This window comes from Abyssibius alkaniclasticus (assembly GCF_020447305.1).
GTDB classification, from domain to species: Bacteria; Pseudomonadota; Alphaproteobacteria; order Rhodobacterales; family Rhodobacteraceae; genus Abyssibius; species Abyssibius alkaniclasticus.
This window is the reverse complement of the sequence record NZ_CP095732.1, coordinates 2,712,562-2,827,904: the sequence shown is the minus strand read 5'-3', so window position 1 is coordinate 2,827,904 and position 115,343 is coordinate 2,712,562. Positions and strand designations below refer to the sequence as shown.

General features: G+C 60.9%; 98 protein-coding genes and 2 tRNA genes (2 of these 100 only partly in view). 52 read left to right on the top strand and 48 right to left on the bottom strand.

Annotated elements, in window-relative coordinates; genetic code table 11:
- From LGT41_RS14020 to ilvC, 5 genes are all read right to left on the bottom strand, one after another.
- Positions 1-1,523 carry the 5' portion of a CTP synthase gene (locus LGT41_RS14020; RefSeq protein ID WP_274127531.1) on the bottom strand. 124 nt of this gene lie to the left of the window's left edge, so 1,523 of the gene's 1,647 nt are visible here — the first part of the coding sequence; it begins with the start codon at positions 1,521-1,523; its stop codon lies off the left edge, out of view.
- Positions 1,524-1,710: 187 nt separating this feature from the next.
- Positions 1,711-2,055 (bottom strand): preprotein translocase subunit SecG, encoded by a 345-nt coding sequence (gene secG / locus LGT41_RS14015; protein WP_274127530.1) that lies wholly within the window; start codon positions 2,053-2,055, stop codon positions 1,711-1,713.
- Between the two features lie 94 nt (positions 2,056-2,149).
- Positions 2,150-2,728 (bottom strand): hemerythrin domain-containing protein, encoded by a 579-nt coding sequence (locus LGT41_RS14010; RefSeq protein WP_274127529.1) that lies wholly within the window; start codon positions 2,726-2,728, stop codon positions 2,150-2,152.
- A complete protein-coding gene (locus LGT41_RS14005) occupies positions 2,712-3,113 on the bottom strand; it encodes a DUF6524 family protein (RefSeq protein ID WP_337993015.1) in 402 nt (133 codons plus the stop codon). The genes LGT41_RS14010 and LGT41_RS14005 overlap by 17 nt, the downstream gene beginning before the upstream one ends.
- 211 nt (positions 3,114-3,324) lie before the next feature.
- Entirely contained in the window at positions 3,325-4,347 is a 1,023-nt protein-coding gene (gene ilvC / locus LGT41_RS14000) for a ketol-acid reductoisomerase (RefSeq protein WP_274127528.1), read from the bottom strand.
- A 131-nt stretch (positions 4,348-4,478) separates the two neighbouring features.
- Here ilvC and LGT41_RS13995 point away from each other — a divergent pair, with 131 nt between their 5' ends.
- From LGT41_RS13995 to LGT41_RS13980, 4 genes are all read left to right on the top strand, one after another.
- A complete protein-coding gene (locus tag LGT41_RS13995) occupies positions 4,479-4,937 on the top strand; it encodes an Lrp/AsnC family transcriptional regulator (protein ID WP_274127527.1) in 459 nt (152 codons plus the stop codon).
- Positions 4,934-5,395 (top strand): Lrp/AsnC family transcriptional regulator, encoded by a 462-nt coding sequence (locus LGT41_RS13990; RefSeq protein WP_274127526.1) that lies wholly within the window; start codon positions 4,934-4,936, stop codon positions 5,393-5,395. The genes LGT41_RS13995 and LGT41_RS13990 overlap by 4 nt, the downstream gene beginning before the upstream one ends.
- A gap of 511 nt (positions 5,396-5,906) precedes the next feature.
- Complete coding sequence (locus tag LGT41_RS13985) at positions 5,907-9,560, top strand: vitamin B12-dependent ribonucleotide reductase (RefSeq protein WP_274127524.1); 3,654 nt, start codon at positions 5,907-5,909, stop codon at positions 9,558-9,560.
- A gap of 485 nt (positions 9,561-10,045) precedes the next feature.
- Positions 10,046-10,282: an EF-hand domain-containing protein gene (locus LGT41_RS13980; RefSeq protein WP_274127523.1), complete on the top strand. Its 237-nt coding sequence runs from the start codon at positions 10,046-10,048 to the stop codon at positions 10,280-10,282.
- A gap of 183 nt (positions 10,283-10,465) precedes the next feature.
- On the opposite strand, the gene LGT41_RS13975 is transcribed toward LGT41_RS13980, so the two are convergent.
- Genes LGT41_RS13975 through LGT41_RS13960 form a run of 4 tightly spaced genes read right to left on the bottom strand, consistent with a single transcriptional unit; the run spans position 10,466 to position 14,159 of the window.
- Positions 10,466-11,047 carry a 5-formyltetrahydrofolate cyclo-ligase gene (locus LGT41_RS13975; RefSeq protein ID WP_274127522.1) on the bottom strand — a complete coding sequence of 194 codons (582 nt, stop codon included), beginning with the start codon at positions 11,045-11,047 and terminating at the stop codon, positions 10,466-10,468.
- Positions 11,048-11,062: 15 nt separating this feature from the next.
- Positions 11,063-11,623 carry an acetolactate synthase small subunit gene (ilvN, locus tag LGT41_RS13970; RefSeq protein ID WP_274127521.1) on the bottom strand — a complete coding sequence of 187 codons (561 nt, stop codon included), beginning with the start codon at positions 11,621-11,623 and terminating at the stop codon, positions 11,063-11,065.
- Positions 11,620-12,405, bottom strand: coding sequence for a sulfotransferase domain-containing protein (locus tag LGT41_RS13965; protein WP_274127520.1), 786 nt, complete (start codon positions 12,403-12,405; stop codon positions 11,620-11,622). The genes ilvN and LGT41_RS13965 overlap by 4 nt, the downstream gene beginning before the upstream one ends.
- Positions 12,405-14,159 carry an acetolactate synthase 3 large subunit gene (locus LGT41_RS13960; protein ID WP_274127519.1) on the bottom strand — a complete coding sequence of 585 codons (1,755 nt, stop codon included), beginning with the start codon at positions 14,157-14,159 and terminating at the stop codon, positions 12,405-12,407. Before LGT41_RS13960 ends, LGT41_RS13965 begins: the two co-directional genes overlap by 1 nt.
- 414 nt (positions 14,160-14,573) lie before the next feature.
- Here LGT41_RS13960 and LGT41_RS13955 point away from each other — a divergent pair, with 414 nt between their 5' ends.
- Genes LGT41_RS13955 through LGT41_RS13945 form a run of 3 tightly spaced genes read left to right on the top strand, consistent with a single transcriptional unit; the run spans position 14,574 to position 18,995 of the window.
- Positions 14,574-15,668 (top strand): TRAP transporter substrate-binding protein, encoded by a 1,095-nt coding sequence (locus tag LGT41_RS13955; protein ID WP_274127518.1) that lies wholly within the window; start codon positions 14,574-14,576, stop codon positions 15,666-15,668.
- Positions 15,669-15,725: 57 nt separating this feature from the next.
- Positions 15,726-16,622: a TRAP transporter small permease subunit gene (locus tag LGT41_RS13950; RefSeq protein ID WP_274127517.1), complete on the top strand. Its 897-nt coding sequence runs from the start codon at positions 15,726-15,728 to the stop codon at positions 16,620-16,622.
- A gap of 9 nt (positions 16,623-16,631) precedes the next feature.
- Positions 16,632-18,995 (top strand): TRAP transporter large permease, encoded by a 2,364-nt coding sequence (locus LGT41_RS13945; RefSeq protein ID WP_274127515.1) that lies wholly within the window; start codon positions 16,632-16,634, stop codon positions 18,993-18,995.
- Here LGT41_RS13945 and LGT41_RS13940 read toward each other — a convergent pair.
- The 11 genes from LGT41_RS13940 to galE form a co-directional block, all read right to left on the bottom strand.
- A complete protein-coding gene (locus tag LGT41_RS13940) occupies positions 18,992-19,813 on the bottom strand; it encodes an arginyltransferase (RefSeq protein WP_274127514.1) in 822 nt (273 codons plus the stop codon). The genes LGT41_RS13945 and LGT41_RS13940 overlap by 4 nt on opposite strands.
- A 54-nt stretch (positions 19,814-19,867) precedes the next feature.
- The gene (locus LGT41_RS13935; protein WP_274127513.1) at positions 19,868-20,332 is read right to left on the bottom strand and encodes an RDD family protein; all 465 of its coding nucleotides are present in this window, start codon (positions 20,330-20,332) and stop codon (positions 19,868-19,870) included.
- A gap of 57 nt (positions 20,333-20,389) precedes the next feature.
- On the bottom strand, positions 20,390-20,836 hold the full coding sequence (locus LGT41_RS13930; protein ID WP_274127512.1) for a DUF2852 domain-containing protein: 447 nt from the start codon (positions 20,834-20,836) through the stop codon (positions 20,390-20,392).
- Positions 20,837-20,950: 114 nt separating this feature from the next.
- Positions 20,951-21,838 (bottom strand): lysophospholipid acyltransferase family protein, encoded by an 888-nt coding sequence (locus LGT41_RS13925; protein ID WP_274127511.1) that lies wholly within the window; start codon positions 21,836-21,838, stop codon positions 20,951-20,953.
- A gap of 54 nt (positions 21,839-21,892) precedes the next feature.
- Positions 21,893-22,561, bottom strand: a complete 669-nt coding sequence (locus tag LGT41_RS13920; RefSeq protein ID WP_274127510.1) for a DUF938 domain-containing protein — start codon at positions 22,559-22,561, stop codon at positions 21,893-21,895.
- Positions 22,562-23,056 carry a translation initiation factor IF-3 gene (infC, locus tag LGT41_RS13915; protein WP_446070515.1) on the bottom strand — a complete coding sequence of 165 codons (495 nt, stop codon included), beginning with the start codon at positions 23,054-23,056 and terminating at the stop codon, positions 22,562-22,564.
- Positions 23,057-23,234: 178 nt separating this feature from the next.
- Positions 23,235-25,286: a penicillin-binding protein 1C gene (gene pbpC / locus LGT41_RS13910; protein ID WP_274127509.1), complete on the bottom strand. Its 2,052-nt coding sequence runs from the start codon at positions 25,284-25,286 to the stop codon at positions 23,235-23,237.
- A complete protein-coding gene (locus LGT41_RS13905) occupies positions 25,283-30,733 on the bottom strand; it encodes an alpha-2-macroglobulin family protein (RefSeq protein WP_274127508.1) in 5,451 nt (1,816 codons plus the stop codon). Before LGT41_RS13905 ends, pbpC begins: the two co-directional genes overlap by 4 nt.
- Positions 30,734-30,809: 76 nt before the next feature.
- Positions 30,810-32,072 carry a glycerate kinase type-2 family protein gene (locus LGT41_RS13900; protein WP_274127507.1) on the bottom strand — a complete coding sequence of 421 codons (1,263 nt, stop codon included), beginning with the start codon at positions 32,070-32,072 and terminating at the stop codon, positions 30,810-30,812.
- Positions 32,069-32,563 carry a hypothetical protein gene (locus tag LGT41_RS13895; RefSeq protein ID WP_274127506.1) on the bottom strand — a complete coding sequence of 165 codons (495 nt, stop codon included), beginning with the start codon at positions 32,561-32,563 and terminating at the stop codon, positions 32,069-32,071. Before LGT41_RS13895 ends, LGT41_RS13900 begins: the two co-directional genes overlap by 4 nt.
- A gap of 54 nt (positions 32,564-32,617) precedes the next feature.
- Positions 32,618-33,646 carry a UDP-glucose 4-epimerase GalE gene (galE, locus tag LGT41_RS13890; protein ID WP_274127505.1) on the bottom strand — a complete coding sequence of 343 codons (1,029 nt, stop codon included), beginning with the start codon at positions 33,644-33,646 and terminating at the stop codon, positions 32,618-32,620.
- Between the two features lie 114 nt (positions 33,647-33,760).
- On the opposite strand from galE, the gene LGT41_RS13885 reads away from it, so the two are divergent.
- The 5 genes from LGT41_RS13885 (at position 33,761) to LGT41_RS13865 (ending at position 40,560) form a co-directional block, all read left to right on the top strand.
- Positions 33,761-35,494, top strand: a complete 1,734-nt coding sequence (locus tag LGT41_RS13885; RefSeq protein WP_274127504.1) for a sensor histidine kinase — start codon at positions 33,761-33,763, stop codon at positions 35,492-35,494.
- Complete coding sequence (locus tag LGT41_RS13880; protein ID WP_274127503.1) at positions 35,491-36,807, top strand: sigma-54-dependent transcriptional regulator; 1,317 nt, start codon at positions 35,491-35,493, stop codon at positions 36,805-36,807. The genes LGT41_RS13885 and LGT41_RS13880 overlap by 4 nt, the downstream gene beginning before the upstream one ends.
- A 190-nt stretch (positions 36,808-36,997) precedes the next feature.
- A complete protein-coding gene (locus tag LGT41_RS13875) occupies positions 36,998-38,002 on the top strand; it encodes a DctP family TRAP transporter solute-binding subunit (protein ID WP_274127502.1) in 1,005 nt (334 codons plus the stop codon).
- Positions 38,003-38,061: 59 nt separating this feature from the next.
- Positions 38,062-38,742, top strand: coding sequence for a TRAP transporter small permease (locus tag LGT41_RS13870; protein WP_274127501.1), 681 nt, complete (start codon positions 38,062-38,064; stop codon positions 38,740-38,742).
- Between the two features lie 3 nt (positions 38,743-38,745).
- Positions 38,746-40,560, top strand: coding sequence for a TRAP transporter large permease (locus LGT41_RS13865; RefSeq protein ID WP_274127500.1), 1,815 nt, complete (start codon positions 38,746-38,748; stop codon positions 40,558-40,560).
- Positions 40,561-40,818: 258 nt separating this feature from the next.
- On the opposite strand, the gene LGT41_RS13860 is transcribed toward LGT41_RS13865, so the two are convergent.
- Entirely contained in the window at positions 40,819-42,063 is a 1,245-nt protein-coding gene (locus LGT41_RS13860; RefSeq protein ID WP_274127499.1) for an NAD(P)/FAD-dependent oxidoreductase, read from the bottom strand.
- Positions 42,064-42,117: 54 nt separating this feature from the next.
- On the opposite strand from LGT41_RS13860, the gene LGT41_RS13855 reads away from it, so the two are divergent.
- The gene (locus LGT41_RS13855; RefSeq protein ID WP_274127498.1) at positions 42,118-43,782 is read left to right on the top strand and encodes a sulfatase-like hydrolase/transferase; all 1,665 of its coding nucleotides are present in this window, start codon (positions 42,118-42,120) and stop codon (positions 43,780-43,782) included.
- Here LGT41_RS13855 and LGT41_RS13850 read toward each other — a convergent pair.
- Both LGT41_RS13850 and LGT41_RS13845 read right to left on the bottom strand, forming a co-directional pair.
- Positions 43,779-44,564, bottom strand: a complete 786-nt coding sequence (locus LGT41_RS13850; protein ID WP_274127497.1) for an aminoglycoside phosphotransferase family protein — start codon at positions 44,562-44,564, stop codon at positions 43,779-43,781. The genes LGT41_RS13855 and LGT41_RS13850 overlap by 4 nt on opposite strands.
- Positions 44,565-44,573: 9 nt before the next feature.
- Positions 44,574-45,416 carry a MurR/RpiR family transcriptional regulator gene (locus tag LGT41_RS13845; protein ID WP_274129736.1) on the bottom strand — a complete coding sequence of 281 codons (843 nt, stop codon included), beginning with the start codon at positions 45,414-45,416 and terminating at the stop codon, positions 44,574-44,576.
- 154 nt (positions 45,417-45,570) lie between these two features.
- Between LGT41_RS13845 and LGT41_RS13840 the strand changes: the two genes are divergently transcribed.
- The 9 genes from LGT41_RS13840 (at position 45,571) to LGT41_RS13800 (ending at position 54,612) form a co-directional block, all read left to right on the top strand.
- Complete coding sequence (locus LGT41_RS13840) at positions 45,571-46,350, top strand: N-formylglutamate amidohydrolase (RefSeq protein ID WP_274127496.1); 780 nt, start codon at positions 45,571-45,573, stop codon at positions 46,348-46,350.
- A complete protein-coding gene (locus LGT41_RS13835; RefSeq protein ID WP_274127495.1) occupies positions 46,347-46,973 on the top strand; it encodes a TRAP transporter small permease subunit in 627 nt (208 codons plus the stop codon). The genes LGT41_RS13840 and LGT41_RS13835 overlap by 4 nt, the downstream gene beginning before the upstream one ends.
- Positions 46,973-48,295, top strand: coding sequence for a TRAP transporter large permease (locus LGT41_RS13830; protein WP_274127494.1), 1,323 nt, complete (start codon positions 46,973-46,975; stop codon positions 48,293-48,295). Before LGT41_RS13835 ends, LGT41_RS13830 begins: the two co-directional genes overlap by 1 nt.
- Positions 48,296-48,352: 57 nt before the next feature.
- Positions 48,353-49,387, top strand: a complete 1,035-nt coding sequence (locus tag LGT41_RS13825) for a TRAP transporter substrate-binding protein (RefSeq protein ID WP_274127493.1) — start codon at positions 48,353-48,355, stop codon at positions 49,385-49,387.
- 161 nt (positions 49,388-49,548) lie between these two features.
- On the top strand, positions 49,549-51,120 hold the full coding sequence (locus LGT41_RS13820; protein ID WP_274127492.1) for a Re/Si-specific NAD(P)(+) transhydrogenase subunit alpha: 1,572 nt from the start codon (positions 49,549-49,551) through the stop codon (positions 51,118-51,120).
- A 15-nt stretch (positions 51,121-51,135) separates the two neighbouring features.
- Positions 51,136-52,569, top strand: a complete 1,434-nt coding sequence (locus tag LGT41_RS13815) for an NAD(P)(+) transhydrogenase (Re/Si-specific) subunit beta (protein WP_274127491.1) — start codon at positions 51,136-51,138, stop codon at positions 52,567-52,569.
- A 142-nt stretch (positions 52,570-52,711) separates the two neighbouring features.
- Positions 52,712-53,347, top strand: a complete 636-nt coding sequence (locus LGT41_RS13810) for an outer membrane protein (RefSeq protein WP_274127490.1) — start codon at positions 52,712-52,714, stop codon at positions 53,345-53,347.
- A gap of 142 nt (positions 53,348-53,489) precedes the next feature.
- Positions 53,490-53,882: an MbcA/ParS/Xre antitoxin family protein gene (locus LGT41_RS13805; RefSeq protein WP_274127489.1), complete on the top strand. Its 393-nt coding sequence runs from the start codon at positions 53,490-53,492 to the stop codon at positions 53,880-53,882.
- Positions 53,860-54,612 carry an RES family NAD+ phosphorylase gene (locus LGT41_RS13800; RefSeq protein ID WP_274127488.1) on the top strand — a complete coding sequence of 251 codons (753 nt, stop codon included), beginning with the start codon at positions 53,860-53,862 and terminating at the stop codon, positions 54,610-54,612. The genes LGT41_RS13805 and LGT41_RS13800 overlap by 23 nt, the downstream gene beginning before the upstream one ends.
- Before the next feature lie 62 nt (positions 54,613-54,674).
- Here the strand turns inward: LGT41_RS13800 and LGT41_RS13795 are convergent, their stop codons facing one another.
- From LGT41_RS13795 to LGT41_RS13785, 3 genes are all read right to left on the bottom strand, one after another.
- Positions 54,675-56,225: a trimethylamine methyltransferase family protein gene (locus LGT41_RS13795; RefSeq protein ID WP_274127487.1), complete on the bottom strand. Its 1,551-nt coding sequence runs from the start codon at positions 56,223-56,225 to the stop codon at positions 54,675-54,677.
- Positions 56,226-56,297: 72 nt separating this feature from the next.
- Positions 56,298-56,993: an HAD family hydrolase gene (locus LGT41_RS13790; RefSeq protein ID WP_274127486.1), complete on the bottom strand. Its 696-nt coding sequence runs from the start codon at positions 56,991-56,993 to the stop codon at positions 56,298-56,300.
- 145 nt (positions 56,994-57,138) lie between these two features.
- The gene (locus tag LGT41_RS13785; RefSeq protein WP_274127485.1) at positions 57,139-57,417 is read right to left on the bottom strand and encodes a DUF3572 domain-containing protein; all 279 of its coding nucleotides are present in this window, start codon (positions 57,415-57,417) and stop codon (positions 57,139-57,141) included.
- A 93-nt stretch (positions 57,418-57,510) separates the two neighbouring features.
- On the opposite strand from LGT41_RS13785, the gene LGT41_RS13780 reads away from it, so the two are divergent.
- Entirely contained in the window at positions 57,511-58,896 is a 1,386-nt protein-coding gene (locus tag LGT41_RS13780; RefSeq protein ID WP_274127484.1) for a PleD family two-component system response regulator, read from the top strand.
- A 4-nt stretch (positions 58,897-58,900) separates the two neighbouring features.
- Here the strand turns inward: LGT41_RS13780 and LGT41_RS13775 are convergent, their stop codons facing one another.
- Together LGT41_RS13775 and LGT41_RS13770 are read right to left on the bottom strand one after the other, a co-directional pair.
- Complete coding sequence (locus tag LGT41_RS13775; RefSeq protein WP_274127483.1) at positions 58,901-60,310, bottom strand: aspartate aminotransferase family protein; 1,410 nt, start codon at positions 60,308-60,310, stop codon at positions 58,901-58,903.
- Between the two features lie 97 nt (positions 60,311-60,407).
- Positions 60,408-60,484 (bottom strand) — tRNA-His (locus LGT41_RS13770).
- Positions 60,485-60,594: 110 nt separating this feature from the next.
- On the opposite strand from LGT41_RS13770, the gene LGT41_RS13765 reads away from it, so the two are divergent.
- Positions 60,595-60,789 (top strand): DUF6324 family protein, encoded by a 195-nt coding sequence (locus LGT41_RS13765; protein WP_274127482.1) that lies wholly within the window; start codon positions 60,595-60,597, stop codon positions 60,787-60,789.
- Here the strand turns inward: LGT41_RS13765 and LGT41_RS13760 are convergent.
- Together LGT41_RS13760 and LGT41_RS13755 are read right to left on the bottom strand one after the other, a co-directional pair.
- Complete coding sequence (locus tag LGT41_RS13760) at positions 60,786-61,247, bottom strand: MmcB family DNA repair protein (protein WP_274127481.1); 462 nt, start codon at positions 61,245-61,247, stop codon at positions 60,786-60,788. The genes LGT41_RS13765 and LGT41_RS13760 overlap by 4 nt on opposite strands.
- Positions 61,248-61,272: 25 nt before the next feature.
- Positions 61,273-63,654 carry a glycosyltransferase gene (locus LGT41_RS13755; RefSeq protein ID WP_274127480.1) on the bottom strand — a complete coding sequence of 794 codons (2,382 nt, stop codon included), beginning with the start codon at positions 63,652-63,654 and terminating at the stop codon, positions 61,273-61,275.
- Positions 63,655-63,993: 339 nt separating this feature from the next.
- On the opposite strand from LGT41_RS13755, the gene LGT41_RS13750 reads away from it, so the two are divergent.
- From LGT41_RS13750 to LGT41_RS13735, 4 genes are all read left to right on the top strand, one after another.
- Positions 63,994-64,593, top strand: coding sequence for a 5-formyltetrahydrofolate cyclo-ligase (locus LGT41_RS13750; protein WP_274127479.1), 600 nt, complete (start codon positions 63,994-63,996; stop codon positions 64,591-64,593).
- A 9-nt stretch (positions 64,594-64,602) separates the two neighbouring features.
- Entirely contained in the window at positions 64,603-65,412 is an 810-nt protein-coding gene (locus LGT41_RS13745) for a TIGR00282 family metallophosphoesterase (protein ID WP_274127478.1), read from the top strand.
- Between the two features lie 64 nt (positions 65,413-65,476).
- Positions 65,477-67,255, top strand: a complete 1,779-nt coding sequence (locus LGT41_RS13740; RefSeq protein ID WP_274129735.1) for an SLC13 family permease — start codon at positions 65,477-65,479, stop codon at positions 67,253-67,255.
- A gap of 88 nt (positions 67,256-67,343) precedes the next feature.
- A complete protein-coding gene (locus tag LGT41_RS13735; RefSeq protein ID WP_274127477.1) occupies positions 67,344-68,096 on the top strand; it encodes a YebC/PmpR family DNA-binding transcriptional regulator in 753 nt (250 codons plus the stop codon).
- A gap of 68 nt (positions 68,097-68,164) precedes the next feature.
- Here the strand turns inward: LGT41_RS13735 and LGT41_RS13730 are convergent, their stop codons facing one another.
- Both LGT41_RS13730 and LGT41_RS13725 read right to left on the bottom strand, forming a co-directional pair.
- Positions 68,165-68,500, bottom strand: coding sequence for a hypothetical protein (locus LGT41_RS13730; protein ID WP_274127476.1), 336 nt, complete (start codon positions 68,498-68,500; stop codon positions 68,165-68,167).
- A 148-nt stretch (positions 68,501-68,648) separates the two neighbouring features.
- Complete coding sequence (locus tag LGT41_RS13725) at positions 68,649-70,052, bottom strand: helix-turn-helix domain-containing protein (protein ID WP_274127475.1); 1,404 nt, start codon at positions 70,050-70,052, stop codon at positions 68,649-68,651.
- Between the two features lie 147 nt (positions 70,053-70,199).
- Between LGT41_RS13725 and LGT41_RS13720 the strand changes: the two genes are divergently transcribed.
- The 5 genes from LGT41_RS13720 to LGT41_RS13700 all read left to right on the top strand — a co-directional run bounded on the left by LGT41_RS13720 (position 70,200) and on the right by LGT41_RS13700 (position 75,032).
- Positions 70,200-71,732: an acyl-CoA carboxylase subunit beta gene (locus LGT41_RS13720; protein WP_274127474.1), complete on the top strand. Its 1,533-nt coding sequence runs from the start codon at positions 70,200-70,202 to the stop codon at positions 71,730-71,732.
- 10 nt (positions 71,733-71,742) lie between these two features.
- Entirely contained in the window at positions 71,743-72,279 is a 537-nt protein-coding gene (locus tag LGT41_RS13715) for a hypothetical protein (RefSeq protein WP_274127473.1), read from the top strand.
- Complete coding sequence (locus LGT41_RS13710) at positions 72,276-72,617, top strand: hypothetical protein (RefSeq protein ID WP_274127472.1); 342 nt, start codon at positions 72,276-72,278, stop codon at positions 72,615-72,617. The genes LGT41_RS13715 and LGT41_RS13710 overlap by 4 nt, the downstream gene beginning before the upstream one ends.
- 105 nt (positions 72,618-72,722) lie before the next feature.
- Entirely contained in the window at positions 72,723-72,917 is a 195-nt protein-coding gene (locus LGT41_RS13705; protein ID WP_274127471.1) for a hypothetical protein, read from the top strand.
- 114 nt (positions 72,918-73,031) lie between these two features.
- Positions 73,032-75,032 carry an acetyl-CoA carboxylase biotin carboxylase subunit gene (locus tag LGT41_RS13700; protein ID WP_274127470.1) on the top strand — a complete coding sequence of 667 codons (2,001 nt, stop codon included), beginning with the start codon at positions 73,032-73,034 and terminating at the stop codon, positions 75,030-75,032.
- Between the two features lie 4 nt (positions 75,033-75,036).
- Here LGT41_RS13700 and LGT41_RS13695 read toward each other — a convergent pair whose 3' ends face one another.
- Positions 75,037-75,432, bottom strand: a complete 396-nt coding sequence (locus tag LGT41_RS13695; RefSeq protein WP_274127469.1) for a DUF4174 domain-containing protein — start codon at positions 75,430-75,432, stop codon at positions 75,037-75,039.
- Positions 75,433-75,513: 81 nt separating this feature from the next.
- Between LGT41_RS13695 and scpA the strand changes: the two genes are divergently transcribed.
- The gene (scpA, locus tag LGT41_RS13690) at positions 75,514-77,640 is read left to right on the top strand and encodes a methylmalonyl-CoA mutase (protein WP_274127468.1); all 2,127 of its coding nucleotides are present in this window, start codon (positions 75,514-75,516) and stop codon (positions 77,638-77,640) included.
- Positions 77,641-77,670: 30 nt separating this feature from the next.
- Here scpA and LGT41_RS13685 read toward each other — a convergent pair whose 3' ends face one another.
- Together LGT41_RS13685 and LGT41_RS13680 are read right to left on the bottom strand one after the other, a co-directional pair.
- On the bottom strand, positions 77,671-78,696 hold the full coding sequence (locus LGT41_RS13685) for a Hint domain-containing protein (RefSeq protein WP_274127467.1): 1,026 nt from the start codon (positions 78,694-78,696) through the stop codon (positions 77,671-77,673).
- 139 nt (positions 78,697-78,835) lie between these two features.
- A complete protein-coding gene (locus tag LGT41_RS13680; RefSeq protein ID WP_274127466.1) occupies positions 78,836-80,011 on the bottom strand; it encodes a Hint domain-containing protein in 1,176 nt (391 codons plus the stop codon).
- A gap of 453 nt (positions 80,012-80,464) precedes the next feature.
- Here LGT41_RS13680 and LGT41_RS13675 point away from each other — a divergent pair, with 453 nt between their 5' ends.
- The 12 genes from LGT41_RS13675 (at position 80,465) to LGT41_RS13620 (ending at position 96,233) form a co-directional block, all read left to right on the top strand.
- Complete coding sequence (locus tag LGT41_RS13675) at positions 80,465-82,744, top strand: NADP-dependent malic enzyme (RefSeq protein WP_274127465.1); 2,280 nt, start codon at positions 80,465-80,467, stop codon at positions 82,742-82,744.
- A gap of 169 nt (positions 82,745-82,913) precedes the next feature.
- Complete coding sequence (locus LGT41_RS13670) at positions 82,914-84,818, top strand: propionyl-CoA synthetase (RefSeq protein ID WP_274127464.1); 1,905 nt, start codon at positions 82,914-82,916, stop codon at positions 84,816-84,818.
- Positions 84,819-85,076: 258 nt separating this feature from the next.
- Positions 85,077-85,643: a putative pterin-binding protein gene (locus tag LGT41_RS13665; RefSeq protein WP_274127463.1), complete on the top strand. Its 567-nt coding sequence runs from the start codon at positions 85,077-85,079 to the stop codon at positions 85,641-85,643.
- Positions 85,644-85,742: 99 nt separating this feature from the next.
- A complete protein-coding gene (locus LGT41_RS13660) occupies positions 85,743-87,290 on the top strand; it encodes a sensor histidine kinase (RefSeq protein WP_274127462.1) in 1,548 nt (515 codons plus the stop codon).
- 104 nt (positions 87,291-87,394) lie between these two features.
- On the top strand, positions 87,395-88,894 hold the full coding sequence (locus LGT41_RS13655) for a response regulator (protein ID WP_274127461.1): 1,500 nt from the start codon (positions 87,395-87,397) through the stop codon (positions 88,892-88,894).
- Between the two features lie 8 nt (positions 88,895-88,902).
- Positions 88,903-90,288, top strand: a complete 1,386-nt coding sequence (locus tag LGT41_RS13650) for a sigma-54-dependent transcriptional regulator (protein ID WP_274127460.1) — start codon at positions 88,903-88,905, stop codon at positions 90,286-90,288.
- A gap of 12 nt (positions 90,289-90,300) precedes the next feature.
- The gene (gene cdd / locus LGT41_RS13645; RefSeq protein ID WP_420720188.1) at positions 90,301-90,699 is read left to right on the top strand and encodes a cytidine deaminase; all 399 of its coding nucleotides are present in this window, start codon (positions 90,301-90,303) and stop codon (positions 90,697-90,699) included.
- A 51-nt stretch (positions 90,700-90,750) separates the two neighbouring features.
- A complete protein-coding gene (gene deoA, locus LGT41_RS13640) occupies positions 90,751-92,055 on the top strand; it encodes a thymidine phosphorylase (RefSeq protein ID WP_274127458.1) in 1,305 nt (434 codons plus the stop codon).
- Entirely contained in the window at positions 92,052-93,257 is a 1,206-nt protein-coding gene (locus LGT41_RS13635) for a phosphopentomutase (protein ID WP_274127457.1), read from the top strand. Before deoA ends, LGT41_RS13635 begins: the two co-directional genes overlap by 4 nt.
- Positions 93,254-94,249, top strand: a complete 996-nt coding sequence (locus tag LGT41_RS13630) for an adenosine deaminase (RefSeq protein WP_274127456.1) — start codon at positions 93,254-93,256, stop codon at positions 94,247-94,249. The genes LGT41_RS13635 and LGT41_RS13630 overlap by 4 nt, the downstream gene beginning before the upstream one ends.
- A complete protein-coding gene (upp, locus tag LGT41_RS13625; protein ID WP_274127455.1) occupies positions 94,242-94,889 on the top strand; it encodes a uracil phosphoribosyltransferase in 648 nt (215 codons plus the stop codon). The genes LGT41_RS13630 and upp overlap by 8 nt, the downstream gene beginning before the upstream one ends.
- A 9-nt stretch (positions 94,890-94,898) precedes the next feature.
- Complete coding sequence (locus tag LGT41_RS13620; protein WP_274127454.1) at positions 94,899-96,233, top strand: 8-oxoguanine deaminase; 1,335 nt, start codon at positions 94,899-94,901, stop codon at positions 96,231-96,233.
- 29 nt (positions 96,234-96,262) lie between these two features.
- Here the strand turns inward: LGT41_RS13620 and LGT41_RS13615 are convergent, their stop codons facing one another.
- Positions 96,263-97,651: a uracil-xanthine permease family protein gene (locus tag LGT41_RS13615; RefSeq protein ID WP_274127453.1), complete on the bottom strand. Its 1,389-nt coding sequence runs from the start codon at positions 97,649-97,651 to the stop codon at positions 96,263-96,265.
- A 245-nt stretch (positions 97,652-97,896) separates the two neighbouring features.
- Here LGT41_RS13615 and mgtE point away from each other — a divergent pair, with 245 nt between their 5' ends.
- Positions 97,897-99,291 (top strand): magnesium transporter, encoded by a 1,395-nt coding sequence (gene mgtE, locus LGT41_RS13610; protein WP_274127452.1) that lies wholly within the window; start codon positions 97,897-97,899, stop codon positions 99,289-99,291.
- A gap of 76 nt (positions 99,292-99,367) precedes the next feature.
- Here mgtE and LGT41_RS13605 read toward each other — a convergent pair whose 3' ends face one another.
- The 10 genes from LGT41_RS13605 to LGT41_RS13560 form a co-directional block, all read right to left on the bottom strand.
- Positions 99,368-101,425, bottom strand: coding sequence for a hypothetical protein (locus tag LGT41_RS13605; RefSeq protein ID WP_274127451.1), 2,058 nt, complete (start codon positions 101,423-101,425; stop codon positions 99,368-99,370).
- Between the two features lie 88 nt (positions 101,426-101,513).
- A complete protein-coding gene (locus tag LGT41_RS13600; protein WP_274127450.1) occupies positions 101,514-102,806 on the bottom strand; it encodes an O-acetylhomoserine aminocarboxypropyltransferase/cysteine synthase family protein in 1,293 nt (430 codons plus the stop codon).
- A gap of 29 nt (positions 102,807-102,835) precedes the next feature.
- Positions 102,836-103,318 carry a CoA-binding protein gene (locus tag LGT41_RS13595; RefSeq protein ID WP_274127449.1) on the bottom strand — a complete coding sequence of 161 codons (483 nt, stop codon included), beginning with the start codon at positions 103,316-103,318 and terminating at the stop codon, positions 102,836-102,838.
- A gap of 210 nt (positions 103,319-103,528) precedes the next feature.
- The gene (locus LGT41_RS13590; protein ID WP_274127448.1) at positions 103,529-103,963 is read right to left on the bottom strand and encodes a YHS domain-containing (seleno)protein; all 435 of its coding nucleotides are present in this window, start codon (positions 103,961-103,963) and stop codon (positions 103,529-103,531) included.
- Positions 103,964-104,001: 38 nt separating this feature from the next.
- Positions 104,002-104,844 carry a 23S rRNA (guanosine(2251)-2'-O)-methyltransferase RlmB gene (gene rlmB, locus LGT41_RS13585; RefSeq protein ID WP_274127447.1) on the bottom strand — a complete coding sequence of 281 codons (843 nt, stop codon included), beginning with the start codon at positions 104,842-104,844 and terminating at the stop codon, positions 104,002-104,004.
- Between the two features lie 87 nt (positions 104,845-104,931).
- A tRNA-Tyr gene (locus LGT41_RS13580) sits at positions 104,932-105,015 on the bottom strand.
- 92 nt (positions 105,016-105,107) lie between these two features.
- Positions 105,108-106,055, bottom strand: a complete 948-nt coding sequence (locus LGT41_RS13575) for a hypothetical protein (RefSeq protein ID WP_274127446.1) — start codon at positions 106,053-106,055, stop codon at positions 105,108-105,110.
- Complete coding sequence (locus LGT41_RS13570) at positions 106,048-107,106, bottom strand: FliG C-terminal domain-containing protein (protein WP_274127445.1); 1,059 nt, start codon at positions 107,104-107,106, stop codon at positions 106,048-106,050. Before LGT41_RS13570 ends, LGT41_RS13575 begins: the two co-directional genes overlap by 8 nt.
- 54 nt (positions 107,107-107,160) lie before the next feature.
- Positions 107,161-108,333, bottom strand: coding sequence for a thiolase family protein (locus LGT41_RS13565; RefSeq protein WP_274127443.1), 1,173 nt, complete (start codon positions 108,331-108,333; stop codon positions 107,161-107,163).
- A complete protein-coding gene (locus tag LGT41_RS13560; RefSeq protein WP_274127442.1) occupies positions 108,326-109,312 on the bottom strand; it encodes a GlxA family transcriptional regulator in 987 nt (328 codons plus the stop codon). Before LGT41_RS13560 ends, LGT41_RS13565 begins: the two co-directional genes overlap by 8 nt.
- Positions 109,313-109,494: 182 nt before the next feature.
- Between LGT41_RS13560 and LGT41_RS13555 the strand changes: the two genes are divergently transcribed.
- The 3 genes from LGT41_RS13555 to LGT41_RS13545 all read left to right on the top strand — a co-directional run bounded on the left by LGT41_RS13555 (position 109,495) and on the right by LGT41_RS13545 (position 112,672).
- Positions 109,495-110,868, top strand: coding sequence for a class II 3-deoxy-7-phosphoheptulonate synthase (locus LGT41_RS13555; protein ID WP_274127441.1), 1,374 nt, complete (start codon positions 109,495-109,497; stop codon positions 110,866-110,868).
- Positions 110,869-110,871: 3 nt separating this feature from the next.
- Positions 110,872-111,735 carry a phosphoserine phosphatase SerB gene (serB, locus tag LGT41_RS13550; RefSeq protein ID WP_274127440.1) on the top strand — a complete coding sequence of 288 codons (864 nt, stop codon included), beginning with the start codon at positions 110,872-110,874 and terminating at the stop codon, positions 111,733-111,735.
- A gap of 64 nt (positions 111,736-111,799) precedes the next feature.
- Positions 111,800-112,672, top strand: a complete 873-nt coding sequence (locus LGT41_RS13545; protein ID WP_274127439.1) for a VHL beta domain-containing protein — start codon at positions 111,800-111,802, stop codon at positions 112,670-112,672.
- Between the two features lie 2 nt (positions 112,673-112,674).
- On the opposite strand, the gene LGT41_RS13540 is transcribed toward LGT41_RS13545, so the two are convergent.
- Entirely contained in the window at positions 112,675-113,319 is a 645-nt protein-coding gene (locus LGT41_RS13540) for a PAS domain-containing protein (RefSeq protein ID WP_274127438.1), read from the bottom strand.
- Between the two features lie 173 nt (positions 113,320-113,492).
- On the opposite strand from LGT41_RS13540, the gene LGT41_RS13535 reads away from it, so the two are divergent.
- Both LGT41_RS13535 and gmk read left to right on the top strand, forming a co-directional pair.
- Positions 113,493-114,404, top strand: coding sequence for a YicC/YloC family endoribonuclease (locus tag LGT41_RS13535; protein WP_274127437.1), 912 nt, complete (start codon positions 113,493-113,495; stop codon positions 114,402-114,404).
- Between the two features lie 10 nt (positions 114,405-114,414).
- A complete protein-coding gene (gene gmk, locus LGT41_RS13530) occupies positions 114,415-115,059 on the top strand; it encodes a guanylate kinase (protein WP_274129734.1) in 645 nt (214 codons plus the stop codon).
- Here the strand turns inward: gmk and LGT41_RS13525 are convergent.
- On the bottom strand, positions 115,056-115,343 hold the end of the coding sequence (locus LGT41_RS13525) for a histidine phosphotransferase family protein (protein WP_274127436.1). It continues 315 nt past the right edge of the window; the window shows 288 of its 603 coding nt (coding positions 316-603); the start codon falls outside the window, past its right edge — the gene reads right to left on this strand; it ends in the stop codon at positions 115,056-115,058. The two genes, gmk and LGT41_RS13525, sit on opposite strands and share 4 nt — an antisense overlap.

Genomic DNA, 115,343 nt, shown 5'->3' with positions numbered 1-115,343 from the left:
AATTCGACAATTTCCGGCAGGCGCCCGTCGGGGGAAACGCCGGAAAACCTCAGCCCATGCGCCTCGAGTTGGTCGCGATAGGCCATGTCCACCTCGTAGCGGTGGCGGTGGCGTTCGGAAATTGCGGTGCTGCCATAGATTTCGGCCACCTGCGAGCCCGCTGCAAGCGTGGCATCATAGGCGCCAAGCCGCATGGTGCCGCCCTTGTCATCATCCGCCTTGCGCTGGATGGTGCGGTTGCCCTCCAGCCATTCCTTGAGATGATAGACAACCGGCTCGAACCGGCGCTGGCCGGCGGATTCGTGGTCGAATTCTTCCGAGCCGGCATTGGAAATGCCCGCCAGATTGCGCGCGGCCTCGATGACCGCCATCTGCATTCCCAGACATATCCCCAAATAGGGGATCTGGTGTTCGCGGGCATAGGCTGCGGCCTTGATCTTGCCCTCGGTGCCACGCTCGCCAAAACCGCCGGGCACCAGAATGGCGTGGTAGCCCTGCAGCCGGTCGGCGGCGTCTTCGCGGTCGAAAATTTCGCTGTCAATCCACTCGGCCTGCACTTTCACGCGGTTATGCATTCCGCCGTGGGTCAGCGCCTCGGCGATGGATTTATAGGCATCCTCAAGCTGGGTGTATTTGCCCACCACCGCCACGCGCACCTGCCCTTCGGGGTGGTAGACACGATCGGCCACATCTTCCCATTTGGACAGATCAGGGGCCGGGGCGTCGGTAATGCCAAAGGCGGCCAGCACGGCAGAATCCATCCCCTCGTGGTGATAGGCAAGCGGGGCCTCATAAATGGATTTGAGATCCATCGCCGCGATCACGCTGTCGGGGCGCACATTGCAAAACAGCGCCAGCTTCTCGCGCTCCTTTTCGGGGATCGGGCTTTCAGACCGGCAGACCAGCACATCGGGCGCAATGCCGATCGAGCGCAGTTCTTTCACCGAATGCTGGGTCGGTTTGGTTTTCAGCTCGCCGCTGGCGGCAATAAACGGCAGCAGCGTCAGGTGCATATAGACACAATCGCCGCGCGGCATATCCTGGCCAAACTGGCGGATGGCTTCAAAGAAGGGCAGGCCCTCGATATCGCCCACCGTGCCGCCAATTTCACAGAGCATGAAATCTACCTCATCGGCGCCGATTTTCAGAAAGTCCTTGATTTCATTGGTGACATGCGGGATGACCTGAATGGTTTTGCCCAGGTAGTCGCCGCGCCGCTCGCGCTCCAGCACGTTCGAATAGACACGGCCGGACGAGATCGAATCGGTCTTGCGCGCCGCCACGCCGGTGAAACGCTCGTAATGGCCAAGGTCCAGATCGGTTTCAGCGCCATCATCGGTAACGAAAACTTCGCCATGCTCGAAGGGTGACATGGTGCCGGGGTCGACATTCAGATACGGGTCGAGCTTGCGCAGGCGCACCGAATAGCCGCGCGCTTGCAGCAATGCGCCAAGCGCGGCCGAAGCCAGCCCCTTGCCCAAAGACGAAACAACGCCACCTGTAATGAAAATATAGCGTGCCATCGGCCCGGCCCCCGTGAATGTTGTGTTTTCTGGCGGTCACTGCAGGGCAAAACCCGCGCTCCACGGGATTTGAGTCATACCCTAAATCCGCCCGCTTGCCAAGCGCAGCAAGCCACAAAATCGCCAGATGATGTAGAAGGTCAAGCCAGGGCAACAGCATGTTGCCCCGCTTGGGTTATTGCGGGGTTTACTCGGCCGGGGGCGGCGCGGCGGGGGCATCGGCCCCAAGCGGTGCCAGCGGAATTTCCAGCGGCGCGGGCGCCCCGGCTGCCGGAACATCGCCGGTAATCACCGATTCGTCGGCGCTGTTGGCGGCGGCCATGACGGTAAGCGTGATGGAGGTGGTCAGAAACAGAATGGCCAGAATCCAGGTGAATTTGGTCAGCGCGGTTGCAGCGGCCCTGCCCGACATGGCGCCACCGCCGCCACCGCCGCCACCAAGGCCAATACCACCTTCCGACCGTTGCATCAGCACAACGGCAATCAGCGCCAGTGCGATAATCAGATGGGCGGTCAGAACGATGTTTTCCATTGCCTCAGGTCTCACTTTTATGCGGTTCGGGGTTTACCCGTTCGGGCGGCGCCTGTCCATGCGGCGGCGCCATACGATATGCTTGAGAGGCCACTTATAGCTGAACGGGCCCGTATTCAAGCAAGATCGGCACGATCAGCTCTTCCTCATCGGTCAAATGCCGGTCGAGCAGGTGGCCAAGGCTGTGGACATGGTCAAGATAGGTGGCAACGGGGTCGATATGCGCACCGCCCTCGGCAATGGTTTGCAAGGCGGTATTCGCTGCCTCGGTCAGGCCGGCCAGCGTATGGTCGAGCACATGATGGTCGGCATCAAGCAGATCGAAGCCCCGCACAAGCCGCAGATCACGCGCGCTGAGCAAGGGGAAATAGTGATGGTCCTCAATCTCGTGATGGCCGTGAAGCTGGTTGACCAGCATACTCGCCAGGCGCGATGTGCGGATGGCAAAGCGCGCCGGGTCGCTGTTTTGGTCAAGCAGGGTTTGCGCATCGGCCACCAGATCGGCCTGAAGGCGGCGGAACATCAGGTGACGGTCGAGCCAGAAGCGGGTGAGCTGGTCAAAATTGCCATGCGCCTCCCAGCCCTCACGCGGGTAGCCTGCCGCCAGCACGCGCAGCGCATCGGGCAGGCCCTTGCGGTTTTCCAGGCCAAGCGGATCATTCTTCGATGTCATCGACATCCAACTGCCCGGAAATTGCGCGGCGGATAATCGACCATGTCATGCCAATGCCCAGAACGAAAGACAGCGCGATCAACCCGATCCAGGTCATCGCGGTGGCATTGCCAATATCCAGCCAGCCCTGATCGTAGAATACCCAGACCAGCGCGCCGACCAGCGCCAGCACCAAAAAGATGCCAACCGGCCCGATGGAGCGGAATGTGGCGCGGATATAGATGATCCAGCCCAGCAGAACGACCAGCGTGACCAGAACCACCACCGGCAGGTTGCTGGTGTAGTTGTCCATCCCCCAGCGCACGAGGTTCCATTTCGTCGGGTTATAGGTGGCCATGACCAGAATAAGGGCAAAGCCCCAACGGATAAGCAGGCGCATCAGCATTGTGGTGTCTCCCAAATTGCGTGTTGCGCAGACTAGCGGGGCAGGGCGGGCGTGGCAATTGGGAGGTTTGGCGCGAAGGGTGATGGTGTGAAAAAAGGTGCGCAATGAATGCGCACCCTACGGGTTATGGTTGGGCACGAATGTGACCGCGTAGAATGCGCATTTATTGCGCACCGCTTTGGTCGCATTGATTGCGCAGCCTTGTTGCGGGTTAGTTCCGCGCTTTGTCGACCATTTTGCCCTTGGAAATCCACGGCATCATGGCGCGCAGCTTCTCGCCGACCTGTTCGATCTGGTGTTCGTCGTTGATGCGGCGGGTTGCCTTGAACGAGGGCTGGCCGACGGCGTTTTCCTGCATGAAATCACGCACGAATTTACCGTTCTGGATATCGGCCAGCACGGCCTTCATGCGGGCCTTGGTCTCGGCGTAAGGCAGAATGCGGGGCCCGGAGACATATTCGCCATATTCGGCGGTGTTGGAGATCGAGTAATTCATGTTGGCGATGCCGCCTTCATAGATCAAATCAACGATCAGTTTCACCTCGTGCAGGCATTCGAAATAGGCCATTTCCGGCTCGTAGCCAGCTTCCACAAGCGTTTCAAAACCCATGCGGATAAGCTCGACCAGGCCACCGCACAGCACGGCCTGCTCGCCGAACAGGTCGGTTTCGCATTCCTGGCGGAAGTTGGTTTCGATAATGCCCGAACGCCCGCCGCCGATGGCCGAGCAATAGGACAGGCCGATATCCATCGCCTTGCCCGAGGCATCCTGATGCACGGCCACAAGGCAGGGCACGCCGCCGCCTTTGGTGAACTCGCCGCGCACAGTGTGGCCGGGGCCTTTGGGGGCCATCATCAGAATATCGACACCGGGTTTTGGTTCGATCAGCCCGAAATGGATGTTCAGCCCGTGGGCGAAAGCCATCGCCGCGCCTTCGCGCAGATTGTCATGCACGTATTTCTTGTAGGTTTCGGCCTGCAACTCGTCGGGCATGGTGAACATGATCAGGTCACACCAGGCGGCGGCTTCGGCGATGCCCATCACCTTCAGGCCTTCGCCTTCGGCTTTCCTGGCGGAAGGCGAGCCTTCGCGCAGGGCGACGACGACGTTCTTCACCCCGGAATCGCGCATGTTCAGCGCATGGGCATGGCCCTGGCTGCCATAGCCGAGAATGGCGACCTTCATGTCCTTGATCAGGTTCACATCGCAATCGCGATCGTAGTAAACGCGCATGGTTTCTTCCTTCTGAATGCTGTTTCTGGCGGTAAGCTACGGATATTTTGGCGGTATGTGTTTCTGATTTTGCTGAAAATGCTGAAAATAGGTAATTCCAATAGGCAAAATCATGAGATATAGCAAAATTCATGCAGGTTGATGATACAGACCGGCGGCTGTTGCGGCTTTTGCAGGCCAGCCCCACGATTTCAACCGCCGACCTGGCGGTGCAGGCGGGTATGACCGTGGCACCCTGCTGGCGGCGGCTGGAAAAGTTGAAGACGGCGGGCGTTCTGAAAGGCAAGCGCGTGGTGGTGGATATGCGCGCGCTTGGCTACGGTGTGCAGGTGTTCCTGCGCATCAATCTGGACAAGACCGCGCCCAATGCCTTTGCCGAATTTCTGGCCGCGGCGCGCGACATTGCCGAGGTCGACACAATCCAGACCCTGCTGGGGCGGGTCGATATCCGCATGGATGTGCTGGCGCGCGACCTTGCGCATTATCAGGACATTTACAAGGGCAAGATCCTGGCGCTGCCGCATATTGCCGATATCGAGGCGCTGATGCTGGTATCGGAAGTAAAAAACACCGAGGCATTGCCGCTATGAGTGTTGCGCTGGATGCCACAGACCGCGCCATGCTGCGCCTGCTTATGGCCGAGGGCGATATGGGGGCGGCGGCTTTGGGCGCGGCGCTGGGCATCAGCCAGCCGGCTGCGTGGCGGCGCTTGCGGCGGCTGGAGGAAAGCGGCGTGATCACCGGGCGGCAACTGGTGCTGGACCGCATGAAGCTTGGCTATGAAGTTGTTGTTTTCCTTGGTATTAAACTGGCTGTAAAGGGCCGTGTCGGGCTTGAGGATTTTGAGCGCGCGGTGAGCGCGATCCCCGAAGTGCAGCTCGTGCAGCATGTGCTGGGCGTGTATGATTATCGGATCAGGGTTGTTGCGCGCGATCTTGCGGATTTCGAGCGAATCCTGCGCCGCCGGATCATGACCCTGCCGGGCGTTGGCGCGGTGGAAAGTAACGTTTTGCTGAGTGACGAGACGCGCGGCGGCCCGGTGGTTTGAATTTTTGCCGGTCGGACTTGTGGCAAAGTGCCGATGCCTCCGGCGGGGATATTTTCAAGCAAAAGATGAAGCGGTATCTGGCCTGGCCGGGTCGCTTTCATGCGCCGTGGCCCGGTATTCGCGTTGCGATTCGGTGACAGGTTATTTGCATTCCATGCAGGGTGCGGCGCAGCATGACCAAAGGTAAAGCATCAGTAATATGGGCGAAACCTCTGGAATGTCTGGGCAATGTCGGCTGGGTTATCCGGGCGAGAATCGTGGGTGAAATCCGGCTTTTCCCAAGCAATGCTGGTCAAGTATTTTTTTTGTGAATTCAGCGAAAAGAAGCGTTGACCGATAGGGTTTGATGCAGCAGATTGTGGGTCGTCGGGAAGCATACACAATATATAGTGTGCGCCGGCGGGGCAGGCTGAACTTTGGACTTCCACAGATTTGTGACGTTTGGCCTTTGAATTCCAGCGCTTTGGGCATTGCCTGTGGCGCGTGACGCTGCAAACCAAGGGACAGGCACATGAAAATCGCGCGGAAATTTACGACTGAAAAAACAGGCGCTTATGGCGCGATCGACTTTCGCAAGACCAATTCCGAAATTCGCAACCCCGATGGCTCGGTTGTTTTCAGCCTGAAGGATATGGACGTGCCCGCGAAGTGGAGCCAGGTGGCGGCCGATGTTCTGGCGCAGAAGTATTTTCGCAAAGCCGGTGTGCCTGCCGCGCTGAAGCCGGTGAAGGAAAAGGGCGTTCCGGAATTTTTGTGGCGCTCGGTGCCCGATGAGGCGGCGCTTGCCAAGCTGCCCGAGGCGGCGCGGTTTGGTGGCGAGACAAGCGCGACACAGGTGTTTGACCGTCTGGCCGGTGCCTGGGCCTATTGGGGCTGGAAGGGTGGCATGTTCACCACCGAAGCCGATGCCCGCACCTATTATGACGAGATGCGTTACACGCTTGCCAGCCAGATGGGCGCGCCGAATTCGCCGCAATGGTTCAATACCGGCCTGCACTGGGCATATGGCATTGACGGCCCGGGCCAGGGCCATTCCTATGTTGATTACAAGTCCGGCAAGCTGACCAAATCTTCCAGCGCCTATGAGCATCCGCAGCCACATGCCTGTTTCATCCAGTCGGTGGGCGATGATCTGGTGGGCAATGGCGGGATTATGGATTTGTGGACACGCGAAGCCCGCCTGTTCAAATATGGCTCGGGCACCGGCACCAATTTTTCCAGCCTGCGGGCCAGCAATGAATCACTCGCCGGTGGGGGCAAGTCTTCGGGGCTGATGTCTTTCCTGAAAATCGGCGACCGTGCGGCGGGGGCCATCAAATCGGGCGGCACAACGCGGCGCGCGGCCAAGATGGTCATCGTTGATATGGACCATCCGGACATCGAGGAATTCATCAACTGGAAGGTGGTTGAAGAGCAGAAAGTCGCCAGCCTTGTAGCCGGCTCCAAACTGCACGAGGCCCGGCTGAACGATATTTTCGCCGCCATCCGCGCATGGGACGGGGCCGAGGCCGATGCCTTCGACCCCAAGGCCAACCCCGGTTTGAAAGACGCCATTCGCGGCGCGAAAAAGTCGATGATTCCGGAAACCTATGTCAAACGCGTGCTGGATTATGCGCGGCAGGGATATAGCAGCATTGAGTTTCCGACTTATGATACCGATTGGGATTCTGATGCTTACCTCACGGTTTCCGGCCAGAATTCCAACAACTCGGTGCGCGTGACCGATGCCTTTTTGCAGGCCGTGAAGGATGATGCGCCCTGGGAGTTGATCCGCCGGACCGATGGCAAGGTTGCCAAAACCGTGCAGGCGCGCGAATTGTGGGACCAGGTTGGCCATGCCGCCTGGGCCTGTGCCGACCCGGGCATCCAGTTCCACGACACGATCAACGCCTGGCATACCTGCCCGGCCGATGGCGAGATCCGCGGCTCGAACCCCTGTTCGGAATATATGTTCCTTGATGACACGGCCTGCAATCTGGCCAGCATGAACCTGCTGATGTTCCTGAAAGACGGCGCGTTTGACGCCGAAGCCTATCTGCACGCCACGCGCATCTGGACGATTACGCTGGAAATTTCGGTGCTGATGGCACAATTCCCAAGCCCCGAAATTGCCGAGCGCAGCTACAAGTTCCGCACGCTTGGCCTTGGCTATGCCAATATCGGCGGGCTGCTGATGACTATGGGCTATGGCTATGACAGTGCCGAGGGCCGCGCGCTTTGTGGTGCGCTGACCGCGATCATGACCGGCGAGAGCTACCGCACTTCGGCGGAAATGGCCGCCGAGCTTGGCGCCTTTCCCGGCTATGCGCCAAATGCCGAAAACATGCTGCGCGTGATGCGCAACCACCGCCGCGCGGCCTACGCCGAAACATCGGGCTATGAGGGGCTGGCCGTGAAGCCGGTGCCGCTTGACCACGACAATTGCCCCGATGGCAAGCTGATCAACATTGCCCACAAGGTGTGGGATGAGGCGATTGCCTTGGGTGAGACGCACGGCTACCGCAACGCGCAGGTATCGGTGATTGCCCCCACAGGCACGATCGGGCTGGTGATGGATTGCGACACGACCGGGATCGAGCCGGACTTTGCCCTGGTAAAGTTCAAGAAACTGGCCGGTGGCGGCTATTTCAAGATCATCAACCGCTCGGTGCCGGCGGCCTTGCGCAACCTTGGCTATCGTGAAAACGAGATCGAGGAGATCATCGCCTATGCCGTTGGGCATGGCACCATCGGCAACGCGCCGGGCATCAATTCGACCAGCCTGATCGGGCATGGGTTTGGCGCAGAAGAGCTGGAGAAGATCGAAGCCGCATTGCCGACCGCCTTTGACATCAAATTCGTGTTCAACCAATGGACATTGGGTGCCGATTTCTGCACCGGCACGCTGGGCATTCCACAAGACAAGCTGAACGATCCGGCCTTTGATCTGCTGCGCCATCTTGGCTATTCGCGCGCCCAGATCGACGAGGCCAACAAACATGTCTGCGGCACGATGACCCTTGAAGGCGCGCCGCATCTGAAGCCCGAGCATTATGTGGTGTTCGACTGTGCCAACCCCTGCGGGAAGATCGGCAAGCGCTTTTTGAGCGTGGACAGCCATATCCACATGATGGCGGCGGCGCAGAGCTTCATTTCCGGTGCAATCTCCAAAACCATCAACATGCCGAATGATGCGGGCATTGAGGATTGCAACGCGGCTTACGAGCTGAGCTGGTCGCTGGGTGTAAAGGCCAATGCGCTTTATCGTGATGGCTCCAAACTCAGCCAGCCGCTGTCTTCGGCGCTGATCGATGATGACGATGCCGATGATCTGGAAGAGGTGCTGGCCAATGCCCCCTCGGGCGAGCGCGCCCAGGTGCTGGCCGAAAAGATTGTCGAAAAGATCATCGTGCGCGAAGTGGCGCGCGGGCGTGCAAAACTGCCAGAGCGGCGCAAGGGCTATACCCAGAAGGCAATTGTCGGCGGCCACAAGGTCTATTTGCGCACGGGCGAGTATAAAGACGGCAATCTGGGCGAGATCTTCATCGACATGCACAAGGAAGGTGCGGGCTTTCGCGCCATGATGAACAATTTCGCCATCGCCGTTTCGGTCGGTCTGCAATATGGCGTGCCGCTGGAAGAGTTTGTTGACGCCTTCACCTTCACCAAGTTCGAGCCGGCCGGCATGGTGCAGGGCAATGACAGCATCAAGAATGCCACCTCGATTTTGGATTATATATTCCGTGAACTCGCAGTCAGCTACCTTGACCGTGAAGACCTTGCGCATGTGAAACCCACCGGCGAAAGCTTCGACGATCTGGGGCGCGGTGCGGAAGAGGGTGTGGCCAACATCCGCAAACCGGCGGCCGAGGCGGCGCATCAGTCGATGCAGATGATCCGCTCGCTGACCTCGACCGGCTATCTGCGCAAGCGCCTGCCACAGGAGTTGACGCTGTTTCAGGGCGGCGTGGGCGAAGGCGGGGTCGCGGCGGTAAAGTCGACCACGGCCAGCGTTGCGGTGATGACCGAAACCAAGGCCAGCGCCGCCCCGATGGATGCCCGCGCCAAGGCCAAGATGCAGGGCTTTGAAGGCGATGCTTGCGGGGAATGCGGCAACTACACGCTGGTGCGCAACGGCACCTGCATGAAGTGCAACACCTGTGGCGGCACGAGCGGTTGTAGTTGAGCGAGTTTAGAGGAAAGGGCTGCGCTGCGCGGCCCTTTCCGGCGATCAGGCCGCAGGCAAGCCACGCGAGCGGTCAACGAGATGCCTGATTTAGCTTAGACTGGGGCCGGGAAACCGGCCCTTTCTTTTTGTGGCTGAGGGCGAATCGTCGTGGGGCGTTTTGCGGGTTCCGGGCAGAAAATCCGCCGGCAAAAACCCGCCAAGCCGTTGCTTTCAGGCGCTGTTTCGGGCCGTGCGGCTGGGCTGGCGGGGCGGTTCCGGCTGGTCGGGGTGCTGTGAAACACCGGCGCTAATCATTTGAAAATGCGATGGATTCCATCTGCAACCGGCAGTGTTTCACAGCCCGCTTGGCAGGAAACTGCCACTGCGCACGCGCAACCCTTGGGCGAGTATGGGCAATTCGATCTGGCTTGGATATGGTTTTGGTGAGGCGAATAAACGTCTCGATATCAATGGCTTAAGCCATAATTCAGGAGGAACTGAAAATGATGAAACATGCCCTAACACTGACCGCGACCATTGCCGCCTTTGCCGCTCCGGCCTTCGCCCAGGACATGCTGGAAGACAGCAATGGCGACGGGGTCTACACAATGGATGAGTTGCTCGTCGCCTATCCGGACCTGACCGAAGAAGGCTTTGCGGCGATCGATGTCAATGGCGACGGGGTTGTGGACATGGATGAGTTCGCCACGGCCCAAAGCTCCGATCTGCTTCCCGGCTGATCTTGCCACCAGACTGTAACCAGTATCGGCCCCCGGACGCGGGGGCCTCTGCTTTTTTTGGGGGTGGGTTCGATAGGATGCGCCAAGAATGCGGCCACAGAGGTCCACAATAAATGCGACTAAAAAGGTGCGCAATGAATGCGCACCCTACGGGTGAGCCGCGCTTTGATGTATGGTGCGCATTTATTGCGCACCACGCTCCGCCGCGTAAACCGGCGCGCCGCCCACCAAGATTACATCCATCGGGATGTCATGTTCATGCGGCACAAACCCGTCGGTTTTCGCGCTCGGATGGCCCACGCCGATAACCAGCCGCGTCCCGGCAATTCCGGCGATCGTGCGGTCAAAGAACCCGCCGCCATAGCCAAGGCGGTAGTTATGCTCATCATAGCCGACCAGCGGTGCGATAATCACATTCGGGGTGATCTCGGGGCCGTTTTCGGGGATGGGGATGTTCCATATGCCGCGTGTCATGGCACAGCCGGGAAACCAGCGGCGGAAGGCCAGCGGCCGGGCCTTGGCCACGACCAGCGGCAGGGCAATGATGGCGCCGCGCCCATGCGCATCGGCCATCCAGCGGCGCAGGTCCAACTCGCCGCGAAAGGGCCAGTAAAGGCTGATGGTCGGCTTGGCCGAAAAGTCGATCAGGGCATCGAGCCCAGCGGCAACCCTGGCGGCAATTTCGGCGCGCTCATCGGCGCTTGTGGCCAGACGCGCGGCGATTTTTGCTTGCCGTTCCGCGCGCCGCCACTCTGCCTGTGTCATCCTGCCTGGTCCTTGCTAGAGCCCGCGCGCGATTGCCGCCACACCCGTGCGCGCCACGTCGACAAGGCCAAGCGGGCGCATCAGGTCAATCAGAGCATCGATCTTTTCAGGCGTGCCTGTCAGTTCAAACACGAAGCTTTCAAGCGTGGAATCGACGACCGAGGCGCGGAAAATCTCGGCCGTGCGCAGGGCCTCGACCCGCTTTTCGCCCTTGCCCGCCACCTTGATCAGCGCCAGTTCCCGTTCAACGCTCGGGCCTTCAACGGTCAGGTCATTTACCTGATGCACCGGCACGAGCCGCCCAAGCTGGGCCTTGATCTGCTCGATCACCGAACGCGTGCCGGTGGTCACAACGGTAATGCGCGAACGATGCCCGGTATGGTCGGTTTCGGCCACGGTCAGGCTGTCGATATTATAGCCACGGCCGGCAAACAGCCCGATGACGCGGGCCAGAACGCCGGATTCGTTATCGACCAGCACGGCAAGCGTGTGGGTTTCCAGCGTATCATCGGCAAGGTCGCGCAGGTTATAGGCCGATTTGCTCGAGGCACCTTTTTTGAGGTTGAGGGCGTTCATAATGCGGGCTCCGATATTTGGGAAATGCGCAGGCTGGCGGGCGGGGGCAGGGTAACGGCCCCGTCTTGCGGCAGTTTTGCGCGATGGGTGATGAGCGTGTCGATCAGGGGCGCAAACTCGGCGCCAAGGCTTCGGGCAAGGTCGGCGGGCATTTCGCCAATGTGGCGGGCCTGCTTGCCGCGGTTTTTGTTGGTCTGGCCCGATTCCAGCACCAGTTCGGCCAGATGGCCGGGATTCATCCGCAAGCCGAGTTGCCCAAGAATGCGCCGCGCGGCTTGCGGGGTTTCAAAGGCAAGCTCTTCAAAACAGAGTGACAGAATATTTGGCAGGCGCAGCCAGGCGGTCAGGCTGTTGGTCTGGTGGCGGATATTGTCAATCGCCGCGTCAAAGGTGGCAAATTCCGTAAATTCTGCTTGCCCAAGGCGGCGCGAATGTCTGGCATGGTCGAGCATGGAAAGCACCATATCGCGCGGGTCGCGGCACACGGCATGGCCGATGGCCAGACCCGATTGCAGCAGATCGACCACCACCGGGTCATCGGGGCGGGTATGGGTTTTCAGCACGATCATATGGCCGGTAGCCCGCGCCTCATCCAGCAATTCCTTGGCATCGGCGCGGGTCAGATGTTCGACCATATTGATGCGTTTGCCGCCGATATTGGCCGCGCTAATCAGGCGTGGCTGCGCCATGCCCGCCGCCACAAGCGCCGTGCGCACAAGCATATAGGCCAGCGTCGAGCCGCTTTTTGTCATCCCGTAGCTGAAATAGAGCAGCGGTTTCATTACACGAGAACCGAGCCGCCCGCGTCGATCACGCCCTGGGTATCGGCATCACCGAGCAGCATTTCGTTATGCGCCTTGCCAGATGGAATCATCGGGAAGCAGTTTTCGTGCTTTTCGACAAGACAATCAAAAATCACCGGCCCGTCATGGTCGAGCATTTCCTGAATGGCGTCATCAAGCTTGGCGGGGTCCGAACAACGAATGCCCTTGGCGCCAAAGGCTTCGGCCAGTTTCACGAAATCGGGCAGGCTTTCCGACCAGCTCGACGAATAGCGCTCGCCATGCAGCAATTCCTGCCACTGGCGCACCATGCCAAGGCGTTCGTTGTTCAGAATGAACTGCTTGACCGGCGTGCGGAACTGCATGGCCGTGCCCATTTCCTGCATGTTCATCAACCAGCTTGCCTCGCCCGCCACGTTGATGACCAGCGCATCGGGGTGGGCGATTTGCACGCCGATCGAGGCGGGAAAGCCGTAACCCATTGTGCCAAGCCCGCCCGATGTCATCCAGCGATGCGGGTCTTCAAAGCCAAGGAACTGCGCGGCCCACATCTGGTGCTGGCCCACTTCGGTGGTGATGTAACGGTCACGATGCTTGGTCAGCGCCTCCAGCCGTTGCAGCGCGTATTGCGGTTTGATGATCTTGTCGGAGTTTTTGTAAGACAGGCAGTTCCTGGCCTTCCACTCGCCAATCTTGCCCCACCATTTCGGCTGTGCCTCGGTGTTGAGCTTGCGGCCGCGCGCCTTCCAGATGCGCAGCAAGTCTTCCAGCACATGGCCGATATCGCCAACGATCGGGCAATCGACATGCACGTTCTTGTTGATCGAGCTTGGGTCGATGTCGATATGCACCTTGAAGGAGTTGGGCGAGAAGGCATCTATCCGCCCGGTGATGCGGTCATCGAACCGCGCCCCGATGCAAAGCATATAGTCGCAGTCATGCATGGCGAGATTGGCCTCATAGGTGCCGTGCATCCCCAGCATCCCGATCCATTCCTTGCCCGATGCCGGATAGGCGCCAAGCCCCATCAGCGTGCTGGTGATCGGCGCGCCGGTTGCGCCCACAAGCTCGCGCAACAACTGGCTGGCGGCGGGGCCGGAATTTATGACGCCACCGCCGGAATAGATGATCGGGCGTTTGGCGCGTTCCAGCATTTCAACGGCATGGGTGATCGCCTCGATATCGCCCTTCACCTGTGGCTGGTAATGCGAGGTCTTGGCCTTGCGCGGTTCAACATAGGTGCCGGTGGCAAATTGCACATCTTTCGGAATATCGACCAGCACCGGGCCGGGGCGGCCGGATATGGCCACATGAAAGGCCTGATGGATGGTTTCGGCCAGCTTGTTGGTGTCTTTCACCAGCCAGTTATGCTTGGTGCAGGGGCGCGTAATGCCAACGGTATCGGCTTCCTGAAACGCGTCATTGCCGATCATGAAGGTCGGCACCTGCCCGGTGAGAACGATCAGCGGGATCGAATCCATCAGCGCATCGGTCATGCCGGTCACGGCATTCGTGGCTCCGGGGCCGGAGGTGACCAGCACAACGCCGGGCTTGCCGGTAGAGCGCGCATAGCCCTCGGCGGCATGGGTGGCGCCCTGTTCGTGGCGCACCAGAATGTGCTTGATGTCATTCTGCTGGAAAATTTCATCATAGATCGGTAGCACCGCGCCGCCGGGATAGCCGAAAACGGTATCCACACCCTGATCCTTCAACGCCTGAACCACCATCTTGGCACCGGTCATCTGACGGGTCATGTTCTCATCCTCATCTGGCGCGGCATCCACCGCTTTTAGCTACAAAAAAACCCCCGTTCTGGCGGGGGTCGGCGCAGTCGCAAACAGGGAAACTCAAGCCCGGCGACTGCGCGTGCTTAGAAGGACCACAATAATTTTCAACTGCGTGTTCATCATGCTGAAATTTCTAACAGGCCAAAAACTGGGGTCAACCCATAAAATTTAACAATGTTGCGCGAATGGGGTGAAATTAGCACTTTTCTTGCATTGCAGTAAAAATGGGCAAAATGACGCGGGTCTCGTAAATTCGCCCAAAAAATGTCGTCAGGGGTCGTCAAAATATTTGCAATGATGTGACATGCCGTTTAGCTTCCGGTTCACATGCGGAGCCAGAAACTCAAAAAACAGATTCCGCACCAACAACTGGGAGAAAACATGGATCGTCGTTCATTTTTGACAAAGGGTGCGCTTGGCGGCACCGCAGCCGCCGCAACCGCGCTTGCAGCGCCGGCCTATGCCGCAAGCCACGGCAGCACCACACTGACAATGGTCACAAGCTGGCCCCGTGGTCTGGCCGGTGTGTGGGATTCGGTCGAGCGTTTCGTAAACTCGGTTGCCGATATCACCGATGGCTCGCTGATGATTGATGCCAAAGGCGCAGGCGAGCTTGTGGGCGCGCTGGAAAGCTTTGATGCGGTTTCATCCGGTCAGGCAGACATGTATCACGCCGCCGACTATTACTTCGTGAACCAGCACCCGGCCCTTGCCTTCTTTACCGCCGTTCCAATGGGGATGAGCGCGCCGGAAATGATGGTTTGGTATTATTCGATGGGTGGCCTTGAGCTGCACCACGAGGTTGGCGAGATTTTCAACACCAAGCATTTTATTGCCGGTCAGACCGGGGCGCAGGGTGGCGGCTGGTTCCGCAACCCGATCACCTCGGCCGATGACTTTCAGGGCCTGAAATTCCGTATGCCCGGGCTTGGCGGCCAGGCTTTGTCCAAGCTGGGTGCTTCGGTGCAAACCCTGCCCGGCGGCGAAATCTATCAGGCGCTGGCAACAGGTGCGCTGGACGCGACCGAATGGATCGGCCCGTGGTCGGATGAAAAGCTTGGCCTGCAGGAAGTGGCAAAACACTACTACCCCGCCGGTTTCCACGAGCCGGGTGCGGCGCTTTCGGTCTGCTGCAACCTCGATGTGTTCAACGGGCTCAGCCGCAGCCACCAGCGCGCAATTGAAATTGCCGCCGCTGAAGGCCATCAGGCCAACTATTCGCTGTTCATCGCCAATAACGGCCCGGCGCTCGATCGTCTGTTGGCGGCTGGCGTGCAAACCCACCAGTTCACCGATGATGTCTGGGATGCGTTCGGCGCCGCCTCGGCTGAAGTGCTGGAAGGCTATCGCAGCGATCCGCTTTTCGCGAAAGTGCATGACTCGGTCAATGCCGGCATGAAGGCCGCCGCTGGCTGGATGTCGCTTTCCGACAGCGCCTATGTTGCGCAGCGCACCCGCGTTCTTGGCAATATGTAAGCTTAACTCCCTGCCCCGCCATTTGTGCGGGGCAGGTGCTTTCAGCGAAAGTTACCCATGATTGATGGCCTCTTCTGGGTCCTGAAGCATATTGCGCAGGGCTATGCCGATATCGCATATGTATTGACCAATCTTGGATCAATCTTCGATTTTTCCGACAAGGAAAACCTGCTCTACGTCATATTCTATGGCGGTTCGAGCCGGATGTTCTTTGCGTTTTTTGACATTTTCCTGACGATCTTCGTGATCGGGCTGTTCTACCGCGCCTTTTTGTGGCGCACCGTGCGCGCGCTCGAAGGCTTTGCCAATGCCACCGGACGCCTGTTTGCCTGGGCGGGGCTGCTCATGGTGCTGCAACAAACCATGATCGTGTTTTTGCAGCGAATCTTTCGTGTATCCGACATTACGCTCAGCCCGTTCGGTGTTGGCTTCACCAAACAGCTTGGCTGGTGGGCTGAAATGCTCAAGGCTGAAAACGCGCTGATCGTTACGCTTTGTGTTGCCTATACATTCGTGCAGGGCGGCCATGTGCGGGTGGATCTGGTCTATTCGCGCATATCCTTCCGCGCCAAGAAGGTGGTCGATATGCTCGGCGCGCTGCTGTTCATCATGCCCTCGATGGTGCTGGTCTGGATGTATGGCTGGTATTACATGTTCCGCCACCTGATCACGCCCTCGGTTTCGGCCTCCGACGAGCTTGAAAAACTGCTGCGCAAATCGGGCATCGTGCGCTGGAATGTCGAAACCATTGGCGTGTCACCCTCGGGCTTTGATGCGTATTTCCTGTTCAAGGTCATGATGGTCGCCTTTGCGGGCATGATGCTGGTTCAAGCCGCGGCCTTCTTCTACCGCTCCTGGCTTGAATTTGTCGAAGGCCCGGAAAGCGAAAACAAACATCTCGACAAAGATGTGCTGAACGACGAAATCGCGGCGAAAGCCGCCGCAATCCACTAGGGGTCGGGTATGTTTTTGGGTATGGATGGCGTTGAAATCAGCCTGATCATCGTGTTCGTGATGCTGTTTGCCGGCATCATGACAGGCTTCCCCGTCGCCTTTGCCATTTCCGGCGCGGCGATCATTTCCTTTGGCATTCTGGCCGGGCTCGACAATGCGGGCCTGCTTGTCAAAGAGGTGATCGACACCAATTCCGAAGCCTTCCGCGCGCTGACCGATAGCGGCGTGGCGCGTGAAACCATAAGCCATTTCCGATACCCGGACCTGCCGCTGCTGACCGAGCCGCTGTTCACATCCGGCTGGGAAAAGGCGATGGACGCCAACCTGTCCTTCATCATCAACCGCATGAACGAACGGGTCATCTCCGGCCCGTCGATTGAAACGCTGCTGGCCGTGCTGATGTTCGTGATGATGGGCATCACGCTGGAACGCTCGCGCATTGCCAATGACCTGCTGACCACGATGGCGCGGGTGTTCGGCCCCTTGCCCGGCGGGCTTGCTGTTTCGGTTGTGGTCGTGGGGGCATTCCTTGCCGCCAGCACCGGCATTGTCGGCGCCACCGTGGTCACGATGGGCCTGCTCAGCCTGCCAACCATGCTGCGCAACAATTATTCGCCCGAACTGGCAACCGGCGTTATTGCCGCCTCTGGCACGTTGGGGCAGATCATTCCGCCGTCCATCGTGATCGTGCTGCTGGGCACGCTGGCGGGCGATATCTATTCGACCGCGCAAGAGGATCTGGCCAAATCGGTTGGCTGCGGCTCGGCGCTGACCTTCCTTGGCGAAGCGGCGGTTCTGTCGGTTGGCACCCTGTTCAAGGCGGCAATTCTGCCCGGCATCATGCTGGCGGTGTTTTATGCGCTTTACGCCTTTGGCTATGCAATGGTGAAACCCCATAAGGCCCCGCCAATTCACGGCACGGTTGAAGGCGCGCCGGGCCGTGGCCTGCAACACGGGCTCACCTGGTTTCTGGTGGCCCCGGCGGCGATCATCGGGCTGGTTATCGGGCTTGGCGCGCTGAATATCGTTGGCCCGCAGCAATCGGATATTTCGAGCTTGCGCGATATTGGCGCCCAGCCAGAGCTGCGCACCGATGTGACCGAACAATGCCAGGCCGCGATGATCGAGCGCCACGGCCAGGCCAAATGGGACCGTTCGGTTGCGCTGGCCGCGCAGATCGCCGCCGATGGCGGGCTGGAAAACCAGGAGGCCCGCACGCTGAGCGAAGATGAAATGACCGCCGCCCGCGCGCAGGCTTTGGTGGACGCCGCCCCGATTGGCGATGGCGTGATCATCATGCTGGTGCTGGCGGCCATTACCTTCACCACCGCTTTTGGCGTGGCACCTTATGAAGATCGCAAGCCGCTGTTTGTCGGGGTGGCGGGTATCGGGCTGGCGCTGCTGGCCGATATCCTTTTCCTGGGGCCGCTCACCTCGCCGCTGGCCACTTTCCTGTGGCTCAGCCCGGGCTTTGCGCTGATACTTTATGCGCTCAAACCCGCATTCATACGGCTGGGGCGCAATGAAATGCTGCGCGTGGTCTTCCCGCCGCTGGTGCTGATTGTGGCGGTGCTGGGCTCTATCCTTGGCGGCATCACCAACCCCACACCGGCAGCGGCGCTCGGCGCATCGGGTGCCATCATGCTTGCTGCCTACCGCAAACTGGGCGAAGTCGGTGGCCAGCCAAAGCTGATATTGTATACCGCCTTTGCGATTGTGATCATGCTGCTGGTCGGCATCAATTTCGATCTGCGCACCAATATCGAAGGGGCGGGCTTTCAGAACTGGATTGGCCTGATCGTGACCTATGTAGCCTATATGGCGGCAATGGGCGGCTTGCTTTATTCCTGCTATGTGCTGTGGAAACACGCGGTGCTAACGCCCGTTGTGCGCGAAACCGCCAAGGTCACCTCGATGGTGTTCGCCATTCTGATCGGCAGCCAGCTTTTGAACCTTGTGATCATCTCCTTTGGCGGAGAGGAATATATTCAGGACTTTTTGCGCAGCTTCGATGAACAATGGGTCGTGTTCCTGCTGGTCATGCTGGTGCTGTTCATTCTGGGCTTCGTGCTGGATTTCCTTGAGATCGTCTATATCGTCATTCCGATTGTGGGGCCGGTCATTTATGGCGGCAATCTGGACCCGAAATGGGTGACGATCATGATTGCCATGAACCTGCAAACCAGCTTCCTGACCCCGCCTTTCGGCTTTGCGCTGTTCTATCTGCGCGGGGTTGCGCCCGCGGGCGTGACCACCGGCCATATCTACCGTGGGGTCATGCCCTTCGTTCTAATTCAGGTGGCGGCGCTGGCGGTGCTGTGGGTCTTCCCGTCAATCGTGACGATTGTGCCCGACCTGCTGCCCGGCAACTAGGCGCCGTTAAAGTCGCCTCCCGGCAGGTGGATGGCGGCAAGCTGTTCGGCAATCGGGTCGTTTTCCAGCGGATGGCGGCCCGTTTCAAACGCATCCGGGCTGGCCAATTCGTTCCATTTGCCGCCGAAAAACACTTCGAGCGGGGCAAACCGCGCCTTGTAGCGCATCTTGCGGCTGCCCGGCACCCAATAGCCGAGATAGACATAAGGCAACCCCGCCTCGGCGGCGAGTCGGATATGGTCCAGGATCATCCAACTGCCAAGGCTGTCGCGCTCGTAATCCGGATCATAAAAGGAATAGACCATCGACAGGCCGTCCGAGAGGATATCGGTAAGGCAGGTGGCCCGCAACGCGCCGCTGATCGGGTTGATATATTCGATCACCCGGCTGTTGACGGCCGTTTCCTCGATCATCGCCGAGAACTCGAACGCATCCATACCCGCCATGCCGCCATCGGCGTGGCGCGCGGCCAGATAGCGCGAAAACAGCTCGAACTGTTCATCGGTCGCCCAGGCCGAACGGGTCAGTCGGGTAAGGTGGCTGTTGCGCGCGTTGATGCGGCGCTGGCTGCGCGATGGCGCAAAATCGGCCACACGAATGCGCGCCGACATGCAGGCATTGCAGTTTGCGCAGCTTGGCCGATACAGCACGTTTTGCGAACGCCGAAACCCCTGATGCGACAGGCTGTCATTCAGCGCCGCCGCATCGGTGCCACCAAGGGCTGTGAACAATTTGCGTTCAACCTGCCCCGGCAGATAGGGGCAGGGCTGCGGGGCCGTCACATAGAACTGGGGTGCATTTGGAAGTGAATGGCGCATTTTATTAAAACCGTGAGTTCGCACCAAGCCTAACATGCCGCCCACGGGCTGCAATCAGTAATTTGCGGGGCTGTTAATGGCCGTGGTGCCAAGCGCCATATCGTGCAAGCCCTGCCCGTAGCGCCCGGAATACATCAGGTAACACGACAGGATTTGCAGCGGAAACAGGATGGTTGCGATTGTATAAAGCAGCGTATGGGCAATGGCGGTCTTGCGGTCGAATTTGAGCCCGCGACGGTCACGCAGCTCTATCCCCACAAGGCGCATTCCTATCGTGGCGGAAGCTGTTTGCAGCATGAACACCCGATAGACGAAGGAAAGTGCCACCAGAACGAGCGGCAGAATGAAGGCGGCAAAGCCAAGCGTGCCGATGAGAATGAGCAGGGCCAGCGTGCCGATGATCACCGCATCGAACAGCCAGGCGATCAGCCGGCGTTGCGGCACATCGCGGTAAAACTGTGCATCGGCTTCGGGGTGGGGCAGGCCGGAGGGGCCAGAGTAGGATGCGTCGTTGAACATGGATTTTCCTGCAATCAGGGTGAACCCCGCCGCGTGGCGGCGGGGCTGGGGCCGTGGTCAGGCCGGGCTGGCATCGCCAAAGCCGGGGGCGCGGGGCGGTGTATAGGCGCTGCGCGTATCCTCTTCGGGTTCGGCTTGCGGCGCCGGGCGGCGGGCGCGGTTTGCCATGAAGTCGTCAAACTCGGCCTGGTCCTTTGCGGCGCGAAGCTGGTCGAGAAAGCCGGTAAAGGCTTTTTGCTCTTCTTCCAGGCGGCGCAGGGTTTCGTCGCGATATTTGTCAAAGGCGACATTGCCGGTCTGGCTGCCAAAGCCGCGGCGATGGCCGCATGAACGTGCGTGACTGCGTTTCCACATACGATTGGTTCCGATCATGTAAAAGAGAAGGAAAAGGCCAACGGGCCACAGAAAGATAAAGCCAAGCACCATTGCGGCGGTCCAGGCCATTGGCCCGTGCCCATCAAGCCATGTCTGGGTATTCTTTAGCCATTCGACTGGGGCGGACATTTGTGTTCCTTTCAGATGTAAATGTTATTAACATTAACATAAGTGGATATCCTGTATAGACTTTCAAGAGAAATGTTGAAAAAATTTTACCTTGGGGCAGGGGCGCCTGAAAATCTAAGTGTTTTCAACGTCTTGGGTGGGCATGTTTTTCCAGCGCCGGTGCAGCCAATACCATTGTTCGGGGCGTTTCAATATCTCGGCAGACATGAAATCGTTCAACTCACGTGTCATTGTCAGCGCATCGGTGCTGGCAAGCGGCGGGGCGATCTGCACATCGATCGTGACACCGTCATCGCCGCGCACGCAAATCAGCGGCACGATCAGCGCGTTGTTCTTGAGCGCAAGCCGCGCCATAGACAACCCGGTTTTCGCCATGCGTCCGACAAAGGGCATGGGCACGCCATCATCGGCATATTGGTCAAGCAGCAGCGCGACGAAGCCACCGCCTTTCAGGTGCTTGCTGAGCGCCGCCAGGCCGCGCGGCGTGGTCGGAAAGATCGGGCCAGCCGCTGCCAGCGCAGGGGTGTAAATACGCTCGAACACCGGGTTATGCGCGGGGTGGTAAAGCGCGCCAAGCGGTTTGGTGCGCGGCCCGAGCATGGCGCGCGCGGCTTCAAACTGGCCGAAATGCGCCGAGACAAGCAGCACCGGGCGGCCTTCGGCATGGGCGGCATCCAGCGTGGCCACATCGCCGCTGAGCCGCATCTCATGGGTGCGCTTTTGGTATTCGGAGTTGTAGATCAGCTCGAAAAAGCCAAGGCCGATATTGCGGGCAATGTTGCGCAGCAGGCGGCGTTTTTCGGGCCTGGGCATATCGGGAAAGACATGGTCAAGATTGTTGGTGATGCGCTTGCGCAGGCTTGGCACATGGCGCAACACGCCCGAAAGCATCCAGGCCCCAAAGCGCACCCGCATCCGGAAGGGCAGCGGGCGCAGCAGCTTGGGCAACAGCCAGATCGGCAAAGCATCGATATAGTGGCGCAGTTTGGATTTATCGCTCATACAGGCCTTATGGGTTTTGGCTGCATGATGCAGCTTATACTGCGCCTTGCAAGCCTAGGCGGGCTGTTGAAACCACAGAATGCGGTTATTTGCGGGCATGACATCAAGCTCTGCTTGCGAAAGCCCGGCGGCTATGGCCAATGCGGCAAGCTCATCGACATCGCGCACACCCCAGGCAGGGTTGTCGGCGCGCAGCCCTGCATCGAAATTCGCATTGCCCTCGCCGGTATGAAGGCCGCCTTCGGTAAACGGGCCGTAAAAACCAAGCCAGCCGCCGGGCGCAAGCCTGTGCGCTGCCGTGGTGATGATGGAGGAGGCCACGCCATAGGGCGCAATATGGATGACATTCATGGAAAAGATCAGCCGCAGCGGGGCAAGCTGTGCAATTTCGGTGCCGAATTCACGGCTGGCATCGAGCGCGATGGCCGCAGGCAGGTTGCTGCCAAAAAACGCGCTCCAGGCATCTATGCTGTTGCGGTGAATCGAGTCAGGCTCGCTTGGCTGCCAGCGCAAATGCGGCAGGGCGCGGGCAAAGGCCTGGATGTGCTGGCCAACCCCCGAGCCAATTTCCAGCGCAGCACCCGGCTCTGTGCCGAGCCGCGCCAGAAGGGCGGCAATAACGGGCTGGTGGTTGCGCTCGAATGTCGGGCTGTAAAGCCGCCCGTCGCTATGGCCGGGCACGCGGCCCGGCCGGAAGTTTTCAGAATGACGCTTGCCGCTCATTCAGCTTTTGGCGGGGTTGATCATCATCACCATCTGGCGGCCTTCGAGCTTTGGCATCGCCTCGACCTTGCCGATTTCAACCGTGTCGGCGGCAACGCGTTCAAGCAGTTTGCGCCCCAGTTCCAGATGCGCCATTTCGCGGCCACGAAAGCGCAGAGTCACCTTCACCTTGTCGCCATTTCCCAGAAACTTTTCAACCGAACGCATCTTGACCTCATAGTCATGCGTGTCGGTATTGGGGCGGAATTTCACCTCTTTGATCTCGATGATCTTCTGGTTCTTGCGCGCCTCGGCCTCTTTTTTCTGCTGCTCGTATTTGAACTTGCCAAAGTCCATGATCTTGCAGACAGGCGGGTTGGCATTGGGCGAAATTTCAACCAGGTCCAGCCCTGCCTCTTGTGCCATTTCCATAGCGACATAGGGGGTAACGACGCCGGCATTTTCGCCATCCGCGCCAATCAGGCGAATTTCGGGGGCGCGAATACGGTCGTTGATGCGGGGGCCGGTGTCGCGCTGCGGGGGCGCGTTATGTGGTTTGCGAGCGATGGTGCGGGTCCTTTGGTTGTTAATGTTCAGGCGGTGGCCGAATAGCGGCTTTCACTAGCGTTAGTTGGCGAGTTTCGCGGCTTTCGTCAAGTGACAAGGGCGGGTTTGGGCGGGTTAATGCACGAAATCATTGCAAAAACAGCCGAACACGGCTGGCACGGCCCTGTGCATCAATCACCGATATGGTGACAAATCCGCCGGTATCGGGTTGCCAGCTTGCCTGCCAGTCATAAGGGTCTGCCACAATCGGGCGGCCATTCACCAGCCAGGTAAAGGGCGGCCGACCGGCGCGCAGCTTCAGGATCAGCGGCATGGGCGTTTCGCCATCCAGCCCCAGATCGACCCGGGCCCCATCGGGCGGGTATGAGAATTCTGGCGCTGCCGAATCGCGCAGCGGCACGCCGCGCGGGGTGAAATTGCGCAAAGGCGCGGGCAGTTGCGCATTGCTGACCGTCAGCACGTTCTCGGGTGGCGGCGGCAGTGGAATCGGGGTTGTGCGGATGCGTGCAAACACATCAAACAGCAGCGGGGCGGCGCCATCCAGCCCGCGCAGGCCCGGCACGGCGGCGGCATCGGCCCGGCCCACCCAGACACCGGCCACATAGGCGCCATCATAGCCAAGCGCCCAGGCATCGCGGTAGCCATAGGATGTGCCGGTCTTGAAGGCGATCGTGCCAAAGGGGGCTTCGGCGGGCGGGGGCGCACCGATAAGGATATCGCCGATCTGCCAGGCGGCAGCGGGCAGCAGCACCGGGGCCAGCGGGCCGCTATCGGCCGGGCCGGGTGTGGCGCGCAGCGTCACGGGCTGGCCACCACGCGCGAAGGCAGCGTAAAGTGTTACAAGGTCATGCAGGCTGACACCCAGCCCCCCCAGTGCGATGGGCAGGTCGGGGGCGGCATTGCGCGGCAGACGTGCCTGAACACCGGCGCGGCGCAGGCGCGCCATCAGATGCGCGGGGCCAACCACGTCGAGCAGCGCGACAGCGGGAATGTTCAGCGAAAGCTGCAAGGCGCGCCGCAGGCTGACCTGGCCCATGAAGCCACCATCGAAATTGCGCGGGGCGTAGCTGCCAAAGGCCATAGGCCGGTCGTCGATCAGGGTTTCGGGATGCGCATAGCCGCCTTCGAATGCCATGCCGTAGATCAGCGGTTTCAGCGTCGAGCCGGGCGAGCGGATGGCGCGGACCATATCAATCGCGCCGCGCCGTGCATCGCTGAAAAAGTCGGACGAGCCAAGATAGGCGCGGATTTCACCGCTGGCATGGTCGGCCACAAGGGCCGCGGTTGTCACGCGCGGGCCAAAATCGGCGGCGCGGCTGGCCAGCAGGGTTTGCAGGTCGGCCTGCAATTCGGCATCCAGCGTTGTGGCAATGACAGCGCCCGGTTCCGCCCCTGCCGCCAGCGCATCGGCCAGATGCGGGGCAAGGGCCGGAAAGTCGCGCCGCTGGGCGGGCACAGGGGTTGCGCGGGCGGCGGCGGCATCATCGGCTCTCAGCACCCCGGCCTGAACCGCACGTTCAAGCACACGGTTGCGCGCAATGGTGGCGGCTTCGTTGAACCTGTCGGGGCGGCGCGATGTCGGGGCCTGGGGCAGGGCGATCAGCAAGGCTGCCTCGGCGGGGGAAAGCCGGTTCGGCTCATGCGCGAAATAGGCCAGCGTGGCGGCGCGCAGCCCTTCGATATTGCCACCCATCGGCGCCAGTTGCAGATAGAGCGCCAGCACCTCTTGCTTGGTCAGGCTGCGTTCCAGCGCCAGCGCCAGCCTGATCTGGCGCAGCTTGCCGCCCCATTGCCCGGTTGCGCCATCTTCCAGCAGGCGGGCAACCTGCATGGTCAGCGTCGAGCCGCCCGAAACAATGCGCCCGTTCTTGATGAACTGCCACAGGCCACGGGCCAGTGCGCGCGCATCTACACCGGCATGGCGCTCAAAGCGCCGGTCTTCATAGGCCAGCAGCATGGCGAAATAAAGCGGGTCGACCGCGTCATTGGCCAGCGGCAGGCGCCAGCGCCCATCGGCCACCGGATAGGCGCGCAGCAAAACGCCGTTGCGATCGACCACCGTAACCGAGGTTTCCGGGGTCAGCACGGGCAGGGTGGTGGTGGCCACCCAAACCCAGAACCCCGCCGCAAGTGCAGCCGCCAGCCCAACGGCAACAAGCGCGCGGCGCAGCCAGATCATGGCTGGCGGATGGAAATGCGCCCGGCATTGGTGGTGCCGCGCAGATCGGGGCGATACATGTCTTCAACCAGGGCGGCGGGTTGCTGGAAACTGCCCGGCGAGATGGCCCGCACGATATAGGCCAATTGGAATGAGTCGGTGCGCGACCAGTTGACCGTGGCCACGAAACGATCATCGCGAAACTCGCTATGCAGGGCCACATCATCCAGGCTGAGCCAGTCAAGCTGGCTCAGATCGCCGGCGCGCAGCAGGTTGGGGTTTTCAACCTCGACACCGGCTGGCAGCGGGTCAACGATCATCAGGCGGCCGTTGCGGTCCTGCTCGGGCTGAACACGCAAAATGGCCACGATCCGGTCGTTGACCTGCACATTCTCAAGGTCGACCGGCGTGCCATCCATTGTGTAATACCACCGCTCGATCCGGTAGCCGTTGCTGCTTTCCGGTTCGGGGAAGGCGGGGGCGCCGCGCGTGGTCAGCACGGCCTCGATCGCGGTGCCGGTCGGGTTTTCCAGCACCAGCCCCGGCCCGGCAAGCTCGGCCTCGGTAATCTGGCGCACGCCGGTCAGCGGCAGGGGCGCGCCACCCAGCGTGGCCCCGGCCACGGCGGCATCTTGCGCCATTGCATTGGTGGCCAGCAACATCCAGGCCATATCTTGCGTCGAGCGGTAGCCGCCGCCATAAAAGCTGGCGCGCCGCGCCAGTTCCTGCCGGTCAATCGCGGTGGAATTCACCTCGGCGGCCAGGGTCAGCACGGCCGAAGCGTCGCGCGCGTAAGAGCCGTAATCCGGCCGCCAGCTGCTGCTTTCAACCCCATAGGCAAGCACGCGGGCATTGGCGAGGCCGAACATGCGGTCGGCGCGCAGCTGGTCGCCATAATAGGCCAGTGCCGTGCCCAGTTGGGCCTGTGCCATTGCTGTTGCAAACGCGTTGGCGCGGTTATCGGCGAAATAGCGCAAATCGCCGATGCTGGCGCGGTTTTCACGGGCCAGAACCATCAGCGCATAGGCAATGTCCTGCCCTGCATCCTCGAAATCGGGCGCGTAGTTGACACGGTTGAGCAGGTTGGCAAGTGCCAGATCGAACGCGACATCCGGCACCGTATAGCCAAGCGCGCGGGCGCGTGACAGAAAGTCGGTCACATAGGCATCGAGCCACAGATCGCCCGAATCCGGCCGCCAAAGGCCGAAACCGCCGGAACTGGACTGGTTGGCCAGCACATCGGTGATTGTGTCGCCAATCCGCGCCTGCATCCCTTCTTGCGGGGCAAGCCCCAGTGCCGCGGCCACTTCGCCGACATAGAGCAGGGGGAGGGCGCGCGAAACAAGCTGTTCCGAGCAGCCATAGGGGTAACGGTCGAGCGCGGCCAGCAGCCCCGCCGGGTCGAGCGCGGCAAGCGGGCCCACGCTGAGTGTGACCGTGCCGCTGCCGGGGCGGATATCGGCAAAGGCGTTGCCATCAATGGTGAAAGTGCCGCCATTGGCCGCAAGCCTGATGGGCGTGCGGCGGATGATATCGGGGTCATTTGCCAGCACATTCAGCCGTGCCATTTGCTCCACGATGCGCCCATCGGGCATGGTCATGACAATGCGCAATTCACCAAGCCCCGTGCGGCTGGCTTTTAGCGGAATGTTGCGGGTTGCGCGCGCGCCTTCGGCAAGCTCCACGTTGAACGCCGCCGCGCCTTGCGCCACAGCCACGGGGCCGGAGGCGAAAATTTCCACACCAACCGTGCCAGTCGGCCCGCTGACATGCGCAAGCTCGACCAGCAGCCGGGTATCATCGCCCGGCGCCATGAAGCGCGGTGTTGTGGTGGTCAGCACGATCGGGTCGCGCACCAGCACATCCTGGCTGGCCTGGCCAACGCCCTGTTCGCCCCAGACAACCGCCATGACCCGCACCCCGCCGTTGAAGGCCGGCAGCTCGAAGCTGACGGTTGCCGTGCCATCGGCGGCAATCGTTACCGGCCCGCTGAACCGCGCCAGAAGCTCCTGGGTTGGCGGCGGGGCATTTGTGCGGATATTGGCGCCATCGCCACCGCTGCGAATGGCCGCGCGGCTGGCGGCGCTGGCGTCAATCAGCCGGCCGTAAATGTCGCGCAGCTCCATGCCCAATGCGCGCTGGCCGAAGTAATAGCCTTCAGGGTCGGGCGACTGAAAGCCGGTGATGTTCAGAATGCCGATATCCACCACCGAAACCGTGGCCCAAACCCGCTGGCCGGGTTCAAGGTTGCCCACGTTCAGCCCCACATTCAGCGGGCCGCGCGGCTCGGTTGCATCTGGCAGGTCAAGCGCAAGATCGAGCGCGCGGTTCTGCGGGTCAACCGCCGCATGGGCAAGGCCAAGCGCACGCGCCGGGTTGCGGCCCGCATCGGCATTGCCGGGGCGGATGAGCGAGGCGATGACATAGGCGCCGCTGCCCCATTCATCGGTCACAGGCAGGGTGATTTCGGTTTCACCCGCCGTCACCTCGATGGCCTGCATCGATACCAGCCGGTCGGTCACAACGCGCACAAGCGCCACACCATCCATGCGCGCATCCATGCGCAATATGGCGCTGTCGCCGGGGGCATAGCCGGGCTTATCAAGCGCAACTTGCAACAGGTCGGGCGTGTCGGAACTGCCATCAGCCCCCCACCAGCCCACATAAAAACTGTAACTGCTGGGCAGCACCGCGCCGCTGGGTGAGACGATGCGCAACTCGTAGCGCCCCCATTCCACCGGATATTCGAGCCTGGCGGCCCCATCGGCGCCGGTGGTCAAGGTGCCGGCCCCCACGCGGGTTCGGGTTGTCACCGGCTCCCAGAGCCAGCTTCCGTCGTATGAATACCACTGGTAGCGGCGGTTCACGCGGTTCAGCACCCAGGTCAGCGGGGCGTCGGCGCGCGGGGTCAGATCGGCATTGATGCTGACAATATCAAAAGCGGCATTCTCGTTTTCACCAAGCGTCCAGTCGAACAGCGGTTTGATGCCGATCCCCGGGTTTTCAGGCAGCAGCGGACGGGTAAGCGTGCGCTCGACCGGGCGGCCAGAGCCATCGGCCATGCGCAGGGAAACGCGCATTTCCAGCGGGCGGCTGGTTTGCTCCAGTGCCGGCAGGGCAAGGCTGATCTGGGCCGCGCCCACCGCGTCGGTGGCGGGCAAATCATAAAGTGCGTCGCCTGTGGGAATGAACGGGTCATCCTCCAGCCCGAAATAATAGCCGTCATAGCCGGGGTAGCTGGTGGTGGTGTCGATCTCGATCTCGCCTTCCATCGACAATTCGGCCCCCGGCGCGCCATATAGATAGCGCGCGGCAATATCGAGCGGTGGCAGGTTCCGGGCATCGAGCGCGCCTTCGGGCAAAGCCATTGTAAAGTCGATCCGCTCGGGAATGAAATCTTCCACCAGAAACCGGGCGGTCGACAGGCGCGGCCCGTCCGGGTCGGCATAAAGCTGCATTTGCCAACTGCCGCGCTGCGCGCTTGCGGGGATGGCAAGGCTCAGCACATGGCCGCCACCGCCAAGATCCGGCAGTAGATGGCGCGAAAATTCCACGCCATCGGGGCGGCGGATGATGGCGGTCAGCGGCAGGCCCTCCAGCGCCCGGGCGGCGCTGTCGCGCGCCAGAATAGTGGCGTGAACGGTTTCGCCCGCGCGGTAGATGCCACGGTCGGTCGTGGTGAAAATATCAACCGGGCCGGGGGCGGCGCGACCAGCCACGCCACGGTCTGACAGATCAAACCCGCCATCGGACAGGTCGAGCCAGGCAAAATCGCTATCGGCAGCGGCCAGGGTCAGCATGGCCGGGGCCATGCCGCCGGTTCCCGCCAGATAGCCGGGGTCGATGCGCGCATAGCCCGCCGCATCGGTGGTGGTCTCGGCCAGAATCTCGTTATTCACCGCCAGAAGCTGCACGGTCACATCGGCGCCGGGCGCGGCGCTGGCAAGGCTGCGCACAAATACATGCAGCCCATCGACGCCCTGCATGGTTTCAACCCCCAGATCGCTGACGATGAACCACTGCGTCGCCGCCGCTTCCCAGGTTTCAGAGGTTTCGGGAATGCGCGCGGTTATCGCGTAAACCCCCGGCTCCAGCGCGGGCAGGAAGGCCGAAACCGGCAGGCCGGTGGTGACATCGGCGTTCAGCTCGGTTTGCAGATCGGCCTGACCTTCCCACAGGGCTGCGCCCAAACGCTCGGCAATGTCGGATTCTTCATAGTCAGACATGGCCTGGAAAACATTGCCGCGGCGGATGGCATTGACCAGCCCACGTTCGCCCACGCGGAACAGCCGCAAATCGACCAGGGGCGCGTTGACAGAAACAATCGGCAGGGCCGCATCATCGGTTTTGGGCAGCACATAGGCGCGGCCGGGGAAATAGACCATCGCATCGCGGTCACGCACATAAAGCTGGATATCGACGCTGTTCTCCAAGACCTCGCCATCGGCGGCGGGCAGGCCGGCGCGAACGGTCAGATCATAGGTTTCGCCGTGGCGCGCACCGTCAAGGCAAAGCTGGTTCTGCTCCACCTCGACCGGCAGTTCGGTGCCCTGCATTCGCAGATATGGCGCATAATCAACGCCGGTTTGCACCAGCGGGTCAGAGAATGTCAGGCAGATGCGCGGCTGTTCGGCATTGTTGTCGACCTGATGTTCGACAATGCGAAAGCCGAACAGGCCAATGGCGCGTTGCAATGCCGCATCAATCGTTGCGCTGGGGGCAAGGCCAAGGGCAATGCGCAGCAGCGCAATGGACTGGCGGCCATTATTGGCCTGCTCCATGCGCTCTGCCAGCTTTACAAGAATATCGGCGCGCATATCGGCCCCGGTGCTGCGCAGATAGGCGTTGATCAGCGCGGTCGTCCCGATTTCCCGGTCGCCGTTTCTGGTCGAGCGCAGCATCGTATCGCCAAAGGTGAACCACAGGCCAACATCATCGGACTGGGCCAAAGCGCGCTGCATGTAAAAGGCGTAACTGTCATAGTTCGACGCGCCCCGCGCCTCGTCAGCCAGGCCCAGAAGCGCGGAGACCGGCATTTCACTGGCGCGATACAGCAGGCCAAGGCTGGTGGCTTGCGCCAGGGCCCGGTCCATCCAGAAGCGCGGCAGGCTGGCCAGATCATCCTGACGGCTGCGCGCCAGCGCCAGCGCCTCGGGGCTGGTGCGGCTGATACGGTAGGACACGGCACCGTTGAACGGTTCGGTCAGGCTGCCATCGGTTTTCAGAAAACAGGCATTGGCCGCGGTATTGTAGGTGACGGCATCACAATCCTGATCTGACACACACGCATTCAGGCAAATCTCAAGCGAGGTGTCACGCAGCATCCGAATGTCATTTCCGGGCAGGTCGGTGGCCTGCATCCGGTTGAACCGTTCGGTGGGCATGTAAAGCGGCTGGGCAAGCGCGGCAGTGGCGAGAAAGCTGGAAACAAGGCTGGAAAACAGGGTTTTGCGGGTGAAACGGGTCATCACAATATCCAGAAATTGGGTTCAATCCGGATAGCCTAGCAGCGGCGTGCGATTCCCAAAAGCCTGTTGCGCGGGTTTATAGGCGGTTGAGCAGCAAGATCTGGCAATCGCCCACATTCGTGGCGGTTGCCCCGGTGTGAAGCAGCGCATCGCCTGCCGCCAGCGCGGCATAGCTGTCATTGTTTGCCAGCAAGCGGCGCGAATCATGGCCTGCGGCGGCAATGGCGCGCGCGGTGTCGCCCGTTACTATGCCGCCCGCCGCATCGGTCGGCCCGTCGCGCCCGTCGGTGCCCGCCGACAGAAAGAGCCAGTCGCGCGGCAACGCCAATGCCAGCGCAATCCGCAGGGCAAGCTCCTGATTGCGCCCGCCGCGCCCTGTGCCGGTCACATTCACCGTGGTTTCACCGCCAGTGACAATGGCGCATGGTTGGTTTGGAGCTGCGCGTGCAAGTGCGGCCAGTGTTTCGGCGGCGCTTTCAACCGTGCCGATAAGCGGGAAGGGCGCTTCAAGCAGCAGATAGTCCGGCGGAATGGCCGCGCGGGCCGCGGCGATGCTGATCTGGTTGGCCCCGATCAGCGTGGCATTGGCAGGCGGCAGCGGCGCAGCAGCAGTGGCGGGGGCTGGGGTGGGGGCGGGTGCCGTCAGCACAGCGCGGATATTGGGTGCAAGCCCTGCCCAAAGCCCGCTTTTTTGCAAAACGTCAACCGCCGCGCTGCGCGGGCCGATCGGCGGCAGCGTGGGACCAGAGGCGACGACGGCAAGCTCATCGCCCGGCACATCCGACAGGATCAGGCTGCGCACAACTGCCCTGCCCGCCGCCCGGGCCAGCCCCCCGCCCTTCAGCGCCGACAGGTTCTGGCGCACAAGGTTCATGGCGCGAATATCCATATTCGCGGCCAGCATTTGCGCATTTAGGGTGATTTTGTCGCTCAGGCTGACCCCCGGCACCGGGCTTGGCAGCATGGCCGATGCCCCGCCCGAGACCAGCACCAGAAGCTGGTCTTCGGCTGTCAGGCTTGCGGCAATTTCCAGCGCGCGGGCAGCGGCGGCAAGGCCAATCGCATCGGGCAGCGGGTGGGCGGCTGCGAATATTTCGGCCCCGTCAAGCGCAACGGCATTTTCGGGGTTGGTGACGATCAGCAGCGTTTTGGGCGGCCGGCCCAGTTGGCCGATGGCGGCGCGCGCCATCGGAATGGCGGCCTTGCCCATTGCGATGATGGTCACGGGGCGGCCGGGTGCCAGCGGGCGCTCAGCCAGCGCACGGGCCGTGGCCGGGCCGGGGGCCGCGGCGGCAAGGGCTGCGTCAAACGCCGCAAGCGCGACTTGCCGCAAACTCACAGCGGTTGCGCGCGGGTCGAAACGAGCGTGTAATTCCAGCGCAACACACCGCTGACTTCGGGCAGATTGCGCAGCATGAACACCGCACGAAAGGCCCGCAATTGCTGGGGTGGCACTGTCACGCGTGCCGTGCCTTCATCATCGCCGATGACAATGCATTCCACGACCGGGCTATCGGATTGGGGGCAATCGAGCGCGCGCAATTCGAGCGACATTTCCAGCAGGTTGGCATTGTCTGCAAGGTTCTGCACCTGCCCGAGCATTGTTATGAATCGCGGATCGACAAGGAAATCGACATCGCGCAGCGCCAGCTTGTCGGGGTCAATCGCGGCGTTTTGCGTTGTCTCGGTTGGTTCGCTCACATAGAAATATGTGCCAAACACCCCCGCAATGAGAACAAGCGCGCCAATCGCCCCCAGCCGGTATTCCGGAAACCGCCACAGCACCGCCACCGTCAGGGCCAGCGCAAAAAACATCAGTGCAATTGGCATTGTCCATTTCCCTTTTTTTAATGATGTGGCGCTTGGGGCGCGTTTTGGCAAGGGCTAGTCGGCGTTATAGCCGTGCGGGTTTTGCTGCTGCCAGGCCCAATGATCGGCGCACATCCGGGCCAGATCCTGCCGGGCGCGCCAGCCAAACAGGCTTTGCGCCCCGGCCGGATTGGCGAAATACGAGGGCACATCGCCCGCGCGGCGCGGCGCAATCTGGTGGGCAATGTCAAAGCCGCAGGTCGCCTGCCATTGTGCCAGCACCTGCAGCACCGAATAGGCCTGCCCGGTGCCAAGGTTCACCGCCGGGCATTCGCCCGGCATGGCGTGGTTCAGCAAATAGTTCACCGCAGCAACATGGCCCGCCGCAAGATCGCAGACATGGATATAGTCCCGCTCGCAAGTGCCATCGGCGGTGGGGTAGTCATTGCCGAAAATGCTGAGAATCTGCCGCCGCTTGCCCGCCACCTGTGCGATATAGGGGAACAGATTGGCCGGTTCGCCCAGCGGGTCTTCGCCAATTCTGCCAGAGGGATGCGCACCGACCGGGTTGAAATAGCGCAGGTTGATCGCGCGCCAGCTATGGGCGCGCGCAAAGCCTGCCAGCATGTATTCCACCGCCAGCTTGCTGGTGGCATAGGGGCTTTCAGGGCGCAGGGCGGCGGCCTCGGTCAGCGGCACGAATTCCGGCGCGCCATAAACCGTGGCGGTTGAGGAAAACACCGCGCGCGCAACCCCGGCCCGCTGCATGGCCGAGAACAGCGCAAGCGAGCCCTGGGTGTTGATTTCAAAGTATTTTTGCGGGTTGGCAACCGATTCACCCACCGCCTTGACACCCGCCAGATGCAGCACACAGTCTATCGGGTGCATGGCGAAAATCTGGTCGAGCAATGCGCCATCGCGCACATCGCCGCGGATAAGCTGCACGGGCTTGCCGGCAATTTCACCCACGCGGGCAAGCGCGGCGGGCGAGGCATTTGACAGATCGTCAAGCACCACGACCCTATGGCCATCTTCCAGCAGCGCCACCAGCGTGTGGCTGCCAATATATCCCGCCCCGCCTGTGACCAGTATCGTGCTGTGCATTGCAGTCCTTTCGCGTTGCCTTGCCGATAGCCGATTTCACCGCCCACGGCAACATTGCGCCTTGCCAAGGGCGGCGCTGCGCGGTCATCCTCGAAAGCGGGAGGAGCATATCTGGTGAACCGGCGCATAATTCTTGCGACAACCCTGCTTGCGCTTTGCGTGGCGGCGGGGTTTCTGGGCTGGCAGCGCGCCTATGATCTGGGCGTGGCAGAGCTGCGCAGCCGTGGTGCCACCGAAATGCAGCTTTATGTGGAAACCACGCGCGGGCGGTTGAACCAGTATCGTGCGCTTGCGGCTGTTTATGCGCGTGACCCGCTGGTGCGCGCCGCTGTCGAGACTGGCGCCAATGGCCCCGATATTGCCGCGCTGAACCTTCGGCTGGAATACTGGAATGCGATGAGCGGGGCGGCCGACACCTATGTGCTGGACCGTGACGGGCTGACGATCGCCGCCTCGAACTGGGCGCAGCCCGACAGTTTCGTCGGCAATAATTTTGCCTTTCGCCCCTATTACCAAATGGCCATAACCGGCCAGCTTGGGCGCTTCTTCGGGCTTGGCACCACCTCGGGGGTGCGTGGCTATTACTTTGCCTTCCCCATTCACCGCCCCGGCGAAATTACCGGCGCGGCGGTGGTCAAGGTTTCGGTGTCGCGGATCGAGCGTGAATTTGCCCCCGAAGGCGCAACCGTGTTCATAACCGACAGCGCCGGGGTGATCATCCTTTCAAACGATCCGGCGCTGCGTTTGCGCGCGCTCGCCCCCATCGCCCCCGCCCATGCCGAGGCGATTTTACGCGACCGCCAGTTTGACCTTGGCCAGATCACGCCACTGCAAGCCGGGCTGTTTGACGGGCAGTTGCACCTGAGCCAGCCAATGGCACCCGAAGGCTGGACCCTGCATGTGGTGAAATCGCTGGCGCTTGTGCGCGCACAGGCCTGGGGGGCGGGCCTGCTGGCAGGGGCCGTGGGGCTGATCATCGGGCTGGTGGCGGTGGTGATCTTGCAGCGCCGCGCGCGCCTGCTGGAGCGGCTGGAGATGCGCGCCAATGCCGCGCGGCTGCTGGAGGCTCAGGTCGCTGCGCGCACTGCCGATTTGACCCAGGCCAATGAGAACCTGCACCGCGCACAGGCCGATCTGGTGCAGGCCGCCAAGCTGGCCGCCCTTGGCCAGATGTCGGCCGCGCTCAGCCACGAGTTCAACCAGCCGCTGACCGCCATTCGCACCTATACCGACAATGCGCTGGCGTTTCTGGGCATCGGCAAGCGCGAGCGGGCCGAAGAAAACCTGAGGCGCGTGCTGCGCCTGACCCAGCGTATGGCCGAGCTTTCGCGCCACCTTATCGGCTTTGCCCGCAAGCCGCGCGAAACCGCGCAACCCACGCGGCTGGGTGATATCATGGACGAAACCCTGTCGCTGATGCGCGGGCGCATAGAGCGGGCCAAGGCGAAAATCAGCCTTTCGGGCATTGATGATCTGGTGGTCATGGGTGGGCAGGTGCGGCTGCAACATGTCATGATGAACCTGATCGGCAACGCGCTTGATGCCGCCTTGGGCGCGGGGCGCGTGCCGGAAATTGCGATTGTGGCACGGGTCGACGGTGGCAATGTGATCATCACGGTTGATGATAACGGGCCGGGAATTGCGCCCGAAGCCGCTGAAAAGCTGTTCGACCCGTTCTTTTCCACCAAGGAGGTGGGGCAGGGGCTGGGGCTTGGCCTGTCGATCTCGTTCAACATCATGCGCGATTTTGGTGGCACGATCGTGGCCAGCCGCACTGCGCAAGGCGGGGCGCGTTTCACCCTGAGCCTGCCGCATCTGGACCCTTCACACCAAAAGGCCGCCGAATGAATGTGCTGTTGATAGATGACGAGGAGGATATCCGCGCCTCGCTCAGCCAAACGCTGGAACTTGCCGGCTTTTCTGTGACCGCCTGCGCGCGGGCCGAACGCGCGCTCGACCTGGTCGATGCCGCGTTTGACGGGGTTGTCGTGTCAGACATCCGGATGCCGCGCATGGATGGCATGGCTTTGCTTGAAGCGATTGCGGCGCGCGATGCTGAACTGCCCGTGGTGCTGATCACCGGCAATGCCGATGTGGCGCTGGCGGTGGCGGCCATGCGCGCCGGGGCGCATGACTTCATTGAAAAACCGTTCGAGCCCGCCCGCCTGGTTGAAATTGCCCGCCGCGCCGTGGCCCTGCGCAAGCTGACGCTGGAAAACCGCAGCCTGCGGCGCGTGCTGGAGGGCGATGATGCGCTGGCGGCGCGCATCAGGGGGCGCAGCGCGGAAATCATCGACCTGCGCCGCCAGATTGCGCTGCTCGCACGGCACGATACCGATGTGCTGATCGAGGGGGAAACCGGCACCGGCAAAGAGCTTGTCGCACGGGCCTTGCACGAGCTTTCGGCGCGGGCCGGGCAGCCCTTTGTGGCGATCAACCTGGCATCATTGCCCGCAGCCAGCATCGAATCCGAGCTGTTCGGCCATGTGGCGGGCGCCTTTCCCGGCGCATTGCGCGACAGGCGTGGCCGGTTTGAACATGCGCGCGGCGGCACGCTTTACCTGGATGAGATCGGCGCATTGCCCCCTGGCTTGCAGGTCAAACTGCTGCGCGTGGTTGAAGAACGCGCCATCACCCCGCTGGGCGGTAACGAGACGATTGCGCTCGATGTGCGCTTTCTGGCCAGTTCCAACCAGCCGCTGACCGCGGTTGACGGGTTCCGGCGCGACCTGCTTTACCGGCTCAACCCCGCCAGCCTGCATGTGCCGCCGCTTGCCGCGCGGCGCGGCGATATTCCGCTGCTGTTTCGTCATTTCCTGACCCTTGCCGCCGCCCGCGCCAGCCTGCCCGTGCCCGAGGTTGCCGCCGAAACGCTGATGGCCCTGTCGGCGCGCGACTGGCCGGGAAATGTGCGTGAACTGGCGAATGAGGCTGAACGCTATGTGCTGGGTCTGCAAGCGCCGGGCGATGCGCCCCCGCTGAGCCTGGCGCAACGCGTGGAAGCCTTTGAGCGTGCGCAGATCGCGGCGGCCTTGTCGGCCCATCACGGGGCGCTGCGCGAAACCTACGAATCCCTTGGGCTGGCACGCAAGTCGCTTTACGAGAAAATGCAGAAATACGGGCTGAAGCGCGAAGATTTTGGCGGCGACCTGCCGGACTGAGCCGGCGCTGGGTGGCAATCCACCCATTGCGGGCGCGGCGATGGGCGGAGCCGGGAACAGCGCCGCCCCCGGGCACTGCGATTGTAAATTTTTTGTGAATTTATCGCCAGCGGCGGTGTCGTTTCTGCTAAAAGGCGTGCAGTGCCGCCGTGTCAGCTACACGCGGCCAACGAAGTTTTGGGAGAGAACAATGAAAAAGATTGCCATAGCCGCCTTAATGACGGCCACCGCGCTGACCGCAAGCCCGGCATTCGCCAGCTGCGAAGAGGGCGAAATCGTTATCAAATTCGCGCATGTCACCAATACCGACCGCCACCCAAAGGGGATTGCGGCCGAGCTTTTGGCCCAGCGGGTGAATGACGAGATGGACGGCATTGCCTGTATGGAGGTCTATCCGAACTCCACCCTTTATAACGATGACCAGGTGCTGGAAGCCATGTTGCAGGGCGATGTGCAGCTTGCCGCCCCCAGCCTGTCGAAGTTTGAAACCTTCACCCGCGTTTTCCGCATTTTCGACCTGCCCTTCATGTTCAACAACATCGAAGCGGTCGAGGAATTCCAGAACGGCGAAGCCGGTCAGGCGATGCTTGGATCGATGGAACGCCGTGGCCTGATGGGGCTTGGTTTCTGGCATAACGGGTTGAAGCAGTTTTCGGCCAATGTGCCGCTGCTTTTGCCAAGCGATGCAGCCGGTCTGAAATTCCGCGTGCAGCCTTCGGATGTGCTGGTAGCGCAGATGGAAGCCCTGGGCGCCTCGCCGCAGCCAATGGCGTTTTCCGAAGTTTATGGCGCGCTGCAAACCGGCGTTGTCGACGGACAGGAAAACACATGGTCCAACATCTACGGCCAGAAGTTCTTTGAAGTGCAGGACGGCACCACCGAAACCAACCACGGTGTGCTGGACTATCTTGTCGTCACCTCGACCGACTGGCTCGACAGCCTCGATCCGGCCGTGCGCGACCAGTTCCTGACCATCCTCAATGAAGTGACCGCCGAGCGGAACGCAGCCGTGAACCAGGTGGATGCCGAAGCCCGTCAGGCCATTCTGGATGCCGGTGGCGTGATCCGCGAGCTGACCCCGGAACAGCGTCAGGCCTGGGTTGATGCGATGCTGCCGGTCTGGGCGCAGTTTGAAGCCGATGTCGGGGCCGAAAACATTGCCGCCGCACAGGCCGCAAACGCCAACAACATGTAAAACGTTCAGCCCCCGGTAACATCCGGGGGCTGAATTCGCTCTGGGGGGGAGAGTGCGCTATGGCTGCCGAGGCTGCAAGCACGGGCCGTTTTGGCCGAATTATCAACACATTGGAAGAAACCATTATCGCCTATATCATGTTGGCGATGGTGGTCATCACCTTTGGCAACGTGATTTTGCGCTATGTCTATAACAGCGGATGGATCTGGGGGCTGGAGCTTACGGTTTACCTGTTCGCATGGCTGGTGCTGTTTGGCATATCCTACTGTGTGAAAGTAACCGCGCATTTGGGTGTTGATGCGGCGATCAACCTGCTGAACCCCGGCCTTCGCCGCGTTTCGGTGCTGATTGCGGCGGCGTTCTGCATTGTCTATGCCGCGCTGCTGATGAAGGGCGCATGGGATTATTACGCCCCGTTTGCGGGCATGGATGCAACCACAGGGCGCTGGTTTCCCACCGGCTTTGCCAATAGCCGCGACCAGGGCTGGTATGAAACCTCCGATATTCCGCTGCCCGCCTTTCTGGGCTTTCTGGAAGGCTGGTTCAACCAGGGCGAGGCCTATGAAAAGCTGCCCCGGCTCGTGCCCTATCTGATGCTGCCCCTGGGGATTGCGCTGCTGCTGTTTCGCTTCGTGCAGGCCTTCATTCTTATCGCGCTGGGCAGGCGCGACCACCTCATTGCCAGCCACGAAGCCGAGGACGCGGTGGAAGAAGCCGGTCGCAAGATGCAGGAGGCATAGCGCATGGATGTCGCACTTCTTTTTCTGGCCATAATCGGCCTGCTGATGATCGGCGTGCCCATTGCGGTTTCGCTTGGCCTTGCCTCGACCATTTATCTGCTGGTTCTGTCCGATACCTCGCTGGCCAGCATTGCGCAGACCATGTTCCAGGCGATGGCGGCGCATTATACGCTGCTGGCCATTCCCTTCTTCATTCTTGCGTCCAGCTTCATGTCGACAGGTGGTGTGGCCAAGCGGATCATCCGCTTTTCCATTGCCATTGTCGGCCATTTTCACGGCGGGCTGGCCATTGCGGGCGTGCTGGCCTGCATGATGTTCGCGGCCTTGTCCGGCTCGTCGCCCGCCACGGTCGTGGCGATCGGCGGCATCGTCATCACCGCCATGCGGCAGGTGGGCTACAGCAAGGATTTTGCCGCGGGTGTTATTTGTAACGCAGGCACGCTTGGCATTCTCATTCCGCCCTCGATTGTGATGGTGGTTTATGCCAGCGCAACCGATGTCTCGGTTGGCCGCATGTTTCTGGCGGGTGTGTTTCCGGGCCTGCTGGCCGGTATCATGCTGATGGTGGCCATTTACCTGACGGCGCGGCTGCGCAACATGCCAAAGGGCGAATGGCTGGGCTGGACCGAGGTTTTTGACTCGATTCTCGAAGCCGGCTGGGGGCTGTTCCTGATCATCATCATTCTGGTTGGCATCTATGGCGGGATATTCACCCCGACGGAAGCCGCCGCCGTCGCCTCGGTCTATGCCTTTCTTGTCGCGGTGTTCATCTATCGCGATATGGGCCCGCTTCAGGGCCGCGGCTGGATGCGTGAAGGCGAAGTGCAGGGCGGGCTGCTTGGCTTTCGGGTCGTCGGCTTTTCGGTTGTGACATTGCTGCTTTACGGCGGCATTGCCGCGATGACCGAGCTGGCCTATTCCACCGCCATTCTTGCCGCGATCGGGTTTTTCGCCGTGGCGCTGATCCTGGGCAATGTCATGGCCAGGGCGGCAATGGTCGGGCAGGTGCGGCTTGTGTCGATGATCGCCTTTCTGCTGCTTGGCATTCTGCCCTGGCTTTATGCGCTGGTTATGGTCTGGACGGGTTCGGAAACCGGCCTCTCAACGCAGGTGCTTGGCTCTATCATCCTGACGATCGTGCTGCTTTTGCCGCCGGCGGTGTTCATTTTCGCAATGGAAAAAGGCGCAAATGCCTTGGCGGGCGTGGGGGGCGACTATTTTGAATCGCTGCTCACGGGCAGCCGCGCCGTGCTGCGCGGCAATTTTGAAAACCTGCTGGCCGCCCCGATGGCGCTGCTGGACAAGAACACGCGCGCCACGCTGTTCGAGGCGGGCAAGCTGACGGTGACGCTCATGTTCATCATCGCCAATGCGCTGATCCTGAAACAGGTGCTGACCAACGAGCAGGTGCCGCAGCAGATTGCCGGGGCGATGCTGAATTACGGGTTCGGGCCGGTTGTTTTCCTGATCATCGTCAACGTGATCTTGCTGATCGGCGGGCAGTTCATGGAGCCATCGGGGCTGATCGTGATCGTCGCGCCGCTGGTCTTTCCGATTGCGATTGATCTGGGGATCGACCCGATCCATCTGGGCATCATCATGGTGGTGAACATGGAAATCGGCATGATCACGCCGCCCGTGGGGCTGAACCTGTTCGTGACATCGGGCGTGGCCGGAATGCCGATGATGCGGGTTGTGAAAGCCGCGCTGCCCTGGCTTGGCATTCTGTTCATCTTCCTGATCATCATCACCTATGTGCCCGGCATCTCGACATGGCTGCCGACCGAGATGATGGGGCCGGAGACGATCATCCGCTAGACTGCCGCGCCCTGGTCCCGATCAGGGATCGGGGCAGGGCTTGGCGGTGGCGGCGCGGCTGGCGTTGCGCGTGCCGGCACCGTCTGGTCGCGCGCCGCCCTCCAGCATTGCGCTGTGTGCCAGCAATGCCGGGCCTGGGCGCGGCATCGCAAAGCGGCGCGGGCGCAGCGGGTGACACTGAACTGCCCTTGCCGCGCCGCCCCCGCCAAGCGGCGGGCAAGGCCAAAGGCCTTGTGTGCTGCGCGGCAGGGTTTCGGCCTAGCCGTGGCGGTTTAGCCTGTAGGGGGTTGCATCGCGGTTGGGGCGTGCGCCTTCGGCGATATCCGCCACCATCCGCCCCAGCCTTGGGCCAATCGTAAGCCCGATATGCTGGCTGCCAAAGGCGCTGATGATGCCCGGCAGTTTTGCATCTTCCCCCAGATAGGGCAGCCCGTCGGGGGTAGAGGGGCGCTGGCCCATCCATTCATCGGCGCTTTCATACTGCAAGCCGGGAAATACCTGCCCGATGCGTTTGCGCAGCAGCGCAAGCGGCGCGGTGCCGCGCGGTGCATCAAGCCTTGCATATTCGGCAATTCCGGCTATGCGCAGCCCCTGCGCCATCGGGGTGATCACGCATTTCGCATCTTCAACCATCATCGGGTTTTTCGGCATGAAGCTCGGCTTGCGCAAAAACAGATGATAGCCGCGCTCGGCCTCCAGCCACAGGCGCGGGCCCTGGCGGTTCAGCAGTTTCTGGCTATGGGCGCCGGCGCAAAGCACAAGGCGCCCGGCAGACAGCACCGTGCCATCGGCCAGCGCAATGCTGGCGGGCGCACCGGGCGTAATCGTGCGCACCTCGGCCAGCCGCAGCCTGCCGCCCCTGGCCACGAAACCCTCGGCCAGATCGCGCATATACTGGCCGGGATCGGTGATCCAGCCATAATCAGGATAGACCGACATGAAGCCATAGCGCGGCCCAAGCCCCGGCATGTGTTCGGCCAGTGCCGCCCCTTCGAGCGTGTAGGATTTAAGCCCGTATTGCTTTTTGAGCGCCGTGCCCGCCGCCTCGGCCGCATAGGCCGCGCGGTCACGATACAGATAGCTGTATTCGCCAAGCCGGATATGGCGGGCGGCTGGCCCGCCTTCGGCCAGCGCCAAATGCTGCTCGATCGTGTCAGACACCAGCGCGTCGAGCCGCGCAACCGTGGCGTTGAAATTTGCCGCGCGGCCCGCATGGATAAACCGCATGAACCAGGGCAGCAGGCGTGGCAGATAGCGCCAGCGCAAGAAAAGCGGCGAGTCGGCATCCAGCAGCATCCCCGGCACTTTCCACAGCATTCCGGGTTCGGAATTCGCCAGAATGGAGCCGCGCGCCAGCAGCCCGGCATTGCCATATGAGGCTTGTGCAGGGTCGCCCGGCGCCACGCGGTCCACCAGTTCAACCTGCCAGCCCCGGCGTTGCAGCCAGATGGCCGATGACAGGCCGGTAATGCCTGCGCCAATCACAATCGCCGTTTTGCTCATCGCTTGCCCTTGCCCCTGCGCGGTGGAATAGTCGCGCAACCATTGGAGTGGACCATGAAGAAGCGCAACGACATCCGCAATATCCTGTTCATCATGTATGACCAGTTGCGCCACGATTATCTGTCATGCGCGGGGCATGAAACCCTGCACACCCCGCATATGGACAATCTGGCCGCGCGCGGTTTGCGGTTTGCCAACGCCTATGTGCAGTCGCCCGTCTGCGGCGCCAGCCGGATGAGCGCCTATACCGGGCGCTATGTGTCCAGCCACGGCGCGGCTTATAACGGCTACCCGCTGAAGGTGGGCGAGCTTACCTTGGGCGACCATCTGCGCGAGATCGGTGTGCAAAGCTGGCTGATCGGCAAAACCCACATGAAGGCCGATGCCAAGGGCATGGCGCGGCTTGGGCTGGCGGCCGATAGCGTGATCGGCGCGCGGGTGGCCGAATGCGGCTTCGATGTCTGGAGCCGCGAAGACGGGCTGCATAGCGACGGGCCAAAGGGGCATTATGGCGATCCGGACTCGCCCTATAACGCCTATCTGAAGGCGCTGGGCTATCCGGGCAGCAACCCCTGGCACGACTTTGCCAATGCGGGTGATGATGGCGGCAACATGGCTTCGGGCTGGTTCATGAGGAATGCCGGGCAGGCGGCGAATATTGCCGAGGCGCATTCCGAAACCCCCTGGCTGACCCGCCGCGCAATGGCCTTCATGGACAGCGCGCAGGCCGCCGCGCCGTGGCTTGCGCATCTGTCTTTCATCAAGCCGCACTGGCCCTATATCGTGCCGGCGCCCTATCACAACATGTTCACCGCCGCCGATGTGCAGCCCGCACAAAGGCACGCGGCAGAGCGGCAAAACCCCCACCCCGTGCTGGCAGCCTTCCAGAGCAATATCATCGGGCAGAGCTTTGCGCGTGACGAGGTGCGCAACACCGTCATCCCCGCCTATATGGGGCTTATCAAGCAATGCGACGACCAGCTTGGCGTGCTGCTGACCTTTCTGGAGGAGGCGGGCCGGATGGAGGATACGATGATCGTGCTGACATCCGACCACGGCGATTATCTGGGCGACCATTGGCTTGGTGAAAAAGACCTGTTCCATGCCCCCAGCGTGAAGGTGCCGCTGATCATCTATGACCCGCGCCAAGCCGCCGATGCCACGCGCGGGCAGGTTTGCGATGCTTTGGTCGAGTCCATCGACCTTGCCCCGACATTCATCGAAGCCAAAGGCGGCACCGTGCCCGACCATATTCTGGAAGGCCGCAGCCTGCTGCCTTGGCTGGAAGGGCGCCAGCCGGAAAACTGGCGCGAATTCGTGGTCAGCGAATATGATTACGGCACGTCGCCAATGGCCGAAAAACTGGGGCTTGCGCCGCGCGATTGCCGCCTGTTCATGCTGGCCGATGCGCGCTACACATTCATCCACGCCGAAGGCGGCTTTCGGACCATGCTGTTTGACCGGCAGGCCGACCCGTTTGAATATTTCGACCGGGGCGACAGCGCCGATCATGCCGGGATTATCGCGCTCATGCAGGACCGGCTTGCGCAATGGGCGCGCCGGATGAGCCAGCGGACAACGAGATCCGAGGCAGAACTGCGCGCCCAGCGGGGCGATCCTGCCGATCTTGGCCTGATGATCGGCATCTGGGACGAACGCGACGTGACCCCGGAGCAGGCCGCCGCGCATATTGGGCGTGCAGGCCAACGGCCAGACTAGGCAAAACAGGCCAGAATGTCATCGCGCCGGCCCATCAGCGCGCGGTATTCTCTTTGCCAGTCTTGCAAATACCCGTCGGCCGCCAGTTGCGCGGCAACCTCCTGGCCGACAACACGCGCCGTCGCAGAAGCACTGCTCAGATGCAGCAGCGAAATTGCCAGCATATCCAGCAATGCCGGCATATCGCCATGCCCGTATTCTGCGCAGATCAGCCGAAGGCGCGGGCAGCCGGCGGCAAGCTCGGCTTCGGCGAGCGGCGCAAGATCGTCGCGCGAAAAGCACAAGGGTGCAAACCAATAGGCCAGATAGGCAAGGTCGCGAATGCGCGGCCCCGGCCCGGCAAGGTCGAAGTCGATGATCGCCACGGGCCGGGCACCATCAAACACCATGTTGTAAGGGCCAAGATCGTTATGGCAGATCACCTCGTGGCGGGCGGGGTTCGGGCTGCTGATCGCCCAACCCTCGTGCTTTTCGGCCACAAGCGCGGTGGTGGCATCGTGATAGCGCCGCAACAGGCGCACAGCGGCGAGCGCGGCATCATCGCCTTCCCATGTTTCTGGTGTCGCTTCCGACGTTCCCGGAATGAAGCTGAGCATTTCGCGCCCCGCCTCATCCAGCCCCAGAAAGCGGGGTGCTGCGTCAAACCCCTGTGTTTCCAGATGCAGCAACAGCTTGTGGATCAACGGGCTTTGCGGCGCGGTATTGCGGCGCACCGTGTCGCCAACCCGCACAACACCACCGTTTACATTACCACCCTCAAGCGGGATTTCATCATGACTCATTGCACCACTTTACTTGAATTTACGAAACAATCCCGTTGTATCAAAAATATCTTCCAGCGCATCCATGCGCGCGCGGCTGTCTTGCCATGTTTCCTGCTGCACCTGTGCGATCAGGCTTTCAACAATCACCAGCATGGCGGCGGCAGAATCCCACGCGCTGGGCGCCTCGATGCGGCAATTGATGCGGAACCGCGCGTGTTTGGTGGCCGGAGAACCCCATTGGTCGGTGAACAGCACAATCGTGGCCCCGCGCGCGGCTGCAAGCTCGGCCAGCCGCAGCACGGTGTTTTCATAGCGGCGCATGTCGAACATCACGAAAATATCGCCCGCACCAAGGTCGAGCAGATGATGCGGCCAGGTGCCATCGCCCGCCGGCAGGAACGTGACCCCACCGCGCAGCATTTGCAGATGGGTGAACAGATATTCGGCAATGCTGCGGGTAATGCGCCCGCCGGTGACATAGATGCGGCTTTGCTTGTCGGCCAGTGCCGCGCAGATGGCATCAAAGTCCTTCGGGTCGATCTGCGCAAGCGTCTGGCGCAGATTTTGCATGGCCGCATCGGCAAAGCGGTTCAGCATATGCGTGTCGGGCGCATCGCCTGCCCATAGGTCGTGCTTGCTGATCGGGTTGGAAATGCGCGCCTCCAACTCATCGCGCAAGCGGGCCTGAAACTCGGAAAACCCCACAAAACCCAGCTTTTGCACCATGCGCGCCACGGTCGGGGTAGACACCTGCGCCGCCTGTGCAATGGCGGTAATGCTTGCCAGCCCGGAAACCGGATAATTGTCCAGCAGCGAATTGGCCAGCTGCTTTTCGGCGCGGGTGAGCGTGTCAAACCGTGCGTTCAGCATATCGGCAATGCTTTGGGGTGGCGATTGGGGCTTGGTCACCGGCGTTCCTTCAATTGTCGGATTCATTACAGCACAAGTGAGTTTGAAAAAAAACAATCAAATGAGTTGACAGAATCGTGCTGCGTGGCCGAAATTTCATGCAGGAGGATGACGCGTGGACGCAGATTTGCACAGTATTCTGGCGGCGGATGAGGGGCCGGCGTTGCGCGTGGTCAACGCCAATGCGGCCAGTCCGGTCGTGATTGTGTGCGAACATGCCTCGAACCGCCTTCCGCGCGCCCTGGGCAATCTGGGGCTGGATGAGGCGGCGCTGTCCAGCCATATCGCATGGGATCCGGGCGCGCTTGCGGTTGCGCTTGCGCTGGGCACGGCGCTTGGTGCCACGGTTATCGCCGCCAATTTTTCGCGCCTTGCCTATGATTGCAACCGCCCGCCAGAAGCCCCCGGCGCCATGCCGGCCCGCAGCGAGGTTTACGAGGTGCCCGGCAATGCCAGGCTGGGCGATGCACAAAAACAGGCGCGGGTGCAGGGGCTGTATAAGCCGTTTCACGCCGCCGTGGCCGATGCGCTGGCCGCGCGCGGTGCGGGCGCGGTTCTTGTGACCATCCACAGCTTTACGCCGGTCTATTTCGGTCAGCCGCGCGCGGTGGAACTGGGCATTCTGCATGACCAGGATTCGCGCCTGGCCGATGCGATGCTGGCGCAGGCCGCCGCGCATACGACCCTGAAAACCGAACGCAACCAGCCCTATGGTGCCGATGATGGGGTAACCCACACGCTGCAGCGCCACGCAATAAAATCGGGAATATTGAATGTGATGATTGAAATTCGCAACGATCTGCTGGCCAGTGCCGCCGGTCAGGCCAAGGCCGCGCAAGAGCTGGCCAGCCTGCTGTCTGCCGCGCTGGCCAGCCCGCGCGGGGCGGTTGCATGATGCGCCTGATTTACGGATATGCGCGCGGTGTCGAGGCGGTGAACCGCCGGATCGGCCGCATCACCATGTATCTGATTTTCGTGATGATGGCGGTGCTGCTCTATTCATCCTTTTCAAAGGTCGTGGCCGATGTCACCGGCTGGTCGGACCCGACCGTTGCCGTGAACCTGCCGAATTTCTGGACGCTGGAAACCGCGCAATTCATCATGGTCGCCTTTTATATTCTGGGCGGTCCGTATTCGCTGCAACTTGGCAGCAATGTGCGCATGGATCTGCTTTATGGAAGCTGGTCTGACCGCACCAAGGCCTGGGCCGATGCGGTAACGGTTTCAGCGATGATCTTCTTTCTGGGCGTGCTGCTTTATGGCGGGCTGGCGTCGCTCGCCTATTCGCTGGGCTATTACGGGATGGAGCCGCTGGTGTTTTACCGCGAGCTGATCACTTCGGTCTTCACCGGTGAAACAGCCGAGGTTCTGGGCCGGTTTGAACGCAGCCCGACAGCCTGGCGGCCCTATCTCTGGCCGATCAAGACCATCATGTGTTTTGGCTTTGTGATGATGCTTTTGCAGGCCACAGCCGAGCTTATCAAAGATATTGCGCGTATTCGCGGGGAACAGTTTTAATGTCATACGAAATGATCGCCCTGCTGATGTTCGCATCAATGATGATGATGATGATCACCGGCCAGCGGGTCTTTGCCGCCATTGGCATTGTTGCCAGTGTCACCGCCCTGCTGCTTTGGGGCACGGGTGGCTCGAACGCGCCGTTCTCAGCCGCCATGAAGCTGATGAGCTGGTATCCGCTGCTCACCCTGCCGATGTTTGTTTTCATGGGCTATGTGCTGAGCGAAAGCCGCATCGCCGATGACCTATACAAAATGTTCCATGTCTGGATGGGGCCGATCAATGGCGGCTTGGCGATTGGCACAATCCTGCTGATGGTGCTGATTTCGGCCATGAACGGGCTTTCGGTGGCGGGCATGGCCATAGGCTCGACCATTGCGCTGCCCGAGCTTTTGCGGCGCGGCTATGATAAAAGGATGATCACCGGGGTCATTCAGGCGGGCTCGAGTCTGGGCATTCTGGTGCCGCCTTCGGTGGTGCTGGTGCTGTATTCGATGATTGCCAAACAGCCCGTGGGGCAATTGTGGCTGGCCGGTGTTGTGCCGGGGCTGCTGATGGCCACGATGTTTGTGGTATACATATACATCCGCTGCCGCGTGAGCCCGGAGCTTGGACCGGCCCTGCCCAGGGAAGAGCGCAATATCCCGCTGGCCGAAAAACTGCGCCTGCTGCGCGCCGGCCTGCTGCCGGTGGGCATTTTCGCAGTCATGATGGTGCCGTTTGTGAACGGCTATACATCGCTGGTCGAAAGCTCGGCTGTCGGGGCTATGGCGGCCTTGCTTGCGGCCATTTTCAAAGGGCGGATGAACCGCGAGGTGTTCGAGGTCTCCCTGCGCCAGACCCTTGCCATTACCTGCATGTTCATGTGGATCATTCTGGCCGCACTTGCCTTTGGCGCGGTGTTTGATGGCGTGGGCGCGGGCAAGGCGATCGAGGGGTTTTTCGTTGGCCAGCTTCAGCTTGGCCCGTGGGAAATTCTGATCCTGATGCAAATCTCCTACCTGTTCATGGGGATGTTTCTGGATGATACGGCAATGCTGGTCATTGTCGCCCCGCTTTACGTGCCGCTTGTCGGCGAGCTTGGCTTCGATCTGGTGTGGTATGGCGTGCTTTACACAATCACCTGCCAGATTGCCTATATGACCCCGCCTTTCGGTTATAACCTGTTTTTGATGCGCGCAATGGCCCCGCCCGAGATCAGCCTGCGCGACATCTATATTTCCATCATTCCCTTTGTGGGCGTGATGATCCTTGCGCTGGCTCTGGTCACAGCCTTTCCCGGTATCGCGCTGTGGCTGCCGAACCTCGTTTACGGAAATTAAGAAGGATGGCTCCGCGCCTCTGCGGGGCCGCAAATATCAACCAACGGAGAGAAAGACATGACAACACGTCGCAAGTTTTTGACCACAGCCGCCATTGCCGCACCTGCTGCTCTGGCCGCCCCCGCGCTTCATGCGCAAGCGCCGATCAAATGGCGCCTGCAAACCTATGCCGGCCCGGCCTTGGGCGAGCATGTGATCAAACCCTCGATCGACGCCTTCAACAAGGTTGCCGCCGGGCAGATGGAAATTGAACTGTTCTATGCCGACCAGCTTGTGCCGACATCAGAACTGTTCCGCGCCGTGCAGAACGGCACGATCGATGCGGTGCAATCGGATGATGACTCGATGGCGTCGCCCACCGATGTGACGGTGTTTGGCGGCTATTTCCCCTTTGCCACACGCTATTCGCTCGATGTTCCGGTGCTGTTCAACCAATGGGGCCTGAACAAGATCTGGGAAGAGGAATATGACAAGGTTGGCGTGAAATGGTTGTCTGCCGGCGCGTGGGACCCGTGCCATTTTGCCACCAAGGAACCCATCAATTCGCTGGCCGATCTGAACGGGTTGCGGGTCTTTACCTTCCCGACAGCCGGGCGCTTCATGTCGAAATTCGGCGTTGTGCCTGTGACCCTGCCTTGGGAAGATATCGAGGTTGCCGTGCAAACCGGCGAGCTTGACGGCATCGCATGGTCGGGCATTACCGAAGACTATACGGTTGGCTGGGCCGATGTGACCAACTACTTCCTGACCAACAATATTTCGGGCGCCTGGGCGGGCAGCTATTTCGCCAACCCCGCAAGCTGGGCCGCCGTGCCGGAACATTTGCAAGAGCTGTATAAGCTTTGCATGGACAGCAGCCATTACTACCGCCAGCATTGGTATTGGGGTGGCGAGGCGCGGCTGCGCACTGAAGGCACCAAGATGGAGCTGACCACCATCCCCGATGCCGAATGGGCCACGGTTGAAGCCGCCGCGCGCGACTTCTGGGACGAGATTGCCGCGGAAAGCGAAACCAAGGCGAAGGTCGTGCAGATCATCAAGGACTATAACGCGTCGATGGATCGCGCGGGCCGTCCGTATCGCTACAACTAGGGCGCACTGCCCAAATATGCGCCGCCGAAGCAATTCGGCGGCGTTTTTTTGTGCCCAGAGCGCAAGATTGCGAAAATCCGCCGATTTCCTGTTGCACATTTGCTGCACCTGCTAAAGATTGACACCGCATTCAGCCAGCATTTCGCACAGGGGGAGTTTTGATGAAAATTGGCGCACCAACCGAAGTTTTTGAAGGCGAGGCGCGGGTTGCCCTTACCCCGGCAAGCGCCGCGCAGTTGCAAAAACTGGGCTATGACTGTGTTGTGCAGGCGGGTGCTGGCGCCAAGGCCCGCTTTTCTGATGATGACTACAAGGCCGCGGGCGTAGAGGTGGTCAAGACCGCCGCCGCGCTTTGGAAGGCGGCCGATGTCGTGGTCAAGGTCCGCGCCCCGGAACTGGCCGAGCTGAAGCACGCCAAAAAGGGCCAGATCCTGATATCCTTCATCAGCCCGGCGCAAAATGCCGAATTGCTGGATGCGATGAACGAAAAGGGCGTCACGGCGCTGGCAATGGATATGGTGCCACGCATTTCGCGCGCCCAGAAGATGGACGCGCTTTCGTCGATGGCGAATATTGCGGGCTATCGTGCGGTTATCGAAGCGGGCAATAATTTCGGCCGCTTCTTTACCGGCCAGATTACCGCCGCCGGCAAGGTGCCCCCCGCCAAGGTGCTGGTGGTTGGCGCGGGCGTGGCCGGGCTTGCCGCCATCGGTGCCGCCACCTCGCTTGGCGCGCAGGTTTATGCCTTCGATGTGCGCCCCGAAGTGGCCGAGCAGATTGAAAGCATGGGCGCGCAATTCGTCTATCTGGATTTTGAGGAGGCCCAGCAGGATGGCGCGGCAACCGGCGGCTATGCCGCCCCCTCAAGCCCCGAATTCCGCGAAAAGCAGCTCGAAAAATTCCGCGCATTGGCCCCTGATATGGATATCGTGATCACCACCGCGCTGATCCCGGGGCGCGATGCGCCCAAGCTGTGGCTGGAAGATATGGTTGCCGCCATGAAGCCCGGCTCGGTTGTGGTTGACCTTGCCGCCGAACGCGGCGGCAATTGCGACCTGACCGTGATGGATGAGAAAATCGAAAGCCCCAATGGCGTTACGGTGGTTGGTTATACCGACTTCCCCAGCCGCATGGCCACGCAATCTTCCACGCTTTATGCCAACAATATCCGCCATATGATGGACGATCTGACCCCCGCCAAAGACGGGGTGGCCGTGGTGAATATGGAAGATGACGTGATCCGCTCGGCGACAGTTGCCCATGACGGGGCCATTACCTTCCCGCCGCCACCGTTGAAAGTGGCGGCGATTGCCGCGGCCAAGCCCAAAAAGGCTGCCGCCAAAACCGCCGAAGAAAAGCGCGCCGACGAGGTTGCGGCCTTCAAGAAGCAAACCATCCAGCAGGTATCATTGCTTGCAATCGGTGCAGCATTGCTGCTTGGCGTTGGGCTTGTGGCACCGGCCAGCTTCATGCAGCACTTCATTGTGTTCGTGCTGGCGGTGTTCATCGGCTTTCAGGTTATCTGGAATGTCAGCCATTCGCTGCACACACCGCTGATGGCGGTCACAAACGCCATTTCCTCCATCATTATTCTGGGGGCCTTGCTGCAAATCGGCTCGGGCTCGTTCTGGGTGATTTTGCTGGCCACGCTGAGCGTGTTCATGGCGGGTATCAACATATTTGGCGGCTTCATGGTAACACGGCGTATGCTCGCCATGTTCCAGAAATCGTAAGCGGGGGGCAGGATTATGGGACTCGGATTCACCACAGCGGCCTATGTTGTCGCGGCTGTATTGTTCATCCTGTCGCTTGGCGGCCTGTCAGGGCAGGAAAGCGCCAAACGCGCGGTCTGGTATGGCATTGCGGGCATGGCGCTTGCCGTGCTGGCCACGCTTGTCGGCCCCGGCGCTGGGCTGTGGGTGTTGTCGGCCGCAATGATTGTCGGCGGTGGCATCATCGGCTGGTTTGTTGCAATGCGCGTGCGCATGACCGAAATGCCGCAGCTTGTGGCGGCAATGCACTCGCTTGTCGGCCTTGCGGCGGTTTTCGTCGGGTTTGCGGCGCATATCGAGCTTGGGCGCGTGCTGGGCATGGCGACGGCAGATCGTGGTGCGCTGGAAGGATTTGCCGAGATCCTGGCCTATAAAACGGCGGTCGAGGTCAGCATTCTGCGCGTTGAACTGTTTCTTGGCGTGTTCATTGGTGCTGTCACCTTTACCGGCTCGATCATCGCCTTCCTGAAGCTTGCCGGCAAAGTATCCACCAAGGCCGAAAAACTGCCCGGTGGCCATTTGCTGAACGCCGGTGCAGCGGCGGCTTCGGTGCTGTGCCTGGTGTGGTATTTCAACACGGGCGGCTTCCTGCCCCTGTTCCTGATGACCTTGTTCGCCCTGTTCATCGGCTACCATCTGATCATGGGCATCGGCGGGGCCGACATGCCGGTGGTGGTGTCGATGCTCAACAGCTATTCCGGCTGGGCGGCGGCGGCCATCGGCTTCAGCCTTGGCAATGATCTGCTGATCGTGGTTGGCGCCTTGGTCGGCTCGTCGGGCGCGATCCTGTCTTACATCATGTGCAAGGCGATGAACCGCAGCTTCATCAGTGTTATTCTTGGCGGTTTTGGCAACACAACCGGCCCCGCGCAAGAAATTGAAGGCGAGCAGATTGCCATTGATGCCGATGGCGTTACCACGGCGCTGGAAGAGGCCGACAGCATCGTCATTGTGCCGGGCTACGGCATGGCCGTTGCCCAGGCCCAGCAATCCATTTCCGAGTTGACCCGCCGCTTGCGGGCGCGCGGCAAGCAGGTGCGCTTTGCCATTCACCCCGTGGCTGGCCGCTTGCCCGGCCATATGAACGTGCTGCTGGCCGAGGCCAAGGTGCCCTATGACATCGTGCTTGAAATGGACGAAATCAACGACGACTTCCCCAACACCGATGTGGTGATCGTCGTCGGTTCCAACGACATCGTGAACCCCGCCGCGCAGGAAGACCCGAACAGCCCCATCGCCGGTATGCCGGTGCTGGAAGTGTGGAAGGCCAAGCAGGTGTTCATTTCCAAGCGCGGGCAGGGCACCGGCTATTCCGGCATTGAAAACCCGCTCTTCTACAAGGAAAACAGCCGCATGTTCTATGGCGATGCCAAGGCGAGCGTTGATCTGCTGCTGGGCAAGATCAGCTAGCAAATCCCGAAAAGAACCAGGACAGCGTCGCAGAAGTTGCGGCGCTGTTTTTTGTTGAGATGGACTGCCAAGCCACCGCGACTCAGATTGACGTTTTCATTGGTTACAATAGCATGGCGACGTCTTTATTTTGGAGGTTCTCGTGAAAGTCTTTGCGCTCCTTTGTTCTGGTATCGCTATAGCATCAGCCGCCTCGGCGGATGGTGTGACAGCAGTGACCATGCCGGTTACTCCGGCTGCGGCACCAGCCCCCGCATCTGCCGATTGGGGCGGTTTCTATCTTGGCGGAAGCTATGTGTTTGGCCGGGATTCCGTTGATGACTTTCAAAATGGCGGCTTTGTCGGCGGCCCGTTTATTTTTGAAGGTAGCAGCATTGGCGGATTCGCCGGGTATAATATCCAGCGTGGCAATTTTGTGCTTGGTGGAGAGGTGGCTTATACGGCAGGCCCGACGACACTCGAAGTCGATGGCGATACCTATTCCGACTTTTTCGACTTGAAGGGCCGGATTGGTTACGCGATGAATCGGGTCATGGTGTATGGTGTGGTTGGTTGGTCAACCGCAACACGCAATGAAACGACCACCGCGACCGCCACAAGCGGGTCTGGCTTTTCCTATGGCGCCGGCGTCGATGTTCTGGTGACGGATCGGATATTTGTCGGCGTCGAGTATTTGACGCGGCAATTGAACGGTGATTATGATCAATTCTACTATTCGGGCTATGCGTTCGAAAACGCCTCGCGCGCGATCAGCCTGCGGGCCGGTTTCAGCTTCTAGCCAATGCCGCGACATGCGGCGCGTTTGATCAAAAGGCTGGCAGCGCCGTGTCAAAGCGGCGCTGTTCGCATTCTGCTTGAAAATTTGCCGCGACCATGCTATTTCATATGCAACGATACGCAAAAAAAGTTGCAGGCGAAAGATGTTTACGCTCCACCAGATACCACAATCCGATGCCCCGCAAGACCAGTCTGGCCGCGTTCTGACCACGGCTGTGCTGCGCGCCGCCGACCGTCTTGGCCTTGGTGGTGCGGCTTTGGCGGGGGTGCTTGGGGTTTCAGCCGCCAGCATTTCGCGGCTGAAATCGGGCGCTATGCTGCTGATACCGGGGCAAAAAGCCTTTGAGCTTGGCGTGCTGTTCCTGCGCCTGTTTCGCGGGCTCGATGCAATGGCCGCGGGCGATGAGGCGATTGCCCGCGCCTGGTTGCGGGCCGATAACCGGGCGTTGGGGCAGGTGCCGCTGGAGATGATTGCCAGCATCACCGGGCTGGTTGATTGTGTGGCCTATCTTGATGCCCGCCGTGCGCCCATCTGAGTTTACCGTGTGGCAGGGGCGCGGCTGGCGCGTGGTGGAAGCGCAGCACAGGGTGGCCACAATGAAGCTGGCCGATACGCTGGATGACCAGGCCGTGCTTGAAAGCCTGATCGAGGCCAGCAAGCCTCCACTGCCCGCAGCCTGCCAGCATCTTGACTATCTGCTTGCCGCGCCCTTTCGGTATCGGCCCTATCCGCACGGTTCGCGTTTTCGCCGCGCCGGGCTTACGCCGGGGGTGTTCTATGCCGCCGAAAAGGTCGACACGGCCCTGGCCGAGGCGGCCTTCTACCGGCTGTTGTTCTTTGCAGAATCGCCCGCCACACCCATGCCGCGCGCGCCGTTCGAGGTTTCGGCCTTTGCGGTGGCGTTGGGCACATCGGCGCTGCTCGACCTGATGGCACCGCCTTATGCGGAACAGTCTGCGCATTGGACCCGGCTGACGGATTACAGCAAAACACAGGCGTTAGAGGGTGAGGCGCGCGCGGCGGGTGCGCAGATCATCCGCTATCAATCCTGCCGTTGCCCGAAACGCGGCGCCAATCTGGCGGTGCTGGATTGCGCCGCCTTTGCAAAGTCCGCGCCCGTTGCGCGGCAAAGCTGGTGGCTGAATATTTCGCACAGCCATGTGCAGGCGCGTTGCGAACACCCCGACCGCGCTCTGGAATTTGCACGCGACGGGTTCGCCGCCGACCCGCGCCTTGCCGCATATGCGACCGCGCCCCGGGCTTGACCCGGGGCCTCGACCTGAACGCAGAGGCCCCGGGTCAAGCCCGGGGCGGCGCGGCGCTTTTGCTAGAAGTCGGTCGGTGCGCCGCCTTCGGCCACGCGGCGGGCAACGAAAGCGGCAAGTTCTTCGCGAACCGCCTCATCCATCGGCGGCGGCTGGAATTCGGCCAGAATTTTCTTCCAGATCCCGTTGGCGCGCTGGGCGGCATCCTTGCTGCCATCGGCCTCCCAGGCCTCGAAGTTGCGCCAATCCGACAGGAACGGCGCATAAAACGCGCTTTCATAGCGTTCCTGCGTATGGGCTGCGCCAAAGAAATGCCCGTTCGAGCCGACCTCGGTCATCGCGTCAAAGGCCAGGCCGCTGGCAGAGGTATCGGTGATGATCGGCTGCATATAGCGTTGAATCTGCTGCAAAACTTCACAATCCATCACGAATTTCTCGTAAGATGCGATCAGCCCGCCTTCCAGCCAGCCCGCCGCGTGATAGACGATGTTCACCCCGCTTTGCACGGCCGACCAGAGCGAATTCATGCTTTCCCACATGGCTTGCGCATCGGGCGCGTTGGAGGCACAGGCGTTGGAGGCGCGCAGCGGAATGCCGTAAAACCGCGCCATCTGCCCGGTCATCTGCGTGGCGCGCATATATTCCGGCGTGCCAAAGGCCGGCGCGCCGGTGCGCATGTCGACATTCGATGTGAACGTGCCCAGCACCACTGGCGTGCCGGGGTTGATGATTTGCAGCAAAACAATCGCCGCCAGCCCCTCGGCCACCGATTGCGCCACGGCCCCGGCCATCGTGACCGGCGCCATCGCCCCTGCCAGCGTGAAGGGTGTCACGATAACCGGCTGGCCACGGCGGGCAAAGCGCATGGCGCCATCGAGCATCGGCCAGTCATGTTTCAGGGGTGAAGACGAGTTGATATTGGTGTAAAGCCTTGGCTTGGCGAAGAATTCTTCGGCGGGCAGGCCCGAGGCAATCCGCGCCATTTCCAGCACATCTTCCACCCGCTCCGTGCCAAGCGAATAGGCATGGACGACCTTGTCGGTCAGTGTCAGCTTTTCATACAGGCAATGCAAATGCCGCACCGAGGCGTGGATATCCACCGGCTCGACCGGATAGCCGCCCGCCACGTGGATGCAGTTGAAATATTGCGTGAGCTTCATGAAATCGCGGAAGGTTTCAAAGTCTCCAACCCGGCGGCCACGGTCCAGATCCATCGCATTGGGGGGCGAGGAGACGTTGACGAAAACCATATTCTTGCCGCCAAGCGTGATCGCATGGTCGGGGTTGCGCGGGGTTATGGTGAACTCGGCGGGCGCATGGGCCAGATGCGCCATGACAAAATCGCGCCCTATGCGCACATTGTCGCCGTTTACCGTGCAGCCCGCCTTGCGCAGGATCTCGCGCGCCGTATCGTTCAGGAATTCGATGCCAAGCTCTTCCAGAATGCGCATGGCACAGTCATGGATGGCGGCAACGCCGCCCTCATCCAGCGGCTCGGTCGGGCGGTCGATGTTTATGGGGGGCGCCCAGGGCATTTGCGCAATCGTGCGCGGGCTGTCGCGCCGCGCATTGCCCGCACGCCCGCCGTGCCGCCGTATCAGTCTGTCGCCCATGCTCAACCCTCGTTCAACCTTTGCCCCATGTGAAGGGTGGGGGGCGACAGGCGCTAAAGCAAAGGCGACATTTCAGGTCGTTTTAGACAGGTATTCGGGGATTTCACCGATATTCCCAAGCACGATATCGGCGTGGGTTACAAGATCGGCGCGCGTGGCCGGGCCGGTCAGCACAGCAATGCAATGCATTCCCGCTGCACGGCCTGCCGCCATGTCATGCGTGCTGTCGCCCACCATCGCCAGGTGGTGCGGGGCAATGCCCATCTTTTGCGCCACGCCCAGCAGCATTCCGGGGGCGGGCTTGGCGCCAAAGCCGCTGTCATAACCGGCGATATAGGCAAACTGGTCGTGAATTCCGGCGGTTTTTAGCTGCGCATGGGCCGGGGCCTCGGCATCATTCGTGGCCACGGCCAGCACCAGGCCAGAGGCGCGCAAGCCAGACAGAAACGGTGCAAGCGGCAGGGCGGGCACCTGTGCAGGCTCGGCCTTCATCGCGGCAATATGCGCCAGCATGGATTGCGGCGTTTCATGCGGCATCAGATCGGCGATATGGGCGACCATGTCATCCGACGTGCCGGCAATGAAGATGGAGCCGGGGTAAAAGCGGCTGCTGGCCAGGTCGAATTCCATGCGCGCCGCAAGCGCATCGCGGCGCGCGGTATCGCCGCCGCTGAGCCGGTCCAGCAGGCGCGCGAACCATGCGCCCCAGCTTTGCTGAAAGTCAAACAAAGTGCCGTCTTTATCAAATATCAGCCCGTGAATTGCCATAAACCCCCCGTGTTTGGCCCCTGATGGCAGAAAGCGGCCGCGTGGTAAAGCGCGGGCGATTCTATTGCGGTGAATTTCGGATTTTTGCGCCAAACACGTGGCGGCCCCACCGCTTGCGGCCAAATGTATAAGCTGCCGCCGCGCCCTAGGTCCAATGCACGGGCGCGCCGCCAGGCAGGGCGTTGCGGGCGGCAACCACGTTTTCAGGGGCGATGTTTTGCGCTGTGGCAAAGGCCAGAACATAGGCATCGGCGCTGAGAATATAGTCGAACACCGACACCATGAAGGCCGGGTCGTGCGCCAGGCCGCGAATATCGGCGGGGTCCAACCCGGACGCGCCCAGAAAGCCGCCCATAACCTCGTCATCGGCGGCCATCCAGCCAAGGGCCAAAAGGGCCAGATTTTGTGCCTGTTCGCTGTTCATATGATCGCCGGTAAATGTTTCGTTAACACCTTTGGGCCAAGGTGGGCTATTAGCAAGTATTTTAGTGCATTCAATTTCGTTTCGGGGGTCACAATGTCAGGGCGTATACTGGTGGTCGATGATGTGGCGACCAATCGCGTGATTCTCAAGGCCAAACTGGCAACCGCGTATTTTGATGTGATTCAGGCCGCAAATGGCCAGGAGGCGCTGGATCTGGCGCGCTCGGCCCATCCCGACATCATTCTGCTCGATATCATCATGCCCGACATGGACGGGTATCAGGTGTGCAAAACCCTGAAAAGCAACCCGGAAACCGCGCATATCCCGGTGGTGATGGTCACCGCGATGGGCGCGCCGGATGAGCGGATTCGCGGGCTTAATGCCGGGGCGGATGACTTCTTGACCAAACCAATCAACGATGTGGCGCTGTTTGCGCGCGTGCGCAACCTTGTGCGCGTGAAGATCATGTTCGACGAACTTCGCTTGCGCGATTCGACGACGCGCGAGCTTGGGCTTAGCGAATTCGTCGATGCGTGGAGCCATGAAAGCGATCTTGCAGGCTCGGTTCTGCTGACAGCCAGTTCGGCGGATGAGGCGGCCTGCTGGGGCCATTGTCTGAAGGAAAAGCTCGACCTTCAGGTGTTTGAAACCGGCTCGGAGCGCGAGGCCTTTGCGCTTGCAACGCTGGAATCGCCCGATGCCTATATCGTTCATCAGCATCTGCAAAAGGGGGGGGACGGTCTGCGCCTTGTCTCGGCCTTGCGCGCGCGGCACGAAACCCGGCAATCGGCCATCATATTCGTGGTGGGCGACGGGCTGATGGAAACCGCCGAACGCGCGCTCGACCTTGGCGCGTCGGACTATATCATGCCACCCTATGACAAGAACGAGCTGACCGCGCGGCTGCGCAGCCAGTTGCGGCGCAAACATTATTCCGACCGGCTGCGCAGCAATGTGCGCGACGGGTTGCGCATGGCCGTGACCGACCCGCTGACCGGGCTGTTCAACCGCCGCTATTGCACGCAGCATATGGGCCGGATTGTCGACCGCGCGCAGGCAAGCGGCGGGCCTTTTACGGTGATGATGCTGGACCTGGACCGGTTCAAACAGGTGAATGACAGCCACGGCCATGAAGCGGGCGATGCGGTGCTGGTCGAATTCGCGCGCCGCTTGCAGGAAAATGTGCGCGGTGTTGACCTTGTGGCGCGATTGGGGGGCGAAGAATTTCTTGTTGCCATGCCCGATGCCGATAATGCCGCCGCCCAGGCCGTTGCCGAACGCATTCGCGCGGCCGTCGAAACCCGCCCGTTCAAGCTGGACAATGGCGCCCAGCTCGCCATAACCGTAAGCATTGGCGTGGCCGTGGCCGGCATCGGCGAAACCGATGCGCAGGCCGTCATCGGCCGGGCCGATCTGGCGCTTTATAAATCAAAGGCCGCCGGGCGCAACGTTGTCTCGTTCTACGCCTCGGCGGCCTAGGGTTTCAGGCGCGTTTGCCAGCCGCGAACACACCCTCGGCCTTGGCTTTCGCCATGCCTTCATCAAGCGATTTCACGGCCAGTCCCAGGAAATGGTCGATCTCGGCGCGGTTTAGCACCAGCGGAGGCGAGATGATCATCTTGTCGCCCACATGGCGCATGACCAGACCATTGGCAAAGCAACGCTCGCGCACCATGTAACCTACCGTGCCTTCATCGGCGGCAAAGGGCGCGCGGGCTGCTTTGTCGGGGGTCAGTTCGATTGCACCCATGAAGCCGACGATCCGCGCCTCGCCCACCATCGGATGGTCGGCCAGTTCCGCCCAGCGCTGCGCCATATAGGGCATCGTATCGGCCGCGGCGGTTTCCACGATCTTTTCTTCCTGCATGATGCGGATGTTTTCCAGCGCCACAGCCGCGGCAACCGGATGGCCGTTATAGGTATAGCCATGCGCAAACTCGCCGCCCACCTCGTCCAGCACCTTGCACATGCGTTCGGACACCATCGAACCACCAATCGGCGCATAGCCCGAGGACAGGCCCTTGGCGATTGTCATGATATCGGGCTGGATGCCGAAGGTTTCGCAGCCAAACCACTTGCCGGTGCGGCCAAAGGCGGTGATAACCTCATCGGCGATGAGCAGCACATCATGTTCGCGGCAAATGCGCTGGATTTCGGGCCAATAGGTGCTTGGCGGAATGATCACACCGCCGGCGCCCTGCACGGGTTCACCAATGAAGGCGGCAACCTTGTCGGCGCCAAGCCGTTCGATCTCGGCCTCCAGGGCACGCGCGCGCAGCAGGCCGAATTCCTCGGGCGACATATCGCCACCCTCGCCATACCAATAGGGCTGGTCGATATGGCTGATGCCGGGAATGGGCAGGCCGCCCTGGGCGTGAATCCCCTTCATGCCACCAAGCGAGCCACCACCCATTGTCGAGCCATGATAGCCGTTCCAGCGCCCGATGATGTGGCTCTTTTCAGGCTTGCCCTGGCTGGCCCAGTAGTGGCGCACCAGGCGGATATTGGTATCATTCGCCTCCGAGCCCGAGCCGGCATAGAACACGCGGTTCAGATCATGCGGCATGATCTCGGCCAGTTTGGCGGCCAGTTGCAGCGCGGGCGGGTGGCTGGTTTGAAAGAAGGTGTTGTAAAATGGCAGTTCCAGGCTTTGGCGATAGGCGACTTCGGCCATTTCCTTGCGGCCATAGCCAAGGTTCACACACCACAAACCGGCCATACCATCCAGAATTCTTGCGCCTTCGGAATCATGAATATAAACACCCTTGCCCGAAGTGATGATGCGCGCGCCCTTGGCATTCAGCGCGCCGGTATCTGTGAAGGGGTGCAAATTGTGGGCGGCATCCAGCGCCTGCATTTCGGCGGTCGACGGGTAGTTGCTACGATGATCCATGATAACCTGCATTCAATTGGAGATGCTGCAAGCTAGTGTGGATTGACGGGGGTTTGCAAGGGGCCGCAGCACGACAGGCGGCCTGCTGGCAGGGTGATGGTACCGACGCCCCGGCTCGAACGGGGGACCCCTAGATCCACAATCTAGTGCTCTAACCTACTGAGCTACGTCGGCACTCCGGGGGTGCATTACCGCGCAGCATAACTGATTGCAAGAGCGGTTGCACGCCCACTTGCAGTTTTTGCCCCCAGGCGTTAGCCGTGGCGCAAACAAAGAGGGTGATCATGGGTATCAACAAAGAGAGCGACATTTCCGCCAGCCTGCAGATCGGGCCGACCGATCAGGGCATGGTGCGGATTTACGTCGAAACCGACACGCAGGAACTGCCGTTCGACTTTGAGCCGGACGAGGCCGACGAGATTGCCGAAGAGCTGATGGCCGCCGCCCGCACCGCCCGCGCACAGGCCAAAAAGCGCTAAAAGCGCGCCGCCGCTCGCGGGTCGCTCAGGCCAAGCAGGCGTTCGGCGGCATTGCGCGCGAATTTCTGGGTGAGCATCTTGCGCCGTGCTGGCGGAAGCGGGGTTGCAGTGCCGTGGCGCAGCACCGCGCCATCCCAGGCATCGGCCAGTATCAGCCCGGTATCCTTTGGCAGCAGATCGGTCGGGAAATCCTGGTCGACCGCCCAGAAGAACTGGTCGCAAAACGGCAGATAGCCCTGCCATTTGCTATCGGCCATGAAATCGGCGCGGCTCGATTTGCATTCGATCACCCAAAGCTCGCCCCTGGGGCCAAGCGCCATGACATCCACACGCAGCCCGCGCGCGGGCACAAACTCGGTCAGGCCGATGAAATCGTAGCTGCGCAAATGCCGGCAGACGCCGCGCGCCAGAAGCTGGCCGGGGCTTGGCGGGGGCAGGTGCGGGGCTAAATCGTCCATGACATACATGAACATTTGGTGAACATCACGTCAAGAGCCCGTATTCGGCAAGTGCGGCGCGGTAGCGTTGTGCAAGGGCTTTTTGTGAATAGTGGCTTTGCATCAGCCTTTGCCCCTCGGCTGCGCGCATCTGCCCGATGGTCGGCTCGGCGCGATGTGCAGCCAGTGTTTGCGCCAGCGCATCGCCATCAATCTCGGCCCATTGCGCGGCCTGAAGCGGATAGATCGTGTCGCCCGGCTGGATGTCGCGCGGGGTCCAGGCCACCGGAAAGCCGGTTTGCGGCGTAATAAAATCGCGCGTGCCGGAATAATCGGTCGCAATCACGGCGCGCCCCAGTGCCAGCGCATAGGCGGGCAAATAGCCAAACCCCTCGGCCCGGTGGGGTGAAAGCAGCACATCGGCGCTGGCGATCAGGCCAAGAAGCGCGTCAAAGGGCAGGTATTCGGTGTTGATGATGATGCGCGCATCGGCGTCGGCGGCGGCCTGAATTGCCGCCATCTGCCCCTCCGGATCCCCCCAGTGATGGGCGGGCAGGGGGGTGGATTTGATGATCAGCCGCGCATCGGCATCGCCCTCAAATGCCGCCTGAAAGGCACGCAGCGCGGCCAGCGGGTTTTTGCGCACAACCGAGGAATGCGCGTCAAACGCAGTCAGCACAAGGTGGTGATGGTCGGCCAGACCAAAGCGCGCGCGCGGCAGTGGCGACACGCGCGGCAGCGCAATGGCCTTGCCCACGGTGGCCACCTTGCGTTGAAAGGCGCGCGCGTAAATATCGGCGACAAAGCGGCTGGGCGCCCAAAGTGCATCCAGGCATTCGGCGGCAAGATAGTGGTTGAAGGGAATTTGCTCTGCCTCCCACAACATAAAGCCGATGTTGAAATGCGCACCCGTGCCGTGGCGCAGAATTTGCACCGGAAGCGCGTCGGCATTGACATGGTGCAGCGCCACGGGCCGGTTCACGGCAATGCCCCCAAGTGCCGCGCGCGACATTTGTGCGTTCTGCCCGATACCCGTGCCCTCTTGCTCGGGCCCGGTCAGCAGAATTTCGGCGGCAAGCGGCGGGGCGGGTCGCGTGGCGAATACCGAAAGTGCAGGCGCCTGGCTGACAACATGCGCCGTGAACCAGTCGGCAATTTCGGCGCTTTGCCAAAGGTTCTGGGCTTGTTTTGCATCGGCAACCGGCATTCGGGCCAGCACGGCGCACAGCAGTTGAAAGCGGTTCAGCACCCCGCCGGGCAGCGCAGTTTCAAAATAGCGCACCAGGTCAGGCGCCAAGGCGCGCAAATCGACCGTGAAGCGCGAGAGGAACAGCAAGGTTGCGAAATCTTGCGCCAGTTGCGCGGTTGGGCCCGGCCCCTGAAGCTGGCGCGCAATCACAGGCACATGCGCCTGAAGGCTGGCCACCAGCTTGCCCGTCTCTGGCCTCCCCGTCTTTGGCCCATCACTGCCGGACAGCGATGCCTGATAGGCATTGAGCAGTGCTGCGGGCAGGGGCAGGGCGGCTTGCGCAAGTTCCGGGCCATGCTGCACATACCAGGCAAGCAACTGCGCCCGCCCCCTTGGCTTGGCAGGGTTGAAGCGGTCTTGCAGCCGCTCGGTGCTGCGCAAATGCAGCGCCATTGCGCCAAGCGGACTGTCCTCGCTGTGCAAAACGGCGTTGAGCGCGGCTGGCGGTTGCGGCATCTGCCGGCCAAGCGGCGCCGATTGAAACGGCGCAGGCGCGTGGCGTGCGTAAAACTGCGCGGTATGCAGAAGGTCGCGCAGGGCCTGGCCCTGTGCTTCGGGCGCTTTCAGGATGGCGCGCTGCAACCATGCCGGGGAAAGCCGCAGCCCGCCGCCCGCCAGCCGCACCAGCGTATCTTCGGCATCGAGCGTTTCATCGCGCAGCTTGCCGGTGGTGCCAAAATAGCGCGCCGCCAGCGCATCGGGCCGCGTTGCGCGGGTGATGCGCAGCGCAAAGGGGCGCAGGGCCAGCAGGAAAAGCGCGGCCGCCCAGAACAGCCAGCGCGAGCCTGCATGTGAGCCGCCGCGCACCACAAGCACACGCCTGCCCGCCAGCCCCAGCCGCATGAACAGGCCAAGATGCCGCGCCGCCACGGCCAGCGTTTTCAGCCGACCCGAGGTTTGGATGCGCGCTAGGTCCAGCGCGGCGGGGGCCAGCACAACCAGCGCCCAGTCTTGTTGCAACACGCTGTCCGCCTCGCGCCGATAGCGGCGCTTGGGCATGAAGTGGATGTGCTGGGCGGCAAAACTGTTGCCCGGTGTGTCAAGCGTATGCACCTTTGCGCCAGCCCCATCAAAGGCATGGGCAAGGGCCGCGCCGCGTTCGGCCGCCTTGCCGTTGGCCGGCGGAAAGGGCGACAGCAACAGCACCTTGTTTTCAGTCTGACCGGCGCGTTCTGCCACCACATATCCTGCACAGTTCCAGCACTATGCTGCGTGTTGTGCGGCAAGCTGCGGTGCTGCGCAAGCCATTGGCGCAGATAACCGCCCAGTTGCGCGGCGTCATGGTAACAATTCTCTGTCGATCGCCCCTTCTCATTCGTCGCACAAGCGCCTAAATTGGTCGTCGGCGGGTGCTGTCTTTCGCGTGGGGGCAAGCATCCTAGTGGCCTTACTCATCTTTGAGGGAGCCGGCTCTGTCTTCGGCCCTGGCCTTAGTCATCTGGTGCCCACCTGGTTTACCAGGCTCTCAAGGATCTAACGCCGCCACGGTCTGGACGGGCCCGCCACAGGATTTATGCGATGGACGATGTGACACAGGCCAAGGCCGCCGCCCGCAAAGCCGGTTTTGCCGCCCGCGCCGCTGCGCAAAAAGCCGCCAGCCCCGCAGCCGCCCATGATCTTGCGCAGCATGTTCTGGCAGCCTTGGCCGGCTACGCGCCGTGCAGCATTTCCGCCTATCTGCCCATTCGCAGTGAGATCGACCCGCGCCCGGCAATGGATGCCCTGCACGCGCGCGGCCACAGGCTCTGCCTGCCGGTCATTCAGGGCGCGGGGCGGGCGCTGCGCTTTGCCGCGTGGCAGCCCGGTTGCGCGCTCAAGGATGGCCCGTTCGGGGCCGCCGTGCCCGCCAGCGGCGCCTGGCTTGCGCCCGATATTCTGCTGTGCCCGCTCGTCGCCTTTGATGCCGCATTTTACCGCCTTGGCTATGGGGGCGGCTTTTACGACCGGTCCTTGCAGGCATTGCGCGCCGCAAAGCCCGTGCTGGCCATCGGCCTTGCCTATGAGGGCCAGCGCGCTCTGGCCTTGCCGCATGATGCGCATGACCAGCCGCTCGACGCCGTGGCCACCGAAAGCGCGGTTTATTGGCGCCACCTTGCCAAACCCGCAGCGGCAGATTAAGCCACGCGCATGAAATTACTTTTCTTAGGCGATGTTATGGGCCGCGCGGGCCGCACGGCTGTGGCCGAACAGCTTGCAAGGCTGCGCGCCGATTGGGCGCTCGACTTCATCGTCGTGAACGGCGAAAACGCAACCGGCGGCATGGGCCTGTCGGCGGCACATGCCAAAGAGCTGCTCGATGCCGGGGCCGATTGCATTACCCTTGGGGACCATGCGTTCGACCAGCGCGACATGAACAGCGCGCTGGAAGCCGAACCGCGCATCATCCGCCCGCTGAACTATGCACGCAGCGCCCCCGGCGTTGGCGCGCGCCTGTTCACCACGCAAGGCGGCAAAAAGGTGTTTGTCGCCCAGGCGCTTGGCCAGGTGTTCATGAAACGCCCCTTTGCCGACCCGTTCTCGGCCCTTGATGCCGCGCTGAAAGCCGCCCCGCTTGGCCAGATCGCCGATGCGGTGATTGTCGATTTTCATGCCGAAGCCACGAGTGAGAAAATGGGCATGGCGCATTGGCTGGACGGGCGCGCCACAATGGTGTGCGGCACCCATACCCATGTGCCCACCGCCGATGCGCGCATCATGCCCAGGGGCACGGCCGCCATTTCCGATCTGGGCATGTGCGGCGACTATAATTCGGTGATAGGCATGGAGCCGCTGGAGCCGATGCGCCGCTTTGTCACCGGCATGGTGAACGGGCGCTTCACCCCGGCGGGCGGCGCGGTCACCCTGTCGGGCCTGTATGTTGAAACCGGCGAAGGCGGGATTGCGCGCCGCGTCGTGCCCGTGCGGCTTGGCGGGCTGCTACAGGAAAGCGCGCCCTAGCCTGCACCCTTGCGCCGCCACAAAACCTGCGCCACAGTCACCCCAGAGCAACACATAGGATATGATGCCCGATCTGACGACCTGGCCGCTTTTGGATGCTGCGATTACCCTTGCCGTTCTGGCGGGGATGTTTGTGATGTTCCTGCGCGAATCCTACCCGGCCGAAGTTGTTGCCCTGCTTGGCGCGGCCCTGCTGGTGGTAACCGGCGTTCTGAGCATGGAGTCGCTGCTGAGCGTGCTGTCCAACCCTGCGCCCTGGACGATTGCCGCCATGTTCGTGCTGTCTGGCGCGGTGGTGCGCACGGGGCTGCTGAACGGGCTTACGGCAAGCCTTGTTGCCGAAGCCGCCCGCCGCCCGCTGCGGGTTATTGCGATTCTGGGCGGGCTTACGCTGTTTGCCTCGGCCTTTATGAACAACACGCCGGTTGTGGTGCTGATGATCCCGATAACCGTGCGGCTGGCGCGTTCGATGGATGTTTCGGCCTCTAAACTGCTTATTCCGCTGTCATATGTCACCATACTGGGCGGAATGTGCACATTGATCGGCACCTCGACCAACCTGCTGGTCGACGGTGTGGCCCGTGCCCAGGGGCTGGCCCCGTTCACCCTGTTCGAACTCACCCCGATGGCGGCCATTCTGGCGGCCTTTGGCGTGGTCTATCTGCGCATTCTTGGCCCCAAACTGCTGCCCGAGCGGTTTTCGATGTCCGATGCCCTGATCGACCGCAAGCGCATGTCTTTTTTCACAGAGGTCGCCGTGCCGGAAGATTCGGCCCTGATCGGTGACAGCGTGCTGGAGATCGAGCTGTTCAAGCGTGACAAGATGCGGGTGATCGACGTGCTGCGCGGCGATGAATCGCTGCGCCGCGGTTTCCCCGATATTGCCTTGCAGGCGGGCGACCGAGTGGTGCTGAAAACCGATGTGGCCGAGCTGATGGGCCTCAAGGAAAGCCGCGAATTGCATATGGTCGATACGTTGTCGTCGCGCAAGACCGAAACGGTCGAGGCGCTGATCTCGCCCGGCTGCACGCTTGTGGGCCGCTCGCTGGGCAGTTTGCGGCTGCGGCGGCGCTATGGGGTCTATCCGCTGGCCGTGCATCGGCGCAGCCAGAACCTTGGCCGCCAGCTCGATGATGTGATCGTGCGCGTGGGCGATACCTTGCTGCTGGAAGGCGCGCCCGAAGACATCCAGCGCCTGGCCAATGATGTGGACCTTGTCGACCTCGCCAAGCCCGAGGCACGCTCGTATCGCCGCCGCCATGCCCCGCTGGTGCTGGGCATTCTGGTGGCGGTGGTTGTGGGTGCCGCGCTGGAAATTGCCCCGCTGCTGCCGCTGGCCTTCATTGGTGTGGCACTGGTCTTTGCCACCCGCGCGATTGATGCCGACGAAGCCTTCGGTGCGATTGACGGCCGGCTGCTGGCGCTGATCTTCGCCATGCTCGCCATTGGCGCGGCCTTGCAAGAGAGCGGCGCCATTCAGCTGATTGTCGACCCTCTTGCGCCCTGGATTGCGGGCCTGCACCCGTCACTGGTGATATGGAGCGTGTTCTTGCTGACCTCGGTGCTGACCGAGCTTGTCTCGAACAATGCCGTGGCCGTGGTCATGACCCCCATCGCCATTGCTCTGGCCCAGGCCATCGGGGTGGATCCGCGCCCGCTGGTGGTGGCGGTGATGATCGCTGCCTCGGCCAGTTTTGCAACGCCGATCGGCTATCAGACCAACACGCTGGTTTACGGGCCCGGCGGTTATAAATTCACCGACTTCATGCGCATCGGCATTCCGCTCAACCTGTCGCTTGGCGTGCTGACCAGCCTGCTTATCCCGCTTTTCTGGCCGCTTTAGCGCCCGAATTCGCTGTGCAGGGGGTTGCTGGCCCCCCGCCGGCGCGCCTATATATGCGCAAATATTTTCAGGCAGGACCGGAGGCAAAATGGCGGGCCATTCAAAATGGGCGAATATCCAGCACCGCAAGGGGCGGCAGGATAAACTGCGCTCGAAGCTGTTTTCCAAACTGGCAAAGGAAATTACCGTTGCCGCGAAAATGGGCGACCCGGACCCCGACAAAAACCCCCGCCTGCGCCTTGCCGTGAAAGAGGCCAAAAGCAATTCCGTGCCCAAGGATGTGATCGAACGCGCGATCAAGAAATCGCAAGGCGGCGATGCGGAATCTTATGACGAAATCCGCTACGAGGGCTACGGCCCCTCCGGCATTGCGATTATTGTCGAGGCGCTGACCGATAACCGCAACCGCACCGCATCCAGCGTGCGCTCGACCTTCAGCAAGCTAGGCGGCAATCTGGGTGAAACCGGCTCGGTATCCTTCATGTTCGACCGTATGGGGCAAGTGACCTATCTGGCCGAGGTGGGCGATGCCGACACGGTGCTGATGGCGGCCATCGAGGCCGGTGCCGCCGATGTGGAAAGCAGCGAGGACGATCATGTGATCTGGTGCGAGGCGAATGATCTGAACACCGTTTCCACCGCGCTTGAAGCCGCGCTTGGCGAAAGCGAATCCGCCAAGCTGGTCTGGAAGCCGCAAACCACCACCGAGGTTGACCTGGACGCCGCCCAAAAGCTGATGCGGCTGATCGAAACGCTGGAAGACGATGACGATGTGCAATCTGTCACCGCGAATTTCGAAATTTCCGACGAGGTTGCAGCGGCACTGGAAGAGGCGGGTTAAGCCCGCTGAGCTTTTCCAACAAAAAGGGCCGGAAAATTCCGGCCCTTTTGCTGTTCAGATTGCGGGGTTTAGCTATAAACCCAGCGCGATTCGACACAGACATTCACCCGCGCGCTTAGCTCCTGGCCGCTTGAGAAGCGTGCCTTGAAGTCAAACCAGCAGGCGCCGGTGCCATCATCAAAATTGATGGTGATATAGCGACCGGCCGGCAAGACGGACGAGCCAAGCTGGTCGGCATAGGTGGATTGTGAGGTGTTTGAGGCATAAAAATGCGTCATCGTCATATTGGTATTGTTGACAATATCCATAACCCGGTTGGCCGAAACGGCTGTGTAGCTGGTCGTTTCATCGGCACAGGCGGAAAGGGTTACAGCGGCCAGTGCGGCCAAGGCGAACTTATACATCGTTAATCTCCAAAAATGCTAAAGATCACAAAATATTGAACGAAAAATCGACTCCGTCCAGATGATTCTTGACGAAAAAGTCAGAAAAATCCCGTGTTTTTATGGGCCTGGTTTCATAATTTGGCCATATTTTCTTGAATGCGCCGCGCTAGTTGATCTGGTAGGGCAGCGTGTCATGCACATCATGATCGACCCCAAGCTGGGCTTGCAGCGGTGGCACGGCGCGCTGATGGCAGGTTTTGCGCGGGCATATGCGGCAAGACACGCCGATCGGTTCAAACGCGGTGCTGTTGCTCAGGTCAAGATCGTCGGCATAAACGATCTGCCCGGCGAAATCGACCTCGCAGCCAAGCCCGATGGCGTAGCGGCGCATCGGCGCACGAAAACTGCCGCCCGATTTGGAGACATCGCGCGCCAGGCAGAAATAGCGCAGCCCGTCGGGCGTTTCGGCAAGCTGGCGCAAAAACTGCGCGGGCGTTTCAAAGGCCCGATGAACGTTCCACAGCGGGCAGGCACCGCCAAAGCGCGCAAATTGCAACCGCGCCGCCGAATGGCGCTTGGTGATCGTGCCCGCCTGGTCGACCCGCACAAAGTAAAACGGCACGCCCTTGGCGCCGGGGCGTTGCAGGGTTGAAAGCCGGTGCGCGACCTGTTCAAGCGAAACGCCAAAGCTTTCGGCCAGCAGTTCCAGATCATGGCGCAGCGTTTGGGCGGCATCCAGAAAACGGGTATAGGGCATAAGCGCCGCCCCCGCGAAATAATTCGCCAGCCCGATTTTGGCGATGGCGCGCGCCTGATCCGAGCGAAAGCGCGCAAGGTCAAGCGTGGCTTCCAGCAGCGCGTTATGGTCGAGCAGGGCGATCTGGTGGCAGGTTTGAAAAGCCTGCGTGGCCGGGCTGGCGTGCGATGACAGGCTTAGCACAGCAGCGGCCTTGTCAAGCCGGCGCAGCGGAGATTTCGGGCTTTTATGCAGGGTAATTTTATGGTGGTCCTGCAGCCAGTCAGCCAGGCCGCGCGCAGTCTCGGCCCCACCAAGCCCCGCACGCCGCGCAAAGCCTTCGGCGGCACGGTCGACCGCGTCGATGTAATTGTCACAATAATGAAAGAAGTCGCGCACCTCTTCCCAGGGTTGCTGGCCGGCGGCGGCCTCATCACGGCCCATTGCCTCATCCAGCAGGGCCAGCCGGTCTTGCTGCTGACGATGCGCGCGGTGCAGGGCCAGAAAGGCGCGGGCAAGGCGCGGGGCATTGGTGGCGGCAAGCTGCAAATCGGCCAGCGGGGGCGGGTCGTCAAACAGCGGGTCGGCCAAAGCCTCGCGCATATCGGCAACCATGCGATCCCCTTCGCCCAGCGAAAGTTCGGTCACATCCAGCGCATATTCGCGCGCCAAAGCCAGCACAACGCCTGCCGAAATGGGGCGGTGGTTGTTTTCCATCTGGTTGAGATAGGGCAGCGACACCCCCAGGGCGCGCGCAAAATCCTTCTGCGTCAGCCCCAAACGGTGCCGCAATTCGCGCAGCTTTGCGCCTGCATAAAGCTTTTGACCCGCCATAATGCCTCTCGGATGTTTGCAATATTGCAGTTTGCAGAAAACCTTTGCAAGCAAATTTGCAAATATACCGATTACGACTGTTCGCGCGCGCAGCATTTCGTTAAATTGTCACAAATCGGCCATTTGCGGGCCGAAACGGGGGGCAAGATGAACGCAATTCTACACGAGGTTGAAGCCCGGCGCGCCGAAGCCAGGCTTGGTGGCGGGCAGGCGCGCATTGATGCGCAACATGCCAAAGGCAAGCTCACGGCGCGCGAACGCATCGAAGTGCTGCTCGATGAGGGCAGTTTTGAAGAATTCGACATGTTCGTCGCCCATCGCTGCACCGATTTCGGCATGGCGCAAAACCGCATTCCCGGTGATGGTGTCATCACGGGCTGGGGCACGGTCAATGGCCGCCAGGTCTATGTTTTCAGCCAGGATTTCACGGTGCTTGGCGGCTCGCTTTCTGAAACCCACGCGCAGAAAATCTGCAAGATCATGGATATGGCAATGCAGAATGGCGCGCCCGTGATCGGCATGAACGACAGCGGCGGTGCGCGTATCCAGGAAGGGGTTGCATCGCTTGCGGGCTATGCCGAGGTGTTTCAGCGCAACATCATGGCCAGCGGCGTGGTGCCGCAGATCAGCCTGATCATGGGGCCATGCGCGGGCGGCGCGGTATATTCGCCGGCAATGACCGACTTTATTTTCATGGTGCGCGATTCCTCCTACATGTTCGTTACCGGCCCCGATGTTGTAAAAACCGTTACGAATGAGGTGGTTACAGCCGAAGAGCTGGGCGGGGCCAAGACGCATACAACCAAATCATCCGTGGCCGATGCGGCCTTTGAGAACGATCTGGAATTGCTGATGGAAACCCGCCGGTTGATCGATTTTCTGCCGCTGAACAACCGCCAGAAGCCGCCCGTTCGCCCGTTCTTTGATGATCCGGGCCGGGTGGATGCCAGCCTGGATACGATGATCCCCGACAATGCCAACACGCCTTATGACATGAAGGAGTTGATCCTGAAACTGGCGGATGAGGGCGATTTTTACGAAATTCAGGGCGCTTTTGCCAAGAATATCATCACCGGATTTGTGCGGCTCGAGGGGCAGACCGTGGGCGTGGTCGCCAACCAGCCGATGGTGCTGGCCGGGTGTCTGGATATTGACAGTAGCCGCAAGGCCGCGCGTTTCGTGCGCTTTTGCGATGCGTTTGAAATTCCGATTCTGACGCTGGTCGATGTGCCCGGCTTTCTGCCCGGCACCAGCCAGGAATATGGCGGGGTTATCAAGCATGGCGCGAAGCTTCTGTTTGCCTATGGCGAGGCGACCGTGCCGAAGGTCACGCTGATCACGCGCAAAGCCTATGGCGGGGCCTATGATGTGATGGCCTCCAAGCATTTGCGCGGCGATTTCAACTATGCCTGGCCCACGGCTGAAATTGCCGTGATGGGGGCCAAGGGCGCTGTGGAAATTCTCTATCGCAGCGAATTGGGCGACGCCGAAAAAATAGCGGCGCGCACCAAGGATTATGAGGCACGCTTTGCCAACCCGTTTGTGGCCGCCGAAAAAGGCTTTATCGACGAGGTGATCATGCCGCATTCCACCCGCCGCCGTGTGGCGCGGGCCTTTGCCAGCCTGCGCGGCAAACAGCAGAAAAACCCGTGGAAGAAGCACGATAACATTCCACTATAAAGGCCTGATAATGCGTATTATTCTTACATTTGTCTTTTTGGCGTTCGCCACGGCGAGCCTTGCGCAAGACATGGCCGTGCCGCCCTTCTATCGAGGTATGGAAAAGACCCAGACGCAGCTTGCCGCCGACCGTGTTCTGATCGAGCGCGCCCTGTCTGCCCATGATGGCGATGCGGTTGCCGCAGGCCAGCGTTGGGCGGGCATGGCCTGGGCGGCAATTGGCGCGGCCAATGCCGAAGACGCCGTGCGCCGTTTCAACCAGGCCTGGCTGATCGACCCCACCAACCCCGGCCTTGCCTATGGGCTGATGATTGCCACCCATCTACGCGGCGATGATGCGGCCGTGGTTGACGGGCTATATGCCGAGGCATTGGCCGCAATGCCAGATGCCGACCGGAAATTCGTGCAGGTCGACTATGCGCAAATTCTTATGCAGCGCGGTGACTTGGCGCGCGCTGTTGAAGTGCTGGACCCCTATAAGACCGAGCCGGAAGCCGCGGCCTTGTTGCGCCATCTCAACCAAATTCAGGAAGGTGCGGGCCAATGATCAAGCATCGTGGTTTTCCGGGGCGGCTGCCGGGGTCGGATTTTCAGTTTACCATACGCCGGGCTGCCAAGGTGGTGACACCGCTCAAGGCGCGCGAGCGGTTCAAACACCGCAAGGGCAAGGACCTGGAGGCAGATCGCTGGTTTCTGGCCTCGCTGATCGATCATTTTGGCGCGGAACCGTTTGAGCGCGGCAATCTGGATGCCGGGCGGCTTTCATGGCTGCTGGGCCGCGAGGTTCTGCCCGCCGATGACCCGTTCGATCCGGCCAGTTACGAGGCGCGGTTGCGCGTTGATCTGGCTGCCGCCGAAGCGGCTTTTCCGGAATTGTTCAAATAGGTTGGCCATGAAAAATCGGCATAATCACGCCCATATGAAAACATTACTAGCAGGACGCAACTTTGCGGCGTATTCTGGGGGCGCAAACCTATTGGGAGACTATCCATGCGTTCAAAATTCATCGTCCTGGCCTTTACCGGCTTGTTTTTGGCCGGCTGCAACACGCTTGGCGAAAGCGCCTTGGCGGGCGCTGGTGTTGGCGCAGTTGGTGCGGCTGCGGTTGGCGGCAACCCGGTTACGGGCGCTGCCATTGGTGCGGTTGGTGGGGCATATTGCTACCAGACCAACAACATCTGCTAGGCAATTTGCGCAGCTGAAGCTGCGCGCATTGTCAATTATCGGGGGTATGGCGCAGCCGCGTCATGCCCCCGTTTTCGTTTCCAAACCCCGGATTTACGGCAATTGCGAGGCTACATGTTCAAGAAAATCCTGATCGCCAATCGTGGTGAAATTGCCTGCCGGGTTATCAAATCGGCGCAGAAACTCGGCATCAAGACCGTGGCCGTTTATTCCGATGCCGACCGCCACGCGCTGCATGTGAAAATGGCGGATGAGGCGGTGCATATCGGCCCGTCCCCCGCCAATCAAAGCTACATCGTGATCGACAAGATCATGGACGCCGTGCGCCAGACTGGGGCGGAGGCGGTGCATCCGGGTTACGGGTTTCTGTCGGAAAACATGAAATTTGCCGAGGCGCTGGAAGCGGCGGGTGTTGCGTTTATCGGCCCGCCTTCGGGCGCTATCGAGGCTATGGGCGACAAGATCACCTCGAAAAAGCTGGCGGCAGAGGCGGGGGTTTCAACCGTGCCGGGCCATATGGGGCTGATCGCCGATGCCGATGAGGCGGTGAAAATAGCTGCCGAAATCGGCTATCCGGTCATGCTGAAAGCCAGCGCCGGCGGTGGCGGCAAGGGGATGCGCATTGCCTGGAATGACCAAGAGGCGCGCGAGGGGTTCCAAAGCTCAAAGAACGAGGCCGCCGCCAGCTTTGGCGATGACCGTATTTTCATCGAGAAATTCGTCACCCAGCCCCGGCATATCGAAATTCAGGTGCTGGGTGACACGCATGGCAATATCCTGTGGCTGAACGAGCGCGAATGCTCGATCCAGCGGCGAAACCAGAAGGTGATTGAAGAAGCCCCAAGCCCGTTTCTGGATGCTGCCACGCGCAAGGCAATGGGCGAGCAGGCCGTCGCGCTGGCGCGGGCGGTGAATTATTGCAGCGCCGGCACGGTAGAGTTCATCGTTGATGGCGCGCGGAATTTCTATTTTCTGGAAATGAACACCCGCTTGCAGGTTGAACACCCTGTGACCGAGCTGATTACCGGCATAGATTTGGTTGAACAGATGATCCGCGTGGCGGCGGGCGAGACGCTGACGCTGACGCAAGACGATATCGGCATCAATGGCTGGGCGATTGAAAGCCGGCTTTACGCAGAAGACCCGTATCGCGGCTTTCTGCCCTCGATCGGGCGGCTGACCCGCTACCGCCCACCCGCCGAAATGGCCAGCGAAAAGCGCGTGGTGCGCAATGATACCGGCGTGTTTGAGGGGGGTGAAATTTCCATGTTCTACGACCCGATGGTCGCCAAGCTTTGCACATGGGCACCCGACCGAACGGCGGCGATTGTGGCCATGCGCGAGGCACTGGACGAGTTCGAGGTTGAAGGCATTGGCCATAACATTCCCTTCCTGTCCGCCGTCATGGACCATGAACGCTTCATGTCGGGCAATATCACCACCGCCTTTATCGAAGAGGAATATCCCGACGGGTTTGAGGGTGCGACCCTGCCCGATGCCACGCTGAAAAGGCTGGCGGCCGCAACGGCCGCCATGCACCGCGTCAGCGAAATTCGCCAGGCGCGGGTTTCGGGGCGGATGAACAACCACGAGCGCCGTGTCGGCACCGACTGGGTCATTTCGCTCGGCGGGCATGATTTCAGCGTCAGCATCCGCGCCGATCATGATGGTTCGGACGTGGAATTTGCCGATGGCGTGCGCCACCGCGTGATGTCGGACTGGACACCGGGGCAAAGCCTGGCCGATTTGCGCATTGATGGCGCGCGGCTTGTGGCCAAGGTCAGCCAGAGCGCGACGGGCTTTAGGCTGCGCCACCGCGGGGCCGATCTGGTGGTGCATGTGCGCACACCACGGATTTTCGAGCTGTCCAGGCATATGCTTGAAAAACAGGCGCCCGACACATCGCGCCTGCTGCTCTGCCCCATGCCAGGGCTGGTCGTTTCCATCGCCGTGGCTGTGGGCGACGAGGTGCAGGATGGTCAGGTGCTATGCACGGTCGAGGCCATGAAAATGGAAAACGTGCTGCGCGCCGAAAAGAAGGGCAAGATTGCCAAAATCAACGCCAAGCCCGGTGAATCGCTGGCCGTTGATGATGTGATCATGGAGTTTGAATGATGCGCTACCGCGGCGCCCCAGCGGCCAATTCGTCAATCCGCGATGGGGTTTTGTCGATATGGCGGGCAATTTCGCGCACGCTAAGCGGCGAAGGGCGGCGCAGAATGACACTGTCATCCTTGTCTATCAGCACAATGGAAAAGCCGCGCGGGCGCAAACGCGTGCGCAATTCGCTGCCCGGCTCCAGGTCGGTAATGACCACCATGTCGCGGTTTTCAAGCGATTCCGGGTCTTCGGCAAGCATGGTCATTTGCTGGGTGAAGCGCGGGTCCAGCGCGCTATCGGCAAAAACCACGATCACGCGGTTTACCCAGGTATATTCATCAAGCGGGCCAGCCTTGGCACCCAGATTGGCCAAACCGGCCAGCACAAGAAAGCAGAACAAAAATACACGGCGCATAGACGATTCCTTTTGTAAGGAAGATAGGCGCTTTGCGCGTAATTGCCATGCCCAAGCGGTAAATATGACGGGAGAATTCGCATGAGCGCATTTGATGACTGGCGCGCATTGGCCCAAAAAGAGCTGCGCGGCAAGGATATTGACAGCCTGACATGGCAAACCCCCGAAGGCATTGCCGTGAAACCGCTTTATACCGCCGAGGATGTTGCGGGGCTGGCGCATATGAACACGATGCCGGGGCTTGCCCCCTTTGTGCGCGGCCCGCGTGCCACAATGTATGCCGGCCGCCCCTGGACCATTCGCCAATATGCCGGGTTTTCAACGGCCGAGGAAAGCAACGCATTCTACCGCCGCAACCTTGCCGCCGGGCAAAAGGGCGTGTCGGTGGCCTTCGATCTGGCCACGCATCGGGGCTATGACAGCGACCATCCGCGCGTTACCGGCGATGTGGGCAAGGCCGGTGTGGCGATTGATAGCGTCGAGGATATGAAGATTTTGTTCGACGGGATTCCGCTGGGCGAAATGTCGGTCTCGATGACGATGAACGGCGCGGTCATTCCCATTCTGGCGAATTACATCGTCGCGGGTGAAGAACAGGGGGTGGCGCGCGCGGCGCTGACCGGCACCATTCAGAACGACATTCTGAAAGAATTCATGGTGCGCAACACCTATATTTACCCGCCCGAGCCGAGCATGAAGATCGTATCGGACATCATCGCCTTTACCGCCGCTGAAATGCCGAAATTCAACTCGATTTCCATTTCCGGCTATCACATGCAGGAAGCGGGCGCGAACCTTGTGCAGGAGCTGGCCTTCACGCTGGCCGATGGCAAGGAATATGTGCAAGCGGCGATTGCGGCGGGCATGGATGTGGATGGCTTTGCCGGGCGGCTTTCCTTCTTCTTTGCCATTGGCATGAATGTGTTCATGGAGGCCGCCAAGCTGCGTGCCGCGCGGCTGTTGTGGCACCGGATCATGGAAGGGTTTGGCGCAAAGAAACCCGGCTCGCTGATGCTGCGCACCCATTGCCAGACATCGGGTGTTAGCCTGCAGGAACAAGACCCCTATAACAACGTTGTGCGCACGGCCTATGAGGCGCTGGCCGCCGCATTGGGGGGCACGCAAAGCCTGCACACCAACGCGTTGGATGAGGCGATTGCCCTGCCGACCGAGTTTTCGGCCCGCATAGCCCGCAACACCCAGCTTATATTGCAGGAAGAAACCGGCATTTGTAACGTGGTCGACCCGCTGGCAGGCAGCTATTACGTTGAAAGCCTGACCGCACAACTGGCCGATGAGGCGTGGAAAATCATTGAAGAGGTCGACGCGCTTGGCGGCATGACCAAGGCCGTGGCCAGCGGAATGCCCAAGCTGCGGATTGAGGAGAGCGCCGCCAAACGGCAGGCGGCGGTCGACCGTGGCGACGAGGTTGTGGTTGGCGTGAACAAATACAGGCCCGCCAAGGCTGACCCGATTGAAATTCTAGATGTGGACAATGTGAAGGTGCGCGACAGCCAGATCGCCCGGCTGAAACATGTGCGCGCCAGCCGCGACAGCGCGGCCTGTGATGCGGCGCTGGCTGCATTGGAGCAGGGCGCACGCACGGGGCAGGGCAACCTGCTGGCGCTGGCGGTTGATGCGGCGCGCACGCGTGCCACAGTGGGGGAGATTTCGGACGCTATGGAAAAAGCATTTGGCCGGCATCGCGCCGAGGTGAAAACGCTGGCGGGCGTATATGGCGCGGCCTATGAGGGCGATGCCGATTTTGCCGCCATCCAGGCCGAGGTTGCCGAGTTTGCTGAAAAGGAAGGCCGCCGCCCGCGCATGTTGGTGGTGAAAATGGGCCAGGATGGCCATGACCGCGGCGCCAAGGTCATTGCCACGGCATTTGCCGATATCGGCTTTGATGTCGATGTCGGCCCGCTGTTTCAAACCCCGGAAGAAGCCGCGCAAGATGCGATTGACAATGATGTGCATATCGTCGGCATTTCCAGCCAGGCGGCGGGGCATAAAACGCTGGCGCCAAAACTGGTGGAAGCCTTGCGCGACAGGGGGGCTGCGAACATCATCGTTATCTGCGGCGGGGTCATCCCCCAGCAGGATTATGCGTTTTTGTATGATGCCGGGATCAAGGCGATATTCGGCCCCGGCACCAATATTCCGGACGCGGCGCGCAATATCATGAAGCTGATCGCGCCGGCGCAATAGGGGGCCGCGCCAGCAGCCCCCAAGCCCGGTTTAGTGGAGCAGCGCCGCCTCGGCATGGTTGATCGTCGGACGCACGGCGGGGCCAAAGCTGAACCCTTCGTGCCGCAGCTCGGGGAAAAGCAACAGCAATTCATCGCGCTGCGCGCGGGCGATACCGCCAAGGCTGGCATCGCCCGGATGAAAGCTTTCGCTGAGCGCCCCGTTCGACCAGACAAGCTCGTGCCGGTCGAACAGCATATGCACATAGGTGACATCGCCGCCCTCGCAGCGGCACACGCCGTGGCCATCGACCATTGCGCTGGCGGGCACCAGAGCCTCGCCCATATCAAACAGCAATTCGATTGCGGACCCCGAAACCAGAACGCGGTGCGATGGCGACAGGCGCAAGGGTTGCGTGTTGCCAATTGTGCCCGCCGCGAACTCGATGGGCGCGAAAGCGCCTGTTGCAGGCACGGTTCGCCGGCCAATCCAGCGCAGGGGTTGGTGGCCGTGGTCGCGGGTTTGCACCAGATCGCCGATTTGCAGGTTTTCCACCGGCACGTCGCCATGTGGCGTTGCAATCAGCGTGCCGGCCACAAAACACCAGGGGTAATCGGGCGGGATGGTTTCAAAGCGGATATTGCTGATTTCAACGCGCTGGTCGCCGGTTGAAAGGTTGTCATAGTCGATGACCAGATAGGCGATCGGGCCGGGGATGATGATTTGCACCGAACCGGCCGCATTGGTCGGTTGCAGGTTATTATTGGCCTGAATGGCCGTAAAATCGCCTGTGGCCGCGTTATAGGCGACGTTGGAGCCAAGGTTGGCATAGGTCACGGCCACCTGATTTCCATAAATATCGTAAGCGCGCACATTGACCTGGTCGCGCCAGCTATCGCGGTCGATATCGGAAATCCAGAAGCTGACATTCTGCGCGCCATCGCCATAAAGCGCGGCATTGCGCGTGTCAAAGTCGAGCCGCAGATCGACAGTGTGGGAATCGCCGCCCGGCGATGCGCCATTGCCCGTGCGCCCGCCATTATCCAGCTCAAGCGCGCTGTTGGTGGGCTGATACACTTGTCTTGCAAATTCGCAACGAGATTATTTGCGCCAATCACGCGTCTGAAATATTGCAACCTTTGGCTGTGCAAGCCACTGGTATGGCACAAAAAAGCCCGCCGGGCGGCGGGCTTTTCAGTATTTGATTTTGGCGCGTCTAAGCCACCAGAACCCGCGCTTCGGCGCTTGAAAGTGTTGGCCGCGCGGCGGGGCCAAACTGGCTGCCAATGCCAAAGAGTTCCGGGAACAGGGCCAGAAGCTCGGCGCGCGACTCACGATCAACGCTGCCAAGGCTGTTTTCAATCGGATGGAAGCTTTCGCTGATAGCGCCATTGGACCAGACAAGCTCGTGCTGATCGAACAGCATGTGGTAATAGGTCACCTCGCCACCTTCGGCGCGGTAAACACGGTCGCCATCAAGCAGCGATCTGGCGGCGACAAGCACTTCAGCCTGTTCGAACAACAGCTCGACCCGCGCGTCCGAAACCAGCACACGATGCGCGCCCGAGACTTTGAGCGTTGTGGTATTGCCCAGAACGCCGGGGGCAAAGCAGACGGGCGCAAATTCACCCTTTGCAGCCACGCTGCGCGAGCCGATCCAGCGCAGCGGCTGGGGGCCGTGATCTTGGGTAAGCACAAGGTCGCCCGCCTTTAGCGATTCGATCGGCACATCGCCATTCGGTGTGGCAATCAGCGTGCCAGCCACAAAGCACCAAGGGTAATCCGGGTCGATCGTGTCAAAAGTAACATTGCCGACTTCAACGCGCTGATCGCCGGTATCAAGGTTATCGTAGTCGATAATCAGATAGGCGATCGGGCCGGGGATGAAGATTTGAACCGCGCCGCTCGCATCGGTCGGGTCCAGGTTTCCGGCGTTGTTGTTTGCTGTAATGTCGCCCGTTGCAGCATTGTAGCTGACATTGGAGCCAATATTCTGAACATTGACGGAAACCGGGTTGCCGTTAATGTCATAGGCACGCACATTGATCTGGTCGCGCCACGCATCCCGGTCGATATCTGATATCCAGAAGCTGACATTCTGCGCACCATCGCCATAGTTGGCGGCATTGTTGGTGTCAAAATCGAGGCGAAGCGAAACAGTATTGGAATCACCGCCCGGCGATGAACCGGTATGAGTGCGGCCAGCATTGTCAAGTTCAAGCGCAGAATTGGCAGTGCCTCCCGAATAGTTTCCATCGGTCCGGACTTCACCCGAGTCAATTGCACTTTCTTCGTTGTGAGTGTTATTCGGGCCCTGCGGATTATGGATTTGGCTTCCTATGTCATCCGGTCCGGTAACACCGTCCTCGATAAGCGTGGCACGGACAGTCATCAGCCCGGTGTCGTGGTTGACGCCAGTAAAATCGGCGGCCTGCGATCCCGAGCCACCAAAATTTGTCCAAGTAAGGGTTTGTGTTGGCAATTTCATACTCCTTCAACGCTGAACAGTCTCAGTCTTCGGTGGTCGAGTTAAAATTTACCCAAGAAGACGGACACCAACGAAAATATAGTTAACAACGGCCTAATTTCGGCCTTGGCTGATTTGGTAATCAACTCACATTCAAATTGCAATAAATTTAGGCCGAATTAGGGCGGGTGAGGGCGATTGGCTGCTGAAAACGCGCAAGAAGGTTAACGGGATTCAACCCCGCGTTGAGGATCGCCCGAGGCCGTAGCGCCAATTACGGTAGATGCGGCGAATCAAGCCCGGATGCGATTGCGCCTTTCGCGCTATCCTGTGATGTATATGCTTGCATCAAAGACCTAACCAACGACCGGGGACAGTATGAACGACAAAGCGAAGGAACAGGCACGGCAGGCGGCACTGGATTATCATGCGCTGCCAAAGCCCGGAAAGCTGGAAATTCGTGCCACCAAACCGCTGGCCAATGGCCGCGACCTGAGCCGCGCCTATTCCCCAGGCGTGGCCGAAGCCTGCCTTGAAATCAAGGCCGATGCGACAACGGCCGAGAAATACACATCGCGCGGCAATCTGGTGGCTGTGGTCAGCAATGGCACCGCGGTGCTGGGGCTTGGCAATATCGGGGCGCTGGCCTCCAAGCCGGTGATGGAGGGCAAGGCGGTTCTGTTCAAGAAATTCGCCAATATCGATTGTTTCGATATCGAGGTAAACGAAAGCGACCCCAAAAAACTGGCCGATATTGTGACCGCGCTGGAGCCGACCTTTGGGGCGATCAACCTTGAGGACATCAAGGCACCCGATTGTTTTATCGTCGAAAAACTCTGCCGTGAACGCATGAATATTCCGGTGTTCCATGATGACCAGCACGGCACGGCTATTGTTGTGGGGGCGGCGGCCACCAATGCGTTGCATTGTGCAAGTAAGTCATTCGAAGACATCAAGGTTGTGTCTACCGGCGGCGGGGCGGCAGGAATTGCCTGTCTCAACATGCTGGTGAAACTGGGTGTGAAGCGCGAAAACATCTGGTTATGCGACATAGCCGGGCTGGTTTATGAGGGCCGCCCCGATGAGATGACCCCGCAAAAAGCCGAGTTCGCGCAAGCCAGCGATTTGCGCAATCTGGACGAGGTGATAGCCGGGGCCGATCTGTTTCTGGGCCTGTCCGGCCCCGGTGTGCTGACGCGCGATATGGTGGCGAAAATGGCTGCCAGGCCGATCATCTTTGCGCTGGCCAACCCGACGCCGGAAATCATGCCGGAAGAGGCGCGCGAGGTCGCGCCCGATGCGATTATCGCAACCGGGCGCAGCGATTATCCCAATCAGGTCAACAATGTGCTGTGCTTTCCCTTCATCTTTCGCGGTGCGCTGGATGTGGGGGCAACCACCATCAATGATGACATGGAAATCGGCTGTGTGAATGCCATTGCCAAGCTGGCGCGCGCGCATTCCAGCGCCGAGGCCGCCGCCGCCTATCAGGGTGAAGACCTGATTTTCGGCCCCGATTACCTGATTCCGAAACCGTTCGACCCGCGGCTTTTGGCGATTGTCGCCAGCGCGGTGGCCAAGGCGGCAATGGAGTCCGGCGTGGCCCGCCGCCCGCTGCCCGACCTGAACGCCTATCGCGCGCGGCTCGATGGGTCGGTCTATCGCTCGGCGCTGATCATGCGGCCGGTGTTTGAAGCGGCGCGTGCCTCTCTGCGTCGGATCGTGTTCACCGAGGGCGAGGATGAGCGCGTGCTGCGCGCCGCCCATGCGATGATCGAGGAAACCCATGATGCGCCCATTCTTATTGGTCGCCCGGAGGTTGTGGCGCAGCGGATCGAGAAATGCGGGCTGGGCATGGTTGCGGGCCGCGATTTCGAGCTTGTGAACCCCGAAAACGACCCGCGCTACCGCGACTATTGGGGCACCTACCATGCCTGTATGGCGCGGCGCGGGGTCACGCCCGACCTTGCCAAGGCCATTATGCGCACCAATTCCACGGCAATCGGCGCGGTCATGGTCAGGCGCGACGAGGCCGATAGCATGATCTGCGGCACCTTCGGGCAGTATTTGTGGCACCTGAATTATATCAGCCAGGTGATCGGATCTGACAAGCTGCACCCGATTGGCGCGCTGTCGCTGCTGATCCACGAAAAGGGGCCGATCTTTGTGGGCGATACACAGGTTTCGCCCGAGCCGACCCCGCAGCAGATTGTGGAGAACGTCATCGGGGCCGCCCGGCATGTGCGCCGCTTCGGGGTGACGCCACGCATCGCGCTGTGTTCGCATTCGCAATTCGGCAACCTGGAAACCGAAAGCGGGCGGCGGATGCGCGCAGCGATAGAATTGCTCGACGCGGTGCCGCGCGATTTCGCCTATGAGGGGGAAATGCATGTTGATGCCGCGCTCGATGCGGAACTGCGCGCCCGTATCCTGCCCGAAAGCCGGTTCGAAGGCGCGGCCAATGTGCTGATTTTTGCCAATACCGATGCGGCCAGCGGTGTGCGCAACACCATGAAAATGCTGGGCGGCAGCCTGGAGGTCGGCCCGATTCTGATGGGCATGGGCAACAAGGCGCATATCGTCACGCCCTCCATCACCGCGCGCGGCCTGCTGAACATTGCCGCACTGGCCGGCACGCCGGTGCAAACCTATGGCTAAGGCGGAATGCCGCATGGAAATGGTGTAAAAGCTGGGGCATAAATGGCTGTAACGGGCAGGCGCACTGACCCTCCCGATACAAGAACACCGGCCAAGCCGGGCAATTTCATCCCCGAGGGAAAGTGGTTACACTGTGGCCGTGCTGGCCGCGCATTGGGGAGTGGAATTGATGAGCTATCGTGATGTTTATGCCGCCTGGCAGGCAGATCCGGAAGCCTTTTGGATGGAACAGGCCAAGGCGGTGGACTGGATAAAGCCGCCCAGCCACGCGCTTGATGATGCCCGCGCGCCGTTTTATGACTGGTATGCCGATGGCATTCTCAACACCTGTTACAACGCGCTCGACCGGCATGTTGAAGCCGGGCGCGGCGATCAGGCCGCCATCATCTATGACAGCCCGATCACCGGCGCGAAGGCCACGCTCAGCTATGCGGAACTGACCGAGAAAACCGCGCGGCTGGCGGGTGCGCTTGCCGCCAGGGGCGTGGGCAAGGGCGACCGCGTGATCATCTACATGCCGATGGTGCCCGAGGCGCTGATGGCCATGCTGGCCTGCGCCCGCCTTGGCGCGGTGCATTCCGTGGTGTTTGGCGGTTTTGCCGCGCATGAGCTTGCCGTGCGCATCAATGATGCCACACCCAAGGCGATTGTCGCCGCATCTTGCGGAATAGAGCCGGGCAGGGTGATTGCCTATAAACCGCTGGTCGATGCGGCGATTGCGCAATCAAGCCACAAGCCCGATTTCACGCTGATCTTGCAGCGCGACCAGCAGCGCGCCGAGCTGCGCGATGGTTATGATTTTGACTGGCACGAGGCGCAAACAGGCGTTGCCCCTGCGCCCTGCACCCCGGTTGGCGGGATGGACCCGCTCTACATTCTCTATACTTCCGGCACCACCGGCCAACCCAAGGGGGTTTTGCGGCCCAATGGCGGCCATGCGGTGTCGCTTCTCTGGACGATGACCAACATCTACAACGTCGCGCCGGGCGAGGTGTTCTGGGCGGCCTCGGATGTGGGCTGGGTCGTGGGCCACAGCTATATCTGCTACGCACCGCTGCTGCTGGGCGCAACGACCGTGGTGTTCGAGGGCAAGCCTGTCGGCACCCCCGATGCGGGCACATTCTGGCGGGTGATTGCCGAACATGGCGTGGTGAGCTTTTTCACCGCCCCCACGGCCTTTCGTGCCATCAAGCGTGAAGACCCGGAGGGCAGGCTGGTTGACGGGTATGATCTGTCAAGGCTGCGCGCGCTGTTTTTGGCGGGCGAACGCGCCGACCCCGATACGATCATCTGGACCCAGAAACAGCTTGGCGTGCCGGTGATCGACCATTGGTGGCAGACCGAAACCGGATTTTCCATTGTCGCCAACCCGCTGGGAATAGAGGAACTGCCCGTCAAGCTAGGCTCGCCCACCGTGGCCATGCCGGGTTATGATGTGCAAATTCTGGATGAAGGCGGCAACCCCGTCGCCCCCGGCACGCTTGGTGCGATTGCCATTAAACTGCCCTTGCCGCCGGGCACATTGCCAAGCCTTTGGAACGCCGATGAACGCTTCAAAAAGGCCTATCTGACAACCTTTCCCGGCTATTATGAAACCGGCGATGCGGGAATGATCGACGATGATGGCTATCTCTACATCATGGCCCGCACCGATGATGTGATAAACGTGGCCGGCCACAGGCTTTCGACCGGCGCAATGGAAGAGGTGCTGGCAGGCCACAAGGATGTGGCGGAATGCGCGGTGGTTGGTGTGGAAGACGCGCTGAAAGGCCAGTTGCCGCTGGCCTTCCTGTGCCTCAACAAAGGCTGCGCAAAACCCGAAGCCGAGATCGTGGCGGAATGCGTGGCGCTCGTGCGCAACCAGATCGGCCCGGTTGCCGCCTTCAAGCTCGGCTGCGTGGTCGACCGGCTGCCAAAAACCCGCTCGGGCAAGATATTGCGCGCAACGATGGCAAAAATCGCCGATGGGGCCGATTGGAAGATGCCGGCAACCATTGATGACCCGGCCATCCTCGATGAAATTCGTATCGCTTTGCAAAACCTCGGCTATGCCAAACAGGTAGCCCCGAATTGATTTCCGGGCCAAAATAGAAATAATTTTAGCTTTCCGGGGCGGATTTTAGCCGTAAAATCAGCGAGTTCGGTTAAGACTCCAGCAATATTTCGGTTGGTAAAATTGTGAAATGCAAATTACACTGCATTTAATTCGCAAAACGCAAAAAAACCTTAGGTTGAGTTTGCAGAATGCGAAACGGGCGGTGTTTGCGCCATTAAACAGCACGGCCCGATTTTTGCAGGATGAAGGGTAAGACTAACATAGGATGGTTCGCATATGTCGCTTTCACCCCGCCCCCTGTTTTCGGCCCTGTTGCTGCTTGGCGGCTTCACCCCGATGGCCGCCCTTGCCCAAATGCCGGCCGACACGCCCTGTATTGCCGGCCAGACCGTGCAGACCAGCGAAGGCAGCAGCACCACGAGCGATGTCCATTCAAGCGAGGTGCTGATCACGCTTGTTGGTCGTGACGGCACGACAACCGAGCTGAGCGAGGCTGCGTATTTTGCCCTGCCACAATATGCGATTGCCACCGAGAACGAATATCTGGAAGGTATGAACTGCTATCAGGGCCCGTTGGGCCGTGATGTTGTTGCGCTGCTGGGCCTCATGCCGGATGACACGATCACCCTGACCGCGATGAACGATTATCAGGTCGAAATACCCTATGCGCATCTGGCCGAATATGATGTGATTTTTGCAACCGCCGTAAATGGTGAACGCCTGTCCTTGCGCGACAAGGGCCCGATCTGGGTTGTCTATCCGCAAAGCGATAATGCAATCCTGCAAGATACGGTATATGGTACATATATGATATGGCAATTGATCAGGGTGGAATTGGACTAAGTGAAAGCGGCGCAACGCTTTAGTTTTATTGTTGGCACGCTTCTTTTCATTACGCTGATTGGCCTGGTATTCTTCGGGTATCAGGCTATTCAGCGCAATGTGGTAGCGTTGCAAACGGCTGGGCAGGAAGATATTTCCTGGTCGACCAGCCAGTTGGAGCTGGAGCTGGCGCGCTTTCGCAGCGAGCTTCGCGCGCTGCGTTCAACCGAAATGACGGGCGCAGAAAGCGCAGCCAATCTGAACAACCGCTTTGATATTTTATGGAGCCGCGTTGCGATTTTTCAGCGGGGCCGCATTGGCGAACGTTTGCTGGATTATGACGCTGAAAACCAGATTGTAAGCCGGTTCTTTGCCACGATGCAGGCCTTCGAGACGCAGATCGTCATGCTCCAGCCTGGCGATGATACGACAATCGAAGCGATCGACCGCGCTTTTGCGCCATTTGGCGATGCGTTGCGCGAGCTGTCGCGCATCGTCACCCAGGGCGAGCAGAAAAATCTTGCGGAAATTCGCGCCCAGCTTGGGGTTGGCGTGCGCAATACCGCGTTCCTGCTGGGGGCCGCAACCGCGGTGCTGCTGCTGGCGCTGGTCATCAACTGGATGTCATTGCGCAGGTTCCGCCGTCTGGCCAAACATAATTTGCAACTGGCGCGCGAAGCCGAGCAGGCGAGCCGCGCCAAGTCGCAATTCCTGACGATGATGAGCCACGAACTGCGCACCCCGATGAACGGGGTTCTGGGGCTGCTGGCCATTGCCCGCCAGCAAGATCTGCCCGGCAAGCTGAACCGCACGCTTGGCATGGCCGAGCGTTCCGCGCGGCGGATGATTGGCCTGCTGACCGATATACTCGATTTTTCGGCCCTGCAGGCCCGTGCCCTGCCGATAGAGCGCAAACAATTCAGCTTGCGGATGCTGGCCAACGGGCTTGCACGGGCGATTGATGAAAGCCGCGGGCGGCTGGATATCGAGGTGGTTGAAAGCGCGCCCGACCAGTTGCTTGGCGATGTGCGCCGCCTGCACCAGATTTTTGAGCATCTGTGCAATTATCTGCTGGAAACCGCCGGTGTTGACCATTTGACCGTGCGTTTTGACCATTCCGACGGCCTTATGCACGGCGAGATCGTGTTTTCCTACCGGCAGGGCGGGGGTGACAGTTGGCGCCCGATTTTCCTGGAAGACGCCGCGCCGCAAGACGACACCAATTTTGCCGCCGGGGCCGTTGGGCCCACACTGGCGCGCGGGCTTTGCGCGCAGATGGGCGGAAAGATCGAGGTGCATCAGCAAGACGATGGCGGCACAAGGCTTGCCTTGCTGATTCCCATGAACACCACCAATGCCGCCCCGTTCAATGTGCGCATGAATCTGCAATCGGGCGCGGTGCGTGCCATTTGCGAAACCGTGCTGCGGGACGAAAGTATTCTGGTCACGGACGATGACGAAAAAGCGCCCCCAAAGCTGATCCTGTTTGAACCGACCGGCCAGGACGAGACGAAAACAGCAACAGAATTGCGCAATACCTACCCGAAAGTGCCGATCATCTCAATCGGGCGTGTTGCCGATAAATCTCTTTATGATCAGTGCCTTGATCTGCCGCTTGATCTTTCGGCCCTGCGTGCCGCGCTTCAAAAATTCCGAAATGCCGCATAAAAGCTGCGCTTTTCAAAAAAATGGTATATTCGGTAACGCAAACACAACCCTTGGACGAGTAACTGTTTTTGCGACATACTGCGTTGCAAGGAGCATTGCGGCACATGACACTCAACGACCGAAACATGGATGACCCCGATATCGCCTCGGATTTGCTTGCGCATGACCTGCGCGCCGCAGCAGCCGGTGTGCTGTCATCGCTAAGCCTGATCGGCGCAGACGGGTTGAGCGGGGCGGAAAAGCGCAGCCTGCGCCAGGCGCGTGTGGCGGCAGCAACCCTGAAAGACCTGCTCGATATTTCGATGGGTGTCGGCGCGCTGTCCAAACGCGATGTTTCGCTGGCCGAACTTGCGCGGCGGATCGATAATCGCTGGCGCGACACGGCGGTTGAAAAAAGCCTGAATCTGCGCATAACCCTCAGCACCGATGCACCAACGGCCCTGCATGGCGCGGCGGCCGAGTTGAACCGGATTTTCGACAATATCCTTGGGAACGCGCTCAAATTCTGTGATGAGGGCGAGGTTTGCGTGCATTTTCACGGCACCGATGAGGGCGGGCTGACCGTAACGATTGATGATGACGGCCCCGGCTTTAGCGACGCGGCCCTGCGCGCGCTGTTTGCCCTGCGTGGCCGGCCCTTGGATGCGCGCAAAGATGGCACCGGCCTTGGGCTTTACATAACCAAAACGCTGACCGACCGGATGCGCGGTGATATCGACGTGCAAAACCGGCCCAAAGGGGGCGCGCGCATCACGCTCGCCTTTCCGCCCGAAATTTGCCACTTTGAAAATGCGCCGGCCAACGCGCCCGGTGCCATGCCAACCGGCGGTTTGCCCGATCTTTCGGCGCTGAAAATTCTGGTCGCCGAAGACAATCTGACCAACCAGCTTGTTGTCAGCCAGATGCTCGAGGCGATGGGCGCGCAGTTCGAGGTGGCCTCGGACGGGGTCGAGGCGCTGGAAATGCTGGCCAATGGCGGGTTTGACATTGCCCTGCTCGACATTGAAATGCCGCGCATGACCGGGCTGGACGTGATCCGCACCCTGCGCGCACGCAACGATGCGCTGGCGCGTTTGCCGCTTGTTGCCCTGACCGCCTATGCCATGCCCGACCATGTGGCGCGCATCATGGATGTGGGCGCCAATGGCCTGATCGCCAAACCGCTGACCAGTATCGACGATTTTGGCACGGCTGTGCTGGGATATGTCGGCGACAAGCCCCTGCAAAGCGCGCCGCTTGAACCTGTTGCATCCACAGAACTTACCGCGATTGACCGGCGGATTTTTGACAATCTGGCGCAAACGATGGGCCCGGCCGGAATGCGCGAATTGCTCAGCAAAATCACCGACGATCTTGAAAATGTGCAGGAAAAACTGCGCGCGGGGCAGGCCGGGGCGGCGGTGGAGCCTGTGCGCAGCGCCACGCATATTCTGATATCACTGGCCGGGGCCATTGGTGGCACGGGGCTGCAAAACCTTTCCCAGGAGCTTAATGCCGCCGTCAAAACCGAAGATTGGGCGCGTGTGGCCCCAAGGTTGGCACGGTTGATTGACGGGGTTGATGCGCTTTTGACATTTGTTGCCAAAGAGGCCGGCAATTGGTAGCAGAGGCGATGGCATCTCCTATTCTCCTTGTCGAAGACACGCTATCGCTGGCCATGCTGTATGAAACCGTGCTGAAAAAGGCCGGGCATGAGGTGGTGACCGCAAGCAGCCTGCAAGAGGCACGTGCGAGCTGGCGCAAATCCAAGGCCAGCACCGTGTTGCTCGACCTGATGCTGCCCGATGGCGACGGGATGGAGCTGATGGACGAGGTTCATCGCCATGACGCCAATGCACGGGTCATCGTGATTACCGCCAATGGCTCGATCAACCGCGCGGTTGAGGCAATGCGCCTTGGCGCCTTTGATTTTCTGGTGAAGCCGTTTGACGAAAACCGCCTGCTGCGCGCCGTTGAAAATGCGCTGAGTGCTGAGCGCACGCAGCGCGCCGATACGCCTGAAAAGCCGCAATCGGGCGAAGGGTTTCACGGGTTTCTGGGCAATTCCCCCGAAATGCAGGCAATTTACCGGATGATCGACCGGATCGGCCGCTCGACCGCTTCGGTTTTCATCACCGGGGAAAGCGGCACGGGCAAGGAGCTGGCCGCCCATGCGATCCATGATTGTTCGCCCCGTGCCGAAGGGCCGTTCATTGCGCTCAACTGCGGTGCAATCCCGCGCGACTTGCTGGAATCCGAGGTGTTTGGCCATCTGAAAGGCTCGTTCACCGGCGCCATTTCCGACAAGAAAGGTGCTGCGGCTGCGGCGCATGGCGGCACGCTGTTTCTGGATGAAATCTGCGAGATGGACCTGTCGCTGCAAACCAAGCTGCTGCGTTTCCTGCAAACATCAACGGTAACGCCGGTTGGCGCGGTGACACCCCGCGTGGTCGATGTGCGCATAGTCTGCGCCACCAACCGCGACCCTATGGTCGAAATGCGGGCCGGGCGCTTTCGCGAAGATCTTTACTACCGGTTGCATGTTGTGCCGATTCACCTGCCGCCCTTGCGCGAACGGCGCGACGATATTTTGAAGATTGCCGAGCTGACCTTGCATAAATTCGCACAGGAAGAAGGCAAGATGTTCCGTCGGCTCAATCCCGAAACCGCGCAGATGTTCCGCAGGCTCGACTGGCCGGGCAATGTGCGCCAGCTTTTGAACGTGCTGCGCAATGTGGTTGTGCTGAATGACGGTGTCGAGATGATGCCCGAAATGCTGCCGCATGATATTCTGGTGGAAGCCCGGCGCATGATGTCACCCAGCGCGCCGGAACACCCCGTCGCACGTGGCGATGCCACGCCAAAGATATCGGCCTTTGTTGGCCATACGCTTGCCGAAATGGAGCGGGCATTCATTGAGGCAACGATCGAGGCGAGCGACGGCTCGTTGCCGCAAGCGGCCCGCATTTTGGGCGTGTCACCCTCAACGCTTTATCGTAAACGTGAAAGCTGGACCTAGCCCCTTCAGGAGATGACGATGCTGTTTGACGCTGCCAAGGCCGCCCGCGCACAGGCCTATGCGCCCTATTCCAACTTTGCGGTGGGTGCGGCGATTGAAACCGCAACGGGCGCGGTGTTTTCCGGCTGCAATGTCGAGAATGTCGCCTATCCGCAGGGCACTTGCGCCGAAGCCGGGGCCATAGCGGCAATGGTGGCGGCGGGTGAACGGCAGATCACGCAAGTGCTGGTTATGGCCGTCAGCCCGCAGCCCGTTACGCCCTGTGGCGGCTGTCGGCAGAAGCTGGCCGAATTTTCCAGCCCCGATACCGTGGTCATTCTGGCCGATCTGAATGGCGAGCGGCGGCGCATGACAATGGCCGAGCTTTTGCCCTATGCGTTTGATCAGGCGCAGCTCGATAATAATTCTTGACCATCTGGACAAAAACCGCCCAATGCTACAGGTTCAACGCAGGGGGCTGACATGCTGACACAGGAAATTATTGCGCTTAAACGTGACGGGGGCGTGTTGCCACAGGCGGCGATTGCGCAATTCGTCGCCGGCATCACCGATGGCAGCATCTCCGAAGGCCAGGCCGCAGCCTTTGCGATGGCGGTATTTTTCCAGAAGATGAGCATTGATGAGCGTGTTGCGCTGACATGTGCCATGCGGGACAGCGGCGATGTGCTGACATGGGCCATGCCCGGCCCGGTGGTGGACAAACATTCAACCGGCGGCGTGGGGGACAATGTATCGCTCATGCTTGCGCCCGCGCTTGCCGCCTGTGGCGCCTATGTGCCGATGATTTCGGGCCGCGGCCTTGGGCATACGGGCGGCACGCTCGACAAGTTCGATGCCATCCCCGGCTATAACACCCAGCCCGATATTGGCGAATTGCGCCGCGTGGTCGGGCAGGTGGGCTGTGCGATTATCGGCCAGACCGGCGAAATTGCCCCCGCTGACAAGCGCCTTTACGGCATTCGCGACGTGACGGCGACAGTCGAATCGATTGACCTGATCACTGCCTCGATCCTGTCCAAAAAGCTTGCTGCGGGGTTGGAGCATCTGGTGCTGGATGTAAAGTTCGGCTCGGGCGCATTCATGGCCACGGCGGCCGACGCGCGCGCGCTGGCCGAAAGCCTTGTGCAGGTGGCTAACGGTGCGGGCTGCACCACCACCGCGCTGCTGACCGATATGAACCAGCCGCTGGCCAGTGCGGCCGGCAATGCGCTGGAAATGGCCAATGCCGTGGCGTTTTTGCGCGGCAATGCCGATGCACGGCTTTATGAGGTTACGGTCGCGCTTTGCGCTGACCTTTTGCACAGCGCCGGCTTGGCGGAAAGTCTGGATGATGCGCGCGCCAAGGTGAACAACGCCTATGCCAGCGGGGCGGCGGCAGAGAAATTCGCGCAGATGGTTGCCGCGCTTGGCGGGCCAGCCGATTTTATGGATGCGCCCGAAAAGCACATGGAAGCCGCGCCGATCATTATGGATTATTTCGCAAGAACCGAAGGCCATGTCGCGCAGATCAATACCCGCGCCGTGGGGCAGGCGGTGGTCGAACTTGGCGGCGGTCGCCGCCGCGCCGCCGATGCCATTGACTATGCGGTTGGGCTGGACAGGCTCGCATCGCTTGGGGCGAAGGTGGATGCACATACCCCCATCGCCCGCATTCATGCCCGCAGCGATGCCGGGCTGCAAGCCGCCCGCGCACGGCTGGACGCGGCCTATACCATTGGCGATGCGCCCGCCGAAACGCCGCTTGTTCTGGAAAGGATCGCACCATGAGCCGCGCTTTTCTTGTTGTGATGGATTCTGTTGGCATTGGCGGAGCAGGTGATGCCGCCGCCTTTGGCGATGAAGGTTCGGACACGCTCGGCCATATCGCCGCTGAATGCGCGGCGGGGCGTGCGAATGAGGGGCGAAACGGCCCGCTGCGCCTGCCCAATCTCGATGCACTTGGCCTTGGCCGGGCGGCGGAACTGGCCACCGGCACCTATCCGCCGGGTTTTTCATCCACACCCACCGGCCCCTACGCGGCGGCCAATGAAGTGTCCAACGGTAAAGACACGCCTTCGGGCCATTGGGAGCTTGCAGGAATGCCCGTGCCGTTTGACTGGCACTATTTCCCCGACACAAAGCCCGCCTTCCCAGCGGACAAGATTGCCGAGATGATTGCGCGGGCTGGCCTGCCCGGCATTCTGGGCGATTGCCATGCCTCGGGCACCAGAATTATTGAAGAGCTTGGCGAGGCGCATGTGAAAACCGGCAAGCCCATCGTCTATACCTCGGCCGATAGCGTGGTGCAGATCGCCGCCCATGAGCAGGCATTCGGGCTGGAAAAGCTATATGCGCTTTGCGAAATTGCCGCCGAACTTTTCCACCCGATGATGGTGGGCCGGGTCATCGCGCGCCCGTTTCTGGGGGCGGATGCGGCCAGCTTCAAACGCACGCCGAACCGGCATGATTATGCCATTACACCGCCCGAAAAAACCCTGTGCAACCGCGTGGTTGATGCGGGCGGGCGCACGCTTGCAATTGGCAAGATCGGCGATATTTTCGCCATGTCGGGCATTTCCGAAGTGTTCAAGGGCAAGGACGACATGGCTTTGTTCGACCATTTGCTTACCCTTGCCGACTCCGCGCAGGATGGCGACCTTGTTTTCGCGAATTTCGTCGAGTTTGACAGCGAATACGGCCACCGCCGCGATGTGCCGGGCTATGCGCGCGCGCTGGAAACCTTCGATGCGCGCATCCCCGCCTTGCTGAAGAAAATGCGCAAAGATGACCTGCTGATCATCACAGCCGACCACGGCAATGACCCGACCTGGCACGGCACCGAGCATACGCGCGAACGTGTGCCTGTGCTGGTGCATGGCGCGGGGCTTGAACCCGGCCCGCTGGGGCAGGTGGGTTTTGTGCAGGTTGGCGAAACATTGGCTGCCCATCTGGGCCTTGCCCAAGGCAAACATGGCAGGAGTTTTTTGTGAGAGATTTTACCGCGACCCCCAAGACAGAGCTGCATTTGCACCTTGAAGGGGCGGCGCCGCCCGCCTTTATCCGCCAGTTGGCGCATGAAAAGAAGGTCGATCTCGGCGGCATTTTCGGGGGTGACGGCAATTATGAATGGCACGGTTTCGTCAATTTTCTGGCGGTTTACGAGGCCGCCTGTTCGGTGCTGCAAACCCCCGATGATTTTGCACGTCTCACCGAAGCCGTGCTGGCCGAAAGCGCCAAGCATGGCGTGATCTATACCGAAATTTTTTTGGCGCCGGATTTTTGTGGCGGCGATCTGGTGAAATGGCGTGAATATCTGGCGGCGATGTGCGAGGCAGCGGCGCGGCAGGAGGCGAAGTTGGGCATTACATCGCGCTTCATTTCCACCGTTGTGCGCCATTTCGGGGCTGAAAACGCCCGCAAGACCGCGCGGATGTCGGCCGACACTGCCAGCCACATGCTGACCGGCTTTGGCATGGGTGGTGATGAGAATTTTGGCGATGTCGGCGATTTTGCCTGGGCCTTCGCCTGTGCCGCCGAAGCCGGCCTTGGCCTGACCAGCCATGCCGGCGAGGTGCGCGGGGCTGAAAGCGTGGTGCAGACCTTGCGCGACCTGAAAGTCAGCCGCATCGGCCACGGTGTGCGCGCGGTTGAAGATGCCGACCTGATGAAGCGGCTGGCGGGCGAAGGCGTGCATCTGGAGGTGAATCCCGGCTCCAACATCTCGCTTTCCGTGTTTCCGGCATTGGCCGACCACTCTATCAACAAGCTGCGCGATGCGGGCATTTCGATCAGCATCTCCACCGATGATCCGCCCTATTTTGATACCGATATGAGCCGCGAATATGCCGGGCTGAACGCCACTTTCGGCTGGGGAGAGGCCGATTTTCGTGCGATAAACCTCGATGCGATGGCAGCAGCCTTTTGTGACGAGGCGACCCGCGCCCGCATTGCAGCCCAATTCGAGGAGAGCGCCAATGACTGAGCATCTGACCACCCAACATTTGACAGTCGTCAAACACCCGCTGGTGCAGCACAAGCTGACCAAAATGCGTGAGCGCGGCACATCCACCGCCAAATTCCGCCAGCTTCTGCGTGAGATCAGCCTGCTGATCGGCTATGAAGTCACCCGCAACCTGCCGATGACCACAACCGATATCGACACACCGCTGGAAGAGATGGAAGCGCCGATTCTGAAGGGCAAGAAGCTCGCGCTGATCTCTATTTTGCGGGCGGGCAACGGGTTGCTTGATGGGGTTCTGGAGCTTATCCCTTCGGCCCGCGTTGGCTTTGTCGGGCTTTACCGCGACGAGGAAACCCTGCAACCGGTGCAGTATTACTTCAAGGTGCCAAAAGAGCTGGAACAGCGCGTTGTGATCGCTGTTGACCCGATGCTCGCCACCGGCAACTCCTCGGTTGCAGCAATTGACCTGCTCAAGAAAGCCGGGGCTAAAGATATCCGGTTTTTGTGCCTTCTGGCCGCCCCCGAAGGCATTAAGCGGATGAAAGAGGCGCATCCCGATGTGCCGATCATTACCGCCGCGGTCGACCGCCAGCTTTCCGAAATCGGCTATATCCTGCCCGGGCTTGGCGATGCGGGCGATCGGATGTTCGGCACGAAATAGGGGCAGATCATGGCCAGCACGCTCATCCGCAATGCCGATATTGTTGTGACGATGGATGCAAAGCGGCGCGAATTGGCCGGGGCTTCGGTGCTGGTTGAAGATGGGGTGATTGCCGCCATTGGCGATGGCCCCTATCTGGCCGATAGGGTGATTGATGCGCGCGGCTGCGTGGTCACGCCGGGGTTGGTGAACACCCACCACCACCTGTATCAAACCATGACCCGCGCCGTGCCCGGCGGGCAGGATGCGCTGCTGTTTGGCTGGCTGCAAACGCTTTACCCGATCTGGGCGCGCATGGGGCCGGAGCATATGCTGGTATCGGCCCAAGTTGGTTTGGCGGAACTGGCGCTTTCGGGCTGCACGCTGACATCCGACCATTTGTATCTGTTCCCCAACGGGTCACGGCTGGATGATACGATCGTGGCGGCGCAAAGCATCGGGCTGCGCCTGCACGCCACGCGCGGTGCGATGAGCATTGGCGAAAGCGATGGCGGCCTGCCGCCCGACAGTCTGGTCGAGGATGAGGCGGCGATTCTGACGGACAGTATCCGGCTGGTTGACACCTATCACAATGCCGCCGATGGCGCGATGCTGCGCATTGGCCTTGCGCCCTGTTCGCCCTTTTCCGTTAGTCGCGAATTGATGCGCGATGCAGCACTTCTGGCGCGTGACAAGGGCGTGATGCTGCACACGCATCTGGCCGAGAATGACGAAGACATTGCCTATTCGCTGGAGAAATTCGGCTGCCGCCCCGGTCAATATGCCGAGGATCTGGGCTGGACCGGCAGTGATGTGTGGCACGCGCATTGCGTTAAGCTGGATATAAGCGAGATTGACCTTTTTGCGCGCACAGGCACCGGCGTGGCGCATTGCCCCTGTTCCAATTGCCGGCTTGGTTCGGGCATTGCGCCCGTGCGCGCCATGCGCGATGCGGGGGTGAATGTGGGGCTGGGGGTTGATGGTTCGGCCAGCAATGATGCCGGTGATGTGTTAAGCGAGGCGCGTCAGGCGCTGCTGTTGCAACGCGTTCAGAATGGCGCCGATGCCATTTCGGCCCGCGAGGTGCTGGAAATTGCCACGCTGGGCGGGGCCAGGGTGCTGGGCCGCCCCGACCTAGGCAGCCTTGAAATTGGCAAGCGCGGCGATATCGCCATTTGGGACAGCCAGCATTTGGGCGCGGCAGGCGCGTGGGATGCGGTTGCCGCGCTCATCCTGTGCCCGCCCAAAGGCGTGCGCGACCTGTTGGTCGAAGGGCAAATTGTGGTGGAGGGGGGTGTGCTGGCGCGGCTCGATACCCGTCGCCTGATTGCCCGGCAAAATCAGCTTGCCGCAGGGCTGGTTTAGGGGCCGCGCCGCAGCGCAGCCCCCGGATTTCAGTCTTCTTCCGGAATGACCAGATTAAGCACGACTGCGATGATTGCGGCCGGCAGCAGCCCGCTGGTCAGCAGAATCTGCATGGTCTTGCCCATATGCAGCAGTGCCTCGGGCACCAGTTGCAGGCCAAAACTCACCGAAATTGCAGTTGCGAAAATCACCATGTTGCGGCGGTTCCAGTTCACGTCTGACAGCATGGAAATGCCGGCAGCAACCACCATGCCGAACATGACGATGACACCGCCGCCCAGCACGTTGATCGGCATGGTCGAGATGGCGGCACCGACCTTGGGCACAAGACCCGCGGCAATCAGGAACAGCGCGCCGATGGTCACGACATGGCGGCTCATCACCCCGGTCATTGCAACAAGGCCGACATTCTGGCTGAAGCTGGTATTGGGCAGCGAGCCGAAGACACCCGCCACCGCCGTGCCAAGCCCGTCGGCATAGGTTGCCCCGGCGATTTCCTTGTCGGTCGCTTCACGCCCGGCCCCGCCTTTGGTAATGCCGGATACATCGCCGACCGTTTCAATCGCCGAAATGATGGCCATGAGGCACATGCCGATGATGATGGCCCAGTTCAACTCGAACCCCCATTTGAAGGGCGAGGGCACGGTCAGCCAGGCGGCATTGCCGATATTGCCAAAGCTGACCTGCCCCATGAGCAGCGCAACAATATAACCCGCGATCAGGCCCACAAGCACCCCGGCGACTGAAAGCATCCCCTTGGTGAAAAACTTCAGAACAAGCGTTACCGCGATCACCACGAAGGCGGGGAACCACATGGCCAGGCTGCCGAATTTCAGGGTTGACGTATCAAGCGCCGTGCCCCCGGCCTTGGCGCTGGCCATTGCCGCGGTTGCCGCATCATAGGCAGGCACGCCACCGGCGGCATATTGCACGCCAACCTTGATCAGCGCGAGGCCGATCATGGTCACGATCAGCCCGGTCACAAGCGGTGGCAGGGCAAAGCGCAATTTGCCAATGAAGGTGCCGAGGCAGAAGTGAAAAACGCCGCCGATCATTACGCCGGTCATCAGACCGGCCATGCCGCCAACGCCGGCACCGGCCACTGCCGGGATCATGATCGGCACAAAGGCAAAGCTGGTGCCCTGCACAATGGGCAGGCGCGCGCCAACCGGCCCCATGCCGATGGTTTGAAACAAGGTGGCTATACCTGCAAACAGCATGGCCATTTGAATCATGTAAATCATGTTGGAAAGGTCGCCCGAGCCAAAGCCAATGCCCGCCGCACCCGCCACGATGATCGCGGGCGTCACGTTGGAAGCAAACATGGCCAGCACATGCTGAATGCCCAATGGCACCGCCTGTGCCAGGGGTGGCATCGAGTTCGGGTCGCGATACATGTCTCGTGTAATTTCTGTCATATGTCCCTCACTGTTGTGCGTCGTTGCGCAGAATGGCCAACATTTAGTAGTCCGGCTTGAGAATGATGGCATAGTTCCTGCAAAAATCTCATCAAGCAACTTCATAAGAATAGAATTCACTTTCAAAGGAAAGTAAATAATCGGCGAAGCGTTGCGCGCGGTTCCGGGTTTTCGCGCGCGTCAGCTTGTGCCGGCTTTGGCGAGCTTCTATGTTGCGCAACGGACCAGCCACAAAGGAGCCTGCGATGAGCGACGAACAGGATTTTGACCCCGTAGACGCGCTGGCCGAGGATGAAGACGCTTATGCGCTTGATCAGGACATTGTCGAGACAATCTTGCAGGCGGTCGAGGCGCAAGACCAGAACCAGCTGATTGCCCTGCTCGAGCCGCTGCATGTGGCCGATATCGCCGATATTCTGGAGCAGATCAGCCGTTCGGAACGCGCCGCGCTGATTGATCTGTGGGGCATCGAGCTGGATGGCGAGGTGCTGTCCGAGCTTGAGGAAGGCGTGCGCGACGAGATTTTGCGCGACCTGCCTGACCATGTTCTTGCCGAAGCCGTGCGCGAGCTTGAAACCGATGACATGGTCTATCTGGTAGGAGACCTGGACGAGCCGCAGCAGGAAAAACTGCTGCACGCGCTGGAAGATGCCGACCGCGCCGCTGTCAAAATGTCGTTGCAGTTCGATGAATATACCGCCGGTCGTCTGATGCAGCGCGAGCTGGTTTCGGCCCCTGAACACTGGAATGTCGGCGATATCATCGACTTTATGCGCGCCAGCGATGACCTGCCCGAAAGTTTTTACGATGTGTTCATTGTCGACCCGCGCCAGCACCCTTTGGGCACGGTGCGCCTGTCAAAAATCATGGCCGCGCCGCGCGCCACCAAGCTGACAGACCTGATGAGCGAGGATTTCCGCACCATTCCTGTTGATCAGGAGCAGGAGGACGTGGCCTATGCGTTCAACCAGTATCATATGGTTTCGGCCCCCGTGGTGGATGGGGATGGCCGCCTTGTCGGGGTCATCACAATTGATGACGCGATGGAGGTTCTGGAGGATGAGGCCGAGGAGGATATGAAGCTGCTCGCCGGTATCGGCGATGAGGAGCTTTCGGATTCCGTGCTGCAAACCGCGCGGCTGCGCTTTCCGTGGCTGGCGGTGAATCTGGCGACGGCCATTCTGGCATCATTGGTGATCGGGCTGTTCGAGGACACGATTCAAACGCTGGTCGCGCTGGCGGTGCTGATGCCGATTGTCGCCAGCATGGGCGGCAATGCCGGCACCCAAACCCTGACAGTGGCCGTGCGGGCGCTGGCCACGCGCGACCTGACATCGTCCAACGCCATGCGCATCGTGCGGCGCGAGGCGCTGGTCGGCCTTGGCAACGGGCTGGTTTTCGCGGTGGTTATCGGTGTTGTCAGCTGGCTGTGGTTTGATGTGGCCCTGCTGGGCGTGGTGATTGCCGCCGCGACCGTTGTGAACATGCTGGTGGCCGGGCTTGCGGGCATTCTCATTCCCATCAGCCTTGAAAAGGTGGGGGCCGACCCGGCGCTTGCCTCGGGCACATTTGTAACCACAGTCACCGATGTGGTTGGTTTTTTTGCCTTTTTGGGGCTTGCGGGGCTGGTTTTGCTTTAACCGCATCAGGCGCTGCCCCGCATTCGCCCTGTGGAGCAACAAGCAGCAACGCGGCCGGGAACTGGTGCAAATTCAGCTAGCCGCTGATGCGCAGAATTTCGGTGCGGCTGCCTTTTTGCACGCGGATCGAGATGTCATCCATCGCAATAATCCGCCACCCGCCCGAAAAACTTTCCCCCAGCGTCAACCGGATATAACGGCCCGAAGCAAGGCGCACGAGCGCGCGGCGGGAATCGGCCGTGCCATAAATGCCGATCAACGCGACCTCGCGCAGGTTGATGGCATTTTCAATTGTCGCCGCGCGGGCCACCGAGGCGCGGGTTGGCAAGGCAACGCTTTGCGGCTCGGCCGGAATGGCCGGGCTTGATGTTGTTGCCGATGTCGCCCGCGCGTTCACCAGCGGGGCAATGCGGGCCGCAAAATCGGCGCTGCGATGCGATGCGCGGCTGGCGGTGCGCGGGGCGGCCCCCGAAATAATGTCATCGGTGGCAACGGCGGCCAGCGCGAAGGCTTCGGGGCGGCGCGCCGGGCGCAGGCGCTGGGCCTCTTCAAGCGCGATGGGCGAGGCGGGCGAAGCTGCGCCATCCTCAGCAACCGCTGCTGTTTCCGTCTCTGCCTCGGCACCCTCGGCGGTTTCTGTATCATCGGCCGCCTCGGGCGCCGGGCGCGCGCGCAGCAGTGGAATGAAGGCCGGACGGCCCGTGACAACCGCAACATCCTCGGGCTGCGGTTCCGATCGGGGCCCGGCATCTGCCGCAACGCTGGCTGCAATTATGGTTTCAATCGTGCCTATTTCTATCGGGGTTGGGGCTGTGGCACCCGAGCGCAGCAAAAGCGCGAAGTCAGGCAAGCCCGAGATAATCTCATAATTCTGCTCTTGCGCGGCAAGCTCGGCTGCTGCGGCACCTTCTGCTGGCGCTGGCTGCGCCGCATCTGGAACACGCACAACCGGGTCTGGCAAGGGTGTTGCCGCCGCCAGATCATCAAGAATGTTCGACGCGGCTTCGCGCGCAACAACAATTTCTGCCGGTGCGCTTTCATCCGGGGCCGGGCTTTCGACCGTCGCTGCCTCGGCCAGATCCGATGGCGCAACCAGGGGCGCAACCTCGGGCGTTTCAGCGCGCGCGACCAGTTCGGCTTGCGCAGGCTCTGGCGGTGCGGCATCGGCCTGGGCCAGATCAACAGGCGCTTCGCCCGTATCGGCGATATCGGCAACCGGGGGCAATTCGGCGGTTTGCGATTGCGTGGCGAGCGGGTCAAGGGCGGGCGTGGCCGGTGCTTCGGCAACTGCAAGCGCCGGTTCAACTGGCCCGGCATCTGTTTGGGCGGCCTGATCGGCCAGCAGAACCGGCGCGACCTCGGCAATATCGGTGCCGGGCGCTTCGGGCTCGGGGCTGCTTGCCACGGCGCGTTCGGGCGCGGGGGCCGGCTCTGGCGCAGTGGTTTGCTCGGCCACCACCGCTGGCACGGCCTCGGCCTGGGCCGGGGCTTCGGGTGCGGGGGCCAGATCGGCCAGCGCATCCGGGCTGGCGGGGCTGCGCCAGCCAAACGGGTCGGCCCAATAGGCGCCGCCAAGCGCAAGACCAACCGCCAAAACCACGGCTGCGGCCTTGGCGGCGGTTTGAAGGGCGGCTTTCGGGTCGGCTGGTGCCTTGAAATAGATTCGGTCGTCAAAGCCTTCGGGCACGCGATTCATGGAAAACTGCTCGGCCTTGAACCCGTGGCTGGTGGCAAAACGCCGCGCCTCGGAAAGCGTGGTTTTGCGCACGGCAAAGGTGGGGGTGAAGCCGTTTTCATCCGTCGCGCCCAGTTCTACCAGAAAATCATCGGCAGGATGCGTGGTGATCGTGGCCAGCGCAGTGCGGGCTTCGGCACGGCGGGCCTCGGCCTCGGTTGCTGCAATTTTCAGTTTGCGTTCAATGATTTGCGCATCGGGCAGCCAGACGGTGTTGTGAAAACGCCGCCCTTCGAGCCGCACGGCAACCCGCCGCATGAAGGCCATTTTCTCGGCCAGCCCGTTATCGTTGAAACCGGCGCGCGCCATTTCATGCCAGTGGCCGTCAAAGGCCAGCTGCTGGAGCGAGGCGGCATCGCCAGACAGGTCTAGCGCAAGGGTGGGCGATTGTTTTGTCATCGGCTCTAAAACTAGTTTCTTGCACGTTCTAGCATTCTTGCCGCGCCATGTCAGCGCGGCAAGTTGGGCATGGGCAGTTTCAGGCCGATCAGGCCGTGGCTGCGTTCAGCGCCTGATCGAGGTCGGCGATCAGGTCATTGATGTCTTCAATACCGATGGACAGGCGCACAACATTTGCACCCGCGCCCGCCGCTTCCTGCTGTTCCGGCGTAAGCTGCCGGTGCGTGGTCGAGGCGGAATGGATGATCAGGCTGCGCGTATCGCCCAGATTGGCCACATGGCTGAAAATTTTCACCGCGTCGACCAACTTGGTGCAGGCCTCATAGCCACCCTTTACCGCAAAGGTGAACAGCGCACCCGCCCCTTTGGGGTAAAGCGCCTTGGCCCGCGCCGCATAGGGCGACGAGGGCAGGCCCGCATAGGTGACATAGTCAACGCGCGGGTCGGCCTCCAGCCAGGCGGCCAGCTTTTCGGCATTCTGCACATGGCGCTCCATCCGCAGGCTCAGCGTTTCAATGCCCAGCAGGGTTTGAAAGGCGTTCATCGGCGCCATCGTCATGCCAAGGTCGCGCAGGCCAATGGCGATGCCGTGAAAGACATAGGCCATCGGGCCGAATGTTTCGTGGAACTTCAGCCCGTGATAGGCAGGCTCGGGCTGGGAAAGCGACGGGAACTTGTTGGATGCCGACCAGTCGAATTTGCCGCTATCAACCACCATACCGCCCATCGAGGTGCCATTGCCCGACAGGTATTTCGTGGTGGAATGCACAACAATATGCGCGCCCTGCTCGAACGGGCGGCATAGGTAGGGGGTGGCCGAGGTATTGTCGACAATCAGCGGCACGCCAATTTCGCCCGCCGCTTTGGCCACGGCCGGAATATCGGTGATATAGCCGCCGGGGTTGGCGATTGATTCGCAGAATACCGCCTTGGTGTTCTCATCGGCTGCGGCGACAATCGCGGCCGGGTCGTCAAAATCGACAAAGGTGGCCGACCAGCCGAATCGTTTGATCGTATGGCTGAACTGCGTAACCGTGCCGCCATATAGCCGGGTTGAAACCACAATATTGCTGCCGGGCTGCATGAGCGGGAACAGCGCCATAATCTGGGCCGCATGGCCCGACGAACAGCCAACGGCGCCAATGCCGCCCTCCAATGCTGCAACGCGCTCTTGCAGGGCGCTGACAGTCGGGTTGGTCAGGCGCGAATAGATATAGCCAACCTCTTGCAGGTTGAACAAGGCCGCCGCGTGGTCTGCATCGCGAAACACATAGGCGGTTGTCTGGTAAATGGGCGTTTGGCGCGCACCGGTGGCAGGGTCGGGGCGGGCACCGGCGTGTATTTGTAGCGTGTCAAAGCCGTATTGTGGGGCGTCGGTCATTCAAGTCTCCAAATGTCAAAAGGGCGCGGTCACAGCTTAGCCGAAATCAGCCCGGTGTTGAAACCACCCATGCGCAATTCGCCCTGCAGCCGCTGATATTCGATTTTCGGGCAACGATCCATCACCACGCGCAGCCCGGCGGCAAGGGCGCGTTCGGCTGCGGCCTCATCGATAACGCCAATCTGCATCCAGATTGTGCGCAAATGGGGCAGGGTTGCAATGGCTTCGTCAACCACGGCGCCCGCCTCGCTGGAGCGGCGGAAAATATCGACCATGTCAACGGTTTCGTCTTTGGGAATGTCGGCAAGGCTGGGCACAATCCTTGCCCCGAACAGCGTTTGGCCGGCATAGGCCGGGTTGACGGGAATTACCTTGAACCCGCGCAGCCCCAGATAGCGCGCCACAAAATAGCTGGGGCGCACGGGGTTGGTTGACACACCCACACAGGCAATGGTTTTGGTTTCGGCGAAAATCGCGCGCAAAGCGGCATCATCTGGCGGGGTGTAGCTCATGGCTGCAAACTAGTCCCTTGCCCTGCCAAGCTCCAGAGCAAAAAAAGCGCCCGGGCAAATGCCGGGCGCAGTGTGGAACGAGGGACAGTGAAGGAAGCAGGGCGTTCCAGCATCCTGCTTCCGACTTAAGGTAAGGGCATTTTCGCCCCGTTAAAGAGCCTATCAGCACAATGTGAACGGGGCATGACCAAGGGCGCGGATTTCTGCCGATTAGGTCGCAAAATTTGGCCAATTTGCGTTTGCACGCGCAATATAACCCGCCGGATCGCGCCGCCATGTCGTGCGCACATCCAGGCTGAAGTTCAGATAGAGGCGATTCTCGACCACGCTCCAGGCTTCGGGCACGGTGCTGGCTTGCGCGTTCTGGGCCATTGCAAATGCACACCAGCCGCCATATTGCGGGGCGTATTGCGCCGGGTTGGCGGTAAACATATCGCGCGTCTCGGCGCTGGCAAATGCAAAGCGTGCGCCATCATACATGGTGGTGAATTGCGCCTGGCCCGGCACGGGCGCGCCTTGGGTGAAATAGGCCACAACATCATGCCCGTTGGCAGCGAGGTTCTGGCGCAGGAAATAGGGTGCCGATAGCGCGGGCAAGGCAAGGCTGGCGCTGGCAAGGCCCAGAACAAAGCTGCGTCGCTGCATGATTTCCCCCCTGATAACCAAGGGGAATCTAGCAATTTTCAGCCCCCGTCGCCAGCCGCACCAACGCGAATGTGATCGGGCTGGCGCGCGGTTACGGCATAAAGCGACACCGCCGCCGCGTTGGAAACGTTGAGCGAGGCAAATGCCGCTGCGGCCGGAATGCGCACCAGATGGTGGCATAAATCGCGGGTCAACTGGCGCAGGCCCGGCCCTTCGGCGCCCAAAGCCAGCGCAATCGGCCCCTGTGGCAGGGTCGGGGCAAGCGCGCCGATATCGGCCTCGGCCGCGCCATCCAGCCCCAAAATCGTATAACCCATGTCGCGCAACCCGTTCATGGCGCCCGCAAGGTTGGGCACGCGCATATAGGGCTGGCGCTCTAGCGCGCCCGATGCGGTTTTGGCCAGCGCGCCGGTTTCAGGCGCCGAATGGCGATGTGGGGCAATCACCGCGCGCGCGCCGAACACCTCGGCCGAGCGCAGGATCGCGCCCACATTATGCGGGTCGGTCACACGGTCGAGCAGCAGCACGAGCGGCGCATCGTTGCGCGGCGCGCAGATTTCCGAAACCGAACCCCAGTCGAGCGGTTTCACCTCTAGCACCGCGCCCTGATGCACCGAGTCACGGTCGATCGGCGGGTTGAACTTGCGCGGGTCGTGGAGTTCAGGCGCAAGGCCGCTGGCCGCGATCTCGGCCGCAAGTTTTTGCGCGGCATTCGGCGTGACCATCAGGCGCAGCTTTTGGCGTGCCGGGTTTGCCAGCGCATCGCGCACCGCATGAAGGCCAAACAAAAAGAGGGTTTCCGCCGCACCGGCCCGCTTGGCACGTTCTTTCTCGATCACATGCGCGGGTTTTTTGGGCCGTTTGGCCGGAGGGTGAGACATGGTGAACCTTTCCGAAACCGCACCCATCGGGCGCTGATCTGTGCATATACCGCAGTTTTTCCGGAAATGCCCGAAAATCGGGTTTCGTGGTGGGCGATCCTGGAATCGAACCAGGCGTGAGTCGCCTCGAGGGAGTTACAGTCCCCTGCCACACCTTGCGGCCTATCGCCCATCACAGCGGGGTGAATAATCGGCCCGGGGTGGCGCGTCAACTCGAAAACTGCCAAAATTTCAAAAGATGCGGCAATGCAGGTAAAGCCGGGCTAACTGGTGCCCGGTTTGCCGGGCGGTGCAAGCCGTTGCGCGGTTGGCGTGGTATCTTGTGCAAGCGATAGCAGTTGCAGGGCCTTGTTGCGCCGCGCTGCGCCAAGTTTGCCATGCCCAAAGGCCAGGCTGCCGTTGCGATGCGGCAATTCCAGCGCAATATCGGAAAGGCCAAGGCCCGGAAGCGGCAGGAAATCGCCGCATTTCAGGCCGGCAACCATGCGGGTTGGCAGGCTGAAACGGTCGATAATGCAGCGCGCGGCAATGGGGGCGCCCAGAGCAACCTTGTGCATATGCGCATACCAGTTTTGTGCTTCGGCGCCAAGTTTCTGCGGTGCGTCTGTGGTTGATGTGCTGGCAAGCCTGTTGCAAAAATCCAAATGAAAATAGATACTTATATTGCAAACCTCATTATTCGCATCAAGTTGGACAGGAAGCAGAAATTCTGCATAACCCCCCTCGGGCAGACGGGATTGCAATGCAGCTTTGTCGGGCTTCGGGCCACGGTTGGGCAAGGGGGACAGCATGGAGTCACCCGCATTCGGGGTAAGTTTTTCGGCCAGCTGTTCCAGCAGACGATGCGCAAAAAACCCGGCCAATGCGCTTTCAACCCGCGAGGGTGCCGCCGCGTTGCCGCGCGGTTTCGTGCCGGCAAGCGCGCAGGCGAGCTGGCGCACAAGGGCCGGGGGCAGGGCAAGCAGGCCAACGGGCGGGGCTGGCCCGGCGCGCAGAACCTGCAGGAACGCGCCATCTTCCAGCGTATCGAGCATGGCGTCGCGCGCGACAAGCGCAATGGCTGGCGGCGATACCTGGGCCTTGCCGGCCAGCATTTGTGCATTGGCGGTGTTTGCTGCGGCCAGCAGGCCCGCCACAATTGCGTTCTGATGGGGAATTGCCGGGCCGGTGGTGTTGCGCGCGGCCAGCAAGGCGGCCTTTGCACTAGTCATTTTGCGCCTCGTCGGGCGGATCGAGCAGTTTGATTTCGCCCGCCTCGACCAGGCGGCGGATATTGCGCAGTATGTCAAGCTGGGCGGCATCGGCTTCGGCGGGTTTGACGGTGCCAAGCTCGGCCATCGCCTCCTCCATCTGCGCGGCCATGCGTTTGGACAGGTTGCCAAGGATGAATTCGCGGCTGTCCGGCGCGCTCGTCTCGGCCCCGATCAAGGCGCGCAGCAGCATGTCTTCTTCAACGGCTTGGGTGATCGAGCCGATGTCGCGCGGCGAAATGCGCATCGGAATATCGTTGAAGGTGAACATTTTGCGGCGAATCGCGGCCGAGACTTCGGGCATCGTGCCTTCGAAATGGCCAAGAATATGGTCGCGCACCGGGCCGGGGGTAAAGTTCATGATGGCGCCGATCCGCTCGCTTGGGGGCGTGGGGCGCTGGCGGGGGCGGGCGCGCAATGCCTCGTGCAGCACGGCACCGATTTCGGCCACAACCTCGTCGGCCAGATGCTGGTTTTCGTTCAGCGCGACAACCACATCGCGCGCATGGTCGGCATCAAAGGCGGCCAGCACGGCGGCGGCCCGTTCGGCGGGCAGGCGGGCCAGCACGATCGCGGCAATTTGCGCGTGTTCGGGGGTAAGAATATCGCACAAAGCCTCGGGCGGGGCGGCGATGATGTCGCGCCAAACATCCTGAGCGTCGCTGGCCGAAAGCTCGCCCATGATCCGCTCCATCACGGCGTCCGATACATAATCCTTCAGCAATTCGCGCACATGACCCATGCCACCGGCCACGCCCAGCCCGGCGGTTTCAAGTTCGGCCAGAAATTCGTCTATCACCAGATGCACGGTGTCGGGGCGGATCTGGCGCAGTGTCGACATGGCGGCCACGAAATGGCGCAACCCCGTCTCATCCAGCGTTTCAAGAAAGGGGCGCGCGCTTTGACTGCCAAGCGCGCCAATCAGCACCGCCGCCTTTTGCGGTTTGCTGAGCTTTGGCACCGGTGCTTGCGGGGCAGTCGGCGCGGGTTTGGCAAGGGCGGTGCTGGGCATATTCTGTCCGGTCGGTGTTTTGCCCGATCATTGCCGCAGATTATGAAGATTGGCTTAAGGCCGCTCGATGGCGATGGCCGTGCCCTCGCCGCCACCAATGCAAATGGCCGCCACGCCGCGCTTCAGCCCGCGCCGTTCCAACGCGTGCAGCAGCGTTACGATAATGCGCGCGCCGGAAGCCCCAATAGGGTGGCCAAGCGCACAGGCGCCACCGTTGACATTGACCTTGTCGCGGCTCAGCCCCATTTCGCGCATGAAGGCCATTGGCACCACGGCAAAGGCTTCGTTCACCTCCCACAGGTCAACATCCGCCACGCGCCATCCAAGCCTGGCAAGCAGTTTTTGCGCGGCAGGCACCGGCGCGGTGGGGAAATTGGCCGGGGCATGGGCATGGCTGGCATGGCCCAGAATGCGCGCGCGAACCTCGCCCTTGGTGCTGCTTTCGCGCGCCAGCACAAGCGCCGCGGCACCGTCTGAAATGCTGCTGGAATTGGCCGCCGTAACCGTGCCGCCCGCGCGGAAGGCGGGTTTGAGCAGCGGAATCTTCTCGGGCCGCGCCTGGGCGGGCTGTTCGTCTTGCGCAACCGTCACACTGCCTGTGCGGCTGGTTACGGTCAGCGGCGTCACCTCGGCGTCAAAATCACCCTCGGCAATGGCGCGCAGCGAAAAGTTGAGCGAATCCAAAGCATAAGCATCTTGTTCTTCACGTGAAAACTGAAAGGTCTGCGCGCAGTCTTCGGCAAATGTCCCCATCAGGCGGCCCTTGTCATAGGCGTCTTCCAGACCGTCCAGAAACATGGAATCAACCACCTGCCCATGCCCAAGCCGCGCGCCTGCGCGCATTTTGGGCAGCACATAAGGCGCGTTTGACATGCTCTCCATACCGCCGGCAACCACCAGCGCGCCGTTACCGGCCAGCAGTTGGTCATGCGCCATCATCACGGTTTTCATGCCCGAGCCGCACATTTTATTGAGCGTCGATGCGGGAACGGATTCGGGCAATCCGCCCAAAAACCCGGCCTGGCGGGCGGGTGCCTGGCCCTGGCCTGCGGGCAGCACGCAGCCCATGAGCAACTCATCGACCTGCGCGCCCTCTATGCCTGCACGCTTCAGTGCCGCGGCAATGGCAGCCCCGCCAAGTTCGGCGGCGCTGAGCGGCGAAAGCGCGCCCATCAGCCCGCCCATTGGCGTGCGGGCGGCACCCAGAATCACCACCGGGTCAGTCATGGGCTATCTCCTGTTGGCCGCGCTCGCGGTAGGGGGTTGTGGCGAAATGCGCGCGGTAGCATTTGGAAAAATGCGACGGGCTGGCAAAGCCGCAAGCCAGCGCCACGTTGATCACGCTCATATCGGTTTGCAACAGCAGGTTGCGGGCCTTTTGCAGCCGCAGCTCCATATAATAGCGTTTGGGCGAGCGGTTCAGATAGCGGCGGAACAGCCGTTCCAACTGCCGCGTCGACATGCCGACATCGCTGGCCAGAATGGATGGCGACATCGGCTCTTCGAGGTTCTTTTCCATCACCTGAATGACATTGGCGAGCTTGGGGTGGCGCACGCCAATGCGGGTTGGCACGGAAAGGCGCTGTTCGTCCTTATCGGTGCGCACGGTGGTATAGATCATCTGGTCGGCCACGGCATTTGCCAGATCTGCCCCATAGTCATTGGCGATGATCTTGAGCATCAGATCGGCCGAAGATGTGCCGCCGGCCGAGGAATAGCGGTTGCCATCAATGGTGAAAATCGCGGTCGAAACCATCAGTTCCGGATATTCCTCCTGAAACGCCTCGCGGTTTTCCCAGTGGATTGTCGCGCGCTTGCCATCCAGCATTCCGGCCTTGGCCATAAGCTGCGTGGCGGTGCAAAGCCCGCCAATCGGCATTCCCTTGCGCGATTCGCGGCGCAGCCAGGCGATCATCGGGCGGGTCATGGTGGTTTTGATGTTGATGCCACCGCAGACCATGATTGTGGTATCGCGCGCCACGTCACCAAGCCCGGAATTGACCCGCACTTCGGTGCCGTTGGAACACACCGCCGTTTCGCCGTTTTCCGAGGCAAGGCTCCACTGATACAGCTTTTTTCCGGCCATGCGGTTGGCCAGCCGCAGCGGTTCCAGTGCCGAGGCAAAGGCGATCATGGAATAATCATGCAGCAGCACAAACAGGTAATGTGCAGGCTTTTGGTCTATCGAATCATTGCGCAACGCCATCACACACTCCCCTACGCGGCACATCATGTTCAGATTGCGGCGTGGCAGGGTCAAGGGGTATTCAGAAAACGGCGTCGCATATTGGCAAAAATCGCCGAAAAACCGCGTTTGTGCGCTGGTCTCCTGCTTTTGCCTGCCGTATAACAAACCGCTTTATTTACAGCGATGACAAAGGTGGCAACATGACAAAAGCTTGGACAAAATCGGGATGGCGCAACCTGCCGCGGGTGCAGATGCCAGATTATACCGACCCCGGCGCGCTTGCGCGGGTTGAAGGCCAGCTTTCTGCCTATCCGCCGCTGGTCTTCGCGGGCGAAACCCGTCGCCTGAAAAAAGCCTTGGCCGAAGTGGCCGAGGGGCGCGCGTTTTTGCTGCAGGGTGGGGATTGCGCCGAAAGCTTTTCGGAATTTTCCGCCGACCTGATCCGCGATACGTTCAAGGTGATGCTGCAAATGGCCGTCGTGCTGACATTCGGCGGCAAAACCCCGGTGGTCAAGATCGGCCGCATGGCGGGGCAGTTTGCCAAGCCGCGCTCGGCCCCGACCGAAACCATTGGCGGTGTGGAACTGCCCAGCTACCGTGGTGACATCATCAACGATATCGCCTTCACACCGGAAGCGCGCATTCCCGCACCCGACAAGATGCTGCAGGCCTATACCCAGGCCGCCGCCAGCCTGAACCTGCTGCGCGCGTTCAGCACGGGCGGTTTTGCCGATATCACGCGCGTGCATTCCTGGACGCTGGAAAGCACGCAAGGGGCCGAAGGCTACGAGCAGTATCACAAGCTCGCCAACCGCATTTCCGAGGCGCTCGACTTCATGAAAGCCGCCGGTGTCAGCTCTTCAAGCGTGGAGTCGCTGGCCAAGGTGGATTTCTACACCAGCCACGAGGCGTTGTTGTTGGAATATGAAGAGGCGCTGTGCCGGGTCGATTCGCTTTCGGGCCAGTCTGTTGCAGGCTCCGGCCATATGATCTGGATTGGCGACCGCACCCGCCAGCCCGATGGCGCGCATGTTGAATTTTGCCGTGGCGTGATGAACCCGATCGGGTTGAAATGCGGCCCGAGCCTTGAGCCCGACGAGCTTTTGCGCCTGATCGACACGCTCAACCCCGAAAACGAGGCCGGACGGCTGACGCTGATCGCCCGTTTCGGCGCAGGCAAGGTTGAAAACCACCTGCCGGGCCTCATCCGCGCGGTAGAGCGTGAGGGGCGCAAGGTTGTCTGGTCGTGCGACCCGATGCATGGCAACACCATCAAATCGCCGTCCGGCTATAAAACCCGTCCGTTCGAGCAGGTTCTGGCCGAGATGCGCGAATTCTTCGCCATCCACAAGGCCGAGGGCAGCTATGCAGGCGGTGTGCATTTCGAGATGACCGGCAAGGACGTGACCGAATGCACCGGCGGCGGGCTGCGCGCGGTTACGGATGAGGACCTGTCCGACCGTTATCACACGGCGTGCGATCCGCGCCTCAATGCCAGCCAGTCGCTTGAACTGGCGTTTCTGGTGGCCGGAGAGTTGCACAAACGTGCCGAGGCCGAGCGCGCGGCGGTTTAGGCCATGAACAGCTTTCTGGTGGTTACATCCGCGCGCAACCTTGTTGCCGCGGATGTGGATGCAGCCCAAAATGCCCTTGTGGCGCACGGCTACAAGGGCGGTGCGGCGCAGGGATTGGATGATTATGCGGTGCAAATTCCGTTTGCATCGGACAGGCCCGAATTTGCGCCCGCCAACTGGCTGCCCGAAAGTGATCTGGACCTGAATATCACCCCGGCCAGGGGCCGCGAGAAGCGCGCGCTGGTGGCCGATATGGATAGCACGATCATCGGCGTTGAATGCATTGACGAGCTTGCCGATTATGCCGGGGTAAAGGCCGAGGTTGCCGAAATTACCGAACGTGCCATGCAGGGCGGGCTGGATTTTGAAGGCGCGCTCATTGCCCGCGTGGCCTTGCTCAAAGACCTGCCCGTAAGCAAACTTGGGCAATGCTATGACGAGCGTGTGCGCCTCAATCTTGGGGCGCGGCGGCTGGTGCAGACAATGGTGGCGCGCGGTGCCTATACGGCGCTTGTCTCTGGCGGTTTTACCTTTTTCAGCAGTCGTGTCGCAGCCGAGGCAGGGTTCAATGAACACCGCGCCAACGTGCTGGAACGCAAGGGCGAACGGCTGACCGGCACGGTCGAGATGCCGATTCTGGGCCGTCAGGCCAAGCTTGACGCGCTTTTGGAAATTTGTGCCGCCCAAAAGATTGCGCCCGAAGAAACCATTGCCCTTGGCGATGGTGCGAATGATCTGGCGATGGTCAAAGCCGCCGGTTTGGGCGTGGCCTACCGCGCCAAACCCGCGCTGGCCGAACAGGCCAATGCCGTGCTGAACCATTCCGATCTGCGCGCCGTGCTGGCGCTTCAGGGGCTGGTTGTTTAGGCTTTCATTGCAATCCAGCACCCCAAAGGTTAGCGTTTCCAAATTGTAAAAAGTGGAGATGGTGATGTTTGTTTTACGCGCTGTGCTGGCAGCAATTCTGGCACTGTCCGCCCCCTTAGCCGCCCAGGCGCAGGCGCAGGCGCAAGCCCGCGCGCAGGCCGGGGGTGCGGCCAGTTGGGATTATTACAGCACGATAAGCCCGGACCCGTTCCAAACAACGCTCGCACTTGTTTATGGTGTGCCCGAAACCGATGCCGTGCAATTCGTCGCCCAGTGTTTTATTGGCAATCGCGGCCCATATGTGCAGGTTGAAATCGGCGCGGCCATTGGCGGCCTGCCCGATGATGCGGGTATTGAGGTGACTTTTTTCGCGCCATCGGGATATACCCAAACGGTTGCGGGGGCGGTTGTGGGGCGCGCGCGCGAAGAGGGGATTACCGGCGCCTCTATCGCGGTTTCAACCGATGATGCCTTCTGGCAGGGCATTATAAATGAACGATCCTTGCGCTATATGATTGCGGGCGAGGCTGAGGCAACGCTTGATCTGCGCGGCAGCAGCGCGCCAACAGCAAATTTTCTGCGCGATTGTGCCAATATCGGCGATCTTGTGGCCACAGAAATGCCGCCGGAAGATGACCCGACCGCCAGTTGCAACGCCTTTGGAACGCTGCGCTCGCAAGGTGGCGGGCAGGCGCAGACCGTGATTTTCCACAACCAGACCGATGGCTGGCGCGCGCTGCTCTGGCTCGATTATGAGGGGAATCCGGTGGATTATGGCGGCATGAATCCCGGCGAATCGATCCAGATCGAATCGGCGACATTGCACCCCTGGATGCTGACCGACGGGCCGGGCAATTGCCATGAAATCATCATGCCGGTGGCCGGGCAGCTAGATTATTACGTGACCGTGCCAAACCAGTATTTTGGTGCGGAATAGTCCTAGCCTTCGTCCAACCCGCCCTTGATAACCCGGAACCGGCCGCGCGAAACGCCCGATTGCGCGGCTGGATTGTCGCTGACCTGCTGAAATTTCGGCGTGTCCTGTGCGCCAAATGCAGCGGCTGGCTCGGAGAACCCCGGCATGGTCTGCGCGTCGAACCGCGCCGCGGCGATTGTTTTGATCTGGACATCGGCAATGCTTAGCGTAAGCGGTGTTGCGGCGGGTGGCGCGGCGCTGGTAATGCCGCACAGCATACGGTCCATCACGCCAAAATCGCTGCGCAACGGCATCAGCAGCAGGTTCACCGAAAACACCTCGCCGTTGTCATCTTGCGCATTCAACACAAGCTCGGCCACGGCGGGGGTCTCCAGCACCTTTTTCATCACCAGAACCAGTTGCGCGCGGCTTTCATGGCTCATCAGCGAAACCAGCGGCCGGCCATGCGCTTCGGCCCCCGCAATTTTGTTCAACACTGCGCCGGGATGGCGGATTTTGGCAATGTCGCCCTGAATTTCGAGCTGAAAGACGATCGCGGCCAGCGGCCCAGCGCGGGGCGTTTCGATTTCGGCGCGAAAGGGTGCAAGCCGTTCAGCGCGGGTCTGACTCCACAAATTATATAGCGTTTGCAATGCAACGTCGCTCATGACGCAAGAACCAATCAAATCTACGCCACTTTTCCGTGGCTTTATGTTCATGTTTTTACCGCATTTTAACTTTCATTGCAGCAATTTCGTCATTTGTCGTTAACACCTGTGGCATTGACCATGCGCGGGCGGGGCAATAGACAGGCCGCCAGGCACGGGGTTTGGCAAGTTTCATGGGCAATCACATACATTCGATGACAGGTTTTGCCGCGCTTTCGGGCAGCCATGCAGGGCTAAGCTGGGAGTGGGATATTCGCGCGGTGAACGCGCGCGGGCTGGATATCCGGCTGCGTCTGGCCGAGGGGTTTGAGGCGCTCGAAACCCCGCTCCGCCGCGCTTTGGGCACAGAGCTTGCGCGCGGGAGCGTGTCGATCACCCTGAAACTGGCGCGCCGAAGCCTCGAATACGGCATTGCGCTGAATGTGGATGGGCTGAATGCCGCGCTTGCGCTGGTGGACGCCGCCCGCCAGCAGGCCGCCAGACAGGGCGTTGAACTGGCCACGGCCAGCATTGCCGATGTGTTGCAAATGCGCGGGGTCATCGAGACGGGCGGCATCGCCGACATTCCGGCCAGCGCGGTTGGTGCAGCCACAGCGCAAATTCCCGACCTGCTGGCCGCGCTGAACGCGATGCGCGCCAGCGAAGGTGCTGCACTGGCTGCGGTGTTGGCTGGTCAGCTTGCCCGGCTTGCCGCGCTCACCGATGCGGCGCAAAGCTGCGGCGAGGCGCGGGCGGCGGCGGCGGGCGCAGTGCTGCATGATCGTGTGACAGCCCTGCTGGCCACGGCCAAACAGGGCGATACCGCGCTTGATTCTGCGCGGCTGGCGCAAGAGCTTGCATTGCTGGCGGTGAAAACGGACATCACCGAAGAGATTGACCGGCTCAAGGCCCATATCGCGGCCGCACACGCGCTTTTGGCCGGTGGCGGCGCCATTGGGCGGCGGCTGGATTTTCTGATGCAGGAGTTCAACCGCGAGGCAAACACCCTGTGTTCCAAAGCCCAATCCAACGACTTGACCCGCATCGGATTGGACCTGAAAGTAGTGATCGACCAAATGCGTGAACAGGCCCAGAACCTTGAATAAAAATGCCGAAATCGCCCGTCGCGGGCTGCTGATCATCCTGTCCTCCCCCTCGGGTGCGGGCAAGTCCACCCTGTCGCGCCGCGTGCTGGAAAGTGATCCGGATGTGGTGTTTTCAGTCTCCGCCACCACCCGCACGCCGCGTCCGGGCGAGGTGGACGGGAAAGATTATGTCTTCAAATCGCGCGCCGAATTTCAGGCGCTGGTCGACAGCAACGGAATGCTTGAACATGCCGAAGTATTTGGCAATTTATATGGCAGCCCGCGCGCACCCGTTGAAGCCGCGATCAATGCCGGGCGCGATGTTCTGTTCGATGTCGATTGGCAGGGCGGCCAGCAAATCCGCCAGTCTCCGTTAAGCGATGCGGTAGTTTCAATCTTCATTTTGCCGCCCTCCATTGCGGCTTTGCGCGACCGGCTGACAAGGCGGGGGCAGGATTCAGCCGAAGTGGTGGCCGGGCGCATGGCCAAATCGCTCGACGAAATCAGCCATTGGGCGGAATATGACCATATCGTCATCAATGACGATGTTGATCGCGCCGCCGAAGAGTTGCGCGCAATCGTGACCGCCGCGCGGCTGCGCAAGAATCAGCGGCCGGGGCTGGGGGGGTTTGTGGCCGGGCTGAATGCCGAGTTCAAGGAAATGAGCGCGCTTTAGGCTGGGGAAGTCTGCACGCTTAGCTGCGTTTCGCCTGCGCTGAATCGCACATGCAGCCCGCATTCGGCCAATGCCGCGCGCGCCAGCGCGAAATGCACGCGTGTGGCGCTGGGGGCCGCGAGCGGCGCGCCATGTTGCAGATGGGCCCAATACTCTGCCTCAAGCGCAATGCGCCGCCCGTTGCCCGTAAGGGTGAAACGCGGCGCGCTGCCCGCAACATCCAGCTGGCCACCCAAAGGCAGCGCGCTTTCAACGCACAGCATAAGCAACAGCAACAGCCGCGC

Bases quoted from the DNA above. Each gene is read 5' to 3' on its own strand.
- secG (WP_274127530.1), bottom strand. From the start codon at position 2,055: ATGGAAAACATCGTTCTGACCGCCCATCTGATTATCGCACTGGCGCTG.
- LGT41_RS14010 (WP_274127529.1), bottom strand. From the start codon at position 2,728: ATGACATCGAAGAATGATCCGCTTGGCCTGGAAAACCGCAAGGGCCTG.
- LGT41_RS14005 (WP_337993015.1), bottom strand. From the start codon at position 3,113: ATGCTGATGCGCCTGCTTATCCGTTGGGGCTTTGCCCTTATTCTGGTC.
- ilvC (WP_274127528.1), bottom strand. From the start codon at position 4,347: ATGCGCGTTTACTACGATCGCGATTGCGATGTGAACCTGATCAAGGAC.
- LGT41_RS13995 (WP_274127527.1), top strand. From the start codon at position 4,479: ATGCAGGTTGATGATACAGACCGGCGGCTGTTGCGGCTTTTGCAGGCC.
- LGT41_RS13990 (WP_274127526.1), top strand. From the start codon at position 4,934: ATGAGTGTTGCGCTGGATGCCACAGACCGCGCCATGCTGCGCCTGCTT.
- LGT41_RS13985 (WP_274127524.1), top strand. From the start codon at position 5,907: ATGAAAATCGCGCGGAAATTTACGACTGAAAAAACAGGCGCTTATGGC.
- LGT41_RS13980 (WP_274127523.1), top strand. From the start codon at position 10,046: ATGATGAAACATGCCCTAACACTGACCGCGACCATTGCCGCCTTTGCC.
- LGT41_RS13975 (WP_274127522.1), bottom strand. From the start codon at position 11,047: ATGACACAGGCAGAGTGGCGGCGCGCGGAACGGCAAGCAAAAATCGCC.
- ilvN (WP_274127521.1), bottom strand. From the start codon at position 11,623: ATGAACGCCCTCAACCTCAAAAAAGGTGCCTCGAGCAAATCGGCCTAT.
- LGT41_RS13965 (WP_274127520.1), bottom strand. From the start codon at position 12,405: ATGAAACCGCTGCTCTATTTCAGCTACGGGATGACAAAAAGCGGCTCG.
- LGT41_RS13960 (WP_274127519.1), bottom strand. From the start codon at position 14,159: ATGACCCGTCAGATGACCGGTGCCAAGATGGTGGTTCAGGCGTTGAAG.
- LGT41_RS13955 (WP_274127518.1), top strand. From the start codon at position 14,574: ATGGATCGTCGTTCATTTTTGACAAAGGGTGCGCTTGGCGGCACCGCA.
- LGT41_RS13950 (WP_274127517.1), top strand. From the start codon at position 15,726: ATGATTGATGGCCTCTTCTGGGTCCTGAAGCATATTGCGCAGGGCTAT.
- LGT41_RS13945 (WP_274127515.1), top strand. From the start codon at position 16,632: ATGTTTTTGGGTATGGATGGCGTTGAAATCAGCCTGATCATCGTGTTC.
- LGT41_RS13940 (WP_274127514.1), bottom strand. From the start codon at position 19,813: ATGCGCCATTCACTTCCAAATGCACCCCAGTTCTATGTGACGGCCCCG.
- LGT41_RS13935 (WP_274127513.1), bottom strand. From the start codon at position 20,332: ATGTTCAACGACGCATCCTACTCTGGCCCCTCCGGCCTGCCCCACCCC.
- LGT41_RS13930 (WP_274127512.1), bottom strand. From the start codon at position 20,836: ATGTCCGCCCCAGTCGAATGGCTAAAGAATACCCAGACATGGCTTGAT.
- LGT41_RS13925 (WP_274127511.1), bottom strand. From the start codon at position 21,838: ATGAGCGATAAATCCAAACTGCGCCACTATATCGATGCTTTGCCGATC.
- LGT41_RS13920 (WP_274127510.1), bottom strand. From the start codon at position 22,561: ATGAGCGGCAAGCGTCATTCTGAAAACTTCCGGCCGGGCCGCGTGCCC.
- pbpC (WP_274127509.1), bottom strand. From the start codon at position 25,286: ATGATCTGGCTGCGCCGCGCGCTTGTTGCCGTTGGGCTGGCGGCTGCA.
- LGT41_RS13905 (WP_274127508.1), bottom strand. From the start codon at position 30,733: ATGACCCGTTTCACCCGCAAAACCCTGTTTTCCAGCCTTGTTTCCAGC.
- LGT41_RS13895 (WP_274127506.1), bottom strand. From the start codon at position 32,563: ATGCCAATTGCACTGATGTTTTTTGCGCTGGCCCTGACGGTGGCGGTG.
- galE (WP_274127505.1), bottom strand. From the start codon at position 33,646: ATGCACAGCACGATACTGGTCACAGGCGGGGCGGGATATATTGGCAGC.
- LGT41_RS13880 (WP_274127503.1), top strand. From the start codon at position 35,491: ATGAATGTGCTGTTGATAGATGACGAGGAGGATATCCGCGCCTCGCTC.
- LGT41_RS13875 (WP_274127502.1), top strand. From the start codon at position 36,998: ATGAAAAAGATTGCCATAGCCGCCTTAATGACGGCCACCGCGCTGACC.
- LGT41_RS13870 (WP_274127501.1), top strand. From the start codon at position 38,062: ATGGCTGCCGAGGCTGCAAGCACGGGCCGTTTTGGCCGAATTATCAAC.
- LGT41_RS13865 (WP_274127500.1), top strand. From the start codon at position 38,746: ATGGATGTCGCACTTCTTTTTCTGGCCATAATCGGCCTGCTGATGATC.
- LGT41_RS13860 (WP_274127499.1), bottom strand. From the start codon at position 42,063: ATGAGCAAAACGGCGATTGTGATTGGCGCAGGCATTACCGGCCTGTCA.
- LGT41_RS13855 (WP_274127498.1), top strand. From the start codon at position 42,118: ATGAAGAAGCGCAACGACATCCGCAATATCCTGTTCATCATGTATGAC.
- LGT41_RS13850 (WP_274127497.1), bottom strand. From the start codon at position 44,564: ATGAGTCATGATGAAATCCCGCTTGAGGGTGGTAATGTAAACGGTGGT.
- LGT41_RS13845 (WP_274129736.1), bottom strand. From the start codon at position 45,416: ATGCTGAACGCACGGTTTGACACGCTCACCCGCGCCGAAAAGCAGCTG.
- LGT41_RS13835 (WP_274127495.1), top strand. From the start codon at position 46,347: ATGATGCGCCTGATTTACGGATATGCGCGCGGTGTCGAGGCGGTGAAC.
- LGT41_RS13830 (WP_274127494.1), top strand. From the start codon at position 46,973: ATGTCATACGAAATGATCGCCCTGCTGATGTTCGCATCAATGATGATG.
- LGT41_RS13825 (WP_274127493.1), top strand. From the start codon at position 48,353: ATGACAACACGTCGCAAGTTTTTGACCACAGCCGCCATTGCCGCACCT.
- LGT41_RS13820 (WP_274127492.1), top strand. From the start codon at position 49,549: ATGAAAATTGGCGCACCAACCGAAGTTTTTGAAGGCGAGGCGCGGGTT.
- LGT41_RS13815 (WP_274127491.1), top strand. From the start codon at position 51,136: ATGGGACTCGGATTCACCACAGCGGCCTATGTTGTCGCGGCTGTATTG.
- LGT41_RS13805 (WP_274127489.1), top strand. From the start codon at position 53,490: ATGTTTACGCTCCACCAGATACCACAATCCGATGCCCCGCAAGACCAG.
- LGT41_RS13800 (WP_274127488.1), top strand. From the start codon at position 53,860: ATGCCCGCCGTGCGCCCATCTGAGTTTACCGTGTGGCAGGGGCGCGGC.
- LGT41_RS13795 (WP_274127487.1), bottom strand. From the start codon at position 56,225: ATGGGCGACAGACTGATACGGCGGCACGGCGGGCGTGCGGGCAATGCG.
- LGT41_RS13790 (WP_274127486.1), bottom strand. From the start codon at position 56,993: ATGGCAATTCACGGGCTGATATTTGATAAAGACGGCACTTTGTTTGAC.
- LGT41_RS13785 (WP_274127485.1), bottom strand. From the start codon at position 57,417: ATGAACAGCGAACAGGCACAAAATCTGGCCCTTTTGGCCCTTGGCTGG.
- LGT41_RS13780 (WP_274127484.1), top strand. From the start codon at position 57,511: ATGTCAGGGCGTATACTGGTGGTCGATGATGTGGCGACCAATCGCGTG.
- LGT41_RS13775 (WP_274127483.1), bottom strand. From the start codon at position 60,310: ATGGATCATCGTAGCAACTACCCGTCGACCGCCGAAATGCAGGCGCTG.
- LGT41_RS13765 (WP_274127482.1), top strand. From the start codon at position 60,595: ATGGGTATCAACAAAGAGAGCGACATTTCCGCCAGCCTGCAGATCGGG.
- LGT41_RS13760 (WP_274127481.1), bottom strand. From the start codon at position 61,247: ATGGACGATTTAGCCCCGCACCTGCCCCCGCCAAGCCCCGGCCAGCTT.
- LGT41_RS13750 (WP_274127479.1), top strand. From the start codon at position 63,994: ATGGACGATGTGACACAGGCCAAGGCCGCCGCCCGCAAAGCCGGTTTT.
- LGT41_RS13745 (WP_274127478.1), top strand. From the start codon at position 64,603: ATGAAATTACTTTTCTTAGGCGATGTTATGGGCCGCGCGGGCCGCACG.
- LGT41_RS13740 (WP_274129735.1), top strand. From the start codon at position 65,477: ATGCCCGATCTGACGACCTGGCCGCTTTTGGATGCTGCGATTACCCTT.
- LGT41_RS13735 (WP_274127477.1), top strand. From the start codon at position 67,344: ATGGCGGGCCATTCAAAATGGGCGAATATCCAGCACCGCAAGGGGCGG.
- LGT41_RS13730 (WP_274127476.1), bottom strand. From the start codon at position 68,500: ATGTATAAGTTCGCCTTGGCCGCACTGGCCGCTGTAACCCTTTCCGCC.
- LGT41_RS13725 (WP_274127475.1), bottom strand. From the start codon at position 70,052: ATGGCGGGTCAAAAGCTTTATGCAGGCGCAAAGCTGCGCGAATTGCGG.
- LGT41_RS13720 (WP_274127474.1), top strand. From the start codon at position 70,200: ATGAACGCAATTCTACACGAGGTTGAAGCCCGGCGCGCCGAAGCCAGG.
- LGT41_RS13715 (WP_274127473.1), top strand. From the start codon at position 71,743: ATGCGTATTATTCTTACATTTGTCTTTTTGGCGTTCGCCACGGCGAGC.
- LGT41_RS13710 (WP_274127472.1), top strand. From the start codon at position 72,276: ATGATCAAGCATCGTGGTTTTCCGGGGCGGCTGCCGGGGTCGGATTTT.
- LGT41_RS13705 (WP_274127471.1), top strand. From the start codon at position 72,723: ATGCGTTCAAAATTCATCGTCCTGGCCTTTACCGGCTTGTTTTTGGCC.
- LGT41_RS13700 (WP_274127470.1), top strand. From the start codon at position 73,032: ATGTTCAAGAAAATCCTGATCGCCAATCGTGGTGAAATTGCCTGCCGG.
- LGT41_RS13695 (WP_274127469.1), bottom strand. From the start codon at position 75,432: ATGCGCCGTGTATTTTTGTTCTGCTTTCTTGTGCTGGCCGGTTTGGCC.
- scpA (WP_274127468.1), top strand. From the start codon at position 75,514: ATGAGCGCATTTGATGACTGGCGCGCATTGGCCCAAAAAGAGCTGCGC.
- LGT41_RS13680 (WP_274127466.1), bottom strand. From the start codon at position 80,011: ATGACTGTCCGTGCCACGCTTATCGAGGACGGTGTTACCGGACCGGAT.
- LGT41_RS13675 (WP_274127465.1), top strand. From the start codon at position 80,465: ATGAACGACAAAGCGAAGGAACAGGCACGGCAGGCGGCACTGGATTAT.
- LGT41_RS13670 (WP_274127464.1), top strand. From the start codon at position 82,914: ATGAGCTATCGTGATGTTTATGCCGCCTGGCAGGCAGATCCGGAAGCC.
- LGT41_RS13665 (WP_274127463.1), top strand. From the start codon at position 85,077: ATGTCGCTTTCACCCCGCCCCCTGTTTTCGGCCCTGTTGCTGCTTGGC.
- LGT41_RS13655 (WP_274127461.1), top strand. From the start codon at position 87,395: ATGACACTCAACGACCGAAACATGGATGACCCCGATATCGCCTCGGAT.
- LGT41_RS13650 (WP_274127460.1), top strand. From the start codon at position 88,903: ATGGCATCTCCTATTCTCCTTGTCGAAGACACGCTATCGCTGGCCATG.
- cdd (WP_420720188.1), top strand. From the start codon at position 90,301: ATGACGATGCTGTTTGACGCTGCCAAGGCCGCCCGCGCACAGGCCTAT.
- deoA (WP_274127458.1), top strand. From the start codon at position 90,751: ATGCTGACACAGGAAATTATTGCGCTTAAACGTGACGGGGGCGTGTTG.
- LGT41_RS13635 (WP_274127457.1), top strand. From the start codon at position 92,052: ATGAGCCGCGCTTTTCTTGTTGTGATGGATTCTGTTGGCATTGGCGGA.
- upp (WP_274127455.1), top strand. From the start codon at position 94,242: ATGACTGAGCATCTGACCACCCAACATTTGACAGTCGTCAAACACCCG.
- LGT41_RS13620 (WP_274127454.1), top strand. From the start codon at position 94,899: ATGGCCAGCACGCTCATCCGCAATGCCGATATTGTTGTGACGATGGAT.
- LGT41_RS13615 (WP_274127453.1), bottom strand. From the start codon at position 97,651: ATGACAGAAATTACACGAGACATGTATCGCGACCCGAACTCGATGCCA.
- mgtE (WP_274127452.1), top strand. From the start codon at position 97,897: ATGAGCGACGAACAGGATTTTGACCCCGTAGACGCGCTGGCCGAGGAT.
- LGT41_RS13605 (WP_274127451.1), bottom strand. From the start codon at position 101,425: ATGACAAAACAATCGCCCACCCTTGCGCTAGACCTGTCTGGCGATGCC.
- LGT41_RS13600 (WP_274127450.1), bottom strand. From the start codon at position 102,806: ATGACCGACGCCCCACAATACGGCTTTGACACGCTACAAATACACGCC.
- LGT41_RS13595 (WP_274127449.1), bottom strand. From the start codon at position 103,318: ATGAGCTACACCCCGCCAGATGATGCCGCTTTGCGCGCGATTTTCGCC.
- LGT41_RS13590 (WP_274127448.1), bottom strand. From the start codon at position 103,963: ATGCAGCGACGCAGCTTTGTTCTGGGCCTTGCCAGCGCCAGCCTTGCC.
- rlmB (WP_274127447.1), bottom strand. From the start codon at position 104,844: ATGTCTCACCCTCCGGCCAAACGGCCCAAAAAACCCGCGCATGTGATC.
- LGT41_RS13575 (WP_274127446.1), bottom strand. From the start codon at position 106,055: ATGACTAGTGCAAAGGCCGCCTTGCTGGCCGCGCGCAACACCACCGGC.
- LGT41_RS13570 (WP_274127445.1), bottom strand. From the start codon at position 107,106: ATGCCCAGCACCGCCCTTGCCAAACCCGCGCCGACTGCCCCGCAAGCA.
- LGT41_RS13565 (WP_274127443.1), bottom strand. From the start codon at position 108,333: ATGACTGACCCGGTGGTGATTCTGGGTGCCGCCCGCACGCCAATGGGC.
- LGT41_RS13560 (WP_274127442.1), bottom strand. From the start codon at position 109,312: ATGGCGTTGCGCAATGATTCGATAGACCAAAAGCCTGCACATTACCTG.
- LGT41_RS13555 (WP_274127441.1), top strand. From the start codon at position 109,495: ATGACAAAAGCTTGGACAAAATCGGGATGGCGCAACCTGCCGCGGGTG.
- serB (WP_274127440.1), top strand. From the start codon at position 110,872: ATGAACAGCTTTCTGGTGGTTACATCCGCGCGCAACCTTGTTGCCGCG.
- LGT41_RS13545 (WP_274127439.1), top strand. From the start codon at position 111,800: ATGTTTGTTTTACGCGCTGTGCTGGCAGCAATTCTGGCACTGTCCGCC.
- LGT41_RS13540 (WP_274127438.1), bottom strand. From the start codon at position 113,319: ATGAGCGACGTTGCATTGCAAACGCTATATAATTTGTGGAGTCAGACC.
- LGT41_RS13535 (WP_274127437.1), top strand. From the start codon at position 113,493: ATGGGCAATCACATACATTCGATGACAGGTTTTGCCGCGCTTTCGGGC.